This window comes from Breoghania sp., from assembly GCF_963674635.1.
Lineage (GTDB): Bacteria > Pseudomonadota > Alphaproteobacteria > Rhizobiales > Stappiaceae > Breoghania.
In genome coordinates this window covers 744,930-857,948 of the sequence record NZ_OY771475.1, presented here as the reverse complement: position 1 = coordinate 857,948, position 113,019 = coordinate 744,930, and the positions used below count along the sequence as shown (strand labels likewise).

At 61.8% G+C, this 113,019-nt stretch carries 106 protein-coding genes (1 of these 106 cut by a window edge); 45 read left to right on the top strand and 61 right to left on the bottom strand.

The window, feature by feature from the left end; translation table 11 throughout:
• Positions 1-282 precede the first annotated feature (282 nt).
• From ABGM93_RS03810 to ABGM93_RS03795, 4 genes are read right to left on the bottom strand one after another with little or no spacing between them, the layout of a single operon-like run.
• Positions 283-1,005 (bottom strand): ABC transporter ATP-binding protein, encoded by a 723-nt coding sequence (locus tag ABGM93_RS03810; RefSeq protein ID WP_321503656.1) that lies wholly within the window; start codon positions 1,003-1,005, stop codon positions 283-285.
• Between the two features lie 47 nt (positions 1,006-1,052).
• A complete protein-coding gene (locus tag ABGM93_RS03805) occupies positions 1,053-2,102 on the bottom strand; it encodes an iron ABC transporter permease (protein WP_321503653.1) in 1,050 nt (349 codons plus the stop codon).
• A 42-nt stretch (positions 2,103-2,144) separates the two neighbouring features.
• Positions 2,145-3,095: an extracellular solute-binding protein gene (locus tag ABGM93_RS03800; protein ID WP_321503651.1), complete on the bottom strand. Its 951-nt coding sequence runs from the start codon at positions 3,093-3,095 to the stop codon at positions 2,145-2,147.
• Positions 3,096-3,104: 9 nt separating this feature from the next.
• Positions 3,105-4,244 (bottom strand): ABC transporter substrate-binding protein, encoded by a 1,140-nt coding sequence (locus tag ABGM93_RS03795; protein ID WP_319773566.1) that lies wholly within the window; start codon positions 4,242-4,244, stop codon positions 3,105-3,107.
• A gap of 227 nt (positions 4,245-4,471) precedes the next feature.
• Between ABGM93_RS03795 and ABGM93_RS03790 the strand changes: the two genes are divergently transcribed.
• Positions 4,472-6,505, top strand: coding sequence for a TonB-dependent siderophore receptor (locus ABGM93_RS03790; RefSeq protein WP_321503647.1), 2,034 nt, complete (start codon positions 4,472-4,474; stop codon positions 6,503-6,505).
• Positions 6,506-7,764: 1,259 nt separating this feature from the next.
• Here the strand turns inward: ABGM93_RS03790 and ABGM93_RS03785 are convergent.
• A complete protein-coding gene (locus ABGM93_RS03785) occupies positions 7,765-8,874 on the bottom strand; it encodes a hypothetical protein (protein ID WP_321503645.1) in 1,110 nt (369 codons plus the stop codon).
• Between the two features lie 373 nt (positions 8,875-9,247).
• Between ABGM93_RS03785 and ABGM93_RS03780 the strand changes: the two genes are divergently transcribed.
• From ABGM93_RS03780 to ABGM93_RS03765, 4 genes are read left to right on the top strand one after another with little or no spacing between them, the layout of a single operon-like run.
• Positions 9,248-9,511 (top strand): hypothetical protein, encoded by a 264-nt coding sequence (locus ABGM93_RS03780; protein ID WP_321503643.1) that lies wholly within the window; start codon positions 9,248-9,250, stop codon positions 9,509-9,511.
• A 45-nt stretch (positions 9,512-9,556) separates the two neighbouring features.
• Positions 9,557-10,681 carry a radical SAM protein gene (locus ABGM93_RS03775; RefSeq protein ID WP_321503640.1) on the top strand — a complete coding sequence of 375 codons (1,125 nt, stop codon included), beginning with the start codon at positions 9,557-9,559 and terminating at the stop codon, positions 10,679-10,681.
• Positions 10,656-11,954, top strand: a complete 1,299-nt coding sequence (locus ABGM93_RS03770; RefSeq protein WP_321503638.1) for a nitroreductase family protein — start codon at positions 10,656-10,658, stop codon at positions 11,952-11,954. Before ABGM93_RS03775 ends, ABGM93_RS03770 begins: the two co-directional genes overlap by 26 nt.
• Positions 11,951-13,444 (top strand): YcaO-like family protein, encoded by a 1,494-nt coding sequence (locus ABGM93_RS03765; protein ID WP_321503636.1) that lies wholly within the window; start codon positions 11,951-11,953, stop codon positions 13,442-13,444. Before ABGM93_RS03770 ends, ABGM93_RS03765 begins: the two co-directional genes overlap by 4 nt.
• A gap of 164 nt (positions 13,445-13,608) precedes the next feature.
• On the opposite strand, the gene ABGM93_RS03760 is transcribed toward ABGM93_RS03765, so the two are convergent.
• Both ABGM93_RS03760 and ABGM93_RS03755 read right to left on the bottom strand, forming a co-directional pair.
• Entirely contained in the window at positions 13,609-14,004 is a 396-nt protein-coding gene (locus tag ABGM93_RS03760) for a Rieske 2Fe-2S domain-containing protein (RefSeq protein ID WP_321503634.1), read from the bottom strand.
• 63 nt (positions 14,005-14,067) lie between these two features.
• Positions 14,068-15,003 (bottom strand): VOC family protein, encoded by a 936-nt coding sequence (locus ABGM93_RS03755; RefSeq protein WP_321503632.1) that lies wholly within the window; start codon positions 15,001-15,003, stop codon positions 14,068-14,070.
• Between the two features lie 130 nt (positions 15,004-15,133).
• Between ABGM93_RS03755 and ABGM93_RS03750 the strand changes: the two genes are divergently transcribed.
• The gene (locus ABGM93_RS03750; protein ID WP_321503630.1) at positions 15,134-16,213 is read left to right on the top strand and encodes a LysR family transcriptional regulator; all 1,080 of its coding nucleotides are present in this window, start codon (positions 15,134-15,136) and stop codon (positions 16,211-16,213) included.
• Between the two features lie 73 nt (positions 16,214-16,286).
• Positions 16,287-17,450: an alpha/beta fold hydrolase gene (locus ABGM93_RS03745; RefSeq protein WP_321503628.1), complete on the top strand. Its 1,164-nt coding sequence runs from the start codon at positions 16,287-16,289 to the stop codon at positions 17,448-17,450.
• A 117-nt stretch (positions 17,451-17,567) separates the two neighbouring features.
• Here ABGM93_RS03745 and ABGM93_RS03740 read toward each other — a convergent pair whose 3' ends face one another.
• The 4 genes from ABGM93_RS03740 to ABGM93_RS03725 all read right to left on the bottom strand — a co-directional run bounded on the left by ABGM93_RS03740 (position 17,568) and on the right by ABGM93_RS03725 (position 21,671).
• Entirely contained in the window at positions 17,568-18,146 is a 579-nt protein-coding gene (locus ABGM93_RS03740) for a hypothetical protein (protein WP_321503626.1), read from the bottom strand.
• A 111-nt stretch (positions 18,147-18,257) separates the two neighbouring features.
• The gene (locus ABGM93_RS03735) at positions 18,258-19,409 is read right to left on the bottom strand and encodes an MFS transporter (protein ID WP_321503624.1); all 1,152 of its coding nucleotides are present in this window, start codon (positions 19,407-19,409) and stop codon (positions 18,258-18,260) included.
• Between the two features lie 35 nt (positions 19,410-19,444).
• Complete coding sequence (locus ABGM93_RS03730; protein ID WP_321503623.1) at positions 19,445-20,575, bottom strand: FAD-dependent oxidoreductase; 1,131 nt, start codon at positions 20,573-20,575, stop codon at positions 19,445-19,447.
• Between the two features lie 61 nt (positions 20,576-20,636).
• Positions 20,637-21,671 carry a hypothetical protein gene (locus ABGM93_RS03725; protein WP_321503621.1) on the bottom strand — a complete coding sequence of 345 codons (1,035 nt, stop codon included), beginning with the start codon at positions 21,669-21,671 and terminating at the stop codon, positions 20,637-20,639.
• 407 nt (positions 21,672-22,078) lie between these two features.
• Here ABGM93_RS03725 and ABGM93_RS03720 point away from each other — a divergent pair, with 407 nt between their 5' ends.
• Together ABGM93_RS03720 and ABGM93_RS03715 are read left to right on the top strand one after the other, a co-directional pair.
• The gene (locus ABGM93_RS03720; RefSeq protein ID WP_321503619.1) at positions 22,079-22,849 is read left to right on the top strand and encodes a cyclase family protein; all 771 of its coding nucleotides are present in this window, start codon (positions 22,079-22,081) and stop codon (positions 22,847-22,849) included.
• Between the two features lie 3 nt (positions 22,850-22,852).
• Positions 22,853-23,833: a fumarylacetoacetate hydrolase family protein gene (locus ABGM93_RS03715; RefSeq protein WP_321503617.1), complete on the top strand. Its 981-nt coding sequence runs from the start codon at positions 22,853-22,855 to the stop codon at positions 23,831-23,833.
• A 167-nt stretch (positions 23,834-24,000) separates the two neighbouring features.
• Here ABGM93_RS03715 and ABGM93_RS03710 read toward each other — a convergent pair whose 3' ends face one another.
• From ABGM93_RS03710 to ABGM93_RS03675, 8 genes are all read right to left on the bottom strand, one after another.
• Positions 24,001-24,831 (bottom strand): N-acyl homoserine lactonase family protein, encoded by an 831-nt coding sequence (locus ABGM93_RS03710; protein WP_321505723.1) that lies wholly within the window; start codon positions 24,829-24,831, stop codon positions 24,001-24,003.
• 58 nt (positions 24,832-24,889) lie between these two features.
• Positions 24,890-25,666, bottom strand: a complete 777-nt coding sequence (locus ABGM93_RS03705; protein WP_321337268.1) for an IclR family transcriptional regulator — start codon at positions 25,664-25,666, stop codon at positions 24,890-24,892.
• Positions 25,667-25,776: 110 nt separating this feature from the next.
• Positions 25,777-27,252: an aldehyde dehydrogenase family protein gene (locus ABGM93_RS03700; protein WP_321503615.1), complete on the bottom strand. Its 1,476-nt coding sequence runs from the start codon at positions 27,250-27,252 to the stop codon at positions 25,777-25,779.
• A 12-nt stretch (positions 27,253-27,264) separates the two neighbouring features.
• Positions 27,265-27,978, bottom strand: a complete 714-nt coding sequence (locus ABGM93_RS03695) for an ABC transporter ATP-binding protein (RefSeq protein WP_319773533.1) — start codon at positions 27,976-27,978, stop codon at positions 27,265-27,267.
• Complete coding sequence (locus ABGM93_RS03690; RefSeq protein WP_321503613.1) at positions 27,968-28,774, bottom strand: ABC transporter ATP-binding protein; 807 nt, start codon at positions 28,772-28,774, stop codon at positions 27,968-27,970. The genes ABGM93_RS03695 and ABGM93_RS03690 overlap by 11 nt, the downstream gene beginning before the upstream one ends.
• On the bottom strand, positions 28,771-29,763 hold the full coding sequence (locus tag ABGM93_RS03685; protein WP_321503611.1) for a branched-chain amino acid ABC transporter permease: 993 nt from the start codon (positions 29,761-29,763) through the stop codon (positions 28,771-28,773). The genes ABGM93_RS03690 and ABGM93_RS03685 overlap by 4 nt, the downstream gene beginning before the upstream one ends.
• Positions 29,760-30,626 carry a branched-chain amino acid ABC transporter permease gene (locus ABGM93_RS03680; RefSeq protein WP_319773530.1) on the bottom strand — a complete coding sequence of 289 codons (867 nt, stop codon included), beginning with the start codon at positions 30,624-30,626 and terminating at the stop codon, positions 29,760-29,762. Before ABGM93_RS03680 ends, ABGM93_RS03685 begins: the two co-directional genes overlap by 4 nt.
• Before the next feature lie 75 nt (positions 30,627-30,701).
• On the bottom strand, positions 30,702-31,868 hold the full coding sequence (locus ABGM93_RS03675) for an ABC transporter substrate-binding protein (protein WP_321503608.1): 1,167 nt from the start codon (positions 31,866-31,868) through the stop codon (positions 30,702-30,704).
• 483 nt (positions 31,869-32,351) lie between these two features.
• Between ABGM93_RS03675 and ABGM93_RS03670 the strand changes: the two genes are divergently transcribed.
• The 4 genes from ABGM93_RS03670 to ABGM93_RS03655 all read left to right on the top strand — a co-directional run bounded on the left by ABGM93_RS03670 (position 32,352) and on the right by ABGM93_RS03655 (position 37,276).
• Positions 32,352-33,263, top strand: a complete 912-nt coding sequence (locus tag ABGM93_RS03670; protein WP_321503606.1) for an NAD(P)-dependent oxidoreductase — start codon at positions 32,352-32,354, stop codon at positions 33,261-33,263.
• A 3-nt stretch (positions 33,264-33,266) separates the two neighbouring features.
• Positions 33,267-34,691, top strand: coding sequence for an FAD-dependent tricarballylate dehydrogenase TcuA (tcuA, locus tag ABGM93_RS03665; RefSeq protein ID WP_321503604.1), 1,425 nt, complete (start codon positions 33,267-33,269; stop codon positions 34,689-34,691).
• A 74-nt stretch (positions 34,692-34,765) separates the two neighbouring features.
• Positions 34,766-35,806, top strand: coding sequence for a tricarballylate utilization 4Fe-4S protein TcuB (gene tcuB / locus ABGM93_RS03660; protein WP_321505721.1), 1,041 nt, complete (start codon positions 34,766-34,768; stop codon positions 35,804-35,806).
• A gap of 228 nt (positions 35,807-36,034) precedes the next feature.
• Positions 36,035-37,276 carry an FAD-binding oxidoreductase gene (locus ABGM93_RS03655; RefSeq protein ID WP_321503602.1) on the top strand — a complete coding sequence of 414 codons (1,242 nt, stop codon included), beginning with the start codon at positions 36,035-36,037 and terminating at the stop codon, positions 37,274-37,276.
• A 155-nt stretch (positions 37,277-37,431) separates the two neighbouring features.
• Here the strand turns inward: ABGM93_RS03655 and ABGM93_RS03650 are convergent, their stop codons facing one another.
• The 5 genes from ABGM93_RS03650 to ABGM93_RS03630 are packed head-to-tail and all read right to left on the bottom strand — an operon-like array spanning position 37,432 to position 41,785.
• Complete coding sequence (locus tag ABGM93_RS03650; protein WP_321503600.1) at positions 37,432-38,883, bottom strand: nucleotidyltransferase family protein; 1,452 nt, start codon at positions 38,881-38,883, stop codon at positions 37,432-37,434.
• Entirely contained in the window at positions 38,883-39,560 is a 678-nt protein-coding gene (locus ABGM93_RS03645) for a glycosyltransferase family A protein (protein WP_321503598.1), read from the bottom strand. Before ABGM93_RS03645 ends, ABGM93_RS03650 begins: the two co-directional genes overlap by 1 nt.
• On the bottom strand, positions 39,526-40,314 hold the full coding sequence (locus ABGM93_RS03640) for a glycosyltransferase (protein ID WP_321503596.1): 789 nt from the start codon (positions 40,312-40,314) through the stop codon (positions 39,526-39,528). Before ABGM93_RS03640 ends, ABGM93_RS03645 begins: the two co-directional genes overlap by 35 nt.
• A complete protein-coding gene (locus tag ABGM93_RS03635) occupies positions 40,311-41,402 on the bottom strand; it encodes a serine kinase (protein WP_321503594.1) in 1,092 nt (363 codons plus the stop codon). The genes ABGM93_RS03640 and ABGM93_RS03635 overlap by 4 nt, the downstream gene beginning before the upstream one ends.
• Complete coding sequence (locus ABGM93_RS03630; RefSeq protein WP_321503592.1) at positions 41,369-41,785, bottom strand: hypothetical protein; 417 nt, start codon at positions 41,783-41,785, stop codon at positions 41,369-41,371. The genes ABGM93_RS03635 and ABGM93_RS03630 overlap by 34 nt, the downstream gene beginning before the upstream one ends.
• A 584-nt stretch (positions 41,786-42,369) precedes the next feature.
• On the opposite strand from ABGM93_RS03630, the gene ABGM93_RS03625 reads away from it, so the two are divergent.
• Positions 42,370-42,759 (top strand): hypothetical protein, encoded by a 390-nt coding sequence (locus tag ABGM93_RS03625; protein WP_321503590.1) that lies wholly within the window; start codon positions 42,370-42,372, stop codon positions 42,757-42,759.
• A gap of 54 nt (positions 42,760-42,813) precedes the next feature.
• The gene (locus tag ABGM93_RS03620) at positions 42,814-43,443 is read left to right on the top strand and encodes a class I SAM-dependent methyltransferase (protein ID WP_321503588.1); all 630 of its coding nucleotides are present in this window, start codon (positions 42,814-42,816) and stop codon (positions 43,441-43,443) included.
• An 8-nt stretch (positions 43,444-43,451) separates the two neighbouring features.
• Here the strand turns inward: ABGM93_RS03620 and ABGM93_RS03615 are convergent, their stop codons facing one another.
• The 10 genes from ABGM93_RS03615 to ABGM93_RS03570 all read right to left on the bottom strand — a co-directional run bounded on the left by ABGM93_RS03615 (position 43,452) and on the right by ABGM93_RS03570 (position 51,313).
• Positions 43,452-44,762, bottom strand: coding sequence for a TRAP transporter large permease (locus ABGM93_RS03615; protein WP_321503586.1), 1,311 nt, complete (start codon positions 44,760-44,762; stop codon positions 43,452-43,454).
• A complete protein-coding gene (locus tag ABGM93_RS03610; protein WP_321503584.1) occupies positions 44,759-45,268 on the bottom strand; it encodes a TRAP transporter small permease in 510 nt (169 codons plus the stop codon). Before ABGM93_RS03610 ends, ABGM93_RS03615 begins: the two co-directional genes overlap by 4 nt.
• Before the next feature lies 1 nt (position 45,269).
• Positions 45,270-46,253 carry a TRAP transporter substrate-binding protein gene (locus ABGM93_RS03605; RefSeq protein ID WP_321503582.1) on the bottom strand — a complete coding sequence of 328 codons (984 nt, stop codon included), beginning with the start codon at positions 46,251-46,253 and terminating at the stop codon, positions 45,270-45,272.
• Positions 46,254-46,338: 85 nt separating this feature from the next.
• Entirely contained in the window at positions 46,339-46,650 is a 312-nt protein-coding gene (locus ABGM93_RS03600) for a YciI family protein (protein WP_321503580.1), read from the bottom strand.
• The gene (locus ABGM93_RS03595) at positions 46,650-47,495 is read right to left on the bottom strand and encodes a class III extradiol dioxygenase family protein (RefSeq protein WP_319773513.1); all 846 of its coding nucleotides are present in this window, start codon (positions 47,493-47,495) and stop codon (positions 46,650-46,652) included. Before ABGM93_RS03595 ends, ABGM93_RS03600 begins: the two co-directional genes overlap by 1 nt.
• A 4-nt stretch (positions 47,496-47,499) precedes the next feature.
• Positions 47,500-47,898 (bottom strand): extradiol ring-cleavage dioxygenase, encoded by a 399-nt coding sequence (locus ABGM93_RS03590; protein WP_321503578.1) that lies wholly within the window; start codon positions 47,896-47,898, stop codon positions 47,500-47,502.
• Positions 47,895-48,593 carry an alpha/beta hydrolase gene (locus tag ABGM93_RS03585; RefSeq protein WP_321503576.1) on the bottom strand — a complete coding sequence of 233 codons (699 nt, stop codon included), beginning with the start codon at positions 48,591-48,593 and terminating at the stop codon, positions 47,895-47,897. The genes ABGM93_RS03590 and ABGM93_RS03585 overlap by 4 nt, the downstream gene beginning before the upstream one ends.
• Complete coding sequence (locus ABGM93_RS03580) at positions 48,590-49,759, bottom strand: FAD-dependent oxidoreductase (RefSeq protein ID WP_321503575.1); 1,170 nt, start codon at positions 49,757-49,759, stop codon at positions 48,590-48,592. Before ABGM93_RS03580 ends, ABGM93_RS03585 begins: the two co-directional genes overlap by 4 nt.
• A 4-nt stretch (positions 49,760-49,763) precedes the next feature.
• Positions 49,764-50,087 (bottom strand): 2Fe-2S iron-sulfur cluster-binding protein, encoded by a 324-nt coding sequence (locus ABGM93_RS03575; RefSeq protein ID WP_319773509.1) that lies wholly within the window; start codon positions 50,085-50,087, stop codon positions 49,764-49,766.
• A gap of 50 nt (positions 50,088-50,137) precedes the next feature.
• Positions 50,138-51,313: a cytochrome P450 gene (locus ABGM93_RS03570; protein ID WP_321503572.1), complete on the bottom strand. Its 1,176-nt coding sequence runs from the start codon at positions 51,311-51,313 to the stop codon at positions 50,138-50,140.
• A 115-nt stretch (positions 51,314-51,428) separates the two neighbouring features.
• On the opposite strand from ABGM93_RS03570, the gene ABGM93_RS03565 reads away from it, so the two are divergent.
• Positions 51,429-52,358, top strand: a complete 930-nt coding sequence (locus ABGM93_RS03565) for a LysR family transcriptional regulator (protein ID WP_321503570.1) — start codon at positions 51,429-51,431, stop codon at positions 52,356-52,358.
• A 37-nt stretch (positions 52,359-52,395) separates the two neighbouring features.
• On the opposite strand, the gene ABGM93_RS03560 is transcribed toward ABGM93_RS03565, so the two are convergent.
• The gene (locus ABGM93_RS03560) at positions 52,396-52,806 is read right to left on the bottom strand and encodes a DUF2177 family protein (protein ID WP_321503568.1); all 411 of its coding nucleotides are present in this window, start codon (positions 52,804-52,806) and stop codon (positions 52,396-52,398) included.
• 188 nt (positions 52,807-52,994) lie between these two features.
• On the opposite strand from ABGM93_RS03560, the gene ABGM93_RS03555 reads away from it, so the two are divergent.
• The 3 genes from ABGM93_RS03555 to ABGM93_RS03545 are packed head-to-tail and all read left to right on the top strand — an operon-like array spanning position 52,995 to position 56,372.
• Complete coding sequence (locus ABGM93_RS03555) at positions 52,995-54,344, top strand: FAD-dependent oxidoreductase (protein WP_321503566.1); 1,350 nt, start codon at positions 52,995-52,997, stop codon at positions 54,342-54,344.
• A 5-nt stretch (positions 54,345-54,349) separates the two neighbouring features.
• Complete coding sequence (locus ABGM93_RS03550; RefSeq protein WP_321503564.1) at positions 54,350-55,147, top strand: DUF1365 domain-containing protein; 798 nt, start codon at positions 54,350-54,352, stop codon at positions 55,145-55,147.
• On the top strand, positions 55,140-56,372 hold the full coding sequence (locus ABGM93_RS03545; protein ID WP_321505719.1) for a cyclopropane-fatty-acyl-phospholipid synthase family protein: 1,233 nt from the start codon (positions 55,140-55,142) through the stop codon (positions 56,370-56,372). The genes ABGM93_RS03550 and ABGM93_RS03545 overlap by 8 nt, the downstream gene beginning before the upstream one ends.
• A 24-nt stretch (positions 56,373-56,396) precedes the next feature.
• Here the strand turns inward: ABGM93_RS03545 and ABGM93_RS03540 are convergent, their stop codons facing one another.
• The 4 genes from ABGM93_RS03540 to ABGM93_RS03525 form a co-directional block, all read right to left on the bottom strand.
• Positions 56,397-57,161, bottom strand: a complete 765-nt coding sequence (locus tag ABGM93_RS03540) for an SDR family NAD(P)-dependent oxidoreductase (RefSeq protein ID WP_321503562.1) — start codon at positions 57,159-57,161, stop codon at positions 56,397-56,399.
• Between the two features lie 3 nt (positions 57,162-57,164).
• A complete protein-coding gene (locus tag ABGM93_RS03535) occupies positions 57,165-57,815 on the bottom strand; it encodes a ChrR family anti-sigma-E factor (RefSeq protein ID WP_321503560.1) in 651 nt (216 codons plus the stop codon).
• Positions 57,812-58,330 carry a sigma-70 family RNA polymerase sigma factor gene (locus ABGM93_RS03530; RefSeq protein ID WP_321503558.1) on the bottom strand — a complete coding sequence of 173 codons (519 nt, stop codon included), beginning with the start codon at positions 58,328-58,330 and terminating at the stop codon, positions 57,812-57,814. Before ABGM93_RS03530 ends, ABGM93_RS03535 begins: the two co-directional genes overlap by 4 nt.
• A gap of 177 nt (positions 58,331-58,507) precedes the next feature.
• Positions 58,508-59,464, bottom strand: a complete 957-nt coding sequence (locus ABGM93_RS03525) for a LysR substrate-binding domain-containing protein (RefSeq protein ID WP_321503556.1) — start codon at positions 59,462-59,464, stop codon at positions 58,508-58,510.
• A gap of 134 nt (positions 59,465-59,598) precedes the next feature.
• Between ABGM93_RS03525 and ABGM93_RS03520 the strand changes: the two genes are divergently transcribed.
• The 10 genes from ABGM93_RS03520 to ABGM93_RS03475 all read left to right on the top strand — a co-directional run bounded on the left by ABGM93_RS03520 (position 59,599) and on the right by ABGM93_RS03475 (position 68,583).
• Positions 59,599-60,630, top strand: coding sequence for an ABC transporter substrate-binding protein (locus tag ABGM93_RS03520; protein WP_321503555.1), 1,032 nt, complete (start codon positions 59,599-59,601; stop codon positions 60,628-60,630).
• A gap of 261 nt (positions 60,631-60,891) precedes the next feature.
• The gene (locus tag ABGM93_RS03515; RefSeq protein ID WP_321503553.1) at positions 60,892-61,953 is read left to right on the top strand and encodes an ABC transporter ATP-binding protein; all 1,062 of its coding nucleotides are present in this window, start codon (positions 60,892-60,894) and stop codon (positions 61,951-61,953) included.
• The gene (locus ABGM93_RS03510) at positions 61,950-62,810 is read left to right on the top strand and encodes an ABC transporter permease (RefSeq protein WP_319773496.1); all 861 of its coding nucleotides are present in this window, start codon (positions 61,950-61,952) and stop codon (positions 62,808-62,810) included. The genes ABGM93_RS03515 and ABGM93_RS03510 overlap by 4 nt, the downstream gene beginning before the upstream one ends.
• Entirely contained in the window at positions 62,807-63,613 is an 807-nt protein-coding gene (locus ABGM93_RS03505) for an ABC transporter permease (protein WP_321503551.1), read from the top strand. The genes ABGM93_RS03510 and ABGM93_RS03505 overlap by 4 nt, the downstream gene beginning before the upstream one ends.
• Complete coding sequence (locus tag ABGM93_RS03500) at positions 63,603-64,742, top strand: FAD-binding oxidoreductase (protein ID WP_321503549.1); 1,140 nt, start codon at positions 63,603-63,605, stop codon at positions 64,740-64,742. Before ABGM93_RS03505 ends, ABGM93_RS03500 begins: the two co-directional genes overlap by 11 nt.
• Positions 64,714-65,019 carry a (2Fe-2S)-binding protein gene (locus ABGM93_RS03495; RefSeq protein ID WP_319773493.1) on the top strand — a complete coding sequence of 102 codons (306 nt, stop codon included), beginning with the start codon at positions 64,714-64,716 and terminating at the stop codon, positions 65,017-65,019. Before ABGM93_RS03500 ends, ABGM93_RS03495 begins: the two co-directional genes overlap by 29 nt.
• On the top strand, positions 65,016-66,428 hold the full coding sequence (locus ABGM93_RS03490; protein WP_321503547.1) for an NAD(P)/FAD-dependent oxidoreductase: 1,413 nt from the start codon (positions 65,016-65,018) through the stop codon (positions 66,426-66,428). Before ABGM93_RS03495 ends, ABGM93_RS03490 begins: the two co-directional genes overlap by 4 nt.
• Positions 66,425-67,564 (top strand): FAD-dependent oxidoreductase, encoded by a 1,140-nt coding sequence (locus ABGM93_RS03485; RefSeq protein ID WP_321503545.1) that lies wholly within the window; start codon positions 66,425-66,427, stop codon positions 67,562-67,564. Before ABGM93_RS03490 ends, ABGM93_RS03485 begins: the two co-directional genes overlap by 4 nt.
• 111 nt (positions 67,565-67,675) lie before the next feature.
• Complete coding sequence (locus ABGM93_RS03480) at positions 67,676-68,020, top strand: RidA family protein (protein WP_319773490.1); 345 nt, start codon at positions 67,676-67,678, stop codon at positions 68,018-68,020.
• Between the two features lie 119 nt (positions 68,021-68,139).
• Positions 68,140-68,583: a hypothetical protein gene (locus tag ABGM93_RS03475; RefSeq protein ID WP_321503543.1), complete on the top strand. Its 444-nt coding sequence runs from the start codon at positions 68,140-68,142 to the stop codon at positions 68,581-68,583.
• An 84-nt stretch (positions 68,584-68,667) separates the two neighbouring features.
• On the opposite strand, the gene ABGM93_RS03470 is transcribed toward ABGM93_RS03475, so the two are convergent.
• The 7 genes from ABGM93_RS03470 to ABGM93_RS03440 form a co-directional block, all read right to left on the bottom strand.
• The gene (locus ABGM93_RS03470) at positions 68,668-69,546 is read right to left on the bottom strand and encodes a M48 family metalloprotease (protein WP_321503541.1); all 879 of its coding nucleotides are present in this window, start codon (positions 69,544-69,546) and stop codon (positions 68,668-68,670) included.
• 456 nt (positions 69,547-70,002) lie between these two features.
• On the bottom strand, positions 70,003-70,692 hold the full coding sequence (locus ABGM93_RS03465; protein WP_321503539.1) for a NapC/NirT family cytochrome c: 690 nt from the start codon (positions 70,690-70,692) through the stop codon (positions 70,003-70,005).
• Positions 70,692-71,159, bottom strand: coding sequence for a nitrate reductase cytochrome c-type subunit (locus ABGM93_RS03460; protein ID WP_321503537.1), 468 nt, complete (start codon positions 71,157-71,159; stop codon positions 70,692-70,694). Before ABGM93_RS03460 ends, ABGM93_RS03465 begins: the two co-directional genes overlap by 1 nt.
• Positions 71,160-71,167: 8 nt before the next feature.
• Positions 71,168-73,663 (bottom strand): nitrate reductase catalytic subunit NapA, encoded by a 2,496-nt coding sequence (napA, locus tag ABGM93_RS03455; RefSeq protein ID WP_321503535.1) that lies wholly within the window; start codon positions 73,661-73,663, stop codon positions 71,168-71,170.
• A 30-nt stretch (positions 73,664-73,693) separates the two neighbouring features.
• Entirely contained in the window at positions 73,694-73,957 is a 264-nt protein-coding gene (locus tag ABGM93_RS03450) for a chaperone NapD (RefSeq protein WP_321503533.1), read from the bottom strand.
• Entirely contained in the window at positions 73,954-74,487 is a 534-nt protein-coding gene (locus ABGM93_RS03445; RefSeq protein ID WP_321503531.1) for a ferredoxin-type protein NapF, read from the bottom strand. Before ABGM93_RS03445 ends, ABGM93_RS03450 begins: the two co-directional genes overlap by 4 nt.
• A gap of 31 nt (positions 74,488-74,518) precedes the next feature.
• Positions 74,519-74,647, bottom strand: a complete 129-nt coding sequence (locus ABGM93_RS03440) for a periplasmic nitrate reductase, NapE protein (protein ID WP_321503528.1) — start codon at positions 74,645-74,647, stop codon at positions 74,519-74,521.
• Between the two features lie 415 nt (positions 74,648-75,062).
• Between ABGM93_RS03440 and ABGM93_RS03435 the strand changes: the two genes are divergently transcribed.
• From ABGM93_RS03435 to ABGM93_RS03395, 9 genes are all read left to right on the top strand, one after another.
• A complete protein-coding gene (locus tag ABGM93_RS03435) occupies positions 75,063-75,941 on the top strand; it encodes a glycosyltransferase family 2 protein (RefSeq protein ID WP_321503524.1) in 879 nt (292 codons plus the stop codon).
• Between the two features lie 148 nt (positions 75,942-76,089).
• On the top strand, positions 76,090-76,860 hold the full coding sequence (gene rfbF / locus ABGM93_RS03430; protein WP_321503521.1) for a glucose-1-phosphate cytidylyltransferase: 771 nt from the start codon (positions 76,090-76,092) through the stop codon (positions 76,858-76,860).
• Positions 76,857-77,915 (top strand): CDP-glucose 4,6-dehydratase, encoded by a 1,059-nt coding sequence (gene rfbG / locus ABGM93_RS03425; protein WP_321503517.1) that lies wholly within the window; start codon positions 76,857-76,859, stop codon positions 77,913-77,915. Before rfbF ends, rfbG begins: the two co-directional genes overlap by 4 nt.
• Positions 77,912-79,174 (top strand): class I SAM-dependent methyltransferase, encoded by a 1,263-nt coding sequence (locus ABGM93_RS03420; protein ID WP_321503513.1) that lies wholly within the window; start codon positions 77,912-77,914, stop codon positions 79,172-79,174. Before rfbG ends, ABGM93_RS03420 begins: the two co-directional genes overlap by 4 nt.
• Positions 79,174-79,713: a dTDP-4-dehydrorhamnose 3,5-epimerase gene (rfbC, locus tag ABGM93_RS03415; RefSeq protein WP_319773484.1), complete on the top strand. Its 540-nt coding sequence runs from the start codon at positions 79,174-79,176 to the stop codon at positions 79,711-79,713. Before ABGM93_RS03420 ends, rfbC begins: the two co-directional genes overlap by 1 nt.
• Positions 79,714-79,717: 4 nt before the next feature.
• Entirely contained in the window at positions 79,718-80,209 is a 492-nt protein-coding gene (locus ABGM93_RS03410) for an acyltransferase (protein WP_321503508.1), read from the top strand.
• Between the two features lie 50 nt (positions 80,210-80,259).
• Positions 80,260-81,024, top strand: coding sequence for an NAD-dependent epimerase/dehydratase family protein (locus ABGM93_RS03405; RefSeq protein ID WP_321503504.1), 765 nt, complete (start codon positions 80,260-80,262; stop codon positions 81,022-81,024).
• The gene (locus ABGM93_RS03400; RefSeq protein ID WP_321503499.1) at positions 81,021-81,788 is read left to right on the top strand and encodes a CmcI family methyltransferase; all 768 of its coding nucleotides are present in this window, start codon (positions 81,021-81,023) and stop codon (positions 81,786-81,788) included. The genes ABGM93_RS03405 and ABGM93_RS03400 overlap by 4 nt, the downstream gene beginning before the upstream one ends.
• A gap of 397 nt (positions 81,789-82,185) precedes the next feature.
• Complete coding sequence (locus tag ABGM93_RS03395) at positions 82,186-83,250, top strand: AI-2E family transporter (RefSeq protein ID WP_321503498.1); 1,065 nt, start codon at positions 82,186-82,188, stop codon at positions 83,248-83,250.
• A gap of 4 nt (positions 83,251-83,254) precedes the next feature.
• Here ABGM93_RS03395 and ABGM93_RS03390 read toward each other — a convergent pair whose 3' ends face one another.
• Entirely contained in the window at positions 83,255-83,809 is a 555-nt protein-coding gene (locus ABGM93_RS03390; protein ID WP_321503496.1) for a thioredoxin family protein, read from the bottom strand.
• A gap of 297 nt (positions 83,810-84,106) precedes the next feature.
• Between ABGM93_RS03390 and parE the strand changes: the two genes are divergently transcribed.
• The 3 genes from parE (at position 84,107) to ABGM93_RS03375 (ending at position 89,460) form a co-directional block, all read left to right on the top strand.
• A complete protein-coding gene (gene parE, locus ABGM93_RS03385) occupies positions 84,107-86,209 on the top strand; it encodes a DNA topoisomerase IV subunit B (RefSeq protein WP_321503494.1) in 2,103 nt (700 codons plus the stop codon).
• Between the two features lie 432 nt (positions 86,210-86,641).
• Positions 86,642-88,252, top strand: a complete 1,611-nt coding sequence (locus ABGM93_RS03380) for a DEAD/DEAH box helicase (RefSeq protein WP_321503492.1) — start codon at positions 86,642-86,644, stop codon at positions 88,250-88,252.
• A gap of 155 nt (positions 88,253-88,407) precedes the next feature.
• Positions 88,408-89,460: a GGDEF domain-containing protein gene (locus ABGM93_RS03375; RefSeq protein ID WP_321503490.1), complete on the top strand. Its 1,053-nt coding sequence runs from the start codon at positions 88,408-88,410 to the stop codon at positions 89,458-89,460.
• A gap of 18 nt (positions 89,461-89,478) precedes the next feature.
• Here ABGM93_RS03375 and tenA read toward each other — a convergent pair whose 3' ends face one another.
• From tenA to ABGM93_RS03335, 8 genes are all read right to left on the bottom strand, one after another.
• The gene (gene tenA / locus ABGM93_RS03370) at positions 89,479-90,156 is read right to left on the bottom strand and encodes a thiaminase II (protein ID WP_321503488.1); all 678 of its coding nucleotides are present in this window, start codon (positions 90,154-90,156) and stop codon (positions 89,479-89,481) included.
• 20 nt (positions 90,157-90,176) lie between these two features.
• Positions 90,177-90,548 (bottom strand): Fe-S cluster assembly scaffold SufA, encoded by a 372-nt coding sequence (gene sufA / locus ABGM93_RS03365; protein WP_319773475.1) that lies wholly within the window; start codon positions 90,546-90,548, stop codon positions 90,177-90,179.
• A gap of 105 nt (positions 90,549-90,653) precedes the next feature.
• A complete protein-coding gene (locus tag ABGM93_RS03360) occupies positions 90,654-91,040 on the bottom strand; it encodes an SUF system Fe-S cluster assembly protein (protein WP_319774229.1) in 387 nt (128 codons plus the stop codon).
• 29 nt (positions 91,041-91,069) lie between these two features.
• The gene (locus tag ABGM93_RS03355; protein WP_321503486.1) at positions 91,070-92,320 is read right to left on the bottom strand and encodes a cysteine desulfurase; all 1,251 of its coding nucleotides are present in this window, start codon (positions 92,318-92,320) and stop codon (positions 91,070-91,072) included.
• Positions 92,321-92,361: 41 nt separating this feature from the next.
• On the bottom strand, positions 92,362-93,657 hold the full coding sequence (gene sufD, locus ABGM93_RS03350; RefSeq protein WP_321503485.1) for a Fe-S cluster assembly protein SufD: 1,296 nt from the start codon (positions 93,655-93,657) through the stop codon (positions 92,362-92,364).
• Positions 93,658-93,677: 20 nt separating this feature from the next.
• Complete coding sequence (gene sufC, locus ABGM93_RS03345; protein WP_319774228.1) at positions 93,678-94,433, bottom strand: Fe-S cluster assembly ATPase SufC; 756 nt, start codon at positions 94,431-94,433, stop codon at positions 93,678-93,680.
• Between the two features lie 134 nt (positions 94,434-94,567).
• A complete protein-coding gene (gene sufB, locus ABGM93_RS03340) occupies positions 94,568-96,043 on the bottom strand; it encodes a Fe-S cluster assembly protein SufB (protein ID WP_321503484.1) in 1,476 nt (491 codons plus the stop codon).
• Between the two features lie 157 nt (positions 96,044-96,200).
• On the bottom strand, positions 96,201-97,397 hold the full coding sequence (locus ABGM93_RS03335) for a cysteine desulfurase family protein (RefSeq protein ID WP_321503482.1): 1,197 nt from the start codon (positions 97,395-97,397) through the stop codon (positions 96,201-96,203).
• Positions 97,398-97,775: 378 nt separating this feature from the next.
• On the opposite strand from ABGM93_RS03335, the gene ABGM93_RS03330 reads away from it, so the two are divergent.
• Positions 97,776-98,432, top strand: coding sequence for an alpha/beta hydrolase (locus ABGM93_RS03330; protein ID WP_319773470.1), 657 nt, complete (start codon positions 97,776-97,778; stop codon positions 98,430-98,432).
• A gap of 324 nt (positions 98,433-98,756) precedes the next feature.
• On the opposite strand, the gene ABGM93_RS03325 is transcribed toward ABGM93_RS03330, so the two are convergent.
• The 6 genes from ABGM93_RS03325 to ABGM93_RS03300 all read right to left on the bottom strand — a co-directional run bounded on the left by ABGM93_RS03325 (position 98,757) and on the right by ABGM93_RS03300 (position 103,600).
• Entirely contained in the window at positions 98,757-98,990 is a 234-nt protein-coding gene (locus ABGM93_RS03325) for a FeoC-like transcriptional regulator (RefSeq protein ID WP_319773469.1), read from the bottom strand.
• A 10-nt stretch (positions 98,991-99,000) separates the two neighbouring features.
• The gene (feoB, locus tag ABGM93_RS03320) at positions 99,001-101,322 is read right to left on the bottom strand and encodes a Fe(2+) transporter permease subunit FeoB (protein ID WP_321503479.1); all 2,322 of its coding nucleotides are present in this window, start codon (positions 101,320-101,322) and stop codon (positions 99,001-99,003) included.
• A gap of 42 nt (positions 101,323-101,364) precedes the next feature.
• Positions 101,365-101,595, bottom strand: coding sequence for a FeoA family protein (locus tag ABGM93_RS03315; RefSeq protein ID WP_321503477.1), 231 nt, complete (start codon positions 101,593-101,595; stop codon positions 101,365-101,367).
• Positions 101,595-101,924: a FeoA family protein gene (locus ABGM93_RS03310; RefSeq protein WP_321503475.1), complete on the bottom strand. Its 330-nt coding sequence runs from the start codon at positions 101,922-101,924 to the stop codon at positions 101,595-101,597. Before ABGM93_RS03310 ends, ABGM93_RS03315 begins: the two co-directional genes overlap by 1 nt.
• A 292-nt stretch (positions 101,925-102,216) precedes the next feature.
• Positions 102,217-102,603, bottom strand: a complete 387-nt coding sequence (locus ABGM93_RS03305) for an NADH:ubiquinone oxidoreductase subunit NDUFA12 (RefSeq protein ID WP_321503473.1) — start codon at positions 102,601-102,603, stop codon at positions 102,217-102,219.
• A gap of 94 nt (positions 102,604-102,697) precedes the next feature.
• The gene (locus ABGM93_RS03300; RefSeq protein ID WP_321503471.1) at positions 102,698-103,600 is read right to left on the bottom strand and encodes a response regulator; all 903 of its coding nucleotides are present in this window, start codon (positions 103,598-103,600) and stop codon (positions 102,698-102,700) included.
• Positions 103,601-104,464: 864 nt separating this feature from the next.
• On the opposite strand from ABGM93_RS03300, the gene ABGM93_RS03295 reads away from it, so the two are divergent.
• The 3 genes from ABGM93_RS03295 to ABGM93_RS03285 all read left to right on the top strand — a co-directional run.
• The gene (locus ABGM93_RS03295) at positions 104,465-108,199 is read left to right on the top strand and encodes a vitamin B12-dependent ribonucleotide reductase (protein ID WP_321503469.1); all 3,735 of its coding nucleotides are present in this window, start codon (positions 104,465-104,467) and stop codon (positions 108,197-108,199) included.
• A gap of 570 nt (positions 108,200-108,769) precedes the next feature.
• Positions 108,770-112,165, top strand: coding sequence for an AAA domain-containing protein (locus ABGM93_RS03290; RefSeq protein WP_321503468.1), 3,396 nt, complete (start codon positions 108,770-108,772; stop codon positions 112,163-112,165).
• Between the two features lie 268 nt (positions 112,166-112,433).
• Positions 112,434-113,019, top strand: partial view of a TIGR02391 family protein gene (locus ABGM93_RS03285; protein WP_321503466.1) — the 5' portion only. It continues 161 nt past the right edge of the window; only the first 586 of its 747 coding nucleotides appear in the window; it begins with the start codon at positions 112,434-112,436; the stop codon falls past the right edge of the window.

Genomic DNA, 113,019 nt, shown 5'->3' with positions numbered 1-113,019 from the left:
TGACGATCGGATAAAATGCGATATCAATGGCTTGTAGCCGTTAGTTGAGTTTCCAGGTTCCCCAGCCAACTCTTTCCAACGCATTGATATTATTGGACGATTCGGGCGAGCATTCCGGATCATCTGCTCAATCGACCGACTGATGCCCAGGACTGATCCCCATCGGGGGCCGTCCGAGCTTTCGGAAACATTGGGCAATGGCTCGATATCACGCAGTCCCGAACCTCTAAGGCTGCGATCACCGCTCCGGCAAGATGCCCGCATCCGTCAGGCTCTGAGAAGCTAGGGCGTTGCGTGATCAACCAGAACAAAGGGGATGCCCTCGGAGCAGTGCTCCACGCGCGCTGAGACCCCATACGCGCGGGTGATCACCGTCGGAGATATGACGCTTTCAGTGGGGCCGAAAGCAATCAACGAGCCTTCTGAAATCACCGCGAGCTGGTCGCAGGTCCGGATCGCAAGGTTGATATCGTGGATGGCGATCATTGCGATGGCGCCGGTCTTGCGCAGGATCTCTCTCACCGTGTTGATCACCGCGAGCTGCCATTTCAAGTCCAGAGCGCTGGTCGGCTCGTCAAGCAGCAAAAGCTCGGGAGTCCGAACGACCACCTGTGCAAGGCCCACCATCTGACGTTGCCCCCCTGACAGGCGGCTCATACGCTCAAGGGCAAGATGGTTGATACCGAGGCCCGCGAATGCGTTTTCGACAACCTGCTCTGCGGTTCGCGTATCCAATGCCCGTACTGCACGACAGGCAGCCATCACCGCTTCGTAAGCAACGAGAGGGCTGGCCGGTGGCAAGGATTGGGGCAGATAACCGATCATCTCGACACGCTTCCTGCTGTCGACGGTCTTGAGATCCACGCCGTTCAGCTCGACGCGGCCGGAACTGGCACCGAGGCCCGCAATAGCGCGCAAAAGCGTCGATTTGCCTGAGGCGTTGGGTCCGAGAAGGCCCAGCATTGATCCCGGTGCGACCGATGAAAGCGAAAGGTCTTCCACCACCGGCCGACGCTTGTAACCGGCTGACAAATTGCTGATCACAAGGCCTGTCATGCACGTCGCTCCTTGGCGATGAGCAGGGAGAGGAAAAATGGACCCCCCACGATTGAGGTGACGATCCCAAGCGGTATGATCATCCCTGGAATGATCATTTTGGACGCGATCGACGCCAGCGAGAGAATCAACGCTCCTGCGAGTGCGGCGCCCGGCAGAAAGAAGCGGTGGTCTTCCCCCAAAAGCAGTCGCGCAATATGCGGTCCTACCAAGCCAACGAACCCTATGGTCCCGACGAAACAGACGGCAACCGCCGCAAGAAGGCTGGCGCGCAACATCACCGTCAGCCGAAGCCGTTTCGTATCGATACCAAGGCTTTCAGCCTGCGCCTCGCCGGCGCGAAGTGCGGTCAGCTTCCAGACATCCCGCACCGACAGGGGGATGGCCACGATCAAAACGGCGACGACGGTTACAATCTTCGGCCAGGTTGACCGCCCCAGGCTGCCCATCCCCCAGAAAACGATCTGCTGAAGGGTGTCCGCATCCGCCAGAAACTGCAGAAGGGCCACAAGCGAGTTGATCGCGAAGACCAGGGCTATTCCGAACAGAACGACGCTGTCGGCCCCATTGGATTGCGTTTTCGCAAGCAGGTGGATCACGAGCGCGGCCATTGCAGCAAACAGGAAAGAGCTTGCCGGCAACAAGGCTTCTTGCGGAACCCAGGTCAGAGAAAAGCCCGTCACCAGGACCAATGCCGCCCCAAGGGTCGCCGCGGCGGACACGCCAAGCGTAAACGGGCTGGCGAGCGGATTGTTGAGAACCGTCTGCATTTCCGCACCCGCCAATCCAAGTGAGGCCCCGACGAGAACCGCCATCACCGCGTAGGGCAGCCGAACATCGAACAGGATATAGCGCACCGGACTCGGCAAGCCGGCAGGATCCAGCAGCCCTGCGATCACAGCGCCCGGTGACAAGGCGGCCGGCCCCGTGAACACATCGCAAACGAACGCGACACCCAACAAGAATAGAATAAGGCTGAGGATCAGAAATCTGTATCGGACGAAACTCGCATAGCCTTGCGAGAGTGAGCGACCGGCGGCAGCCATCGGAGGACGAAGTGTCAAGGGCGGGATCTCCTCAACATGCGGTCAGTTCCACGGCATGGTGGTGGCGTAGGTCTCAGCTATGTCGCTGAACTCAGCGATAGCCGAGAACGGCCGCGTGTCTGCCCGAAGTTCGCCGGCCTCACGGATCAGGGGATCCGGAGCAACCCTGTCAGAGACAGGATATTCGTAGCCCACGCTTGCATAAATCTGCTGGCCCTTGTCTCCGGCAAGGTACTCCAGGAAGGCGCCGGCCTCCTCGGCATGCGGAGCGTATGCCGCAACAGCAGCCCCCGTGATGTTGACAGGGGTCCGGCCGTTGTCGAACGTCGGCAAAATCGGCCGCACGCTATCGCCCCAGGCCTTCTGCTCCGGGCCACCGACACCAGCCCGCATTTCACCGTAATAGTAGGAATTGGAGACGCCGATCAACGCCTTGCCCTCTGCGATCGCCCGGGCGGCGTTCCTGTCGCCTCCCTTGCTCAACGGTCTGTTGGCCGCGATGCCTTCCAGCCAGACTTCGGTTTTCGCCCTCCCGTAATGTGCACGGTAGGCGGCAATCAAGGCCGTGTTGAACATGTGATCAGCCGACCGGATGAACATCTTGTCGCGCCAGCGGGGGTCAGCGAGGTCGTCATAGTCGAACTGCGTCACATCAAGCGACTTTTCCACGAAGCAAAGTCGGGCGCGCATGGATTGCGCGAACCAGCGGCCCTCAGGATCCCGCAAATGCGCCGGCACCAGTTTATCGAGCGTGGCGGATTGCACCGGTTGCGTAAGTTGGGCGTCCGCGAGTTTCAGAAGTCTGCGGTAGTCGAGCGTCAGCACAATATCAGCAGGACACCCCGCCCCTTCCTGTTGCAGGCGCGGGCTTGCATCAGACTTGATATCTTCGATCGCCACCTCTACCCCGCTTTCCTGATGGAAGCCGTCTGCAAGCAGCTGGGTGAATTCTCGGTGGCGTGTGGAGTAAATGGTAAGCTTGTGCCGTGTCATAGGAGCTTTTTATACTGAGGGATCGAGGGCAACGGTGTAGACGCCATCCTGCGGAAGCAGCGGGAAACGCTTTCGGAAGGCGGCCAGCGTCTTGGGCGCATCGAACGCATCTTTGATTCCCGGGTTGAGCCAGCCGGCCAAGGCTTCGAGTGCAACCAGATGCAACGGCGTTTCATTAAGACCGTGCCACAGAGCATAGGCGCGCTTGCTACGCACGGCGTTCAGTTCAGCAATGCCAGGATCCGAGACGACTCGAGTCAGGCTTTCACGCGCTTGCGTCTCGCTGACGTTCGCACCGATGGAGATCCCCCGCGAGGCGTCACCTTTCAGCCCACCAGTCGCGACATAGACATCCGGTTGGCGCGTCAGCATATATTCGAGATTGATCGGGCCGACCGCTCTTGGCAACACGTCCGCCGCAATGCTGTGGCCCCTCACCAAAGCCGCGAGATCGGCAAAGCTACCTCGCCCGATGCTCGCGCAGCATGGCATCACCCCTGCGTGACTGTGAAAGACAAGATCGGTGGAAGCAGCAGTCGGATCGCCGAGCGACCCGATGATCCGCTTCAGAGTCGTTCGATAGAATGAAACCGTGTCTTCGCCACGAGCCTCCTGTCCAAGCAACTGGCTGAGGATTCGAAGGCTCGGAACAGTGTCCTTCAGAGGATCCTGAGCAAAGTCTACGACAGCGACTTTAAGTCCCGCCTGAGTCAGCCGGCGGATGAATGACGTGTTTCCGTCGCTTTCGACCGGACCGGCATTGAAGCGGCTAATCAGCACAAGATCGGGCTGCAGCATGAGCAGCTTTTCGATCGCATAGTCGCTTCCCACTCTCCTGCCGATTACAGGCAGTGACTTGAGTGACGGAAACCGGCTGCTCCATGCCTCGGCTTCGTTTGGAAATGTCGTGTTCAGATCGTCGGCCCAGCCTGCAAGAAGTGCGATCGGGTCCGGATGGACCATCCCGATCATGCTGAGAAAGCGCCCTTGACCCAGCACAACGCGGGCGGCCGGCTTTGCAAGCCTGATCTCCCGGCCCAGAAGATCACGAACAACAATACCGGATTGCGCTCGGGCCAGAGCGGGAAGAGCCAGCGCGACCGAGCCTGCGACGAAACCACGGCGCGTTATTGCATTGATGCCACTCATATTCGCGCGCTCTCAGTCCCCTGCCAACAAACTTGACTGCCATAGTCATCTTTTCTATGGCTCCTACATCAAGCAAGGCTTGAGAGCAACTTGCTGAGACATTTTTCAGAATCGGGGTCGTCGTGCGTCATCGTCAGCTATTTTCCAGTGCATCCGTTTTCGCGTTGATCACGGGATTGAACATCACGTCCATCCCCTCAGAAACGCAGGCTGAGGAAAATGTGAAGATGCTTGCACCCATTATCGTGCAGGCTGAGGGCGCGGATGAGAGCACCTACGTCGCCAAGACGTCGCGCGCCGCGACCAAAACCGCGACTTCACTGCTCGAGACACCGCAGGCCATTTCAGTTGTCACGAAGACAGAGCTTGAGGCACGCAATGTGCAGTCAGTTGGGGAGGCCGTCCGCTACAACTCTGGCGTACTCGGCGACTATTGGGGTGGCGCCGACCTTCGATACGACAAGACATTGATCCGAGGATTTGATGCCGCTCAATATCTCAATGGGCTCAAGCTGAGCGAAGGCCACTTCGCGGGCCTGGGACGGCCGGAACCTTACGGCCTGCAGCGTGTCGAAGTGCTGAAGGGGCCGTCTTCGGTGCTGTACGGCCAAAACGCCCCGGGCGGCCTCGTAAACCTGGTCAGTAAGAAACCGACCGCGGAGACCATCCGCGAAATCAACGTCTCGCTTGGCAGTTCCGATCGTCGCCAAGGCTCGTTCGACTTCGGGGGAGCAATCGATGCGGAAGGCGAGTTCCAGTACCGCCTCGTCGGCCTGGCTCGCGACAGCGCCACGCAGACCGACTACGGCAAGAACAATCGCCAGTACATTGCGCCGTCCTTCAGCTGGGAACCCTCCTCCGACACAAAGTTCACGATACTCGGGAGCTATCTTCGTGAGGATCTCGGCAACCAAGTCAACGTGTTGCCGCCCATCGGGACACTTACTCACGCCCCCTTCGGACGAATACCCACCAGTTTCTACACGGGCGAACCGTCGTTCGACAAATTCATCCGCACGTCGAAGTCGATCGGGTACGAATTTCAACATCGCTTCGACGACGTCTGGACGTTCCGGCAGAACTTCCGCCATGACAGGCAGGATGCGGATTACCGCTACGTGAGTTATTCTGGCGCTCCCCTCGTGGGAACGACGATGCGGCGCAAACGGTCATTCGTCGATCAGAACGTCAGTTCGTTCGCTGTCGACAATCAGGCGGAGGCGGAGTTCTCGATAGGGCGAGTCGATCACGACGTCATGATCGGCCTAGATTACCGGTACATCGATTCCTCGTTCCGGTTCGGCACAGCGGCCGCATCCAGCCTGGACGTCGCAAACCCGGTATATGGCACCTCGGTCCAGGTACCGCCGACCACCCGCAGCGAACAGACCGACCAGCGTCAAACCGGCTTTTACATCCAAGACCAGATGCGGCTGGACAAATGGGCCTTCACGCTCAGCGGTCGTTACGACATGGTCGACAGCTCGACCTCGAACCGGTTGAAGAACACAGTCGTCGACCAGGATGATGAGAAATTCACATGGCGGGCCGGCTTGGTCTATCTCGCAGACAACGGATTGGCTCCATACGCCAGCTATTCGACCTCATTCGAGCCCACGCCCGGCAGTGATTTCGGCGGAACCGCGTTCGAGCCGACAACCGGCGAGCAATACGAAATCGGCGTCAAGTATCAGCCGATTGGATTCGACAGCTTCGTCACCTTGTCTGCCTATGACCTCACCCAGAAGAACGTGACGACGAGCGATCCCGATAATCCCGGCTTCGATGTCCAGACAGGCGAAACCAGAGTCCGGGGTATCGAGCTGGAAGGCGTGGCTGTTCTCAACGACAGCTTGAGCCTGAAAGCCAGCTACACGTACATGGACGGTAAGGTCACTGAAAGCAACGACTACGAGGGGAACGTCCCGGCCCAGATACCGCATCACGTCGCCAGCCTGTGGGTCGACTACGCTTTTGCGGACGGCCCTCTGGAGGGCTTGGGAATCGGCGCCGGTGTGCGTTACGTCGATGAGCGCTTCGGCGACATGGCCAACAAGATGGAGCTACCATCGATCACATTGGTCGATGCCACATTGCGTTATGATCTTGAAAAGCTTGCCCCCGAGCTCGAAGGCGTGAACTTCCGCGTCAATGCGAGCAACCTGTTTGACAAAACCTATGTTGGTCAGTGTGCCAGCACCAGATACTGCCAATACGGCGCACGACGCACCGTCACGGCTTCGATCGGATATAAATGGTAACAAGCTCTTTCCCCCCGGCTTGCGGCTGAGGTGAACCCGGAAAACCGAACAAGGTGCCAAGCCAACCAAGCCAATCCCGCTCCGGGGAAGAACGGGTCTTATGGGTAGGATTACCGGGAAGCTGTACTCAGCAGAGTTCAAGTCGACGGCAGCGCTTGAAGCGATCAATGGAGCCAGGCGCTGCCGGAACTTGCCGCCCAATACAAGATCCACATACGATGATTGCGCAATCGAAACAGCAGGTAATTGGCGGGGCAACTGTGTTTGTAACCCGATCCTGATGTGTGTCTGGTTTCGGATCATCGCGTCGATGATGACGAGGAGCTGGCGCGCGATGGAGATGAGGATCGTCTTCGGCGCCTTTCCCTTTAGCCTCATTCTGTCCCTCATTGCGGTGAGCGCTGGAACGCGATGCGATGCCGAGAGCGCGGCGATGTGGAGAGCCTCGCGTGCGTTTCGTCGTCCGCCCCAGATGCGTCGCGCCCCGCGCGATGTTCCGCTTTCCCTGGCATGAGGTGCGCGTCCGGCGAGAGAGACGATCCTGCGCATCTGGTCGCCGGATTGGTGGGACGACCGCACGGGCATGCTCGACAAGGTGGATGCGGCGTTGAATGCCCCGCTGGAGACCGGCCGCCGGGAAGCGGCCGAGCGCGAGGCCGTTGCGGTCTATCGAGACGACAGACGAGAGCACGGGGTGTTTCCTTTGGCGCGATGGCCAACGCACCGACGTTATCGACTACCGTCTACCGGCTAGCGAAGACGATATCCGCCCCGTCTCCGAAGTCGCACTCGCTGAACTTGCAGGCATCACCCGCGACAACCAAGAAGCGCTTCATGAGAACGACCCGGCTCTCATCACCGCCCGCCTGATCGGCCTCGACCGCCTCGCCGCCACCAGCCGCAGCAGAATCGAGGACGCGATAGAATACTGGAGGAAGGTGCAGACGGCAGGAGGTCCGAGAAGAGAAGAAGGACGCGGGACCGCATGATCTCAGTCCAGATTTGAGCCTGCTCGAAAACACCGCCAGCGATTGGCATCGAACTGTTGGTGATGCCCGGAACCAGGGCACCGATATGGACCTCCGCCGGGCCTCCGGCGATCGGATGAAATGCAATATCAAAGGCTTGTAGCCGTTGGTTGAGTTTCCAGGTTCCCCAGCCAACTCGTTCCAATGCATTGATATCATTGAGCAGCTCGGACACAGGTTCAGGAACCCGGCGTCACGGCAAGCATGGAACCTCCGTGCGTTCTGGCCCATTCAAAGAACGGCCTCGCCCAGAGCGCTGACTTGGAAGTCGGGTGTCAGTGCATCGAGACGCGCCGCAAGACCAGCTCCGGATGCGGGCGCATGATCAATCACGGCCCGGTATTGTGTCTGCGAATACAGCTTCTCGGCGAAGTCCCGATCATTGAAGCCTCCGTTCGACGCAGTATGAAACCACTTGATCAGCAAGACGTCGTTGAGGTCGAACGCGCCGGCAAGTCCTTTGCGGCAGAGATCGAACACGCTTTCATCAGCGGGATCATAAATCTTGTGAACCGCATGCTGGACAAGCGCAAGACACAGGCCGGACGGCGCGACCTCGAAGAGCCGGAGCGCGGCTTCTCCAATCTCAAGGATATCCGCGCGCCGGTCGCCCCCCGTTTCCAGAGCTCTCAGTCGCAGCGCCAACCTGACCAAGATGTCCCCGGGGGACGTATGCGCCGCCACCGGGGCAAGAGCCGCAGTGCGCGCCCGACGATCCGACACGCGCATCAGCATCCGGGCCTCTTCCAGCGCAGGGGCATCGTCCGCCCACTGCATTTCCGCAGCCCCCGCCGCAGCCATCTCCAGCGCCTGGGTATCGTCATCCCGGATCGCCAGAAGAAGCAGCTCGGTCATATAGACATTGCCGAGAAACGCGGGAAGCTCCGGCACCAGATCGCGCATGGCCTCATGGTGCCTCCTGGCGGCAGCGACGGTGCGGAGTGTCACTGCGCCGCCATGCGCCCCCTGGCGCACCATCGCCAGCCTGGCAAGTCCCTCCCCTCGGCGGCCCATGCGCAGATCAAGTCGCGCCAGATTGACCCAAGGCTGAAACGCGAATGCCGCATAGCCCTGCCCCAGCGCCGGAACCAATTGGCGCGCAACCCAATCGATCTGCCATCCGCACAGATCGGCGGCGCGATCCACCCGCCCGAAATGCAACTCGATCAGCGCAAGCTGGTTGAACAGTCGTGCCCACGCCTCAACGCTGGACCGGTCCGTTGGCGGCGCCTGTGGCCTGCTGCGAACCAACGCCTCGATCTGTATCGGAAGGGGCAACCGCACGGGTCTGTCGAGCGCGGTCAAAAGCTCGCGCGGTGCTTTGAGATAGATCTTCTCCATGATTGCCTGACACCTCGAAGACTGTTTTGAAATTCGGCGATAAGCGGTAAAGCGCCTGCAATTGGCGCCCATGACGACGGGGTTCGGCGCATGGAAAAATACCGACGCGCGTCTCGCAATCACGCCCAAGGCTTTGCTCTCTCCCCGGCCGCAACATGGATCATGCGAAGCCTCATGGCGAAAGCCCTCCCTGCGCCCCCAATAATTAATTTAAATAAATCAAGCCTTATGTCATGTATTTAAAACACCCTCCTCTACCTAATTATTTATCTGAACACATTTCAATGCAACTCAGTTGACGTTTAACTTATTTTTTGCGAAACTAATAAAGTTATCCTTATCAATTATTTTCATTAAGCTCTGGAGAAATCAAATGGCTAAACCGACGAAACCCAGCTCGAGATCCGTGACAATATCCGCCGCGGATATTGAGTTTGACGATTCCGGCCGCGCATTCATTGCAAATTCTGAGGCCATGGCGAGCTTGCGTGACTCTCTTTCGGCTGGCGCGGAGGCGATCAAGAACATCGGCTGTTGCAGCGCTGCGCTTGAAGGTGGGCAACGCATCGACCCGAAAGATCTCAACAGTCTCATGAGCGAAGCGATCAAGAACATCGGCTGCTGCAGCGCAGTCTGAGCTTCGATCTCTTGAACGATAAGCATTCCCGGCACTTCCCCGGGAATGCCCTACGGGCCACGGCATCATCCCAATAAATATCCAGTTTTCATAACGTATAGTCTGCATTTGCTTATTTTTTTATTGAGGTCCATTGTGAATGAATTATCGGATCAAGCCTATTGGGAAGCCGCATCCGAGGCTTTTTCAACAGACCGGCTGGAGTTGACACTTCTGCCAACAGAACAGTGCAATTTGCGTTGCGGCTATTGCTACGAAAAATTCGAACACGGCCGGATGCAGCTAGCAGTCGTGTCCGGGGTAAAATCCCTGATCGATCGGCGGGCGGAGGAACTCCGGCATCTGTCCATTGACTGGTTCGGCGGCGAACCGCTTCTGGCCTCCGATATCATGATTGAAATTGGCAGCCACGCCCAATCCGTCGCCGCGCAATCGGACATCTTGTATCTCGGCTCGGCGACGACAAACGGCATTCTTCTGGACGCCAAGAACGCCAGAGCCTTGACCGACGTCGGAATCCGGCGCTTCCACGTGAGCCTTGACGGGCCAAAGCAGAGCCATGACCTCACCCGAAAGGCGGCAGGTGGGCGCGGCACTTTCGACAAGCTCATGGGCAATCTGCGCGAGATCAAAGCCTCGGACATCGCCATCAAGATTGAATTGCGTGTGCATGTGACACCGGCCAATGTCGATGTCCTGCCCGACTTTGCGGACTTTCTGCGCCAGGAATTCCTGAACGACCCGCGATTCTCAGCGTATTTCTTTCCAATTGTCGATCTGGGCGGGCCGAACCAGGGCGATTTCGGTGTTCTGACCTATGAGCGCGCGCGCGTCATCGTTGATGAACTCACCGCGCGGCTTTGGGGGCGCGACCGGGTGCGCCCCAAGATCGAAGCCAAGACCTGCGACAGTTGCTATGTCTGCTACGCGGCCAAGGGCAATGCCTGGGTCATCCGCTCGACTGGTCAGATCGTGAAATGCACCGTCGGTCTGGATGATCCGCTCAATCACGTTGGCACGCTCCACGCGGATGGCTCCATGGAGATCATTCCACGCAAGTCCGATATCTGGCTGCGTGGTTGGCAGAGCAAACGGCAGATCGATTTGCATTGCCCCTATGAGAACATGCGTGAGGATGTCCAAAGTGGGCAAGTTGAAGCCCGAGCCTGAGACGGTCGCGACGCTGCGCCTGGCGGAAGGCGTCCGGATATCCGATGCGACCACGCAGGCGCGCCGACTGGTTACGCCAAGCGGCGAAATCTCGCTGCGTGGCGTAGATCCCGCACTGGCTTGTCTGCTGAACGTGTTGCCCACCGTGGACTGGTCGTCCTTGCCCCCTGAGCTGCAGATGGGATTGCAATCAATCGCGGATCTGGGCCTGATCGAGGTTGTGTTCGACGCCTCTCGGGACGGGCAGCCGTCCGTGATTGTGATCAGGCGGCCCTCGCTGGCGCGATTGCTGGGCCAGCCTGCCGCCCTCTCAAGCGGACCTGTCCTTGCCTGCGATGTTGCCCTGCTTCAAACCGGAGACGGGGCGATGCTGTTCTGCGGGCGGACGAAAACCACGGTCCACATTGACCAGGCACGGGTCGCGAGCTTGCCCCGCCCAATCGGCGACGACGCAACCGCCGAGCCCGACAGCCGGATTTTGCGGCTTTTCCAACGGCTCGGGTGGACCGCTGAAACATCGGACAACACCAGCGCACCAGAGCCGCAAGACGCGCTTCTCCATCTAGTGAGCTGCTATCACGATCCACACAAAGCCTATGGCAAGAAGCCCCGGCCGAACGGTCCGGCCCATCCCTTGCCGCCCCCCTGGACAAGCGCGCCGGCCACCTGTCTGCAAGCGCGCCGTCACCCGGTTCCCGATGTGCCGCTTGCGGAGATATTCGCCCAGCGCCGATCTTGTCGCCGATACCGCCGGGGCGGGATCGACATGGCCGCGCTATCCGCCCTGTGCAGCCTGGCCCTGAGCCGACGGCCTGGTCCCGACATTTCCTGCCCCTATCCAAGTGCTGGCGGGCTCGGGGAAACGGCCGTCTATCTTGCGTACTTTTCACAAGAAGATCCGCAACTGGCGCGGCTTGCGGCCCTTGACCAATCAGGCGATCACCTCTGGGCTTTCGACGATAGCGCGGCGGCTGCCCGCGATACGCTGAGCACATTCAATGCAATCGCCGCCGAACCTGACTTCCCTGCCCCTTGCGGACTGATCCTCGCGGCCGACTATGATCTGATGTCGCATTCTTATGCGGCAATTGCCTATACCAACATCCTGCGAAACGCAGGCGCCATTTACCAGACGGTGTCTCTGGCCGCCGAAGCTCTTGGCCTGGCAAGCTGTGCCGTCGGCGGCGCATGGGGACATCTGGAGACCAGCCTTCACCGCTGGCTGGATGGCCGCCTCATCGTCGGCGGCATGATCCTCGGGGCTCCGGCGTGAGCCACCAGCCCCCCACCTTCGCCCGCCTCTCGATTGGCAACACGGTCTTTCGGATCGAACCTGATGGCGCGGACCTGCTCGTCAGCCCGCCACTTGGCCCCGGATCACTGTGCGAGCAATGCTGGGTGTCGCGCCGACTTGCCACGCTGGAATTCCAGAGTGCGTCCACGGACATTTGCGCGCGCTGGACAGTTCCCAGCTACAGTTCGGCGCGCGCCATCGCGCGGATTTCGCCCCTTGCGCAATCTCCCGTGCAACGCTCTGCGCTTGCCCGCGTGTTGAGAAATATCAGGGCAGGACTGCAAACAAATGCGATGTCCGATCGGCCCGCCTTCATGCCTTTGGTCACCCGAATTGGCCCCGATGGCAGCACCGGCCAGGAGCCCGTCCTGCCCTTGGCGGATTGTGATTGCGGCCCGCCCGCCCCCTTACGCACCAGCGGCTTTGCGGCGATTGTCGGACGTGCGGCAGGCATCGTAAACGAGATTATCGCATTGCCCGCGCTGCCCGGAGAGCCCGATTATCCTGTTGTCCATGTCGCGCGGCTTGCCAACAGCCGACACGATCCAAATCGGCCGTTCTGGCAAGGCAGCAGCGGCAAGGGCGCGACCCAGGAGGCCGCGCTTTTATCGACCCTGGGCGAGGCGGTGGAGAACTACGCGCATGCGTGTCGCGATGAGGCTTGGGAAGCCCCCGCATCTCAAGTCGTCTGCAGAAACGAGCTGGTGGTGAAGCCGACGACATCGCATCGGATTGCAGGCCTGAACCACAGCAACGGCCTCGGGTGCGCGCGCGGCATTGAAGCGGCCGTGTTGCACGGCGTCGAGGAGCTCATCGAACGCCATCTCTTTTACGCCGCCTGGTATGGATGTTCACCGGCCGATGAGATCCACGATCTGCCGCCCGCGCTGGAAGGCATGGCTGAAGAGTTCCGCCGTCTCGGCCTTGCAACCAGGCTGATTGATCTGGGAAACCTCGGCAATGTCAATGCCGTGGCGGCGGTCTGCCACCCTGTCTACCCCTCTCCTGCCCGGCCGCAATTCTGCCTGGGGCTCGCCGGCAAGCAGACGGCTTGTTCTGCGGCGGAAAGTGCCTTTCTGGAGATGGCACAGATCTATCGCGGCCTGACCCACGCCCTTGCAAACCCGGCACTTGCCGCCCATGCCGAGGAGCTCGTCACCGGACGGGCAGAGATCGGCTCCCCCTTTGATCACGGCCTCCTCTTCTCGCGCATTCCGGCAACCCAGGTTCCCACGCCCTTCGGCCTCGGGCCACGGCGGCCGAAACGCGCGCTGCAAGAGGAAAACCCTCTGGCGGATCTGCGATATGTCAACATGACCCCGCGCGACCTGTGGCGTTTCTCGGACCTCGCGATCGCCCGTGCGGTGGCGCCGCGGTTGATCCCCTTTCATTTCGGGCTCAAGGGACTGGAAACCCCTCGCGCCTTCGCGCTTGATGTGGGGGTTGAGGACATTCATCCACTGTCTTGAAAAATCAGCGCCACGCGCCCCAATCGGAGCCACCTGCAATTGCAGAGGCGGCACAGGTCATGTCGTCCATGCGTTGAGACCGCCTGAGAAACGCCCGGAACAGAGTTGAAGATCCCAAGGCGGGCTCCCCACCCGCTTTGCCCGTCTTGCGCGGGCAGCCGAAGCTAGCTTTCCTCCGATTGGCTCTGGTTTTTCCGCAGTCCCGGCGCATAGAGGCCGGACACGTAGACCGCGCCGTTGCGGATCTCCAGTGGAACCGGGGTCAGCTTCTGCCCCATGCAAGGGCCCAGAACGCACCGCCCAGACGCGATCTCAAACAAGGCACCGTGCGCGCCACACATGATGTGCTTGCGCTCGGCGTCGAGAAACTCGTCCTTCTTCCAGGCCATGCGCCCATAATCATAATGGGGGCAAGCGTTTCGCCACCCATGGACAGAGCCGCCCAGGCGCACCACGAACATGGTGTCCTTCCCCTCGTCCAGCGGGTCGAAACCGCGGGACTTCCGCTCTTCCAACTCATCCAGCTTGCAAAGGGGATCGCAGATGTATCGCGGCTTCATATCCGGGCTCTGATTCCAGGGCGGCGGCCTACCTCTGGCGGCAAAGACAGGCGCTTGAAGTCGTCAGGCTTGCGGCGGCTCTCCATTCGGGAACCACAGCTTGACCGCTTCCAGCAGGAACATCTGGGACGTTTCTGCAGTCGCTTCCGCAATGCGGGGTTTCCAGGTCTCGTCGTGCTTATCCATGTCGGCGTCGTATTCCATGTGCACGCCCATGGGCGAGTTGAAATACCAGAACCAGTTTGAGCCGAAATTGTGCCGTCCCGGCCCCCAGAAGGTCTCATAGCCCTTCATCTGCAAACGATGCCCGGCGAGAACGAGTTCGGTCGGCCCTTTCATGTGAAAGGCGATATGCTCGATGCCCTGCATGAACGGCGGCGTTTGCAACATGAACAGGCAATGATGGTCGTCATTCGCCATCGGGCGCATGAAGGGACCGACATCGATAAACCGGTCTGTGACGACAAAACCGAGCCGGGCATAGAATGCTTCCATCTTCGCAGAGTCAGGCACGAAGAAAACGATATGGGACAAGGTCCGGGGTTTGGCCTCAACGGTCCGGTCCGCCCCAAGTTCGTTGGGGGCCCGCTGTGGCGCGGCGCAGGCGCTGTTCACCTTTTCCTGATCGACCTCGATCGCGCGGCGCGTGGTGACACGAAATGCGAGTTCGAAGCCGAGATCGTCCTGACACGTGATGGATCCGTCCGGATGACGCTCGACCTTCCTGTCGCTCGACAGGTTGTCGGCGATCTCGTCCACGGCGGCCTGGTCTGTGCAGCCCCAGACGGTCTGACGCAACTGGGTGGCGGTCGGAAGCGCGGGAGGCAGAGCCGGGTCATCGGACTGACGAAGGGTCATCGCCGTGCCATCAAGTGCTTCGAAACGAAAAGCTCCGTCTCCGAGGTCGACTTCAGTCAATCCGTAGTCGGTCAGAAACTGACGGCTGGCATCCATATTCTGAACACCAAAAACCATTTCATCGGGTCCAATGATTCTCATTTCCGGCTCCTCCCAAAACATGGATCCGCAAGTGCGCGTGGTGGGCAGAGTTAGGCGAAACGCCGTATCGCGCGAAAATGAAATGGGTCGATACCTTCTATGGAAAACTTTCATATCTCAGCTAAATCGCATGAATCCCGGCGATATTTGGGTCCGTCGCGTCGCTAAAAAACTGATCTGCCTGAACTATTCTTGCGATCGATATTTGCAGAGGTCATCATCCGCTGAATTGATGCCACATGTGAGGGAGGACGCATTGCGCTTCAAGAGATTGGACTTGAATCTTCTGGTCGCCCTCGACCAGCTGCTGACGCTGAGATCCACGACATTGGCCGGTCAGCGGATGAACCTGACCCAGTCGGCTATGTCATCTGCCCTGCGCCGCATGCGCGACTATTTCGAGGACCCACTGCTCATCCAGGTTGGGCGACAGATGCAGCTCACCCCGCGCGCAGAAGCCTTGCGGCGTCCCATCCGGGACATTCTGGTTCAAATCGATTCCGTGATCGCCCAAAGCGTGGAATTCGATGCCGCTGCGTCCGACCGCGAATTTCGGATTATCCTGTCCGACTATGCCCTCAACGTGCTGGCGCCCCATGTTCTGGCGCTTGCCCAGGAAGAAGGCGCGAGCGTGAAGTTCCGCTTTCTGCCGCAGGTTACAGAGCCAAGCAGCGTCATCGAGAAAGGGGATGCGGATCTGGTGATCGCGCCCTCCCTGCTGCTCACGGACAACCACCCCAGTGAGCCGCTGTATCGGGATGTATTCGTTGCCATCACCTGGGCTGGCGCGCAGATGTACAATGAACCCCTCACCCTGGAGCGTTATCTTGCGGCCAATCACATCGTGATGACGCCGCTGGAAAACATGAAATCGGTCCAGGACAGTTTCATGGCTCAAAACGGCATGGAACGAAACATCGGAGCCACCTGCTTCAGCTTCGCCGCTCTCGGCCCGCTGGTGGTGGGAACCGATTTCATCGCCACGGTTCATGGTCAGCTCGCGGCGCTGCTTGTGAAGGGCGGAGAGATCAAGGTGCATTCGCTCCCCTTCGAGTCCCCCTCCATTGTCGAGAACCTGCAGTGGCAAGCCCATATGACCAATGATCCCGGCATCCTGTGGCTGAGGGACCTGCTTCGCCGCGCCGCGTGTCGCTTGATGAATGGGGATCCAGACATCGACGAAATCGATGCCTTGGATGAAAACAAATAATTTTCGCAGATCCAACAGCCTGCTTATCACTGCCCCGACAAGGACCCCATGAACCTTTAAGGGAGGACTAGCCATGGCGCTCTTCAACTATTTCCCGAATTATGTCTGGAACCTGTCTGTCGCCATCGCTCTGGAGAGTGGCGCGCAGATTGGCGAAATCATGGACATGTGCCAGCCGCTTCTGGAGCGCGCGGAGGGGGGCGAGGACGCCGGCACGGCAGACTTCATGCAATCCTGGATCAAGGAAGCCGACAAGCTGGCGGGGCTGGCGAAAGAGGATGAAGAGGCCGGGCATCTCTTTTCCGCCGCCGACAAGCAGAAGCGGGCTGCCCTCTACTACCTGGTCGGAGAGCGCATGCAGGGTCACGGTCACCCGGGCCGGGCCGAAACCTATCGCAAGGGCGTCGACGCCTTCATGTCGTCGATCGAGAACGCGAAGGAGAACTGTGAGCGCGTCGAATTCCCCTATCAGGGCAAGACCCTGTCGGGCTATTTCACGCGCGCCGAAGGCGTCACGGGCCCCGCCCCTTGCGTCCTTTATCTGAACGGACTCGATAGCAACAAGGAGATGCTCTACTGGTCGCAGCTCCCCCACGAGCTTGCCCGCCGCGGCATCTCATGTCTCTGTCTGGATCAGCCGGGAACCGGCGAGAGCCTCCGCCTGAACGGCTTCCCGGCGGATCCGATTTCGGAAAACTGGGGAACGCCTGCCTACGAGTATCTGGCATCCCGCGACGACGTCGATGCGGAGCGTATCGGCATCACGGGCATTTCGCTGGGCGGCTACTATGCGCCGCGCGTCTGCGCCAACGAGCCCCGCTTTGCCTCAGGCGCCTGCTGGGGCGCCAATCACAATTGGGCCGAGGTTCAGCACAAACGGCTGAAGCGAGAAGGTGAGAACCCGGTTCCGCACTACTGGAACCACGTCCAGTGGGTCTTCGGCGCGGATGACATGGAGAGCTTCTTCAAGAAGGCGGACCTGATGTGCCTCGACGGTGAAATGGAGAAGATCCGTGTCCCGTTCCTTGTCACCCATGGCATCGGAGACCGGCAGATTTCCGTCGACTACGCTCACACGGCCTATGACCAGCTGATCAATTCCCCGAAACGCGCCCTGAAGCTCTTTACGGAGCGAGAAGGCGGCGTTGAACATGTTGGCGCGGACAACATGTCTTTCGGCCGTCACTACATCGCCGACTGGTTCGCCGACACACTGGGCGGCCACGCCAAGCCCTGAGCGTTTGACACACGCGAACTGAAACGCATTCGGCCGCTCGCGATGTTCCCCATCGCGAGCGGCCGTTTTCATATCAAGGCCAGGGCGCTGTCGTTGCGCTCAAGGTCCTCAGGGCTATCAACGCGTCTGCAACCCGATCTTGTGGAGGAAGTCCGCGGCATTCTTCCTGCTCTGCGCGGTTGAGGCGGTGCGAATGTCACCGCTCCTCTCATCGCCGGGCACCGGCGACGCCAGATGAAGAACAGCCCACTCTCTCTTTTGGATCTGTCGGCTGAGATCTTCCGCCTCTTCGCTTTCGCTCACTCTGAGGAGCGGCTTGAGCGCAGGAAGGGCTGCAAGCCATTCGGCTTCCAATGCCTGCCGCGCAACGGGATCGTCTTCGCTCACATCCAGGACAAGACCGCAAGAGCCCAGGTCTTCGATCTCGTAAGTGTCGGAAATCAACCCCAGCGCTTCGTCACAGGCATCGCTTGTCAGTGCGCCTGCCTCGAACCTTTCGGCAAGCCGACGGGCCACTGCAAAGATCATCCGGTCCGCATCTGCCTGCTTCCGGCACAGCACCCGGACCCTGTTTCCAGACAGGACCAGGGCCTCAAGCACCATCTCAGCTTGCGGCCCGCACCCGATGAGGCCGGCGGGCCCTTGCCATGCGCACGCGTCTGGGCTCAGGGTCTGTGGATCTGTTTCGGTCTGCATTTCCATCCATTCCTCCACTCAAGCGAAACGGATCGGCGGGACTTCTCCGCGCCGATCCGCAAGCAAGAGACTGGCGGGCCCATGGAAGGCCCGCCTTCTGGTTCGTTTGCCTCACTCGGCCAAGGCCGGGACCGGCGTCCGGCGACGCAAGCTCAGGAAGGTGAGGCTGGCTGAGATGCCGATGACAGCCGCGGCAATCGCCAGAACCTCAAACCCGAATGCCTGCCCCAGCACGCCGCCCAGGAACGGCCCCATTGCAGCGCCGACCATCAGCATCGCCGGCGTACCGGCCACGGCGCGACCGCTCGGGTCTTCCTTGGACAGGAAGCCGAATGCGAAGGTGTGCGTGAGAATGAGAACGCCCGTGTAGAGCACGGCCGCCCCCGCCCAGACGGGGAAGCCGGTGGCATTGGTGATGAGACCGCCGATGGCCAATTGGGCCAGAGGACCGGCAACCATCACGTTTTCCGCTCGGATGCGCTTTTCCAGAACCGCCGCAAGCGGGGCGATGACAAGGAAGTTCAAGAACCCCATGACAACGAACACGATCGCCAGCTGACCATCGGCAAACCCGCGCTCCCGGCCGATCACGTCGAGAAAGCTGAAGATCATGGCGTTGTTGAAGGTCATCAGACAGATGCCGAAAATCGCACGCCACAGGATCGGAGGGAATTTGCCCACATGATGCGGATGCTGTTTGGTCATGCGCGCATCGGCCGGATAGGCCATGTAGATCGCAAGGCCGGCAATCCCCATCGCCGCGGCGATGACAAGGAACACCACCTGTCCGCCATAAGCGGAAACGCTCACCGGCAGCCCCCCGAGGACGACCGCGGCAAAGGCACCCAGAGCAATGCCGGAGATCGCGTAAAGCCGATGCGGGTTCTTGCTGCGGCCGAAAGCGCCGTGAACGAAACTCAGGCCGATACCCGTCGCGACACCGGCCACCACATGCAGCGCGGCGAGGGTCACCGCCCCCGGCCCGCGCGCACAGATGGCGAAGGCGACGGCGGAAACGATGAAGCCGCTTCCGGCCACCAGACGACGCGGCAATCGGTTGAACAACGGCGCGATCGTTGCGCTTGCAACCACGGCACCGAGAAGAAAACCGGTCACCAATCCGCCCGCCTCCTGGGCGGAAAACCCGAACTTGTTGATCAGCGCCCCGATCCAGACAGGCAGGACCACCAGATCGACCATGCCTGCGCAATGCGCCACCAGCAAACCGGCAATGCTCAATGCCGAAAACTCACCCTTGTTCATGTCCCCTCCCAGAGATCGTGTTTTCAGTTTCCCAATCAGATTGCTTCGGCAAGGGCTCCCATCGATGTCTGCATGATGCGGCTGTGTTCGGCCCGATCTCCGCCCGACGTCTCGATGTCACACAGACGCCGCGAATTGTTGACGATCATCTCGCAGCGCCCGAAGCGACGGTTCTCGTAGGCTTCAAGGCCAGCCGCCAGATCTTTTGCCGCGCTCAGCTCTTCGGCCAGGACAACGGCATCCTCCATCGCGGCGCAGGCCCCCGCCGCCAGGTGCGGAGTGGTCGCATGCACCGCATCGCCGATGAGAACGCAGCGTTGCCGGGACCAGGGTTTTGGCAACAGCAAGGCAAACAACGGGCGGTAAAGCACCTGGCTGTCTTCGGTCAGACTGTCCGCAATCCGGTTGAGCAAGGCGGAAGGAAACCGCTTCAGCAAGGCCCGCAGGTACTCCACGAACCCGGTCGGATCCAGATGTTCGAGGGTCGGGCGAGGCTCGGTGAGGAAGATGTATCCCTTGGTGGGCGAGACGAAATTGATGCCGACCTTGAGATCCTCAAATGCCCACATGCCCGGCCGCTCCAGCTCCTGCGGCCAGTCGACGACGGCACGCCAGACCCCCTGCCCGACATAGGCAGGTGCGTCCGCCTCCGGCCAGAGCGCAGACCGCAACGCGGAATTCACCCCGTCGGCCCCGATGATCAGGTCATAGAACCCACTGGTGCCATCACTGAACTCCACCTGGGCGCCGCCTTCGACCGGGGTGACCTTGGTGAAGGTCACCCCGAGACGGACATTGGTCGCCGTTTCGCGAACCCGCTGACGCAGGATGTTCGCAAGGACGGGGCGCATTACCCCGCCATTGCCGAAGGCCACGTCACCGACCACAGGGGTTGGCAGGGTGAACAGGGTCTCATCCGAAACGGGATGGATGATGTCAAAGCCGTTGGCACCGCCCCCGCTTTCGAGGAACTCGTCATAGATGCCAATCTGACGGAAAACGCGGAGTGTGGCCCCATGCAGGCTGATGCCCGCCCCATCGGTTCGCCAATGCGGATCGGTCTCGACCAGGTCGACCTGGATACCAGCCCGATCCAGCTCGATGGCAGCGGTCATCCCGGAAAACCCGCCACCGACCACGAGCACTTTCTCGACACAAGGTGTCATTGCTTCTCTCTGTCCTTCCAATTTGAAACTCAGGCACGCCGTGCAGGTCGGCTCACACCGATCAGAAGTTGATCGTGGTCGAGGCCACGATGGACTGCTGCTGGCGCTTGCCGCTGAGCCCCTGGTGAAGGGTGTAGCTGAGGTCGAGACGCTGACCGTGGGAGGTTATTCCCAAGCCCGCCGAAATGACGCCGTAAACCGGTTCATCGATGTAGGTGTCGAGGCTGTTCGTGTATTCCAGATCGAGGCCGGCAGAGAGCTTGGGCAGGAACTGGAGATCGGGCGTCGGCATCATCGCCCGCTCGACGCCGATACGGGCGAAGACCATGCCGTAGTCTTCCGCGTCCCCATTCGGACCGGACACGGTGGCCCCCAATGTATTGACGACCTCTTCAATGGAATTGTGCTGGTAGGTCACACCGAGGACCGGCCGCCCGATCCAGCCTTGCGGGACAAGACTGATATCATCGTGCGTATAGCTGCCAACCAGCTGCCCTTCGAAGTAGAACTGGTCATCGCCCTGATCATTCTGCTCGAACTCAAGCTGAACGCCTGGCGCGACGCCCAATTCGTAATCCAGGTTCTGAGTACCGGTCTGCCACTCCGCCTTGGCCATGGCGGCCCATGGACCTGCGAAATCCTGCGCATAGAGCGCCTGAAAACCGAAGCCCTCGCGCGCGGTCACGACCTTCCCCCGGAAGGCGGCCGCATTATCAATCGTCTCGATGCGCGAGTTGTCATAGACCACGCCGACCCCGAACAGAAGGTCCGGACGCGGTGCATGCAGGAATTGCAGCATCACCCGGCCGACGCGCGCTTCATTGTCGAGGGCATTGGCACCAATGCCGTCCCCGGCCGTCAGAGCGCCCCCGAGGCGAACGAAATTGGCGCCTTTCCAGCTGGGCAGTTCAGCCACCAGCGATATTGGCAAGACATAGGCGAGGTCAGCGTCCTCATAGTCCGGCACCGGGGCGCCACCAAGGGCATTGCCATTGCCGACGGTCGCGCGGGCACTTCCGCGCCGCGCCTGCTGCAGACCGAAGGTCGATTCGGAAAAAAGAGCCTCAATGAGGCCTGCCTTTCCGAGAGTTGCCATGGTCATCATGCCCGGGGAAGGCCGAAACCCCTGCCCTGGCGCTGCACCATGCTTCGCTTCATCAGCCCATGCGGTCCCCGCCGCCGCCAGGGCAAGTGTTACCGTTAGCGCGGATGCACTTATTTTCTTCTTCAAAGTCAGTCCTCCCAACGTCCGCAGGGCGTTCCTCCAACGCGTCTGCAAACACCCCTCACTGATACCAGTGTTAAATATTTCCGGACGATAGGTGCGGAGCCGGCTTGGTGAAAAACGCAATCGATCAATGCGTGGTATTGATGAAATTGAGAGTACCGCGGGACCAGCTATCTATCCCGCTCATGCCTGGCATAAGCCTTTCTCATTGGTCGCCGTTTTTGCGCTTGCTTAATCTGCCGCCCACAGATGGAAACAAGCCATTGGGAGGCCACGTGAAAAAGATAATTGACCTGTCGGTCACGCTCTCTGCCGGCATCAAGTCGGACCCGCCCGGACTGGAACCGAAAATCACCTATCAGGACCACGATGAAGGTGCGCGGGAGATGGCCGCGATGTTCGGCATTTCCGTGGAGAAGCAGTTGGAGGGCAAGGGGGCGGCCGCCGAAAAACTGGAATTGACGACCCATAACGGCACCCATATGGATGCTCCCTGGCATTATCACCCGACCATGAACAACGGCGAACCGGCGATCACGATCGATCAGGTGCCGCTGGAATGGTGCATGGGCGCCGGCGTCAAACTCGATTTCCGCAAGCTTGCCGATGGGTACATGGTCACGGCCCAGGACATCGAAGCCGAGCTTGCCCGCATCGGTCATACGCTGCGTCCGGGTGACATTGTCCTGGTCAACACGCGCGCTGGAGAGCGCTATGGCGAGGACGACTATTTGGCAGCCGGATGCGGCATGGGCCGGGAAGCAACGCTCTATCTGACGGAACGCGGCGTGCGTGTTGTGGGAACCGACGCCTGGAGCTGGGACCCGCCTTTGCTGGCCGTCATGGAAACCATCCGCCAGACCGGGGACTACAGTCAGTTCTGGGCCGGTCACAAGGCCGGCGCGGAGACGTGTTATTGCCACATGGAAAAGCTCGCAAACCTCCACCTGCTTCCCGACACCGGCTTCGAGGTCATTGCCTTGCCGGTGAAGGTCGCCGCCGGTTCAGCCGGTTGGTGTCGCGCGATCGCGCTGCTGGAGGAGTAGGTCATGCGTTTTGCTACGCTTAAGGACACCCGGCCCGACGGGCGTCTTCATCTGGTGTCGCGCGACAATACCCGATGCGCTCCGACGCAGGGCGTGGAGACGATGCAGGCGCTGCTTGAAAACTGGGACGTCCACAGCGCGGATCTTCAGGAGCAAAGCCACAAGCTGAACTCCGGCCCCGTGGCCGGAGAGAAGCCGTTTCTCTGCGCCGAGGCTCTGGCCCCTCTGCCGCGCGCCTGGCAATGGCTGGATGGATCTGCGTTTGCAAGCCATGGCGCCCTGATGGAAAAAGCCTTCAAGCACAAGGCGGCCAATCCTTCGGGCCTGCCCCTGATGTATCAGGGCATCTCCGACAGGTTCCTGTCCCCGCAAGAGGATGCGGTCTTCCCAAGCGAAGCCGATGACATCGATTTCGAAGGCGAATTCGGGATTGTGACGGATCGCGTTCCAGCCGGGACGTCCGCCGAGGCCGCCCTGCCCCATATCCGGCTTCTTGTTCAGATCAATGACTGGTCGCTTCGGCGCCTGGCGCCAATTGAAATCGCAACAGGCTTCGGCTTCATCCAGTGCAAGCCCCGCTCGTCCATGGCTCCGGTGGCGGTGACGCCGGATGAGCTCGGCTCTGCCTGGGCCGATGGCCGCATCCACCTGCCGCTTGCAGTGGAATTGAATGGCCAGCATTTCGGGCATCCGAATGGCGGCTCCATGTCGGTTGGATTTCATGACCTCGTGGCTCATGCCGCCTATTCGCGCGACCTGGTGGCCGGCACGGTCATCGGCTCAGGCACGGTATCCAACGATGAATGGGCCGAGGTTGGCAGCACCTGCATGACCGAACGGCGCATGACGGAAATGATCCTGGAAGGCGCTCCGCAAACCCCGTTCCTGCGATTTGGCGACAGGGTTCGCATGGAGGCGCGCTTGCCGGATGCGCCCCTCTTCGGGGCAATCGACCAGATTGTGGCGACCCTGCCTTCCGACTGACCAACCAACGGTCGGCGCATGGCACATGACTTGAGAATGCCTCCGGCGTGTTTGAACGCGCCGGAGGCCCGAGGCCTGAAACCTGAGACCCGAGGCCTGAACCCAGACCGAGACCGTCCCCAGGCCCGGCCCGTTCAGGATCATGCAAGCCGATCAGGGACCGCACTTCACGCCTTCGGCTGAACCGACACACTGCGCGCCCGCGGCGCCTCGTGAAGGCAGACGATTTCGGCCAACGGACCGGAGGCGGCAAGGCGGGGATAGATCTCGCGCACCAGCGGATCATGGCCCGGCACGACGTGATCGGGGCTGTCGGCCAGCGTCATGACGCGCTTCCAGCTTTCTGCCATCGCGAAGACATCGGCGACAATGGGAAACGGGCTCTGGCGTTCCAGATTTGCGTAATAGTGCGAGGCATCCGAGGCCAGCACCACATGCCCGCGCGCCGTTTCAACGCTCACGCATTGCAGCCCCATGCTGTGACCGGGAACCAGATGAACCGAGATGCCGGGGAAAAGCTCTGCGTCACCGTCGATGAAATTCACCCGCCCGCCATAGACGCGCCGCACCATCTCCACGACATCTTCCACCTCGAACGGGGCCCGTAGAACCGGGTGGCACATGCAGCGACCGGTGGCAAATCCCATCTCCCGGTCCTGAAGGTGGAAAGTCGCGTTCGGAAAGGCCGCGAGATTGCCCGCATGGTCATAGTGCAGATGGGTGATGATGACATCGGTGATCGTCTCGGCCGCGATCCCCATATCCGCCAGAAGGTCAACCGGGTGACGCACCATCTCCCGGTCGCGGCGGTCGGCTGCGGGCTGATCGAAACCGGTGTCGACAAGCACGACCCGGGACCCATCGCGGATGAGCCAGATGTAGTAGTCCATCGGCATTGCATCATGCGGATCCATCCCGGACGGCGGCGCGATGAAATTCTCCGCCACCTCCCGCATGTTGTAGCCATAGCGCAGGCCATAGACTTCGTAATTCATGATCCCCCCATTTCAGAAACAGGAGCCCCCGAGACAATCGGCGGTGCGCCCCTGCGACAGCTCAATCCTCGTCGCTGTCTCCGATTGTCGGATAACGCCCGGACATGGCCCGGGTCAGATCCTGCGCCGCGGCGATCAGACGAGGCCGCATCCAGGCGATGTCCGCCTCGGTGAACCGTTCGCGCGGGCCCGACAGCGACAACGCGCCCAAAAGCCGTTTGCCCCCCGAAAAGACAGGCGCCGCGACCCCCGCGCAGAGCTTGTCCCGCTCGCCCAGCGATATGGCGAAACAGTCGCGGCGAATCTCATCCATTTCGCGCCCGGGCTCCTCGTCGGGGCCGAAGGCAAGAAGCACCTTGCCCGCCGCCCCGCGGCGCACCGGCATGCGGTCACCGGCATGGACCCGATCGAGCGTTGAATGGTTCGAATCGACGCGGAAAAGGCAGAGCCGCTCCTCGTGTGTCTGGCGGATATGGAACGAGGGGCTCTCCGTCCCCTGCGCCACCAGCCTTTCGAGGATGGGCATGACCTGATGCCGGAGAGGGTTGGCCCGTTCATAGGCCAGCCCGAGTTGCATCACCGCCGGACCGAGAGCGTATTTCGTCTCGTCGATCCGCATGACATAGCCGCCGTCCTGCAACGATTCCAGAAGCCGCAGGATCGTGCTCTTGTAAAGACCAGTCGTGCGGGACAGGTCCGACAGTGTCGGCGGGATCGTCGCCGCTTCCAGCGCTGACAGGATCGCCAGCGCCCGATCAACGGCGGCCACGCCGCGCGATGAACGGTCTGCGGCACTCTCAGTCCCGCTCTCCCGAGAATGGCTGGCCTGCTCTGTCATGCGTCCGGTATGTCCCTCATGCTGTGTGCGCTGAGCGCGCGTTCGACATCTTGTGGCACGAAGCCCCGCCCCCCGCAACGCGAGCGGACGCCGCCTCTCCACTCCCCCAGTCAGAGCCCCCAGTAAAGGCTCTTCGCCTGCTGATAGGACCGCATTCCCTGCAACCCCTTCTCCCGCCCTGAACCGGACAGCTTGAAGCCGCCGAAAGGAGCCGCGATGGAGAGCTGCTTGTAGGTATTGATCCAGACCGTCCCGGCCTCCAGCGCCCGTGCAACGCGCCAGGCCCGGCGGTAGTCGGCAGTCCAGATCCCTGCGGCAAGGCCAAAGGCACTGTCATTCGCATCGGCAATCAGCCCCGCCTCGTCCTCAAAGCGCATCAGGCAAAGGACGGGACCGAAGATCTCTTCCTGCGCGACGGTCGCCCGGTTGGACACACCGCCGATGATCGTCGGCAGATAATAGGCCCCGGCGTCGTAGCTCGCGCCTTCAGGGCGACGCCCGCCGGTAATGATGTGGCCGCCTTCGGCAAGCCCCTTGGCAACATAGCCTTCCACCCGTTCGCGATGCGCGAATGAGGCGATCGGGCCCAGCGTGCTCTGCGGATCGGAGGGCGGACCGACGCGCATCGCCTCCGCCTCTGCCACCAGCAGCGCGGTGAATTCCTCCGCCACCGACCCTTCGACGAAAAGCCGCGAACCGGCGACGCAGGACTGCCCGGTGCCGCCGAAGATGCCCGAGGCGACCGCCTTCGCCGCAGCCTTCAGGTCGGCGTCGGCAAACACGATATGCGGCGACTTGCCCCCCAGTTCCAGGATCAGCGGCAACAATCGGTCCGCCGCTTTGCGGGCGATCGACTGTCCGGCCTCCGTGCCACCGGTAAAGCTGATGAGGTCAACGCCTGGATCACCGGTCAACGCGACGGCGGTTTCCACCCCACCCGTCACGACGGAGACCAGCCCCTCCGGCAAGCCCGCATCCATAAGGCAACGCGCCAGAGCCAGCGTGACGAACGTGGTCGTCTCGGCCGCTTTCAGCACCACCGCGTTGCCAGCGGCAAGTGCTGGCCCCAATTTCTGCGCGCCCATGGTCAGCGGTGAATTCCACGGCGTCAGCGCCGCGACAACGCCATAGGGCTCGTAGACCGTCATGTTGAAATAGGCCCCGCGCGATGGCGGCACCTGTTCCTCGCTGCATTCGCAAACGGCGGCGTAGTAACGCAGGATACCGGCAGCCGAGAGCGCCTGGGCGCGGCTTTCCGTCCGGGTCTTGCCGTTCTCCAGCATCTGCAGTTCCGCAAGGTGATCGACCTGGCGCTCAACCTCGTCTGCGGCGCGGCCCAGCACTCGGGCGCGCTGGTGGGGTTGAAGCCCGGCCCATCCGCTGTCTGCGAGCGCCCGGCGTGCAGCGGCCACCGCCTCACTCACCTGCGCGGGAGAGGAGGCGTGGACCGTGCCGATCGGGCTGCCATCGGCAGGGTTTGTCACCGTGATCTCGGCCCCGTCGCCCTGGACGGGGCGGCCGCCGATCAACAGCGGCTCGGCGCTGCCCGGGACTGGCATTTCGGCGCTCGCGGCAAGAAGGGGCATGTGGTTTCCTTTCTAGAAGCCAAGATAGGCGGCACGGATCTCGGGGCTTTCGAGCAGGGCACGCCCCTCGCCTTCCAGGGTCACCCGACCGGTTTCCAGGACGACGCCGCGATCAGCGAGCGCCAGCGCCATATGGGCGTTCTGTTCGACCAGAAGGACCGTGATCCCCTGTTCGCGATTGATTTCGGTGATGATGCGGCCCAGTTCGGCCACGATGATCGGTGCGATCCCCAGCGAGGGCTCGTCCAGCAGCAGCACCTTCGGCCCGGCCATCATCGCCCGCCCGATCGCCGCCATCTGCTGTTCGCCCCCCGAGAGCAGGCCAGCCATCTGGCGGCGACGCTCGCAGAGCCGGGGGAAGTAGTTGTAAACCTGCTCAAGCCCCGCCTTGCGCTGGGCGGCGGAGCCGACCGTGAAGGCGCCCATCAGCAGGTTCTCCTCCACGCTGAGGCGGGAGAACATGCGCCGCCCCTCAGGCGAGAGGGCAACGCCGTTGGCAAGGGCCGAACTGGGATGCGGCGCAACCTCCGCCCCATCGATCGTGATGGAACCGCCGGACGGCGCGACCATGCCGCAGATCGCCTTCAGCACCGTGCTTTTGCCGGCGCCATTCGACCCGACCAATGCCGCGATCTGACCTGCGGCCACATCGAAGCTGACGCCATAGAGCGCCTGAACGGGCCCATAGTGCACGGCCAGGTCGCGGACTTTCAATTCACTGGACATGCTCGCCTCCCGCCGCACCATCGATAACTGAATCCGCACCCAGGTAAGCCTCGATCACCTTCGGATTCTCGCGCACCTCGGCTGGTGTGCCTTCGGCGATCTTCTCGCCGTGGTCGAGCACGACGATATGGTCGCAAAGCCGCATGATGAGCCGCATGTGATGTTCGACGATCAGCACCGAGAGCCCGAAACGTTCCTTGATGGTGACGAGAATGTCGGCGAAACGGTCGACCTCCTCAGGGTTCAACCCGGCCGCCGGTTCATCGAGCAGCAGAAGACGCGGCTGCGCGGCAAGGCCGATGGCAACGCCCAATCGCTTTTGATGACCGTAAGGCAAGGTGCCAGCCAACCGATCAGCATGCGGGGTCAGCGCCAGCGCGTCCATCACATCGTCTACGGTGCGCCGCGCCGCGGCTTCTGCCTCGCGGGCGCGCGGCCCGCCAAAGAGCGCCGCCACCGGCCCGCATCTGTGTCGCACGAGAGCCGAACGCAGGATGTTCTCCCGTACCGTGGCATCGGGAAAGTTGGTCGCCGACTGGAACGTCCGCGCCAACCCTTTGGCGACCACCTCGTGGGGACGCAGCCCCGTAAGGTCTGCGCCTTCGAAGGTGATGCGGCCGGAGGTCGATTGCAGGGTGCCGGTGATGCAGTTGAAGCAGGTGGTCTTGCCCGCACCATTCGGCCCGATCAGCCCGGTGATACGGCCCGTTCCGGCGGAGAACGTAATGCCGTTGAGGGCGGCCAGCCCGCCGAACCGCTTGCCCAACCCTTCGACCTGAAGAAGCGTGTTAGTCATGTCTGGTCCCCTTTTCCGGTCCGCAACCTGTCTGACAAGGACATCAGCCCGCGCGGCAGGAACCTGAGCACGACGATCAGGATCACACCGTATGCGATGTGCTGATACTGCTCGATCCCACGCAGGAATTCGGGCAGCGGGGTGAGGAACAGCGCGCCCAGCAACGCCCCGAAAAGGGCAAGCCTGCCGCCGACGACCAGCATGATCACGTAGGACACAGACAGCTGGAAGGCGAAGGTCTCGGGCGAGATGAAGCCAATGTAGTGGGCCATGATGGCGCCCGCGAAGCCGGCAATCGCCGAACCGATCGTGAAGGCGATGCTCTGGACCCGAGCGGTCGGCACACCCGCCGATTCCGCAAGCACCAGGTTCTCCTCGACCGAGGCGAAGGCGCGCCCCATGGGTCCGCGACGCAGGAGCCACATCAAGGCCATGACGACCGCAAGACAGCCCAACGCGAAGATGTAGACGCTTTGCTTGCTCTCCAGCGCCATCCCGAAGAGAGAGATCGGCGGGATATTGGCAAGTCCGCTCGACCCGCCCGAGATGCCGGGGAATGCGAGCATGGCAAGCCGGAAGAGCTCGTTCAGCGCAAAGGTGATGAGGACGAAATAGACGCCTCTGAGCCGCAACAGCGGCGAACCGATCGCATAGGCGACCAACCCGGCCACGATGGCGGCTGCAGGCAGCCCCACCATCACGGGCATGCCCAGCCTCGTCACCAGCAGTGTCGAGCAATAGGCCCCGATGCCGACAAAGGCACCATGGGCGAGCGAAAGCTGTCCCACCCAGGCGATGATGGCCAGTCCGCCGGTCGCGATGGCCGCGATGCAGACCATGATCGCGACATGGTATTCGAAGGCGTTGCCGCCGATCAGCGGATAGGCAGCGCAAAGAGCGAGCGCCGCAGCAGCGATCCACCTACCCGTCGACGACGCGCCGGGGGCATTTGTTGTGGGGGCCAGCGGCTGAGAAGACTTGGCGTTCATAGCTCACCCCGCCCGAGAAGGCCCGAGGGCCGCCAAAGAAGAACCGCGACGACCAGCCCGAAACTGATGATGTCGGCCGCAGAGGCACTGATGAAGGAATTGGCGAAGCTCTCGATGACGCCCAGCAGCAACGCCGCCAGCGCCGCACCGGGGATCGAGCCAAGCCCACCCAGGATGACAACGATGAAGGCCTTCAGCAGCGGCGTGGCCCCGATGAAGGGCGACACACCGAAGAGCGGCGCCATCAACCCGCCGGCAACACCCGCAAGCCCGACGCCGAGGCCCAGCCCCAGCGGGTACATCAGCTCCAGACGGACACCGTAGAGCGCGGCGATCTCCTGATCCTGCACCAGCGCGCGCAGGGCCCGCCCGGTGCGCGAGTGCATGAGAAAGAAATAGAAGCCAATGAGGATCACCGCAGCGATCCCGAGCGTCACCGCGCGCGACTTCGGCACGATGAACTGCCCCAGGTGATACACACCCGATGCCAGCGACGGCATGGCCTGCGGATCAGGACCGAAGAGCAGCAGCGCCCCGTTCTGCAGGATCATCGCAAGCCCCAGCGAGGCGATCATTCCCGACAGTTCGTCCTGCCGGAAGGGGCGAAAGACGACCCGTTCGACCACCGCACCCAGCAGGATCGACACGACAACGATAAGGGCGAGCGTTGCCCAGAAGGGAAGCCCCAGCCAGGTCACCCCGATCAGGGCGAAGAAAGCCCCCAGCATATAGAATTCGCCGTGGGCGAAGTTGACGATCCGCATCACGCCGAAGACCAGCGTGAATCCAATCGCCATCATCAGGTAAAGCGTGCCCAGTACGATCCCGTTCAGGAGCGACTGCACAATCAGGTAGGTTATCATCTGCACGGGTCCCCTAGGTTTCTCGCGCGACAGTTACGCGCCGTCTGGGGCTGAGCCCCAGACAGTGCATTTTCGTCACTCGCAACCTTTGGTGGTGCACTTGGCGACGACTTCTTCCTCGCCGTCATGAACCTGGGCGATGTAGAACGGCGCGTCGAGCTGATGCGCGATGCCGTAGACATCCTTGCCGGTCCAGTTGACCGTGCCGGTCACACCCTTGAAGTCCCGGATATTCTCAAGCGCCGTCTTGACCTGGTCGGTATCCGTTACGGTGCCCGCATCCTGCATCGCCTTGAACAGCATTTTCGTGCCGTCATAGAAGAAGGGTGAGAAACCGTTCATCGACTGGTCGAAAGTCTTGACGTAGCGCGCTTCGTAATCCGCCTCGGCCTTGTCGTTGGGGTTGAAGGCGGAGTGGACATACATGCCCTCCGTCGCCTGCTTGCCCGCGACCTTGACGATGTCCGGCGTCGCCGGGCCGCCAGTGCGGATGATCTGGCCGGTGAAACCCAGGTCACGCGCCTGCTGCACGATCTGACCCGCCGTCACGGGCGAGTTTCCGTCCAACTCGATCGCATCGACACCCTGGGCCAGAAGCCGGGTCAACAGCGGCACGAAGTCAACGCGATTGCGCTCGAAGAACTCGGTGGCCATCTGCGCGCCAGCATCGCCGTAAGCCTTGCCCAGATCATGCGCGATCGACTCGCCCGTCTCGTCGTTGGGAAAGAGCGCACCGACCGTCTTGATATTGAGGTTCTTCACCAGCCAGCTGATCTGCGGAACCGCGACCTCGGCGGTCGTCGGGTTCGGGCGGAACGTATAGGGATGGTCCGGCGAGATCGCCTTGGGCGTGAACCCAAGCGTCATCGTGATGACCTTGTTCTTGTCGGTGATCGGCTGGATCGCGAGGATCGGGGCGGAGCCCACCGTGCCGATGATGTACTTCACCTTGTCGTCATAGACGAGCCGGTTGGCGGCGGTCACCGCCTCGTTTGCCTTGTAGGCATCGTCGTAGGCAATCACCTCGACCTTGTAGCTGTCGCCACCAACCTTCAGGCCGCCATCCTTGTTGACGTCCTCGGCCGCCAGCTTCGCGGCGTTGAGCATCCCCTGCCCCCAGGCCGCGCCAGCGCCCGAAAGCGTCACCAGAGCACCGACCTTCAGCGTCTTTTCCTGCGCCTGGCCCGCCGTTGCGGCGAAGGCCATGGCCGTAGCGGCCAACAACACACCTGTCAGTTTCATTGTGTCTCCTCCCTTGGGTAGTCTCGCGGGGCTACGCCCCAGCTTCATGGCAACCAGGGCCCTCAGGCCCGGTCTTTCGGGGCTCGCCCCGCCTCCTTCGTCTCAACACGCCCGACGGCCCGACCTTATCCTCGGCGATCAGACAACCCTTGCGTGTAGACCGACTGTCGACATTGGCTACGATACCGACCGTGAGTCGGTCTCATCAGCAGATCATTTGTTGCATATTTGACGAAACGTCGCGGCGGATCAATCTTTTTTTGGACCGTATGTTCCGCCCAGCGGATCATTTGTCGATTTTTTGTTGTATCCAGAGGAGCATTTGTTCTATTTTCGAACTCCGCATCGCCCCTTGAGCACGAATTTCCGCGCTTCGGGCGCAACCTCTGCATCTTGAGCCCGGAGCGCCTGAGACCCCGGAGTGCCTGACCCTCTGACGGCCCGCGCGCCAGATCTGCCCCAGCCGACAATACGGAGACCGACATGACCAACCCAGCCCCCGGAAAAGCGACATCCGGCCTTGCCACCCTCGGATTTGCCGGTCTCGGCGTGATGGGGGAACCGATCTGCCGCAACATCGCCGTCAAGTCGGGCGCGCCAACGAAGGTGTTCGACCTGTCGCCTGCGCCGATGGAGCGGCTGGCCGGGCACGGCGCCACGCCGGTGCCCGATCTGAAAGCGATGCTGGCGGAGGTGGATATCCTCTTCCTGTCCCTTCCCGGCGGCCCGCAGGTCGAGGCGGTGATCCGCGGCGAAAACGGGGTGCTTGCCCATGGACGCGAAGGGTTGATCGTGGTGGACATGTCGACCGCGCCCGTGGCCCTGACCCGCGAGCTTGCACAGGAGCTGGCAGAGCGCGGCATCCGCTTCGCCGACGCCCCCGTCGCCCGCACACGCCAGGCGGCCGAAGATGGCACCTTGTCGATCATGGTCGGCGCGGACGACGCACTCTTTGCCGAAATCCGTCCCTACCTTGCCCATGCGGCGACCGATGTGACCCATTGCGGCCCCGTCGGCTGCGGACAAGTCGTGAAGATCCTCAACAACATGGTTCTGTTTGAGAATGTCGTCGCGCTCTCCGAGGCGCTCGCGCTTGGAAAGTCGGCCGGTGTCGATTGCGACCTTCTGTTTGACACGCTTTCGAAAGGATCCGCCGACAGTTTCGCGCTGCGCAACCACGGGATGAAGGCGATGCTGAAGGACAGTTTCCCCGAAGGCGCCTTCCCCACCGACTATGCGTTGAAAGACGTGAGCTATGCGCTCGACCTCGCACAGACCACGGGCGTTCATGCGCCGGGCGCGGAGTTGGCGCAGGCGCGGATGGAAAAGGCGCGCGACGCCGGCTTCGCTGCCCAGTACTTCCCCGTCCTCTCCCGCGTCGTCGACAGGGCTTGAGGCATGGAGGACCAGAGCGATTGGGACGTCCTTGTCGCCGGTGGGGGCAACGCCGCACTCTGCGCCGCGATTGCGGCGCGGCGCGCCGGGTGCCGGGTGCTGGTCGTCGAGAAGGCGGACACCTTCAACCGGGGCGGCAACACCCGCCACACCCGCAACATGCGCTGCGCCCATGACAGCGCGACCGACACACTGACGGGCCCCTACACGGCGGCGGAGTTCGAAGAGGATCTGCTGCGGGTCACCGGCGGCAACACCGATCTGGCGTTATCGCGCATGATGATCGAACGCTCAAAAGACATGCTGGGCTGGATCCAGGAACAGGGGGTGCGCTTCCAGCCCTCGCTTGGCGGCACGCTCAGCCTCGGGCGGACGAACTCCTTCTTCTTGGGCGGTGGGCGGTCGATGCTGAACGCGCTCTATCGCACCGCGACACAACTCGGGGTCGAGATCCGTTACGAGCACGAAGTAACGGGGCTGGAGATCGAAGGCAGTCACTTCCGCGCCGCCCATATCCGCCATGCGGGCGGCGAGAGCCGGATCGCGGCCAAGGCCTTCATCGCGGCCAGCGGCGGGCTGCAGGCCGATTTCGACTGGCTGGAGCAAGGCTGGGGCGAACGCGCGCGCAACTTCCTGATTCGCGGCACGCCGAACAACACCGGCACCGTGACCCGCATGCTGATCGATGCAGGCGTCCAGCAGATCGGCGACCCGACCCAATGCCATGCCGTTGCCATCGATGCCCGCGCGCCGCGCTATGATGGCGGCATCATCACCCGGCTCGACTGCGTGGTCTTCGGCATCGTCGTCAACCGCGAAGCCAGACGCTTTTATGACGAAGGCGAGGATATCTGGCCCAAGCGCTATGCCATCTGGGGGCGGTTGGTCGCCGAGCAGCCCGAACAGATCGCCTATATCGTGTTTGACGCGCCGAACCTCACCCGGTTCATGCCCTCGCTTTACCCGCCAATCAAGGCGGACACCATCGCGGAACTGGCCGAGAAGCTCGACCTCGACCCCGCGGCGCTGAAGGCGACGGTGACGGAATTCAACGCTGCTGTCGTGGGGGACCGCCCCTTCGACCACACCGAGCTTGACGGAAACCGCACCCAGGGACTGGAAATCGACAAGACCAACTGGGCCCAGCGGATCGAGACGCCGCCTTACTATGCGTTTCCGGTGCGGCCCGGCATCACCTTCACCTATCTGGGCGTCAAGGTGGACGACCATGCGCGGATGCTCATGGCGGACGCAACCCCAGCCAGCAACATGTGCGCGGCGGGCGAGATCATGGCGGGCAATGTGCTGGGCCAGGGCTACGCCGCCGGCATTGGCATGACCATCGGCGCGGTTTTCGGCCGTCTGGCCGGAGAAGAGGCCGCCCGCATGGCACGCCGCACCGCAGCGCCGCAGGAGGAGACCGCGTGAAGGACATCCAGCTTCCCACAGACACCGTCCCCCCGTCGGATTTCACCCCGGCGCAGACCGAGGCCGCGCGGCTGATGACCGTGTGCAATTCCTGCCGCTATTGCGAGGGCCTCTGCGCCGTCTTTCCGGCAATGGAACTGCACCGCGATTTTTCGGCCGGAACGCTCGACCACCTGGCGAGCCTCTGCCACAGCTGTGGTGCCTGCTATCACGACTGCCAGTTCGCTCCGCCCCACGAATTCTCCATCAACGTGCCGCAGGCTCTGGCTCGGCTTCGCACCGAAAGCTACGCGCGCCACGCCTGGCCCGCGGCTGCCGGGGCGCTGATCGCACGGGGCGGCCTGACCCTGGGGCTCGGCACCGTCGCAGCCATAGCCGCGCTGTTTATCGGGTTGATCATGTGGAACGCGCCCGGCGCGTTGTTGACAGCCGGAGCATCGCCCAAGGGCTTCTACGCGTTGATGCCGCACGGGGCGATGGTGGTTCTTTTCGGCCTCGCTTTCTTTTGGGCGCTGCTCGCCACCGCCATGGGCGCGCGAAACTTCTGGCGCGCGGCAGGAACGCCAACCGGGCTTCCCGACCATCTTCATGCCGCGCATGATGCGGCACGGCTGACCTATCTGGATGGCGGCGGCGTCGGCTGCTACAACGCCGACGACCAACCGACGGACCGACGCCGGCTCTGGCACCACCTCACCTTCTACGGTTTCCTGCTGTGCTTCGCGGCAACCTCGGTCGCGACGCTCTACCATTACCTGCTGGGGCGCGAGGCCCCCTATCCGTGGTGGGACCTCCCGGGTCTTCTCGGCATCGCCGGAGGGATTGGGCTTGTGATCGGAACGGCAGGCCTGTGGCAGGCGAAATCGGATCGGCTGGAGGACCTCAAGGATCCGGAGAGCGCGGGGCTTGACCGCGCCTTCATCGCGGTGCTCTTCCTGCTGGGCCTCACGGGACTCTTGTTGCGCTTCTTGGGCGAAACCCCGGTCATGGGCCCGATGCTGGCGCTGCACCTGGGCACGGTGCTCGCCTTCTTCCTACTCCTGCCCTATTCCAAAATGGTCCACGGGCTCTACCGCTACCTTGCATTGGCCCGCTACGCGCGAGACAAGCACTGATCGGGGCGGACCTTTCGCTCCAAGGCGCGCAGACGGCGACCTGAGCCCTTTCGCCAGCCCCTTGTGGGGCTGGCTTCTCGAGCAGCAGGTCGCAAGGCCGCCAAGCGTCGCAACTCCCTCCCGAAAAATGCAGATGTGCCGTACGGTAGTGCGAGTGCCTGTGATGCGCTAAATTCGCCCCAGAACCGCTCAAACAGGGGTTTGAACAGGCTTGGGGGGAGCGTGCGCATGGGACGGGACATCATCATTGTCGGAGCCGGGATCACCGGCGTGGCGACCGCGGAATGGCTACGCAGGGACGGCTGGAAAACAACGCTGATCGATCCGGTGGAACCCGGCTCTCCCGACCAGACCTCCTACGGCAATGCGGGCATGTTGGCGCGCGCCTCCTTCATGCCGGTCGCCTCCGCGTCCCTTGTCCGCAAGGCACCGGCGATGATCCTTGATCCCGGCTCCCCGCTCTACATGCGCTGGTCCTATCTGCCCCGCCTGCTTCCCTGGCTCATCCCCTTTTTCCGCAATCTCGCCCGGGACAGATGGGTCCCGATCACCGAGGGCCTGGCTCAGGTCACCTATGATTGCAACGACCAGCACATGGCGCTCGCCAGAGGCACCGGCGCGGAACGCCATATCCAGCGCGGCGAATGCGTGACCCTCTATCGTCGCGAGGAAGAGTATCTGTCCGACCGCCTGAGCATGGAGACCCGCCGGAAATTCGGTATCGAGCCGCGATCCATCGATCGGAACGAGCTGCGGGAAAGGGATCCGAACCTCGGCCCCGCCTATTCCTTCGCGACCGTCCTTGACGACTATAACTGGCTGACCTCTCCCGGCGATTATGTCGCCGCCCTCTTCGCCCATTATCGTGCGCAAGGCGGGAGCTTCGTCAAAGGCAAGGTGGTCGACCTGACGCCGGGCGCCACGCCTTCGCTCATACTTGATGGCGGCCAAAGTCTCAGCGCCGACAAGATTGCCCTGACCGCCGGTGTCTGGTCCGGACCTCTGGCGAAAAAGCTCGGCGTGAAGGTCAGACTGACGGCAGAGCGCGGCTATCATCTGGCCATAAGGAACCCTGCCTTCACCGCGCCGCACCCCTATATGGTCACGGACGCGAAAATCGTCGTGACGCCCATGGAAAACGAATTGCGCGGGGCTGGCATGGTGGAGTTTGCCGGTATCGACGATCCGGCGCGAGACGAACCAGTGGCTCTGCTCCGAAAGGCTTTTGCGCGGCTTTATCCCGCATTGGACCTGGTGGAAACGGAAAGCTGGATGGGCCGTCGCCCGACGACACCGGACAGCCTTCCGATCCTTGGCGAAGCCAGCAGCGCGCCCAATGTTCTGCACGCCTATGGCGGCCAGCATGTCGGCCTGACAATCGGCCCGAAACTCGGCCGCCTCGTCGCGGATCTGGCCGCCGGCAGGACGCCGAACATGGATCTGGCCCCCTACGCCCCCGACCGGTTCTGAGCCTTGTCCCTCACCTGCCCGCTTGCGGCGCCCGACCGACCGCTTCGGTTATCGCCCCTTCGCGGTCCTGTGCAGTCCGAAGACCTGCGCCAGAACCTTCCTGATGATGGTGACGCAGATCATGAGGGCGGAGAGGACTATGATTGCCGGATCGCTCAGTCACATTGCAAAGGAAGGGCGACGATCCGAACAGGCCGGGCTCCCAGTGTCTGCACCTGTTCCTCGGATGGCCGAACGGGCAACGGACCTGCGGGCCGCGAAGAGACCCAGAGATCGCGCGGATCGACATCGGGCGGAAGCGCGATCTCAGTCGACGCGAGTGCGCGGCCACGCCCGCGAAAATCGCGAAACTTCACCCGCATGAGATGGCGTGAGGAGGTGTTGATCTCCAGATAGTGCCTGCGCGGCACGACCGCCTCTCCGAAATCGACGATCAGTCGGAAACGGGACGTTCCCGCGCGCAAGGCGATAGGCTGGATCAGTGCTGGAGCCGGAGCGCCCGTGGTCTCGGGAAAGCGCCTGCTGCGCCGCATCTTGCCCGTGCGCACGCGCCCGCCTGCATGCACGCAGGCATCGATTGCGCGTATGCGGCGCAGATGCCGCAGCCGGAAAAAGCGTCGGGCCAGTCCGCTCACGCGCGAATGGCCATCGCGTGCGCGAAAGAGAAACAGAGCTTCCAGCGTTTCAAGGCTCGGCAGCAAGCCCCTGGGACGCAATGTCTGCAAAACAGTTTCCGGCACACCCAGGCCGAGCCGGTTGGCCATGTAGGCAAGCGCGATATGGACATGCGGCCCGATCTTCAGTCTGTCGACGTTTTCCAGAAAGAGAGACCAGTCGACCTCGCCCGCCTCGATCATCCCGGCACAATCGACGATCCAGTCCGCATGGTGGAGACTGTCCATCGTTCCATGCGCCAGAGCGATCGTGAAGCGGTCCGTCGGGCACGGCACCATGACCCGCGCGCCCAGAAAGTCATGTTCAACGGCGCGAGCCCAGATCCCGGTCTCGGCGGAATTGTCTCGGGCAACGGTGCGATAGACCCGGCTATGGATATCGATATCGCCATTCGGCGCCTTGACGAAATTGATCCCGTGGAAGCCAGCCCCAAGGGACCTCAGATACAACATCGAGGCCCCATGATCGGCGCGCCATCCATCCCCATCCAGCACATCGAGCACCGCCGGAATGGTCTCCGGCTGAATGACGACATCCACGTCATGCGCGACGCGCCCTTTCAGGTTTGCCATATCAAGCGCGCAAAAAGACGCCCCCTTGATGACGAGCACCTTCACCTGTGCCGCAGTCAAAGCCTGAAGCACGGGCTCGGCGGCCTTCAAGGCGATACGGGATTTGCTCCAGAGCATCCGCGCGATCCCGTCAATCCGACCGCGTTCCGGGATTTCCAGCCTGGAGGGCGGAAACCGCATCGCGATGCGCACGAGCAGACGCTGCTCGGCGAAGGTGACATCGTCAAAATCGGTCTGGTCGAGCCACGCCCGCAAGGAATCCGCCGCGCGCGCCTCATGCGGACAGGCGGCGGCAATGATCAGCAATTCCTTTGGCCCTTGCGGCCAGGCCCATTCGATTGAGGGAAACCGGCGCGCCATTATCCGCCCTGCTGCTGACGTCGGCGCAAGATCGCAAGACGTGCGGCATGCAGATAGCCGCCGTCGCGCTCCGGCGTCTGTTGATGGCTCAGGCTGCCGGGCCGGATACGGCGCAGCGCCAGCGGCTCCTCCAGCATGGCAAGCCGGTGCCCGCCTTCGCGAACACGGGCGAGCCAGTCGATCAGATCCCCGCATCCACCTGGCGGATCCACCATCGGCCCGACCGCATCAAAGACGTCACGCATCATGACCATCGTGGAGCGAAGCCAGCCAGCCGACGGCTTGCCCGGCGATTGCGCCATCAATGGCGTGCCGTGCCGAAAGGTCCGACAGTGGGAAAAGACGCCCGCCAATGAAGGCTCAGCCGCAAGGCGGGAAAGCTGGATCTCCATCTTGTCGGCCGCCCACAGATCATCGCAATCGAGCGTGGCCACGACAGGTGCCGAAGCCCGTGCGAACCCGGCGGAGGTCGCAGACCCGACACCCCGGTTTTCCTGACAGACAAGGATGATATCCGCGCCGAGCTTCCGAACGACGTCCACCGTCGCGTCCGTCGACCCGTCATCGACGACGATAATCTCGACCGGGGGCCTGCTTTGCGCCCGGATCGAGGCGATCGCCTCCGCGATGAAGTCCGCGCCGTTAAACGTCGGGATGAGGGCTGTGTAGGGGGGCATTCTTCCAGCGTTCCAGTTCCGCGACATGCGTGTCGGTCAGAAAGCCTTTCGGCAAGGGGGCTCCGCCGATCTTGCGACGGCGATTGGCAGCGCGCAGCATCGCCCGCGTGATTTCGCGACGTGCCTGCTCAACATCATCGGTCACGCTGCCATGGTTGCGCCGGTAATAGACACCGATATCGTGATCGACGGCATGGACAATATCGTGCTCGAAAATTCTGAGCAGGAACTCGGTATCCTCCGACTGGCTGAGCGTCTCATCGAACATCCCGGCCCTGCGGATCACCCCCGAACGAAAAAGCCCGGCCCCAAGCTGGATCGGGCGTCCGTCAAGGATGCGTCCATCCGGCGAAGGCGCAAGTGCCTCGCCGTCCTCGATTTCGAAAAACCGCGTCGCGCAATAGAGCATCTCAAGCGCGGGCCGCGCTTCGAACTTGGCGAGATCGCGCTTGAACCGCCCGGCTGGCGAGAGATCATCCGCATCGAGAAAGGCGACGAAATCCGTGTCGACAGCCATGGCGGAAAGGCAGGCGTTTCGCGTGGCGGAAATGCCTTCATGGGGGCGTTCGATCAGGCGGATCTCCGGAGCCTCACGCGCCAAATCGCGGACAATCTGCACCGTGCGGTCGCTCGATCCGTCATCGGCCACAAGGATCTCCATTTCCACCGCATCGCGCTGCCGCAAAAGCGAACGCAGCGCCGAAGCGACCGTTCGTTCGGCATTCCAGGCAGGCATGAGAACCGACAGTTTCATGGGGCGCTCCTGCCCAGAAACTCGCGCAGGAAACCGGCAACTTCCGCAGGATCGGAGCCGAGCTCGACCCGCCATGCTGGCAGACGGCGGCAAAATTCAGCAAGAAAGCTCAGATCCGCCCGCCAGGCGCCGAAAAGCTGCGCGAAGCTGCTGGGCGCCAGCGCCATCATCGCCTCCTTGGCGGAGGCACGCCGCGCGCGGGTCGCCTCTCCTCCCGTCACCGACGGCAACAGGATTGCCTGCCCTTTCAAGGCCTGCGCGCCGGATCCGGGGCAAAGCCGCTCAAACTCGAATTCCAGCTTGCCCTGCCAGTTCGGCCCCTGAAGGCAAGGATCCGCCGGATCCACGCCCAACCGGCGCAATCCATCGCGATCCTGCTTCATGATCTTGACAAGCGGGCGGGCGATCACGCCATCGGCACAGAGTTCGGCGAGCACGTAATCGTCCCCGACACTCTCAAGACCGTCCAGAATGCCGCAAAGCGTGGTGCCGGACTTTCCAGCCCCTCCAGCCCCGGCGAGAAAGACACAGTCGCCATCCAGACCGACGGTTCCCGCATGAACGAGCGGTCGTCCGATGCCGTGCATCGCCCAGTGGAGAAAGAGGCGCAGCGGAACCGAAGCTTCCCAGGGCGGGGGCGTCTCGGGTGTGGGCATCAGTTGCACACCCTCCCCCGTTTCCGGATCATAGAACTGCCACAGATCAAGCTCGCGATCGTGCAGCCCGAGAAGATTGTCCGCCTCCAGCGCGTCGCGGATCGGGCCGCCCCCGATCACATCATCCGTCCAGATGCAGCGCGGCATATCGGGCACGGTCTGGCCGTCGAGCACCGTTAGCCGCAAGCCGGCTTGCGGCGTCTCTGCCATCGGATCTATGGCATAGACCCGTTCGCAGGCCTGCGCATAGGCGGGATCGGAGACGGTGAGATCGAGATCGAGGCCATGCAACCGCAGACGACGACGGGTCAGCCGCCCCTCGCCAAGGGAGCGCGCAAAGGCCAGCGCATCCCGAGCAAAGACCGCCAGGTCCTTGCGGGCGACGTCACGAACCGGGCTCAGAACGACACTGCGGCGGTCTGATGAGGCCACCCTGCGGACTTATCGACATCGTGGACGGGATCTGCCCGGATGAGATCGGCAAGATCATCGAACGCCTCGATTGCAGGCGCGTCCGCCGCCGCTTGAAGCGTTGCCAGCATATCCGGCTCCAGACGGGGCTCTCCGTCCTCGGGCACCGCAACCAGCAGATTGTGCCCGACGAGGCTCTCGACCAGCGGGCCCACGGACCGCCCCCATGCCTCTTCGATCGCCTGCGGCGCGAAACCCGCCGTCAGCAAGCCCCAGATGGCGCTCGCACTGCGATTAAAGCTGAAATAACAGCCGGTCTTGAGATCCAGAACGACGAGCTCGCCGTCAAATTCCTCGCACACGATATCGGGCCCGCTCAGCGCGAACTTTTCATAACTGCTCATGACATGATTTTCATTCGTATATTCTACATATTCAGGAACCGTAGTGGAACGCTGCACTTGACGCAACGCAGCATTCCCTTTGTGCCGGATAACACCTGCGTGTTGGCGATACAAGCGCCCCCTCCTTCTGGGGCAGACCGCGGGATTTCCGCGCTTCAGCTGAACATGTTCCTGTCAGTGACGAACCGGTACGCCCTGCCACGACGGTCTGCGTACCCCCCTCCCATCAGCACAATAGTCTGATTTTGGAATCACCTGCCCAAAGGTAACATTGGCGAATGGAACCCGATTCTCCCTCACCTTGCCAGAACGACCGCGAAGAGCCCCACGACGCGGAGGAGCTCCTTGCCAACGCGACGCAAACCGCCACCTTCCGGCTGGCGGACCTTCGCGGACACAGGCCAGTCCACGGTGCCGCTATTACGGAAATACGACCTGGCGGACCGGTGGATCAGGGGAGCTTCTGCGGTTTCAGCGACAGCGTTGGGCGGGTGGAAGTCCAAGTTACACAGCCAAAACTGAGGGTTCTGGCCGCGGGCTACATCCCTTTGGATTTCACCTACACAAAAACGACAACCCTGATCATGACACCCCTGCATCCCGCCGCCTATAGCGGCTTCTGTCCGGGGCAGCTCAGGGCGATCTGGGTTCCGGAAGACGGCAGCGGAACGCATTTCGAATTCACAGCCGATGGCCTCATGCGAAGCGCCGGCGACCGAAATGCGCTGATGACCGCGGGCTATACCGCCTATTCCCTCGTGAAAGCGGGATACTGGATCGGTTATGGCGAGCCGGTGATCGGCAACACCGACTGGTGTACGCTCTCCACGCGCGACTATCGCTATCCGATGAACGGCAAATGGCTGACCGCGCTGGACACCATCAATCAGTTCCGGTTTCCCGAACCCGCCGTCATGGTGGCGCGCAACAGTTCCCGCAAGGATCGCGAACACCGATACAAGCTCTACAATTGACATGCCGCGCGACGCACCGCCGGTAAGGCTGCAAGAAGAGAGAGCGCCTCGCAGATGAGCATAGAGAGCGATGCCCGCTTCTGGGATAAGTTATCCGGCAAATATGCCAAGCACGCGATCTCCGATCCCGCCGGCTATGAGCGTACGCTCGATTGCACGCGAAAATACCTCACCCCACAAAGCCGCGTTCTGGAGCTGGGCTGCGGAACGGGCAGCACCGCGCTTCGTCTTGCGGGTGACGTGAAAAGCTATCTGGCAACGGATGTCTCACCCGCGATGATCTCCATCGCCAGGTCAAAGCAGGCCGAGCAGCCGATCCCGGGCCTGACCTTCGAGAGCGGGACCGCGGAAACGGTCGGTGAAACCGGTTTCGACGCGGTCCTCGGCTTCAACTTCCTGCATCTCGTACGCGACCTGCCCGGCACCTTGCGCCGGATCCACGCGCTGTTGAAGGATGACGGGGTGTTCATCTCCAAGACGCCCTGCGTGGGCGACATGAACGTGTCCATCCGGCTGGCCATTCCCGTCATGCAGGCGATCGGCAAGGCGCCCCATGTCTGTGTTCTGCGCGGCGCGGAGTTGGGTGACACCATCGCGCAGGCAGGCTTCCGCATCATCAAGAGCGAAAGCCACGCCGCCAAGGGCAACGAGCCCCGCCCCTATATCGTCGCGCGAAAGATCTGAGGCGTTGGTCAGCCGCCGCCGATCATCGTGTTTGGCAGGATGAGGGAGATCGAAGGGAACGCGAACAGAAGCGCCAGCGTCAGCAGCATCGCGATCCAGAACGGCAGCACACCGACGAAGATCTCCCCGAGGCTGATATTCGGCGCGACCGACTTCACGATGAAGACGTTGATCCCCACCGGCGGCGAGATCAGCCCCATTTCCAGCGTGAGCACCACCAGAACGCCGAACCAGATCGGATCGATGCCGAGCGCCACGATGACCGGAAAGAAGATCGGCATCGACAGCACCAGCATGGTGAAGCCTTCCAGAAAGCACCCCAGCACGAGGTAGCACAGAAGGATCAGCGCCAGAACGCCAAGCGAGGGCAACGCCAGATCGCCGAGGAAGGCCCCGAGTGCCTGCGGGATATGAGACAGCGCGAGAAACGGGTTCATCATGTGCGCCGCGATCAGGATCAGCATGACCGTGGCTGTGGTGACGACGGAATCCTTCGACGCGCTCCAAAGGCTCGCCAGGTTGAGATTGCCGGAGACGAAGCCGAAAAGGATGACCAGCGCCGCGCCCACGGCAGCCGCCTCAACGGGTGAAAACAGCCCGCCATAGATGCCCCCGATGGTCAGCACGATGACGCTGGTGATCGGCAGCGCGCCCATCAGACTGCGAACCTTGCCCTTCAGTGTCGTGCGCGGCCCCGTGGGCGCAAGCCCGGGCCGCAGCCAGCACATCACCGAGATCGTCACGATGAACATGGTGAGCAGCAACAACCCCGGCAGCACGCCCGCCAGAAAGAGCCGCCCGATGCTTTCCTGCGCCAGGATCGCGTAGATGACGAAGCCCGTGGAGGGCGGGATCAGAATGCCCAGCGTACCGCCAGCGGCCACCGAACCGGCGGCAAGCTTCGGATCGTAGTTGAAGCGTTCCATCTCGCCGAGCGACACCTTGCCCATGGTCAGGGCGGATGCGACCGATGATCCCGACAACGCTGCAAAGCCACCGCACCCGATGATCGTGGCCGACGCCAGACCGCCACGCACCCGACCGATCAAAGCATAGGCCGCATCGTAGAGACGACGGCTCATGCCGGTCTCTGAGGCCACATTCCCCATCAGGATGAAGAGCGGAATGACCACCAGTTCCGAAGACGAGGCGAGCGTGAAGCTCTCCGACGCCAGAAGGCTTGTCGCCGCATCCCAGTTGCGCAGGGCCGCAACGCCACCGAAGCCGACGGCGAACATCGCGAAAGCGACGGGAACGCGCAGCACCAGCAGGCCGAGGAGGATCACCAGGCCCGTCACGCCAATCGACATGTCACTCATTCCGCATCCTCGACCGTCCGGCCATTATGCCCTTTCAGCAGCAGAAAGGCGGCGCGCATGGAAAGCCCGAAGGCGGTGATGAGCGCAAAACCCGCCAGTGCATACTGGAACCAGGCCTTGGGCAGGCGGATGATGTTGGTGGACAGGTTCAGCAACCGCGAAAGAGCAGCACTTTCCAGCACCGTCCAGGCAATTCCGAAAAAGATCGCTGCCCCCAGAAGCGCGGCCAGCACGTCCGCCGCATGGCGCAGCCAGCGCGGCATGTGCGGCTCGAAGAGGTCAACGGACAAATGCCCGTCGAGACGTTCGCACAGCGCCATTCCGCCAAAGACGACGATGACCATCGCCATGGTCGAAATATCCTGTGCACCCCTCAGCGGCGCGCCGAAATAGCGCCCGATCACATCGCTCAGGATCACGAGAACCTGTGCGAGGAGACCGAGCGTTCCGATCAGGGCGGCCAGACTTGTCAGCCGCGCCGCCCATTGGTCGAGACGGGCAAGCACGTCAGTTTTCGCCCCGCATGATGGCCAGCGTATCTTCTGCCCCGAGTTCGGCGGCGATCTTGTCGGCAAGCGGCGCGGTCAGGGCATCGAAGGGCGCGGATTCCTCGGCGCTCAGTTCGATCACCGTGTTGTCGCCGGTCGCCTTGATGGCTTCGATTGTGGCTGTCGCCTTGGCGTTCCAGCCATCTTCGGCAGACTTGGAAAGCTTGCGCCCGCGGATGCTGTCAATGGCCGCCTTTTCTTTCTCGCCCAGCGCGTTGTAGCGACCCTCGTTCATCACGAAAAAGAACGAGATCTGGCCAAGCGACGGCCCGAGCGTGTAGCTGTTGGCAACCTCATCGAGCTTGAAGTCGGCGATGGCCGAAGAACCGGTGACAAGCCCATCGATCAGGCCGGTCTGAAGGGCGTTGTAAAGCTCATTGGCCGGCATCTGTACGGGTGTGGCGCCCAGCGCCTCGATCACGCGCCCGGCAGCCGCGCCAGAAACGCGGATCTTCAGACCCGCCAGATCCTCCGGCTTGCGGATGTCATGATCCTTCATGATGAAGACATTGGGCTCCGCCATGTAGAGCGCGAGCGGAACGGTGCGCGGAAACTCGCCGGAAATCTTGCCCGCATCGAAGGCGTCCCAGAGCATGTCATACCCGGCCCGGCCCGGCCGCTTCACGCCCGGCAATTCCGAAAGCATCGTTTTGGAAAACTGTGAGGAGGTGTAGCCCGGCAGCCCCCAGGTCACGTCGGCCACGCCCTGAACCGCCCGCACATACTGCTCCAGCGGACCGGCGCCCAGCTCACCGCCGGGATAGACATGGACCTTGAGCGCGGAGCCGTTGGATTCGGCGGCCTTTGCAAAGGGCTCGACAAGCGAACTGGTGATTACGTGCTGCGGCGGCACGAAATGCGCGACGCTGAGATCCTCGGCCATCGCGGCGCTCGCCACGGTAAGCCCGGCTGCGACACAAGCCGCACGAGTGAAGCTGATCATTGTTTTTTCCTCCCACTTGGCCCGCCCAGGGCGACACCCCCCGGACGATGCGCTTGTTTTTTTTAAACGGCTTCTCCCAAAGCCGTTATTTGGTCATCGGATCGATTCGATGAGCCTGAAACCCGTCCGCCAACCGCAACAGGCGGATATCTCGCACGATGCCGCCGGTGGCGAAAGGGTCTCCTTCCGCAAAGGCGCGCGCGTCCGTCTCCCGCGCGGCCTCCAGAATTCCGAAATGCCCGCGCGCAGTGCCGTCCTCGTGCCAGATCGCGCTGCCCACGAGAACACGGGCAAGCCCCTCACCGCCGGAGGCGACCCACGCCCGATGCTCGGACCGCAACCGGTCGCGGTCCGCATCCTTGTCGTGGTGATGTGTGCATTCCATTAGAAAAAACATCAAGCCCCTTCATTTTCCAGTACGACCATTCCGGTTCCGGTCATGGAGGCGGGTGAATAGTAGTGGCTGTGAACCGTGCGGACGTTTTCATTCAGCGCGGCGCGCATGACCAGCCACATGATCAGCTCTGCCCCCTCCGAGCCGAACGTCTCGACATAATCTTCCCGGCTCATCTCGCGATATTTCTGAGGATTGGAGCCGATTTCCGCGATCCACGCCTGATCCGCGGCCTGGTTGATGAAGCCCGCGCGCGCGCCCTGAAGCTGATGGGAAAGCCCGCCCGTCCCCAAAATCGCGACCGTCTCATCCTGGTCCCAGCTTTCGATCGCAGCCCGCAGGGTCTCGCCCAGCTGCCACATGCGTTGCGGGGTCGGGATCGGATACTGGATCGTGTTGACGAGGATCGGCACGACCTTGACCGGCCAGGCCTCCGGTCGGCCGAAAAACAGCTCCATCGGCACCTGCAGCCCATGATCGACATCGAGTTCGGCGCAGACGAGCGGGTCGAAATGGTCCTCCACCATCTTGTCGACCAGATGCCAGGAAAACGCCTGCGCGCCTTCGAAATCGGGAATGGCGCGCGGGCCCCAGCCTTCATCCGCAGGCCGGTAGCGATCCGCAACCCCGACGGCCAGCGTCGGCACCTTGTCGAGGAAGAAGGTATTGCCGTGATCGTTGAAGATCACCACCGCAATATCCGGCTTCTTTTCCGCCATCCACGTCTGCGCCGGGATATAGCCGTCAAAGAGCGGCTTCCACTCCGCGCTGTCCCTGAGCCCGCGGTCAAGCGCAATGGCAATCGAGGGAACATGGCTCGTTCCGAGCCCACCAATGATCCGCGCCATGCCTCTACGCCCCCTTCTTGCTGCCTTGATCCGCAACTGGCTTCTTGCCGAGCCGCTCGCGCAGAAAGTCCTCGTGCGCCATGCCCGCCTGCGCCGCGCCGATTGCCGTGATCGGCACCGGGTCCACGGCGGAGATTTTCAGGATGTAGAAGAGATTGCCGCCAAGGCGGACCATCTCCTGCCAGTCGCGCGCCGAAACCGCGGCCTTCTGCTCCTCCGTCAGGCCGAAGCGCGCCATGTAGGCGGCTTCATCCGCGACAAAGGCCGCCCGGTTTTCCGGCCGAGAAAGCCCGTTGGCCATCTTGTTGAGTTCATAGCCGGACTGCGCCCTCGCCCTGTCGAAAAGCGGGGTCTCAGGAATGCGGTCGCCGTCCTCACGGCTCTTCACGGTAGGCACGGTCATCTCTCCCTCCGGTTGGGGGTAAGAAAGGGGATCAGGATTTCGGCCACCGCGTCGGGCTGTTCGACGGGGGCGAAATGCCCGGCATCCTCGATGATTTCCAGACGCGCATCCGGCAACAGAGCCAGCATGTCCTCATGCTGGACAACCGGGCTCCACACATCCTGGCGTCCGACAACCAGAAGCGTCGGACATGTGATCTCGGACAGATAGCGCGAGGCATCGGGACGCCCGACCAGGGCGGCGATCTGGCGGGCATGTTCTTCCGGATCGCGGCGCATGACCATTTCGCTCAGCGCCCCCATCAGGGTGGCATCCTCGTGCCGGTCGGGATGAACCATGCCGGGAAGCCAGCGCTCCGCCAGCGCGCGCATGCCGTTTTCGCGCGCAAAGGCGACGATCTCGGCCCGCTTCGCAGGCTCCCCCTCCTTCAGAGGGTGAATGCCGGTATCCAGCAGCGCCAGACGCTCCACCCGCCCCGGAGCCATGCGGGCCATTTCCATGGCAATCCGCGCGCCCATCGAATGGCCGGCCACATGAAGAGGCCCCTCGGCCAATGACAGGCAATGGCGCGCCATCTCGCTCAGATTGTCCATGCCTTCCAGATGCGGCACGACCGCCTCCGGCATGGCGCGTGTCACCGGCTCCCAGACAAAGGCGTCGCAGAGAAGCCCGGGGACGAGAAGGGTCGTGGTCATAGGGCTGCCAGGTCGTAACCGACCGCCTCCAGTTCAGATCGTTGGATGGGAGACACGGCCAGTTTCTTGCGCGCCTGCATATGCGTCTTCGCGTCGTTGACCGTCTCCACGGCGGAAAAGCGGTCGCCCGCGAACCGGAACACCGCCCCGTCCGCCCGCCGCACGGTGTCATCGGCAGCGCAGGAAAGGCCCGCGATCTGAAGCTTGCAGTCGGCCTGATCGGACCAGAACCACGCAACGGCCGCGTAAGGCGCATCGGCCCCTTTTACGAGACGTTTCGCGATGAGCCGGGCATGATCGGTCGCCGCCTGAACGGATTCCAGACGGACCAGCCCCCCCGTCGCCGGATCGGGAAAGGCACAGCAATCGCCAAGCGCGGAGATCGCCGGATCGGCCGTCAGAAGCGTCGCGTCGACCACGATGCCATTGTCCACGGCAAGTCCAGCGGCTGCGGCCAGTTCCGTGTTGGGAACAACGCCTGCGGCCATCAAGACAAGATCAGCCTCGACGCGCGCGCCACTGGCAAGCGCGATGCCCTCCGCATCGACGGCCACCACCGGATCGCCCAGATGAACCGTGGTGCCCATGCCCTCATGCAGGGCGAGGAACCGTTGCGATGTCTCAGCAGAGACGACGCGCGCCATCAATCGGGGCGCGGCTTCCGCAACCGTGACCGTATGGCCAAGCGCGCGCGCGACCGCTGCGAATTCCAGACCGATGAACCCGCCGCCGATCACCGCGCAACGTTTCGGCGTATCGAGTTCAGCGCGCAGGCGGGCGGCATCCTCAAGCGTGCGCAAATCCAGCGCCCGCTCGGCGCCAGTGATGGGCGGGCGCAGGTTGCGTGTGCCGGTGGCGAGGATCAGATGATCATAGGGGAATGCGCGATCGCCGGAATGAACCGTGAGCGCGTCGCGGTCGATCCGATCAACCCACACATGATCAATCAGCTCGATCTCCTTCTTTTCAAAGAAGGTTTCCGGCCTGAGGCGCAACGCCTCCGCGTCCCCCGTCTTCAGATAGGCCTTTGAAAGCGGCGGACGCTGATACGGCAATCCGGGCTCGGCGCCGATCACCGTCAGCCGCCCCGCATACCCTTCCTGCCGCAGACTGATGGCGGCCTGTACCCCGCCCTGCCCGCTGCCGATGATAACAATCCGATCCATCGGCTCAGACCTGTTCCTCGGGCAGATAAACCCGCAATCCATCGAGATCGGACGTGAGCTTGATCTGGCAGGACAGCCGCGAGGTCGGCGTCACCTCGGAAGCCGCGCATTCCAGCATGTCGTCTTCGCCGTCATTGCGCGGGCCGGTCTTGTCGGCCCAGGCCTCATCGACATGACAATGACAGGTGGCGCACATCATGGAGCCACCGCATTCGCCGACAATGCCTTCGATATTGTTGTCGAGCGCCGTCTGCATCACGTTGGCGCCGGGCTCTCCCTCGACGGTCGTTTCCGTACCGTCGAAGGCGACATAGGTCACCTTGACCATGGATTTCCTCCAATTTTCCTTGGGAACCGTCGCGTCTGTCCGGCGGTCGTTCAGTTCAGCACGACGGGCAGATTGATCGGGCCACGGAAGCCGAAGCCCCGCCACATCACAGCGCTCGGATCAGGCAGCGTCATGTCCGGGAACCGCTCAAACAGCGCCGGGATCATGATCTCGCCCACGGTCCGACGGGCGATATGCGCCCCGGCACAATGATGCGGGCCCGAGCCGAAAGCCTGATGCAGGTTCTTCGGGCGGAAGACCTGGAAGCTCTCCCCGTCCTCAAAGAGCTCCTCATCCCGGTTGGCGGATGCCTGAATGGTCATCACGACATCGCCCTTCGGGATGTCGTAGCCACCGATCTCGGTGTCTTCCATCACCAGCCGCGAGGACGCCTGGATGGGCGCGACCCAGCGCACGCCTTCCTCGAAGGCCGCCCCCCATGCCTCCTGACGCCGCACTTCCTCAAGCTGATCGGGATTGGTCAACAGACCATAGATGATGGTCGCCATCGCATCGCGCGGCTCGTTGATGCCGCCGCCAATGGCGATCTTGATGTTCGCCACGATCTGGCTCCACGGGATCGGATCCGCCGCATTGACCATCAGCGACAGGGCGGAATCGTTCGGCTCTGCCTTGTGACGCGCCGCGCAAGCCTCGATATGCGCGTCCATCTCCGCATTGGCCCGATCCGTGACCACGAACGGCTCCGGATCCCAGCCGAAATTGCCCGCGCCGTCGATCAGGTTCTGCGACCAGCGCATCATCTGTTCGTCCGTTGCGCCTTCCAGCCCCAGCACATGAATGAGAATGCGCGCCGAAACCGGGCCGCAGATCTCCTTGTAGAGATCCACCGCCTCGCCCCGCTTCAGCCGGTCGAGATAGGTCGCGGTGATGTCACGATAGACCTGCGCCCAGTTCGACTTGATGACCTTCGGCGTATAGGCCTTCTGCATCGCCATGCGCTCGCGGCGGTGCTCGTCGCCGTCCTTGCGCATCAATGTGTGGGCATTGAAGGCGCGCTGCATGGGCGTGTGCGGATCATCGGAGCTGAAAAGGTCCGGATCGTCTTTCACACGCTTGGTATACGCCGCCTTCGTCAGAAAGGTCCGGTTTGCGGATTCCACGCGCACCACGGGCGTTTCCGCCCGCATGCGCCGGTAAATCGGATAAGGATCAAGCGTGAGTTGATCGAGCCTCACGTCTTTATCGATCGGTGCAAGTGCCATGTCGCGGTCCCCTCCCAAAGAACGCTGGTAAAACAGCTTGGCAAGTTGGTATCTATCTAGCAACACGATCTGACAGATACAGAAAATCGAAAAATCCGATGGGAGGAAAACTCGGATGGCCCGACACAAGGCTGCGGACCCCTGCGTCATGGACCCCTACCAGCTCGATTTCCGGGCATTTCACTTGCTGACGGTCGTCCACCGCGAGAAATCCTTCAGCCGTGCGGCCGAGGCGCTGGGGGTCAGCCAGTCCGTCGTGAGTTACGGCATCGAGAAGCTGCGGCAGGTCTTTGGCGATCCGCTCTTCGTGCGCGAAGGGGGACACACGGTCTCAACGGAGCGATGCGAGGGCCTGGCGCGCTACGCAAGCGACCTTCTGGCCGAATTCGATTCCATGCAGCAACAGCCGCGCTTCAATCCCTCCGAGATCACCGCAACGCTCACCTTCGCCTGCAACTACTATGAGCGCAGCTTCCTGATCCCCGCCGTCGTCGCAAAGCTGCGGCGGGAGGCCCCGAAGCTCAATATCGAGGTGATCGATGCCTCGGGCAGCGGCCACAGGCGGCTGATCGATGGCGAGGCAGACATGCTGATCGGCCCCTATCGGCGCGCCGATGCCGGCTTTTTCGAAAAGACCCTGATCCGCGAGCAATATGTCTGTCTGATGGATGCCAGCCATCCCGCGGCCGGTCGCGACCCGACGCTGGAGGAATATCTTGCGTTTGATCACGTGCTCATCACCTATGGCGGACGGTGGGTCTCGCCCTATGTGAGCGAGATCGAGGCCATGGGCCATCGCCTGAACGCACCGCTCAAGGTGCCGAGCCCGGCCGGGATCGACCGGATCGTCGCCGGTTCCGATCTTGTGGCGACCGTTCCGCGGCGTCTTGCGCAAATCCAGGATTCCACGCTTGCCACCGCCGCCTGCCCCATCGACGCCCCGCTTGAGGTGAAAATGGTCTGGAGCGTGCGAAAGCAGCATTCCGCGCTGATGAAGTGGGCCCGCGAGCGCATCTCCGCCACGGTGGCCGAGCTTTCGCTGTGACCATCGCGGCAGGTGCGAAACAACGTGCAGCCCTCCGTCAGCCGCCTTGCGTGACCAGACGGGTCAGCCAGACACCCGCCACCGCGGAAAAGCCCGTCAGCACCGTTCCCCACGCCATGTCGACGAGCGAGACCGTCAGCGACCACTGACGCAATGTGGCGTAGTTGGTCATGTCGTATGTGCCGTAAGTGAAAAAGCCGAACAGCGCGCCGAAGAGCAAGGCCGTGGCGAGACTGTCCGCCTTGAGGCCGGGCGCGACCGCGAAGATCACCACGCCCACCACATAGAGCGCATAGAAGGCAACGGCGGCCCCCATGCGCGGCGTATCAAGCAGCATGTCGCCAAGCCGTCCGTAATAGAAGGACTTCGCGACCCGCGTCAGCCAGACGAAATCAATCCCGAGAAAGACGACGGCGGTAAAGACATAAGCGATCAGATATTGGGCCATGACGGTCCTGCCAAAAATGTCTGGGCCCGTGCGACCTGAGCCCGTGAAGGTTTGGCTTGATACGCTTCCGATACCGACATGGATCACCTCAACCTGTCGGCAGGCGAAATTTCTCGGTCGACCCAAGGTCTCTGTGATCCGTTTGCCCGGCCCGCCCGTATCAATCAAAACCGCAAACGGAACACCCTATGGAACCGCAAAAGATCGCCGTTATCGGATCGGGCATTTCCGGGCTCTCGGCAGCGTGGCTGCTGTCCACCCGGCACCGGGTCACCCTTTATGAAAGCGCGGATCATCTGGGCGGCCACGCCAATACCCGCGAGGTCTCCACGGAGAATGGCCCTGTCGCCGTTGATACCGGCTTCATCGTCTATAACGAGCTGAATTACCCCAATCTGACCGCCCTGTTCCGCCATCTCGGTGTGGTGACAGACCCGACCGAAATGAGCTTCGCGCTATCGTTGAACAAGGGCACGTATGAATATGCGGGCTCCGGTCTCGGTGGCTTTTTCGGTCAGCGGAGCAATTTGTTCAAACCCCGTCACTGGCAATTGCTCAGCGATATCGCCCGCTTCTTCAAGACGGCAAGCGAGGACGTCGCACGGCTGCCTCAGAACACCACCCTTGGCGCGTTTCTCAAGGAAGGCGGGTATTCGACCAGCTTCGTGGAGGATCACATTGTTCCCATGGGCGCGGCGATCTGGTCGACCAACATGCAGGGCATGCTGGACTTCCCGGCCCGCAGCTTCGTCGATTTCTACGCCAATCACGGCATGCTGCAATTCAGCGAGCGGCCAGCCTGGCGCACGGTTTCAGGCGGCAGCCGGAACTATGTCTCAAAGCTCGTGGCCGATGCGGGCTTCGAGACCCTCAAGGGCACAGGCGCGGCCCGCATCGTCCGCCATCCGACCTATGTCCATGTGACCGACACCAACGGCGTCAGCCGCGCCTTCGATCATGTCGTGGTCGCAACCCATGCGGACCAGGCGTTGAAGCTGATCGATGCGCCCGATCCGATGGAAGAGCGTCTGCTCGGCGCGTTTTCCTATCAGGACAATCTGGCCGTCCTCCACCGCGACCCGCGCTGGATGCCGCGCCGCAAGCGGTTGTGGTCGAGCTGGAACTATCTGAAAACGGACCACGGGTCGGAAACGGAGCTGTGCGTCAGCTACTGGATGAACCGCCTTCAGGTTCTCCCGACAAGGACCAATTTCTTCCTGACCCTCAATCCGCGCGGCGAAATCCACCCCAAGGCGGTTGATGCGACGATCGCCTATCGTCACCCGGTCTTTGATGGGATCGCCACCGAAGCGCAACGCCTGCTCGGGGGCATCCAGGGCAATCGCCGCACGTGGTTTTGTGGCAGCTATTTCGGGTACGGCTTCCACGAGGACGGCATCCAGAGCGGCCTTGCGGTGGCAGAGGCGCTTGGTGGGGTGCGTCGTCCCTGGCAGGTGGAAAACGAATCCGGTCGCATCGCGTCGCTGTCCAATACCCGGCCCGACGTGGTCGATGCCCGGCGCGAGGCGGCGGAATGAGTGCGATGGCAAGGGAAACGGCCGCGATCTATGCCGGAACGGTGTCGCACACCCGCATGCGCCCCGTCGGGCATCGCTTGAGCTACCGTGTCTTTTCCCTGCTTCTCGATTGCGACCGGCTGGACGATCTCGCCCGCTCCACGCGGCTCTTTTCCCACAACCGTTTCAACCTCGTGAGCCTGCATGACCGCGATCACGGAAGCGGCGACGGGACGCCCCTGACGACCTATCTCCGACACCTTGCGGAGGGCACACCGCATGGTCGCGACGTGGTCCGCTTCAAGATGCTGTGCTACCCGCGGGTGCTCGGCTACGGCTTCAATCCGCTCACCGTCTATTACGGCCTTGATGCGTCAGACCGCATCCGCCTGATGGTCTACGAGGTCAACAACACCTTCGGCCAGCGCAAGACCTATGTCCTGCCGGTCAGCGAAGGAGAGGGCCAGGAGATCATCTCCCAGAAATGCGCCAAGGAGCTTTACGTCTCGCCCTTCAACACGGTGGCGGGAACCTACAGCTTCCATTTGACGAAGCCGGACAAAACCCTGACCCTTGGCGTTGCCCTGAAGGATGAGGAAGGCCCGCTTCTCAAGGCCCATTTCCGTGGCGCGCGCCACCCCTTCGGCGATGCGGGCCTGCTGCGGCAACTCGCGCGGACCGGCTGGATGTCGCTTAAAGTCATCGGCGGCATCCATTTCGAAGCCGCGCGCCTGTGGCTCAAGGGCATGCGGTTGAAGCCGCGCCCGGCAGCCCCTTCATCTGCGATTACCTATGTCGAAAAGGCTGGTGACCAGCATGCTTGAAACCCTGACCGCGAAAGAAACGCCGCTGCGGCGCGGCTGGACGAGCCCGCTGTCCCATGTTGCGCGCCTCGCGCTTGGAAGGCTTCTGAGCTGGGAGCCGAAAGGCGCGATCCTCATCGTGTTGCCATCGGGCGAATGTATGCGGTTCGGCCGCAAGGGACATGAGGCAGAGCCGGTGCTGCGGTTCCGCCGCTTCCGCGGCTTTTCCAAAATCGCCACCCGCGGCGCGATCGGCTTTGCCGAAGGCTACATGGATGGCGATATCGACTGCACGGACCTCACCGGCCTCTTCCGCTTCATCCTGCGCAATCGGCCCGAGCTGGAAAAGGCAGCAAGCTTCGCCCTCTCCTCGCGTCTGCGTGACCGGCTCGCCCATGGCCGACGGGCCAATTCCCGGCGTGGCAGCCGCCGCAACATCACCGAGCATTACGACCTGGGTAACGCCTTCTACAGCCAGTGGCTCGACCCCAGCATGCTCTATTCGAGCGGTTATTACGCCAATGGCGCCAAGACGCTGGAAGACGCCCAGCACGAGAAGCTCGCGCGCATCCTCGATCTTCTGGAGCTTTCCGGAGACGAACGCATTCTGGAAATCGGCTGCGGCTGGGGCGCCTTTGCGCGCGCGGCGGCGCAGACCCACGGCGCCCGTGTGGAGGGTCTCACTCTTTCCCATGAACAGCTCGCCCACGCCCGCAAGCTGGTCACAGCCGAGGGGCTTTCTGACACATGCAGTTTCCGGCTGGAAGACTACCGCGATTGCCGGGGCTCCTATGACCGCATCGTCTCGATCGAGATGATCGAGGCCGTGGGCGAAGCCTACTGGCCGCACTATTTCGCGGTTTTGAACGAACGGCTGAAATCCGGCGGCACGGCGGTTCTTCAGGCCATCACCATCGATGAAAACCGCTTCGATCAGTACCGCCGCTCAGCCGATTTCATCCAACGCCACGTCTTTCCCGGCGGCATGCTGCCGACGGCAACCCTGATCGGAGACCATGCGACGCGCGCGGGGCTTCAGCTCGATCACGTGGAGCGTTTCGGCCCCTGTTATGCGGAGACACTGGCGGAGTGGAGCCGACGCTTCGAGGCTGCCTGGCCGGACATCGCGCCGCTCGGCTTTGACGAGCATTTCCGGCGTCGCTGGCGCTATTACCTCGCCTATTGCGAGGCGGGGTTTCGCGAAGGCGCGATCGATGTCGGCTTCTATCGGCTTCGCAAACCGTGAGAAATCGACGTGCGTGCCGGGCGGTCATCCCCGCCCGCGCACAGCGAACTTGCGCACAAGCGGAAAATAGACGGCATCCGGCAAGAGCCGCAGCAGCTTCATCGCGAGAATGAAGCCCGTCGGAAAGGCGATCTCGAACCGCCCCCGGCGAAGTCCCTTGAGGATCCGTTCCGCCGCGTCCTTCGCTGAGATGATGCCCGGCATCGGGAACGGATTCTCGGCGGTCATGGGCGTATCCACGAAACCCGGATTGATCACCGAAACGGTTATGCCGTGCGGCTCCAGTTCCAGCTTGAGCGTTTCGGCGAGATTGTTGAGCGCGGCCTTGGTCGGCCCGTAAGCGACGGAACGCGGCAACCCGCGATAGCCCGCAACGGACGCCACAATGGCGATATGACCTTTCCCGCGCGCCATCATCTTCGGGATAAGCACGTCCAGCGCATTCATCACCCCCAGATAGTTCACCTCCACACCGGTGCGCACGGCTGCCAGATCGAGGTCGGTCGCGTCCATCAAGGCCCATGCCCCGGCATTGAGAATGGCAAGGTCGATCGGTCCGGCGTGGCTTTCGATCTCGCCCACGCAACCGGCCATTGCATCCGCGTCCGTCACATCGCCGGGATAGCCAAAGACCGTGCGGCTTGCGGCGCAAAGCTCACCGAGCTTGTCGGCTGAGCGCGCTGTGACGGCGACATGTCCGACCACCCCGTCAAGCTGGCGGGCAAGTTCGCGTCCAATCCCCGAGCTGCCGCCTGTGATCCACGCAACAGACCAAGACCCATCAGCCATTTTTCATATCCCTACAATAGGTTGCAACAAACGGCTGAAAACTCCCTTGAAGCGGGTCGGCTCCTCCGTCGCGACCACGCAGATGCAGGGCGCGCCCGGCTCCACGCGCGGCTGGTGTTCAACATGTTCATCGAGATCGGCAATGTCACCGGGCCCGAACCGGCCCAGCTGATCGCGATAGGCGCCGGAGAGAATGAGTGTCATCTCCGCCCCTCCGTGCCCATGCTCGGGAACGGCCTTTCCCGGCCCTATGTGCAGAAGATAGAGCGAGGACGGCGCATCGATCTCGATCCTGTGACGCCGCACGCCCGGAGCAACGCGCTTCCACGAAATCTCATCCAGCCGGTTGCCGATGAACCGGCGCAAGGGAACGGGAACGTCGGCATCGGCGTCTTGATCGATGGTGCGCTGCTCGATCCGCCCGCCCGCGGTGTCGATGCCCGACATGATCCGCTCCAGCGCATTGTCGGCTAGCGGCGCGGGCTCTTCCCTGTCCAGTAGGCTGCCGCCAATATCGTTCGCCAACCTCAGCGCCTTCCGGCAGTCCCCGCACATGGCGAGATGTGCGGCCACGATCACCGAGAAGGCCTCGTCGAGATCGCCGCTGGCATAACGCAGCAAGGTGCTTTCATCGATATGATGGTGAACTGTCATTGCACTTCTTCCAGCCGTCCCTTCAGCTTCGCATAGGCCAGACGCAGCCGGGACTTCACGGTCCCCAGTGGCAGCGCCAGCTTCGCCGCGATCTGGCTTTGCGACAGATCGTGCATGAAGGCGTATTCGATGATCGCGCGCTGTTCGTCGGGAAGCTCGGCAACCGCTTCCGCAACGACGCTCACGCGCTGATTGGCGAAGACCTCTTCCTCGCTGTCCGCATTCTCGCAAGGCACCTCCACCGCCTCCAGATCCTCGTAGGGCTGGGACGAGCCTCGGCGGAGAAAGTCGATGCGGGCATTTCGCGCGATGGTGTAGATCCACGTTCCAACCGCACCGCGCTCCGGCGCATAAAGATGCGCCTTGCGCCAGACCGTCATCATCACGTCCTGAACAAGATCGTCGGCCAGAGCCTGATCGGCGCCCGCCTTCAGCATCAGGCTCTTCACCCGAGGCCCGAAATGCGCAAACAGGGCCGCGAAGGCGTCCCGGTCCTCGTGCAAGGCGACACGCATGAGACAGTCCCCATGGTCCGTCATCGGAACATCGGCCTCAGAACCGTCCGGTATTTTCGAAGCCTCGGAGCCCGATTGCATCTAAGCACCTTGTTGGTTGCTCTCTCCATACGCGTGACAATCGCCATTGGTTCACTCGAAATCGGCTTTTTCTCACAAAATCGGCCGGGCTTTGAACTAGGCCAGCCCCGCGGCGGAAAACTGGGGCGCGTCACCGGCATCTTTCATCAACCGCGCCTCCACCTCCGAAATGCCCGCATCGATCTCCTGCAGGAACATCCGGGCAAGAGCCGGTGGCTGATCCCAGGTCGGCGTATAGAGCCACACATCCATGGTCACCTGAACAGACAAAGGCCGAAACACGATCCCCTCATGCCCTTCCCACCCGACAGAGGCGATTGAGGGCACAATCGCGATGCCTGCCCCTTCGGCCACCAGCATGCAGGCCGCATCCGCCATCTGCACCTCGTAACGTCCCCCGACCTTGATGCCGAAACGCGCGAACGCTTCCTCCACCACCATGCGCGATTGGTCGTCCCGCCCCAGGCAGACGATTTCTTCCTTTTCCAGTTGCTGTGGCGTAATCGCGGCCGCTTCGGTCAAAGGATGGCCGCTGGGCAATGCACACACCATGAGAATGCGCCGAAACAGCTGGCAGACGATCGTGCTCTCGTTCGTCGGCAAGAGAGAAAGCCCGAAATCTGCGGCGTGCGAAATCATCGAATTGGGTACGTCATTGGAATTTCGCGTCAGGACCGAAAACCGGACGTCCGGCTTGTCGGCGAGGTAGCGGGCTGCGCACCAGGGCATCAGCCGCATGCTCAAGGCAGGGAATGCGACCACGGTGAGGTCTCCCTGTTGCGAATTCTTGATCGCCCGGGCGGTGTTCTCAATTCGGCTGACGCCCGTCATGAAAGTCTGCGTCTCCGCGAAGAGCCGACGCGCTTCCGGTGTCGGAACGAGACGCCCCTGACTGCGTTGGAACAACTTGAATCCGCATGACTTCTCAAATGCCTGGACGAGTTTCGTCACCGCAGGCTGGCTGATGAAAAGTGCGTCTGCGGCCTGGGTTACGGACCCGGCCTGCATGACCGCGTTGAAGGCTTCGATTTGCCGGATATTCGCGCGCGCCATGGCCGGATGCCCCTCCCCTATAACTATTGGTTATAGGGTATATAATTAAACTCATTTGCTCGATGTCAAGCAGCCGCTCAATCTGTGGGAACAACAAAAAAACAACACAACTCACCAGAACACAGAGGAATGAAATGGGAAAGAATCTCCTACTCGCAGCTCTCATGAGTTCGGCACTCGCAACGGGTGCCCATGCAGCTGATCCGGAAGTCCTGACCGTTGGCGGTTACGGAGGATCTTTCGAAACGCTGATGAAGCAGCTCATCATTCCGGAGTTCGAAAAGAACCACAACGTCAAGGTCGCGTATGTTTCGGGCAACTCTACGGAGAATCTTGCCCGTCTCCAGGCCCAGAAGGGCGCGCAGGAACTCGATGTCGTGATCCTGGATGACGGCCCGATGTATCAGGCCGATGCGCTGGGCTTCTGCGCTCCGCTCGAAGACAGCGCGATCAAGAGCGACGTCTACGATCTTGCCAAGATCAGCCCGAACGCCATCGGCGTCGGATTCGTCGCCACCGGCTTCGCCTACTCCAAGGAATTCTTCGAGAAGGAAGGCTGGGATCTGCCCACCAGCTGGGAAGACCTGAAGGATCCGAAATACGAAGGCCTCATCTCCGTTCCCCCCATCTCCAACACCTATGGCCTGCATGCGCTCGTGATGCTGGCCCGCGATGCGGGCGGCGGAGAAAAGGACATCGACCCCGGTTTTGCAGCGATGGCCGATGAGGTCGCCCCGAATGTGCTGGTCTTCGAGCCCTCCTCCGGCAAGATGTCGGAACTCTTCCAGAACGGCGAGATCGCCTTCTCCGTCTGGGGCTCGGGCCGCGTCAAGTCCCTGGCCGACACCGGCTACCCGGCCGGTTTCATCTATCCCAAGGAAGGCGCTGTCGCGCTGATGCTGGCCGGTTGCCCGGTCGTGGAAAGCAACGTTCCCGCGGAAGCCCAGGCCTTCCTCGATTACCTGCTCGATCCTGAAATCCAGGTGAAGCTGGCCGATGCCATGGGCTCCGGCCCGGTCAACAAGAACTCCAAGCTGCCGCCGGAGCTGGCCGAAAAGCTCCCCTATGGCGAGAAGATCTCACAGCTCGTCGGCGTCGACTGGGACGTGATCAATCCGCTGCGCCAGGAATGGACGGCGCGCTGGGCGCGTGAAGTGGAACGCTAAGCGTCCACTGCACGAAGCAAACAACCTATCCCTTCCGTGTCCGTCACGACGGACACGGAAGCCGGTTTGCCTTAGTCTTCAAAGCACGATTTTCGATACGTTCCCTCCAGGTCTTTCGATGCCCCTATTGCGGCCTCGAACGCCCGAGAGATGAAGTGCGTATCCTGGATCGTCACGCGCTCTGATATCGACAGAGCCCCAAGGCACACCTCTGGTTGCTTCAAGTGATCCAGTCCAGATTGAACATTCAATGGCGGCGCAATGGCTTTTCTCGAACTGAAAGCACTCACAAAACGCTACGGCAGCCTCACGGCCGTTGATCGCGTGTCCTTCAACGTCGAACGTGGCGAGTTTGTCTCGCTTCTCGGCCCCTCCGGGTGCGGCAAGACCACGACACTACAGATGATTGCCGGCTTCGAGGAAGTCACCGATGGCAAGATCATGCTCAATGGCCGCGATCTGTCCGCGGTCCCTGCCCGCTTTCGCGGCCTGGGCATCGTCTTTCAGACCTACGCTCTCTTCATGCACATGACGGCTGCGGAAAACGTCGCCTTCGGTCTGGAAATGCGCAAGGTCCCGAAGCAGGAGCGCAAGACCCGCGTTGCCCGCGCGCTCGATCTCGTCCATCTCAGCCACCTTGCGGACCGCTATCCCCGTGCCATGTCGGGCGGCCAGCGTCAGCGCATCGCGCTGGCCCGCGCCCTTGTCATCGAGCCGGAATTGCTGTTGCTCGACGAGCCGCTTTCCAACCTGGATGCAAAGCTGCGCGAGGAGATGCAGATCGAGCTGCGCCGCATCCAGCGCGAAGCCGGCGTCACCACCTTGATGGTCACCCACGATCAGGCCGAGGCGCTGGCCTTGAGCGACCGCGTGGTGGTTCTGGAAAAGGGCCGCGTGGAGCAGGACGCAGCCCCCGTCGAGATCTACGAGCATCCGCGCACGTCCTTCGTCTCAACCTTCATTGGCAAGACGAACAATCTCGACGTGAAGCTGCTGTCCAGCGACGAGGCGGGATCCGTGATCGAGTGCAACGGGGTCAAGCTCGATGCGGCGCCAGTTCATCAATTGCCCGGCCCTGCGCGCATGTCGCTGCGCCCCGAACGCATCGAGATCGTTGCCCAGGACGCCATCCTGCCCGGCAAGATCGTGGAGCGGACCTTTCTCGGCAACCAGTGGCTTCTGCGTCTTGAAACGAAGATCGGCGATCTCATCGTCCTGCGCCGCAATGTCGGTCAGACGACCTGGGAGCTTGGCACCACGGTTGGCCTGTCCTTCAATCCGCAGGATGTGCGGGTTCTTCCGGCAGAAGGAGCGCAAAAATGAGCGTCCCCTCGCCCGCGAAGAGCTGGCTGCTTTCGGCCCCCGCGCTGGCGCTTTACGCAGCCTTTCTCCTGACGCCTCTCATCATGACCTTCGTGCTGTCGTTCCATCAGTTCGACTTCTACAAGGGCATCGACGACACCTACAGCCTGACCAACTATCTGCTGGTCCTGAGCGACAGCTATTATTACGAGATCTTCGGGCGGACCTTCGCCATCGCGCTCGCCACCACCGCCATCTGCGTGCTGATCGGCGTGCCCCTCTCCTACTTTCTGTCGCGCATGCGTCCCGGACCGCGCTCGGTGATGATCCTGATCGTGCTGGGCCCGCTGCTGATCTCGGTCGTCGTGCGCACACTCGGCTGGGCCATCCTTCTGGGCCGACGCGGCGTGATCAACGACATCCTCATGGATATCGGACTGATCACCCGCCCGCTGAAGATGATGTACACCTCCGGCGGCATCGTTCTGGCGCTGGTGCATGTCATGGTCCCCTTCATGGTGCTGGCGGTCTGGGCCTCGCTGCAACGTCAGGACCCGGCAACCGAAACGGCGGCTGAAAGCCTCGGTGCGCACCCCTTCACCATTTTCCGCCGCATCGTCGTTCCCCAGGCCATGCCGGGGGTGCTGTCCGGTTCGCTGATCGTCTTCTCCCTGTCGGCTTCTGCCTTCGCCACCCCGGCCATTCTTGGCGGTCGTCGCGTCAAGGTGATCCCGACGGTTGTCCATGACGAGTTCATGAACACGCTGAACTGGCCGCTGGGCGCTGCCATCGCCATGCTCTTGATGGTGTCCATTCTGATCATCATGGTCTCCTGGAACCGGATGGTCGAAACCCGTTTCGGAAAGGCCCACGCATGAGACGCAACGGCCTCTTCGCAAACGCCTTCATCATCGCCTTTGCGCTTTTCATGGTCGCGCCTATCGCCATTGTGGTGGGCGTCGCCTTCACCCCCACGGGGCATCTGGAATTCCCGCCCAGCGGCATCTCGCTGCGCTGGTTCCGCGCGATCCTCGACAATCCCGACTTCATCGAAGCCGCGATCACAAGCCTTCAGATCGGCGTTCTGTCGGCCACGCTGGCCATGTTCCTGGCCGTCCCCGCCGCACTTGCCATCACCCGTGGCCACTTCCCCGGTCGCGAAGCGTTGCTGGCGTTCCTGATGTCGCCGCTGATGGTGCCCACCGTCGTGCTCGGCATCGCCTTCCTGCGCTTCCTGACGATGGTTGGCCTGACGGGATCGTTCTTGGGCCTCGTGCTGTGCCATGTGATCATCGTTCTGCCTTACGGGCTGCGCCTTGTTCTGGCCTCGCTCACCGGGCTCGACAGATCTGTAGAAAAAGCTGCAATCGCACTGGGCGCATCGAACTGGACGGTGTTTCATCGCATTGTCCTGCCCTCCATCATTCCGGGTATCGTTGGAGGCTGGGTGCTGGCCTTCATTACCAGCTTCGATGAAGTCACCGTCACGGTCTTCATCGTCAACCCGTCCACAACGACCCTGCCGGTTCGTCTCTTCAATCACATCGCGCAGACGACAGATCCCCTCGTTGCCTCTGTTTCCGCGGTCGCCGTGTTGTTCACGGTCGGTGTCATGATTGTGGTGGACCGTCTCTATGGTCTCGACCGCCTGCTTCTCGAAGAAGGTAAAAATGACAGTTAGTGAAAAAGTCTTCGACACGATCGTCGTGGGCGGAGGCCTCGTCGGCTCGGCGATCGCCTGGGGCCTTGCGCGTGAAGGAGAGAAGGTCGCCCTTCTTGACGAAGGCGACATCGCATTGCGCGCAAGCCGGGGCAATTTCGGCCTTGTCTGGGTTCAGTCCAAGGGCAAGAACATGCCCGAATATGCCCGCTGGAGCCGCAGGTCTGCGGACCTGTGGTCCGGCTTCGCCGAGGAATTGAAGGAAGCCACGGGCGTCTCTCCCGATTACCACAAGCCCGGCGGACTGCATCTCCTGCTCTCCGAGGAAGAACGTGAAGAGGCGAAGGCGCTGAACAAGCGCATGAGCAACTATTACGGCGAGCTCAGCCCGGACACCGTCCTCATGGACCGCAAGCAGGTGGAGGAAATCCTGCCCGGCATTGGTCCGGAGGTCGTTGGCGCCAGCTGGTCGCCCCATGACGGCCACGCCAGCCCGCTCAACCTCCTGCGCGCGCTGCACATGGCCAATGCCGCCCGCGGCACCCATTATGTCGCGGAGGCCAATGCCCGCAAGATCACGCGGGATGGTTCCGGCAATGCGGTTGAGACCGACAAGGGCACCTTCCGCGCCGCCAAGGTCATCCTGGCGGCCGGCCATGGCAACAAGCCGTTGGGCGCGCAGGTCGGATTGAACCTTCCGCTGATCCCGGAAAAGGGCCAGATCCTCGTTACCGAACGCACAAAGCCCTTCATTCCGATGCCGCTGCACGTGATGCGCCAGACGGAGGAAGGCACCGTACTGCTCGGAGACAGCCACGAGGATACCGGCTACTCGACCGAGAGCGTCACCTCCGTCTTCACCGACATCGCCCGTTACGCGGTGCGCTGCCTGCCGAAGCTTGCGAAGCTGCGCATCGTGCGCACCTGGGGCGCGGTGCGCATCCTCACCCCGGACGGATCCCCCATCTACGACCAGTCGGAAACCCATCCCGGCGTCTTTTCCGTCAACTGCCATTCGGGCGTGACCCTTGCCGGAGCCCATGCGCTGACCCTCGCCCCCCAGCTTGCCGCGGGCAAGCTCGATCCCGAATTCGACGCATTTTCCTCAAGGAGGTTTGACAATGGCACCGTCCATATCGCGGCGCATTGAAGAAGATGCCCCGACGGTGACTTTCACATTCGAAGGCCAGACCATCGAGGCGAAAAAGGGCGACAGCGTCGCCGCAGCCCTGACAGCCGCCGGGGTTCTCGACTTGCGTTCATCCGTCGTTTCCGGTGAGTCCCGCGGCATCTACTGCATGATGGGCGCCTGTTTCGAGTGCCTGATGAACATTGACGGCCAGCCAAACCGCCAAGCCTGCATGACCGAGGTCAGCGACGGGCTCGTGGTCCTGCGCCAGCAGGGCAGCCGGGAGGTGGAGCTATGAGCGTGAAAACCGTCGACCTTCTGGTCATCGGCGCAGGGCCTGCCGGCATCGCAGCCGCAACAGAAGCCGCGAATGCGGGCCTCTCTGTCACCGTCATGGACGAGCAGCCCCGCCCCGGCGGCCAGATCTACCGCGCCGTGGAGACCACCTCAGCGAAAATGGACAAGATCCTTGGCAAGGATTTCGTCGAAGGCCGCCCGCTGGTGGAAAGCTTGCGCGCAAGCAACGCCGAGCTCATGCCGGAAACGCTCGTCTGGAACATCGGCAGCGACCTCTCCATCGACTACTCCACCGCAGGCGTTGCCCACCGCATGAAGGCGCGCCGGATCGTTGCGGCCACGGGGGCTCTGGAACGCCCGATGCCGATCCCCGGCTGGACGCTTCCCGGTGTCACCACCGCCGGTGCGCTTCAGATCCTGATGAAAACCTCCTCCGTCGTGAAGGAGGACTGCGTCCTGATGGGCGCAGGTCCGCTGATCTGGCTCGTCGCCGTTCAGATGATCGATGCGGGCTGTCCGCCCAAGGCGATCGTGGAGAACCTGCCCAAGGGCCGCACCCTGGCCGCCCTGCCCCACCTGCCCAAGGCGCTGCGCGCCAGCGAATATCTCTTCAAGGGGCTCAAGCTCATCCGTCGCGTGAAGCAGGCGGGCGTGCCGATCCACACCAATGCCAGCGCACTCGCGATTGAGGGTGAAGGGTCGGTCAAGGCCGTGACCTTCAAGTCGGGAGGCCAGTCGCAGCGGATCGAGGCGACCTCCGTCGCGCTGCATCAAGGTGTGGTGCCGAACCAGCAGATCACGCGGCTCATCCGCGCCGATCACCGCTGGGACGCCTCCCAGAAATGCTTCATTCCCGTTCTTGACGAGACCTGCCAGACAACCGTTCAAGGCATCTATATCGCCGGCGACGGCGCCTCGATCAACGGCGCGAAATGCGCGGCCCTTCAGGGCCGCATGGTCGCGCTCAACATCGCGGCCTCCTTGGGAAGGTCCGTGGACACGGGCCGCATCCAGAGCCTGAAGGCGGCGATCGCGCGCGAGACATCCGTGCGCCCGATGCTTGAGACGCTCTATGCCCCCGCGCCGGAAATTCTCGACCCCGCCGACGGGACCGTCGTGTGCCGTTGCGAAGAGGTCACCGCCGGGGCCATCCGTGCCACTGTCGACCTTGGTGCCCCCGGCCCCAATCAGGTCAAGTCGATGCTGCGTTCCGGCATGGGCCCCTGCCAGGGCCGCACCTGTGGTCTGGCCGTCGCCCAGATCATCGCCGCGCGCAAGGGCGAAACCCCGGATGTGACGGGCTACTACCGCATTCGCCCGCCGCTGAAGCCGATCCCGCTCATGGAACTGGCCTCCTACGATCCTGCCCGTGACGAGGAGCCCGCCGAAGGCGGGATTGCCGCACAATGACCGGGGCCGCGCGGACAGCAGGAACCACTCCCTCCGCCGATCTGATCGTGATCGGCGGCGGCATCCACGGCTGTGCGACAGCAATGTATGCTGCCTTGCGCGGTCTCTCCGTCACTTTGCTGGAAAAGGAAACGGTCGCCCGCCACGCCTCCGGCGTGAATGCGGGCGGTGTTCGCCGTCTGGGTCGCCACTATGCGGAAGTGGCGATCTCCCAGCGTTCCATGGAAATCTGGTACGGGCTTGAGGATTTTCTCGCAGCCGATTGCGGCTTCAACGTCGCGCCCCAGATCCGGGTGATCGAGACCGAAGCCGAGCTGGAAGATGCCCGTCGACGGGTCCGGGATCTCAACGAGATGGGCTTCGACCACGAGGTCATTCTCGACCAGAAACAACTGCGCGAGCATCTTCCCGCCGTCTCCGATCATGTGATTGGCGGGCTTGCGTGTCTGGAAGACGGCTTCGCCCAGCCCTTTCACACGACCTTTGCCATCGCCCGCAAGGCCAAGGCCGAAGGGGTGCGGATCGTTGAGACTTGCCGCGCAACCGGGCTCAGCCAAAGCGAGGGCGTGTGGAGCGTTGAAACCACGGAAGGCACGTTCAGGGCTGCGAAGGTACTGATCGCCGGCGGCGCGTGGGGCAACGACCTGTCCTCCTCGCTGGGCGAACCGGTCCCCTTGAAAGATTGCGCTCCGATGATGATCGTCACCTCCCGGTTGCCGCATTTCTGCGATGCCGTGGTGAGCGCCATTGGCCGCCCGCTGTCCTTCAAGCAGATGCCGAATGGCACGGTCGTCATCGGCGGCGGTCGGCTTGGGCGCGCGGACCGCACAACCAACCTGTCGGAGATCCTTTTCGACGAACTGCACCTTACCGCCGAGACGGCGTCCGACATCTTCCCGATCATGCGCGAAGCCTCGATCGTGCGCACCTGGTCGGGCGTGGAGAGCATCCTGCCCGACGCAATCCCGGTCATGGGCCCCTCCGCCAGGCACGAAGGCCTCTTCTATTCCTTCGGCTACAGCACGCACGGCTTCCAGCTTGGACCGGGCTGCGGCGAGGTCATGGCCGAACTCATCGCCACAGGCTCGACCGGGTATTCCCTCGACGCCTTCGCGGTTAACCGCTTCGCTGCCTGAGGGCATCGAGGCTCCCTTCCAGAGCGCCCCCCGGCAATTTCGGTCACACGCCGATCCGGACTGTGCCAGTGGTCGCATGCCCCTCCCACTTGAAAGCAACAAGGAAAACAGATGATCCAGCGCCATATCCAGACCCGCATCAACCACCGCGTCGTCGAAGCCGGTGGCATCCTGCATTTCGGCGGCCTCGTGGCCGACGACTTCTCCCTCGACATGAAGGGCCAGACCGAACAGATCTGCGCCAAGATCGACAAGCTCCTGGCCGAGGTCGGCTCCTCCAAGGAAAAGCTTGTCACGGCGATGCTCTACATCACCGACTTCGACCAGAAGGAAGGCATGAACGAAGCATGGCTGGAATGGCTCCCGGCCGAGCACCTTCCGACCCGCGCCACCATTGGCGTTGCCGAACTTGGCAAGGGCGTGCTGATCGAGGTCGTCGTTACCGCCGTTCGCTGAGCGCGACGCTTCACGCGACTTACGGAAGCGGGCCCTGCCCGCTTCCGTTTTTTTTCATGATTGCGGATCAATCCAATGATCGCGCACCAGCCCCGGCGTCTGCGTCCTCATAGCGCCCAATGAATGACAACGGTTGCGACCCGGGCGTGCGCGCGCGAAAGCGCGGCAACGGATTGGTGTTTCAGGATAAGGAAACCGGCTTCACCGAGAAGGCGAGCAATGTGGGGCGCGAGTTCAGCTTGCCGCGTCTCGAAGAGAAGTTCGGCCCGTATCGCGCGCCCACCAGTGAGCCGGAGGTTGAGCAGATTGCCGCCTATGAGCGGATGCCCCTAATCATCGGACACAAGCTGTCCGATGTTTGGAAGCAGTACTGCAAGGCCCGCAAGCGGAAAGGCCCGCGCACCTGGCGGGACTACCTGCGGCGGAGCGAAGGGTTGGATCGCGGAGCAATCCAAATTCTTCAGGAGCAGGAAGCACTCGTACAGGGCTGGAAAGCGGGCCTCTATAGCGGTGGGGCTGCGGAAAATAGACCTCGATACCGAAAGCAAGGGCAAGATCGTTAGAGAGGTGACCTTTGACGATCTTGCACTTCACAGAACGCAAAAATGTGGGGGACGACATGACACCATAAGGCGAAATGACCCGACCTATTCAGAAGCGGAAAGCCTTCTTATGCGGTCATGGCGCAATTCCGTGGGCGGGTGCGAGCGCACCAAGAAACTGCGGATCGATTGCCCCTTGTTGTGATCGCGGAAGGTCGGATGATCGAAAAGTTTCAGCACCCGCTCTGCACCTACTACCGATAGAGCATAGGCGTCAGCGCGGTACTCCATCGCGCGACTTGTGAGTTTCAAGATGTAGTCGATGCTTGCGATTGCGAACCAGCACCCGAGCAGGGGCAAGATCGTTAATAAGGCTAGGAATGGGATTCTGGAAATTTGGCTCAATATCCATATGGAGGCGAATAGTGGGGCTTGAAGTGTGCCCAAGAATGCGAAAAAGCGCGTGTCATGGTTGACTATGTGACCTATTTCATGGGCCAGGAGCGTAATAAGCATGGACCAGTTTTCTGGGGTTTCTTTCGCAAGCTCAAGTACGCCGCGTGATATGGCAACGCCATTTCTTCCGTATGCGTAGGCGTTTATTTCGTCGACGTCGATGACGCGCAAGTGAAAGCTGACCTTCGGAAGGCCGTTGGCACTGGCGATCGCATCGTAGTCCGCTTCAAGGCGGGATAAGAGCTCCCGCTCCCGCATCGAGGGGCGACGGGCTCCAAGAGAGGGGGCGAACATAAAATCGAGCGGTAATAGAACCGGCGCAAGGGAAAGCGCGAATATAGCGAGGCCAAACCCCATGATTAGTAAGAATGCCATTTCTGGGGTTTCGGGGCCATCCAATGCCGCATAGACAAATATTAGGGGAGGCCCAAAACACACGATGCTAAATACATAGCAGATCGGGTATATGACGAAAACGGCCAGTATCCGGGTTAAATCAATCACCGCATGTCGAAGTAGGGCATTCATTGCTGGAATCCGAATTCACCTCAACCTCCACTCACTCCATAGACTATGGCCTCCCCTATATATAAATGACAGCGAAATGAGCCCTGATTGCCTCAATATCAAAAGAATATTTTAAATAATTGGCCTTTTGCCCGTTGATGGGAATGGCTGGAGGTTCAGCACCGTCATGCAGGGAACGCCCTCGGTATAACCTTCACGACCGCCTTTCGCTCAGATGCTTTCATGCACGAAGCGCCATGCCGCACTACTGTTGGAGCCCGGATATCTCCGGATACCTTCTCAGCATGCGGAATTGGTCGAGAGCCTTGTCAAAAATCTATTTCGTTTCATGGATTTAGCCGTAAGACTCCCCCTCATGACACAATGACCGACGCCAATTCCGCATCCACCACCTGAAGACCAGATTTCATGGCTCCGCGGTCTCGGCTCGATGCCTCCGCTTCATGCCATTGCGGATCAATCCCATGATCGCGCACCAGCCCCGGCGTCTGCGTCCTCATTGCGCCCAATGAACGCCAGCAATTGCGCGCGCACCGATCTCGCATCCTCGCCATCGCTTGACAGCATCGCGGTTGGCGCCATGTCCGGCAGGCGATGCGCGATGCCCTTGTGGCAATCGATGCAGGTCTTCTCACCCGTGAACAGGAACCGCTCATGCTGTTCCACCGCACGCGCACTCTGGCGGGTGATGTCCATGCTGTCGGAGGAATGGCAGTTGCGGCATTCCAGCGAGTCATTCGCCTTCAGTCGGGCCCATTCGTGCTGGGCAAGCTCAAGGCGTTTTTCCAGGAACTTCTCGCGCGTGTTGATGGTGCCGAAGATCTTGCCCCAGACCTCTTTCGTCGCCTGCATCTTGCGGGCGATCTTGTCGGTCCAGTTATGCGGCACGTGACAATCCGGGCAACTCGCCCGAACGCCGGAACGGTTCGCATAGTGGATCGTCGTCTTGAGCTCCGCGAAGACGTTGTTCTCCATCTCGTGACAACTGATGCAGAACGTTTCCGTGTTGCTCAGTTCAAGGGCGGTGTTGAAGCCGCCCCAGAACACGATTCCCATCAGAAATCCACCAAGCGTCAGCGCGCCCAGACTGTAATGCACGCTGGGCCGACGCACGGTGGCCCACATCCGTTTGAGGAAAGCCAACATCACTTGGCTCCCTTTGTCGACTTCACGTAATCGATCACCCGGTCCACATCGACGAAGGTGTTCTCCACCAGCGGCCGGGCGTCCGTCTGCGGCACGTGGCACTGGTTGCAGAAGTAGCGACGGGGTGTGACGGAGGCCAGGAACTGGTTGTCCCGGTTCATGAAATGGGTGATCGATATCATCGGTGCCTGCGAGTCTTGCACCGCTGCGCGCGCGTGACACGTCAGGCACTTGTTGGAGTTCTTGTCCACCTGATAGCCCTCGATCGAATGCGGAATGAGCGGGGGCTGCTCAGGGTAGTTGCGCGCCTGCCGAAGGTCGGAATTCACCGGCTTGGCCATCGGGCGCGGTGCCGCGTTTTCGGCCAGCGGCGTCTTGGAGCGCATGGTCGCGAACTGATCTTGCGCGAAGGCGGCAACACTCATCAGCGCGAAAACGCCGATCATGATCCTTGCAAGGGTTCTCATGGCACACCTCACGCAGCTTCAATGCGCACGGCGCATTTCTTGAAGTCGGTTTGTTTGGAAAGCGGATCGGTCGCGTCCAGTGTCACCTTGTTGATGAGCTGGCGCGCATCGAACCACGGCACGAAGACGAGGCCGCGCGGCGGCTTGTTGCGTCCGCGTGTCTCAACGCGCGAGATGATCTCGCCGCGCCGCGACACGATCCTGACGCCCATCCCGCGCCTCAATCCCAGCTTCTCGGCATCATCCGGATGCATGAAACACACAGCATCCGGCATCGCCTTGAAAAGCTCCGGCACACGCTGGGTCATCGAGCCGGAATGCCAGTGCTCCAGCACCCGGCCCGTCGACAACCAGAACGGATAGTCATCGTCCGGGCTCTCCGCCGCCGGTTCGAATGGCAGCGCGAAGACGACCGCCTTGCCATCCGGCTTGCCGTAGAATCTGAAGTCGGCGCCGTCCGTCACATAGGGATCGTATTTGCCGTTGAAGCGCCAGCGGGTCTCTTTTCCATCGACCACCGGCCAGCGCAGGCCGCGATTGCCGTGATAGGTGTCGAAATCCGCCAGATCATGGGCATGGCCGCGCCCGAAGGACGCGTATTCCTCAAACAGCCCCTTCTGGATGTAGAAGCCGAAATCCTCCGCCTCGTGGTTGGCGTATCCCGTCTCGATCTGGCTGTTCGGATAGGCATCCACCTTGCCGTTGGCGAACAACACCTCATAGAGCGTCTTGCCCTTGTAGCCCGGGCTGGCGTCCAGGATCTCCTTTGGCCACACGTCCTCTGTCTTGAAGCGTTTGGAGAATTCCACCACCTGCCACATGTCCGACTTCGCGCCCTCAGGCGGTTGGACGAGCTGATGCCAGAACTGGGTGCGGCGTTCGGCATTGCCGTAGGCGCCTTCTTTTTCCACCCACATGGCCGTGGGCAGAACGAGATCGGCTGCCTCCGCCGTCACCGTCGGATAGGCGTCGGAGACGACGATGAAGTTCTCCGGATTGCGGTAACCGGGCAGTCCCTCCTGCATCATGTTGGGCGCGGCCTGCATGTTGTTGTTGACCTGAACCCAATAGCAATTGATCTCGCCGTCCTTGAGCATCCTGTTCTGGAGAACCGCATGGGCCCCCACCCAGTCAGGCACCGTGCCGCTCGGCAATTGCCAGATCGTTTCCGCGATTTCGCGGTGCTTCGGGTTCTTCACAACCATGTCGGCGGGCAGGCGATGCGAGAACGTGCCGACTTCGCGCGCCGTGCCGCAGGCCGACGGCTGGCCTGTCAACGAGAACGGCGAGTTGCCGGGCTGCGCGATCTTTCCGGTCAGAAGATGGATGTTGTAGATGAGATTGTTCATCCACACGCCGCGGGTGTGCTGGTTCACACCCATGGTCCACAGCGACATGACCTTCGTATCGGGATCGGCGTAAAGCTCCGCCATCTGCTGCAGCCGCGCCTTCGGGACGCCTGAGCGTTCGGCCGCATAGTCCAGCGTGTAGGGCTTCACGAACGCCGCGAACTCCTCCAGCGACATGGGCTCGCTGGAACCGCTGCCCGCATTGGCCGCCGCCATCTCCAGCGGATTGTCCGGGCGCAGGCCGTAGCCGATATCCTGCGCCCCCTTTCTGAAGTTCACGTGACTGGAAACGAACGCCTCGTTCACCGCCCCCGACTGGACGATGTGGTTGGCGATGTAGTTGGCGATGATCAGATCCGTCTGCGGCGTGAAGACCGCGGGGATATCGGCCAGATCGAAGCAGCGGTTCTCGAAGGTCGACATGACAGCGACCCTCACATGCGGATGACTGAGGCGGCGATCCGCGATCCGCGTCCACAGGATCGGATGCATCTCCGCCATGTTCGCGCCCCACAGCACGAATGCGTCGGCATGCTCGAAATCGTCGTAGCACCCCATTGGCTCATCGATGCCGAATGTGCGGATGAATCCCCCTACGGCAGACGCCATGCAATGGCGCGCATTGGGATCGATATTGTTGGAGCGAAAGCCCGCCTTCATCAGCTTCGACGCCGCATACCCTTCCCAGATCGTCCACTGGCCGGAACCGAACATGCCGACGGCCTTCGGCCCCTTGGCCTTCAGCGTCGCCTTCCATTTCTCCGCCATGGTGTCGAAAGCCTCGTCCCACGAGACGGGCTCGAATTCGCCGTCCTTGTCGAACTTGCCGTTCTTCTTGCGCAGCATCGGTGTCGTCAGACGATCCGCGCCATACATGATCTTGGAGAGGAAGTAGCCCTTTACGCAGTTGAGCCCGCGGTTGACCTCCGATTCCGCATCGCCATGTGTCGCGACCACCCGCCCCGCCTTGGTCGCAACCATGATCGAGCATCCCGTGCCGCAGAAACGGCAAGCCGCCTTGGACCATTTCAGATCGGTCAGCCCCGCATCGGTCACAAGGTTCTGCGCGGAGACAGGAACAGACACGCCCACCGCCGCCGCGGCCGCAGCCAGCGCTTGCGCCTTGATGACATCACGTCGACTTATTCCACTCATGCCTGTTCTCCCAAGGTCCAGGTCGATGTTTCAGCAAGCCTCAGACGCCAGATCCTCGTCCGCCTGGTGGTAGACGAGCGATGCGCTCACCACCCCGGCGAAAAGCTGGATATCGATAAGCGCCTTGACGATTTCGGCCTCGCTTGCGGTTTCCAGAATGACGATCAGGCGGCCCTGCCCGTCGCGATGGGCGATCTCCGCTTTCGGGGTTTTCGAGATTTCCTCTTCCACCGCCGCACACCTGTCCGGCATGGACTGGACGAGAAGGCTCGCGATATGGACGGGATCGGTCATGCGACCTCCTGTTCGGTGGATCCGGGAGAAAACGCGACAACATCTTGTGGGCATGCGCCAAGGCAGGCCCCGCAGCCGGTGCAGGCCTGAGCATCGATCGTCAGCCGTCCGAAGGGCTGCTTCTCCAGATCGACGCGGATGGCCGAGACGGGACAGAAATCCCGGCAGAGATGACAACTCACACCGCTGTCCTGAAGGCACCCATCATCGATATGCGCGATCCGATCCCAGGGCGGGGTTCGCGCCAGGTCGAACACCTCCGCATCGCAAGACTCGGCGCACTTTCCGCAGAAGCTGCACTCGCGACCGTCGAAAGAGATGAAGGGATGGCCCCGGCTGTCGGGGCGGATGATGTTTTCTGGGCAGGCAGCCTCGCAGGCCTTGCAGGCGGTGCAGCGCGCCGCGACCCGTTCTGCGTCGGTCCACGGTGGGCGCAGAAGATCCGCTTCTGGGTTCTTGCGAAGCCTCAGAAACGCTCGGCGGCTTGGCGAGACCTCGTCTTCCCGCCTCTTTTTCCCAAAAGACGACATGACTTCATCCCGCCGGAGGTCCCATCAGAAGCTAGCTCATCCAGATGATGAACCCGTAAGCCCCGACCAGCGCGACAGACAGCGCCGGCGCCAGAACGACCGCCAGAAGAAAAAACGCAACGCGCTCGTCGCGCCGGATTTTCAACTCTTCGTCCGCCATCGCCCTCTCCCGAAGCTAGCGGCTGAACAATTGGCCAAAGCATGCTCTCGCAACCGCACCGGGCCCAACCTACTTTTCAAATATCAATATTCGCATTCTACTTACCCTGCGTTCAGTCTGAATATAATTGAACGCACCAACCTATCAATACTATCTTTTCGTTACTTACATCACAATTCTTAAGGAGCGCGGTATCACCGTTTCTATACGTGAAAACAACTATATGAGACACATTTTCTAATTCAAATACACGCTTGATATTAAGTAGATATACGACGGAGATGGACCAGAAGAATAGCGCCCTGTTCACAACAATACCTGCGCACCCCGCACTGCCCCTTCGTCACGCCTGTTGGCGTGAGGCTGGTTATTCGTGTATGCATTTTCAAAATCCCAGCCGCCGGTCGGAGCAACCATGAAACGGACGAAACTGGTCATCGTATTCCCGATATACAATGGGGAAAAAACGATGCTTAAAAGCCTGAAGTGCGTGGCGGAACAAGAATTCCGGGATTTCAAAGGGATCATTCTCGAAAACAAGTCAACAGATAACACACTAAATATTGCCCAGGAGTTTTGCGCCAACGATGACCGCTTCGAGATCATCCAGAACGAAGAACATCTGAGCGCTATAGATAACTTCATAAATGCAATTCAAATCGGACGTGAGCATGGCGAGTATTTCTGCTTACGCGCGTGCGATGACTTGTCGACACCAGACTATTTTTCCAAACTTGTAGCCGCATTGGACGCCAATCCACAGAAATTGCTGGCGGCGGCCTCGACACTCACGATCGATCCCGACGGCCCCGACTTTCACAAGGTTCCAGATCCGGCGGTACTGACGTTCTGGAAGCAGGTCTCCTCCGGCAACATCCCCAAGAGACTGACCTTTCCTTCTGAATGGTTCTACGGCGTTTACCGCTCAGACGGCGAAGCCGCGGATATCCTCTGCACACGCCTCCCGCAACTGGGAAGCGCATGGTGCGCGGCCTCCTATACGGTGGCGGAATTCGTTATTCGAGACTTTGCGACTTGGGTTGAAGGCCCGGAGTTCATCTTCTATCGCGGGTCAAATTCCGAGAATCTCTATGCTTCGAAGTCCATCTCCACGATGCTGCGGCAGAGAATTCGCTACACAGTCGGGTGCTATCGCGTTCTGGACAAACTCCCCCCGCTATCGGCACGAACACGCCGTCTTCTGTTCAAGTGTTTCTGGCGCGACGCGAGAAGCAAGACGAATTATCGCATTCGCCGACACCTGAAGACCCGCGTACTATCGGCATTCTCATGAGCGGCAGGGCAAAGGCACGGCAACGCCATCGGGCTCGCCGTGGCGACCAGGCGGCGCAGGATTGGGCTCCCTGCGGCCGCGACGACACAAGCTGCGACGATATCAATCGTATGGCGAACGATCAGATCCAAAGGCACGAGGGATAGCAGTGAAAGTCATAATACTCGCAGGTGGCCTCGGCACCCGTATCTCCGAAGAGAGCGAACTGCGTCCCAAGCCAATGATAGAGATCGGCGGCAGGCCCATTCTCTGGCACATCATGAAGATCTATGCCGCCCACGGTTTTTCCGACTTCCTGATCTGCGGCGGCTACAAGAGCTACATGATCAAGGAGTATTTCCAGAACTACCACCTGCATCAGTCGGACGTGAGCTTCGAGCTGGGGCCGAACCGGGTCGAATACCACACGTCCCGCGCAGAAGACTGGAAGGTGACAATCGTCGATACTGGCGAGACCTCCATGACCGGCGGGCGCCTGCGCCGTATACGCCCCTATCTCAACGGCGATGAGACGATCTGCGTCACCTATGGTGACGGCGTCGCCGATATGGACATAACGCGGGAATTGGCATTCCACCGCGAACAGGGACGTCTGGTCACCCTGGCAGCCGTGAAACCTCCCGCCCGATTTGGCGCGCTCAAACTCGACGGAAACGCGGTTGCCAGCTTTCAGGAAAAGCCCGAAGGCGGAGAGATGGTGATCAATGGCGGCTTTTTCATTATCGAGCCCAAGGCGCTTGAGCGGATCGCCGGCGACGACACCCCCTGGGAAGGCGAACCGCTGGAAAGCCTGGCCCGCGACGGTGAACTCAGCGCCTACCGGCATGAAGGCTTCTGGCAGCCGATGGATACGTTGCGAGACAAGCGGCAACTTGAGGCTATGTGGGAACGGGGCGCGCCTTGGAAAATCTGGAAATGACACCTGATCCCTCATTCTGGCGGGGACGTCGTGTCCTGCTGACGGGGCACACCGGCTTCAAGGGCGCATGGGCCGCCCTGTGGCTTCGGCGCATGGGAGCCGATGTTTGCGGCCTGTCACTTGCCCCGGAAGGTTCGCCGAACCTTTACGACCTCCTCAACCCGCAGACCTCTGCCGACTGGTGCGACCTGCGCAATCCGCAGTCTGTAACCGCCTGCGTGCAGCGCGCCATGCCCGAGATTGTCTTGCACATGGCCGCCCAGTCCGTCGTACGACGCGGCTATGCAGCGCCCGTCGAGACCTTCTCGACCAACGTTCAAGGCACGGTCAACCTGCTGGAGGCCCTGCGCGAGACGGAGGGCGTGAAGGCCGTCATGGTCATCACCTCCGACAAGGTCTACCGCAATGACGGCAAGGGGCGCGCCTTTCAGGAGGAGGACCCGCTCGGCGGCAAGGATCCCTATTCGGCCTCCAAGGCCTGCGCGGAACACGTGACGTCCGCCTATGCGGCGAGCTTTCTGGAGCCGAAGGGCGTTCGTGTTGCCAGCGCGCGCGGTGGCAATGTGATTGGTGGGGGTGACTTCACCGTCGACCGCATCCTGCCGGATATCTGGCGCGCGACCTCGGCAGGAACCCCGCTCCAGATGCGCTCGCCCCGATCTGTCCGGCCCTGGCAACATGTGCTCGATTGCCTGGCGGGCTATTTCGTCTTCACCGAACAGCTCGTTTCCAATGACGAGGCGCCGCGTCACATCAATATCGGGCCCGATATCGAGGACACGCTGGAAGTGTTGCCGCTTGCGGAGACCTTCATATCTGCCTACGGCAAGACCGTCCCGATAGAAATCGATACATCACCGCAGCCGCCGGAAGCTCCGATGCTCAGAATTGATCCCCGTCTCGCCGCAACATCCCTGGGATGGCGCGGTCGGATTGACGCTCGCAATGCAGCCCGGCTCGCAGCTGAATGGTATGCAGGATATGACGCCGGCGTCGCGGCCCAAGACCTTTGCATCGAACAGATAGAGAGCTACGCGAATGGAGAGCTCGGATGACCACAGCATCGCCCGCGATTGCCAACGCCGAAGCCTCCCATAGCTGCCGGGCCTGCGGCTCCGCCCTCAAGAACACGCTGATCGACCTCGGCGAACAACCGATTGCGAACGCCTTTCTTCCAGCTGATTTTTCCGGTGAGGAAAGGCGCTTTCCGCTGGCCGTGATGGTCTGCGAGGAATGCCTGCTGGTTCAGGCGGCCCACTCCATCCCCGCCGACGCGATCTTCGATGCCGACTACGCCTATTTCTCCAGCTACTCGGATTCCTGGCTGGAGCATGCGCGGCTCTATAGCGCGAGCATGATCGACCGTTTCGCGCTCGACACCTCCAGCAAGGTTGTGGAGGTTGCCAGCAATGACGGCTATCTGTTGAGGAATTTCGTCGAAGCGGGCATCCCCGCGCTGGGCGTCGAGCCCACGGCCAATACGGCACAGGCTGCCATTGAACGCGGGGTCCCAACCCACATCGATTTCTTTGGCACCGAGACCGCGCGCCTGCTGGCCTCGCAGGGGCATTCGGCAGATCTGATGGCCGCCAACAATGTGCTGGCCCATGTTCCCGATATCATCGACTTCCTGACCGGCTTTGCCCTTCTCTTGAAACCGGAGGGCGTCGTTACCTTCGAGTTTCCGCACCTCTACAACCTGATCCGCCTATGCCAGTTCGACACGATCTATCACGAGCATTTCTCGTATCTGTCGCTGGTCGCGGTGGAGAAGGCGATGGAACGCGCAGGCCTGCGGGTCTTCGACGTGGAGCAATTGCCGACGCATGGCGGGTCGCTGCGCGTCTTTGCCTGCCGAAGGCAAGCTCATCACGCCGAATGCGCGGGCGTTGAGGTTGTTCGCAAGATCGAACGCGACGCAGGCATGCATGACATGAGCGGCTATCAGGGACTTGCCCCGGCTGCCGAACATTGCCGCGAAACGTTTCTGGAGTTCCTGGAGCGCGCGAAGTCCGACGGCGCCACGGTCGCGGCCTATGGTGCGGCGGCGAAGGGCAACACGTTCCTCAATTATTGCGGCGTGAGCAAAGCGGATATTGCCTGCGTGGCCGACAGAAGTGCCGCCAAGCAGGGCAAGCACCTGCCTGGCTCGCATATCCCGGTCGTTGCTCCGCAAGAGTTGAAATCCCAGCGTCCGGACTTCATCGTCATTCTACCGTGGAACCTGCGGGCGGAAATCATGTCCGATCTGGCCTTTGCCCGTGATTGGGGCGGCCGCTTTGTTATTGCAATTCCCGAGACAGAGATCCTGTGATGCGGTTTTGCAAGACCGAGATTCCGGATGTCTTCGTAGTCGAGGCGACGCCACATGAAGACGCGCGCGGCGCGTTTGCCCGGCTCTACTGCCCGAACGAATTCGCCGAGGCAGGAATCGCGTTTGCACCGCAACAGGTCAATCTCTCTACGAACGTCAGGAAACACACCCTGCGCGGAATGCACTTCCAGCCAGCCCCTTACGCTGAGGCGAAACTCGTTCGGGCAGTTGCGGGCCGGGCCTTTGACGTGGTGGTCGATCTTCGGCCCGAAAGCCCGACCTGCGGACGCTGGATCGGCGTGGAACTCTGTGCGAAGGCGATGAACGCGGTCTTTGTCCCGCAGGGCTGCGCCCATGGCTTCCTGACCCTTGAGGATGATACCGCGCTTCTCTACCAGATGGGCCGCATCTACGCGCCGGGGCACGGTGCCGGTTATCGCTGGGACGATCCCGCCTTTGGCATCGAATGGCCTGCCGCGCCTGTCGTGATAAGCGAACAGGACTGCCAATGGCCCCCTTATTCGTCACGGAGCACCTGAGGCCATGAACGAAATTCATCCCACCGCAAGAATCTCGCCGCAGGCCGACCTTGAAACCTCCGTGCGCGGCAGTCGGCTTGTCATCGGCGCACGTTCCATGGTGGATAGCTTCGTCAAGATCAAGTTCGCAGGCGGCTCCGGCGACATCGTCATTGGCGAAGGCTGCTATCTGAATTCCGGCTGTGTGCTCTACAGCGGAAACGGGATTTCCATCGGCGATGGCGTGCTGATCGCCGCCAATTGCACGCTGGCTCCGGCCACTCATGCTTTCGCAGACCGCGACACCCCCATTGCAAGTCAGGGCTTTTCGCCGAGCAAGGGCGGCATCGAGATCGGCGATGACGTCTGGATCGGCGTGAATTGCGCGTTGCTCGATGGCGCACGCGTCGGCAAGGGCGCGGTCATTGCCGCCGGATCGGTCATCAGGGGCGAGATTCCCGAATATGCCGTCTTCGGCGGAAGTCCGGCAACCTTCATCAAATGGCGTGGTGTGTAGTGGCCAGATTCACGATCTTCGGGGCCGGTGGCCTCATAGGTTCCCGCTTGATGGAACAGCTCGCCGCGGATGGCCATGAAACCCATGCGGTTTACCGCGACAATTGGCCGGAAGCCGGTCGGGATCTGGGGCATGTCATCTACACCATCGGACTGACGGCTGACTTCAGGGGACGCCCGCTGGAGACAACCGCTCTGCACGTGATCCGCCTCCACGAGGTGCTCTCCCGCTACGACTTCGCCTCTCTTCTCTATCTCTCCACGACGCGGGTCTATCGCGGGGCCGCCGCCACCGGCGAGGAGGCTGACCTCGTTGCGCGCCCGAGCGTAAATGACGACATCTACAATCTCACCAAGATGACCGGAGAGAGCCTGTGTCTCTCCCTGCCCGCTTCGACCATTCGTGTGGCGCGGCTTTCTAATGTCTACAGCCCTCGCGACCGGTCGGAGGTTTTCCTGTCCTCCGTCTTGCGTGACGCGACGACCGAGGGTGCGGTTGCCTTTCGCACCGCCCCCGGTTCCAGCAAGGATTACATCTACCTCGATGATGCCGTCTCCCTGCTGGCCAACATCGCGCTTTCGGGCAAGGAGCGGCTCTATAACGTCGCTTCCGGCATCAATGTGTCGAATGAAACGATCGCGAAGACGCTTCGCGACCTCGGTGTTACTGTTTCTTTTGAAGACAATGCGCCCGAGACTTCGTTTCCGCCGATCCAAAACGATCGAATCCGTAACGAATTCCAATTCAAACCGCGCAATCTGGAGACAATGCTTCCCGCAGTCTTCCACGAAATGCAGCGAGGGGACGCCAGATGAAACTTGTTTACGACGAAGAAAAGAACAGTGTCTCGGTCACGAAGGACGGGGAAACCCATTCCTTTGCGCTGGATACGCCGGAAGCCTTCGAAGCGATGTCGCATGCCTGGCTGCGGGCCGGGTGGGACACGAAATATGTCTATTCCTTTGCCTGGTTCGGCCGGCCGGTGATCCAGCTTCCCGAGGATATGATCCGTATTCAGGAAGTCATCTGGCAGATCAAGCCGACGGTGATTGTGGAGACTGGTGTGGCCCATGGCGGGTCGCTGATCTTCTACGCGACCCTGTTCAAGGCCATGGAACGCGGCAAGGTGATCGGCGTCGAACTTGCGCTGCGCGATCACAATCGGGAAGCCATTGCGGCGCATGACCTGAGCGAATGGATCAGCATCGTTGATGGCAGCTCCACCGCGCCCGAAAGCGTCGATCAGGTCCGCGCGATGATCTCGCCCGAGGATACCGTGCTGGTCATTCTCGATTCAAACCACACCCGCGAACACGTGCTCAACGAGTTGCGTGCCTATGCCGATGTGGTCACGCCCGGTTCCTACATCGTCGCAACCGACGGGATCATGGAACAGGTCGCAGGCGCGCCGCGCAGCGCGGACGACTGGAAGACCAACAACCCGAAACAGGCCGCGCTCGATTTCGTCAAGGAAAACGAGAATTTCGTGATCGAAGAGCCGGAATGGCCCTTCAACGAGGGCGTGGTGCGCGAACGTGTGACCTACTGGCCGTCGGCCTACGTCAAGCGGATCAAGTAGCGCCGATCGCCCTTCCCGGCCCGAAATCGTAGCCCGCAACACGTGCGCCGACGGGGATAACGCGTCGGCACAGACACATTTGAACGCATTCGAATTGGATGCCGAACGTCTTCAATCCCGTATTGATTTCATTCGATTATTTTTTAAAAGCTACAAACACGTTCGAATAGCGTTCGAATACGAAGCGTAGCTGCCGCCTGACAACCGATATCCCCGCCAGGAGCTCCCTCCCCGGAAGGTCGCCGACGCGGACGTGCTCACACCGCCCCGTTGACCTTCCAGGGCCGGTCGTCGTTGAATCGCGTATATTTTGCGCTTGGCTCATTCGCCAGGCGACGGCGCAGCTTCCTGACCTATGCAAGCAGGAGCCTTCGCGACCCGACGAGGCGACAGCACGATGAAGAACTCACCGCTCCTCAATCTCACGCTCGCTCTCGCACTGGTGCTGATCGTCGGCTTTCTGCTGGAGATCGGACAACCCATTCTGGTGCCCGTCGTCACCGCCGTAATCGCGATCTACGTCATGATGACGACGGCCGATGCCCTCCAGAAGCTGCCGCTGCTCAACCTCCTGCCGCCCGCCCTGCTCAGAGCCTTTGCTCTGGTCGTTTTCGTGCTTGCGCTTTACGCCTTTGCCGTCGTCGTCGCCTCAACGGTGACCGACATGGTCAATGCCGCCCCCGGCTATCAGGAGAATATCGCGCATTTCCTGTCGACGATCGAAGAGCAGTTCCATATCGACACCAGCGCCTTCAAGGACAACTTCATCGCGTCCACCTTTGGAAACTGGAGCGTCCGCTCCATCATCCTGACGGTTCTGGGCGGCTTTACGAGCATCGGTGCCAGCGCCTTCCTGATCGTGCTTTACGCCACCTTCCTGATGGCGGAGCGCAGCCGCTTTGGCCACCGCATCGCAACAGCACTCGGCAACAGGGGACAGGCCGACAAGGTCGAGGAGATCATCCGCGACATCAACAGGCAGATCGGCACCTACCTGACCATCAAGACGCTGATCAACATCATACTGGGCGGCGCCTCCTACCTCATCCTGATCTTTCTCCAGGTCGATTTCGCGCTCTTCTGGGCGATCATGATCGCGCTGCTGAATTACATTCCCTATTTCGGCTCGCTGCTGGCCGTGCTGTTTCCGGTCGTCCTCTCTGTTGCGCAGACAGGCTCGCTTCTGCACACCGCCCTGCTGGCAGCCCTTCTGGTGGGCGCGCAGGTCTATGTCGGGAACTTTCTGGAACCCCGGCTCGTCGGACGACAGCTCAATCTGAGCCCCTTCGTCATTGTGGTCGCCCTGTCCATCTGGAGCGCCCTGTGGGGCATCGCAGGCGCCATTCTGGCCGTGCCGATGACGTCGGTCATCGTCATTGTGCTGGCGAGCTTTGACGAAACCCGCTTCATCGCGATCCTGCTCTCCGACCGCGTCGGTGATAACGAGAAGGAGGAGGCCTGAAAGATCAGGCCCGCCACTTGATCGAGCAGCCGATGGACGCGATCTGGTCTTGCGGCCCCTCGCCCGTTTCGACGATCTGCCGCATGGCCTCCACAAGCTCGCGCGCCGCGCCGGGTTCAGGCTCCCCCATGCGGGCACTGTCCAGCCTGCCGCGATAGGCCTGAACGCCATCGGCAGTCAGCCCGAAGAATTCCGGCGTGCACTCAGCCCCAAACGCTCGTGCGACGATCTGATCCTCATCGTGCAGATAGGGGAACGGAAACTCGTGATGCGCGGCAAAGCGCGCCATGTTTGAGAAACTGTCTTCCGGATAGCCTTGCGCATCGTTGGAGCAGATCGCCGCAAACCCCACGCCCTCCGCCATCAAGCTGCGGGCATCGGCTACCATGCGCGCGACCACCGCCTTGACATAAGGACAGTGGTTGCAGATGAAAGCGATGACGGTTCCGCGTGGACCGGCGATGTCGGCGAGCGTATAGGTCTTGCCATCGGTGGCCGGAAGGCGAAAATTGAACGCCTGAACGCCTGCGGCGGCAGTGGATGCGGTTTTTCCTTCCATGGAAGCCTCCCGGGCGACGCAAGCGACGGAGCGAAGGATCGCTGGGGGGCGGATTGCCGGACGAATGACCGGTTTCCGCCGCAGACAGTCCGCTCTCGCAAAATGATTGATGAGGGAAGTCTGCCTGTCCGTTCACGGTGCGGCAAGAGCCCTTCAGATGGAAACGCGCACAAAAGCGCGGCTCTTCGCAGTGATCGCACTGGTGCTGCGCGCGCCGAATTGCCAGAATCCCGGTGATTCGAAGCGGCGGCAACCGGCTGCGGACACAGCTGAAACAAATCGGGTACGACAAAACGCATGGCAGCCAAGGACGATCTGTTCGCGCAGCTTGAGAGTGAGGTCTCGGCGATGAAGGCGCGCCGGAAACCGGCCGCGGCTTCGGTCGCGACAGCGCAAACGCCGGCCTCTCAACCCGCTCAGAACAAGGCGCCCGCAGCACGGCCCGCCAGCCTGCCCACACCGAGCGCCGACGATGCCTATACCGCAGCCGACATCGAGGTTCTGGAAGGGCTGGAGCCCGTGCGCCGCCGTCCCGGCATGTATATCGGCGGCACTGACGAACGCGCCCTGCACCACCTTTTCGCCGAAGTCATCGACAATTCCATGGACGAGGCCGTCGCCGGTCACGCCACATGGATTGATGTGCGCCTTGAGGAAGACGGCTCGCTCGTCGTGACCGATAACGGCCGCGGCATCCCGGTCGATCCGCACCCGAAATTCAAGGACAAGTCCGCGCTGGAAGTCATCATGACGACGCTCCACGCCGGCGGCAAGTTCGACAGCAAGGTCTATGAGACCTCCGGCGGCCTCCACGGCGTTGGCGTTTCGGTGGTCAACGCCCTCTCCGAAGAGCTGGTGGTGGAAGTCGCACGCTCGCGCAAGCTCTATCGCCAGACCTTTGCCCGCGGCATCGCGCAAGGCCCGCTGGAGCATCTGGGCGACACCCACAACCGTCGCGGCACGACCGTGCGCTTCCGCCCCGACCCGCAGATTTTCGGAAATTCGGCACGTTTCAAAGCCTCCATCCTTTTCAAGATGGCCCGCTCCAAGGCCTATCTCTTCGGCGGCGTCGAGATCCGCTGGAAATGTGCGGAAAGCCTGCTCACGGAAAAGAACGCTCCGCCCGCGGAGGCTGTGTTCCATTTCCCCGGCGGCCTGAAGGACTTCCTGGACGAGACGCTCACGGGCGAAAAGCGCGTGGTCGACGAGGTGTTTTCCGGCAAGACCTCCAAGACCGGCAGCCACGGCGCGGTGGAATGGGCCGTCGCGTGGTTTGCGGGCGACGGTTTCCTGCATTCCTACTGTAACACCGTGCCCACGCCGGAAGGCGGCACACACGAAGCGGGCCTGCGCCTGGCGCTCCTGCGCGGCCTGAAGGCCTATGGCGAACTGGTCGGCAACAAGCGCGCGGCCCAGATCACCGGCGATGACGTGCTGACCTCTGCGGGCGGGATGCTGTCTGTCTTCATCCGCGAACCTGAATTCGTCGGCCAGACCAAGGACAAGCTCGCCACGGGCGAGGCCAGCCGCATCGTGGAGAACGCAATCCGCGACGCCTTCGACCACTGGCTGACCGCCTCCCCCACACAGGCCGGGCGCCTGCTGGACTGGGTGATCGACCGCGCCGAGGAACGCCTGCGCCGCCGCCAGGAAAAGGATGTCGCGCGCAAGACGGCCGTACGCAAGCTGCGCCTGCCCGGCAAGCTGGCCGACTGCTCCACCTCGTCGGCCGCAGGCACCGAGATCTTCATCGTTGAGGGCGACTCGGCCGGTGGCTCCGCCAAACAGGCCCGCAATCGTTCCAATCAGGCGATCCTGCCCCTGCGCGGCAAGATCCTGAACGTCGCCAATGCGGGCCGCGAAAAGCTTGCCGCCAACCAGCAGCTATCCGATCTGATGCAGGCGCTTGGTGTGGGAACGCGCAACAATTTCCGCGAGGAAGACCTGCGTTACGAGCGCATCATCGTGATGACCGACGCCGACGTGGACGGCGCGCATATCGCCTCGCTGCTGATCACCTTCTTCTATCGCGAAATGCCGCAGCTCATTGAACACGGGCACCTTTTTCTCGCGGTGCCGCCGCTCTACCGCATCGCGCAAGGCGACAAGGTCCGCTATGCGCGCGACGACATACACAAGGACGAATTGCTCAAGACGGTCTTCACCGGCAAGGGCAAGGTCGAGATCGGGCGCTTCAAGGGGCTGGGTGAAATGCTTCCGGCACAGCTGAAAGAAACCACCATGGACCCAAAGAAGCGCACTTTGTTGCAAGTCCGGGTTGCCGATGGTGAAGGCGAAGAGACCGAAAAGGCCGTGGACCGGCTGATGGGCACGAAGCCGGAAGCGCGCTTCATCTTCATCAAGGAAAACGCCGAGTTCGCGACCGACCTCGACATCTGAGGAAGATCCGGTCGACTTCCCCTCCGGAAGGCCCGGCGCCGCAACGCTGAGGCATCGCCAGGCGCGTCGTTCACACTTCGGCAAAGCTCACCGCAAAGACGAGGGGCGCGCTCCTGTCCGGTGACGCCGGATAGATGCGCATCAAGGAACGGGTGGGGTAAATCGCCGCCCAATCGGGCCTTGGCGATATGATGGGGCGCGTAAAACAGCGTCCTGGATATGCGCCCGATCGGCACCTGGAGGCAATATCACTTCCAAAGCGCCGATTTTGATAACGATCATAGAAGTATTAGCGCCGAATTCGTTATGCGGCGATTGACATGCAACGCTTCAGCCTTATTGTGCGCGCAGTATCCTTCCGATCATGAGCGGGCTTAACCATCCCATGGTGGCGATGGCGATCCGCAAGATATTCTGGTGAATACAAAAGGCATGAGCTTTTCCAATCTCGGACTGAGCCCTAAGGTTCTGGAAGCCGTTGCAGCTGCCGGTTACACCCAGCCCACGGCCATTCAGGAACAGGCGATCCCGCACGCGCTTCAGCGTCGTGACGTACTTGGCATCGCCCAGACCGGCACGGGAAAGACAGCCTCTTTCACCTTGCCGATGCTGACGCTTCTGGAAAAGGGCCGCGCCCGGGCACGCATGCCGCGCACGCTCATCCTGGAGCCGACGCGCGAACTGGCCGCGCAGGTCGAAGACGAGTTCAACCGCCTCGGTGTCAATCACAAGCTGACTGTCGCTCTTCTCATCGGCGGTGTCTCCTTTGCCGATCAGGATCGCAAGATCGACCGTGGCGCCGATGTCCTCATCGCGACGCCGGGCCGTCTGCTTGATCATGTGGAACGCGGCAAGCTGATGCTTCAGGGCGTGGAAATCCTCGTTATCGACGAGGCCGACCGCATGCTCGACATGGGCTTCATCCCGGACATCGAGCGCATCTGCAAGCTGATCCCCTTCACGCGCCAGACGCTGTTCTTCTCCGCCACCATGCCGCCGGAAATCCAGCGCCTGACGGAGACGTTCCTGCACAATCCCGAGCGCATCGAGGTTGCCCGCGCGGCGTCCACCACCGACACGGTGGCACAGTCGCTGGTCTCCTCCGGCTCCGCGCCTTACGAGAAGCGCGAGACCCTGCGCGGCCTGCTCAACAGCGCCGAAGACCTGCAGAACGCGATCATCTTCTGCAACCGCAAGCGCGACGTGGCCACGCTCTACCGCTCGCTGCTCAAGCACGGCTTCGACGTCGGCGCGCTCCATGGCGACATGGACCAGCGCTCGCGCATGCAGACGCTGGACGGTTTCCGCAACAACGAGATCAAGCTCCTGGTCGCCTCCGACGTCGCCGCCCGCGGTCTCGACATTCCGGCTGTCGGCCACGTCTTCAATTTCGATGTTCCCGTCCATTCGGAGGACTATGTCCACCGCATCGGGCGCACCGGTCGCGCAGGCCGCAAGGGCACGGCGATGACCATCGTCACCGAAGAATGCGGCAAGCATATCGAAGCGATCCAGACGCTGATCGGCAAGGAAATCGAATGGCATAACGAGCCGATCGATTTCGAGGCCGCGGAAGCCGATCGCAAGAGCCGCCGTCGCGGCACGCGCAAGCGTGGCTCCGACAAGGCTGACGACAGCAAGCCGGTGGCCGAAAAGCCTGCGGCATCGGCAAAGTCGGAAGAGACCGCAGAGGCCCCGGCCCCGCGCAAGCGTCGCGCGCGCAAGGAAAAGCCGGAAGCAGCGGCCGCAACAACGGAGGCCGCGGCCCCCGTACAGACGGCAAACGACGATGAAAACCATGCAGAGCCCAAGGCGAGCGAACAGCCGCGCCGTGGCAAGCGTGGCGGCGGCAAGTCCGCATCGGCGGAAAACGTCAATGGCAACGCGAACGCCAACGGCAACGGCAATGCCGGGGGTCGCGAGCGGGGCGGCAAGGACCGCAATAAGGACCGCGGCGGCAAGGACAAGCCCGTTGTCGGCTTTCCGGATCATGTGCCCGCATTTATCCTGCGCGAGATTCGCCCGAAAAAATCTGCCAGTTAGGTCAGAGACATAAGCCGCGGCGGCACGTCTTGCCGCTGCGATATGGGAGAGTCCCATCAGGACTTAACCCACGGTTAAATCATTCCATGTCACTCTAGGGAAACAACAAAAGCACCCTTCATCAGCCAGCTAACAGATGCCGTTTGGACACTCAAATGAGCCAGCGTGACGAATACAAACGCACAATCGTCTATGGCGATACGGCCCTGGCGTATCTGAAGAAGAACGAACTGGCAGCCTATCCGCGTAATTACGAGCTCTGGTACGCCTATTCGGCGGGCTTCAATTTCGCGTTGAACAAGGCAATCAACGACATCCTTGGCAAGAAGGGCACCGTCAGCTCCGAAGAAGCGCAGAGTGTCTATACCCGCTTTCTGTGCCCGAACCGGCTCGGTGACCGGATCGATTCCGTCGGCTCCAAGCTGTCGGGAGAAATCGGCGATGTCATCGAGATCGTGGCGGAAAGCCTGCGGGCAGCCAGCACCTACGCCGACTGCCTGGATGGCGTCACCGACCAGCTGAGCAAAGCCACCACGCACGAGGAATTCGCGGGCGTCATCGCCGGGATCGTCAACCAGACCCGTCGGGCGGCCGATATGAACCGGGAGCTGGAAGGGCAGCTTCAGAAATCCCGCGAGCAAATCTCGTCGCTACAGGAAAGCCTAGATGCGATCCGGTTTGAATCGCTGACCGACGAGCTGACCACGCTCGCCAACCGGCGCCATTTCGACGAGTCCATCGCGCGCGCAATCCAGAACGCCAGCGAGACCAACGAACCGCTTGCCCTGTTGCTGACCGATATCGACCACTTCAAGAAGTTCAACGACACCTATGGTCATCAGACCGGCGACCAGGTGTTGCGGCTTGTGGGGCTGTCGGTAAAGCAGAATATCAAGGGACAGGACATCGCCTGCCGCTATGGCGGCGAGGAATTTGCCGTGATCCTGCCCCGCACGTCGCTTCAGCAGGCGTTTTCCGTTGCCGAATACATCCGCAAGTCGGTCATGTGCAAGGAACTGGTCAAGCGTTCAACGGGCGAGAATCTCGGCCGGATCACCATTTCCATCGGCGTCGCGGCTTTCCAGCCCGGTGACAGCGACACGACGCTCATCGGCCGCGCCGATGCAGCGCTCTACGCCGCAAAGCGCGGCGGACGCAACATGGTTCGTTGTGACATGCAACAGGAAGCCGATAGCGCCGTCGCCTGAGCCGGGCAACGGCCCCGCTCAATCCGCCAGATCGAGCCCCATCTGCCAGAAGTCCGCTTCCAGCTTCGTCGCCTGACGGAAGATCCGCACAAGATCCGCAAACCGCTCCTCGCTGAGCGTCCCGCCGGCAAGCCTGTCGAGCCGGTCCTCTGCTTCCTTCGCGACCTCGCGATAGGCCTCACCGGCATATTCGGCGATCCAGTCGCGGTAGGGATTGGACGGGTCGAGCGCACCGGGGCGGGCGGCCAGGCGAGCCCCGATCTCCCAATAGCCGATGACGCAAGGCACCAGCGCCACGTGAAGATCGAGCAGATCGCCGCGCATACCCTCTTCCAGCACATAGCGCGTATAGGCCATGGTGGCGGAGGCCTCCGGCGTCGCCTCAAGGTCCTCCGGTGTCAGCCCCCACCCTGCGCATAGCCGGACATGCAGAGCCATTTCCTGATCGAGAAGCGCGGCCATGGTCCGCCCGGCGGAGCGCATATCGGCCAGAGATCGCGACTTGTAGACGGCCAGTGCATAGGCGCGCGCGAAATGGATGAGGAAGAGATAATCCTGTGCGAGATAGTGCCGGAATGACGCTTCCGGCAGGGTTCCATCGCCCAGCCCGCGAACGAATGCGTGGTCGGTATAGGCGCCCCATTCCTTCGCGGCGGCAGCTTTCAGCCGCGAAAACAGTCCCTCGTCAGCAGCCATGGATCACTCGCAGTTCATTCTCAGCCCTGCAGGAGGGCGTCCGGGCTTGCCGGAACGATTTCAACCGATTCCCCGCAGCCGCAGGCCGAGGTCTGGTTCGGATTGTTGAAGACGAAACCGGAGCGCAGCTTCGTTTCCTCGTAGTCCATTTCCGTGCCGAGCAGGAACAGAACGGCGGAGGGATCGACAAAGACCTTCACGCCCTTGGTCTCCACCACATCGTCGGCCGGATCCGGCTCGCTCACATAGTCGAGCGTATATTCCATGCCCGCACAGCCGCCCTGCTTCACGCCGATCTTGAGGCCCTGAACATCCCGGTCGGAATTCTCCACGATCTCGCGCACGCGATCTGCGGCGGGATCCGTCAGCGTGATGACCTGAAACCTAGCCATTTCGTCCAAGTCCTTCCGTCTTTGCATCTGAGGTTGTTCTGGGCATCTGCGGTTGTTCTGGCGGCAAAGCCACACAAGGCCCCAAGGCCCGCGCGAAAAGCCAGCTCAGAAGAAGTCCAGCGCCACGCGGGCCTCGTCCGACATGCGGCTCGGGTCCCACGGCGGATCGAACACCATGCTCACATCCACATGCGAAATTCCGGGCACCGCCGCGACCGCGTTCTGGACCCAGATCGGCATTTCGCCCGCCACGGGGCAGCCCGGCGCTGTCAGCGTCATATCGATGGCAACCGAGCGATCATCCTCGATATCGACCTTGTAGATCAGGCCAAGCTCGAAAATGTCGACCGGGATTTCCGGGTCATAGACCGTCTTCAGCGCGGCGACGATGTCGTCGGTGAGCCGGGCGATCTCGTCGGCGGGCAGCGCAGAGCTGGAGACATCGCCCTGCGCACCTTCGGCGGGCACAAGCTTGTGCGCCCCTTCGGCCATCGTGGTTTCTTCGGTCATCGCATCCGTCCTCAAGCGAAGAATTTCTGCGCTTTTTTCAGCGCCGCGGCGAGGCGATCAACCTCTTCCATCGTATTGTAAAGCCCGAACGATGCCCGGCACGTCGACGTCACGCCGAAACGCGCCAGCAACGGCTGGGCGCAATGTGTGCCGGCTCGAACCGCCACGCCCTCCCGGTCGATGATGGTGGAAATATCGTGCGCATGCACCCCCTCCATCTCAAACGAGATAATCGCGCCCTTCCCCGGCGCACGTCCGAAGATCCTCAGCGAATTGATCTTCGACAGTTCCTGATGGGCATAGTCGTTCAGGGCAGCCTCATGGGCCGCGATGTTCTCACGCCCCAGACTGTCCATATAGTCGAGCGCAGCGCCAAGTCCAATCGCCTGCACGATGGGCGGCGTCCCCGCCTCAAACCGGTGCGGCGGATCATTGTAGGTCACCATGTCCTCGGTAACGTCGAGGATCATCTCACCGCCGCCATTGAAGGGCCGCATGGCCTCCAGCCGTTCCTTCTTGGCGTAGAGAACGCCGATACCCGTCGGCCCATAGACCTTGTGGCCGGTGAACACGTAGAAATCGCAGTCGATATCCTGAACATCGACCGGCATGTGAACGGCCGCCTGGCTGCCATCCACCAGCACCGGCACACCATGCTCATGCGCGATCCGGCAGACCTCCTTCACCGGCACCACGGTGCCGGTCGCATTGGACATATGCGTGATCGCCACAAGTTTCGTGCGCGGCGTGATGAGCTTGGCGAACTCCTCCACAAGGAAAGTCGCATCGTCATCGACCGGCGCCCATTTCAGCACCGCGCCCTGCCGCTCGCGCAGGAAGTGCCAGGGCACGATGTTGGAATGGTGCTCCAGAATCGAGATAACGATCTCGTCGCCTTCGGAAATCGTCGGCATCGCATGCGAATAGGCGACGAGATTGATCGCCTCGGTCGTGTTGCGGGTGAAGACGATCTGGTCCGTGGACGGCGCATTCAGAAAGCGGCGCACGCTTTCGCGCGCCGCCTCATAAGCTTCAGTCGCGGTGTTGGAAAGATAGTGCAAGCCCCTGTGGACATTGGCGTATTCTTCCGAATAGGCCTGCATTATCCGGTCGAGCACGACCTGCGGCTTTTGCGCCGACGCGCCGTTGTCGAGATAGACCAGCGGCTTGCCGTAGACTTCTTTGGAGAGGATCGGGAAATCCGCCCTCACCTTCTCCACGTCGTAACCGGACGTGCCCGCAACCGCGGCTGCCTCACTCATCGCAACAATCCTTCAAAACCCCGGCCCTGAAGGCGCGGTTCTCAATAGCCCAGCCAGGTGCGGGTGCGCTCCTCAAGCACGTCCACGACCGCCTCGTCACCGATCTCCTCGATCACTTCCGACAGGAAGGCGAGAATGAGCAGCGTGCGGGCTTCCGCCTCCGGAATGCCGCGGGCGCGCAGGTAGAACAGCAGGTCCTCGTCGATCTGTCCCGAGGTCGCACCATGGGCGCACTGGACATCATCGGCAAAAATCTCCAGCTCCGGCTTGTAGGCCATTTCGGCCCCGTCCGACAACAGAAGCGCCTGGCACATCATCTGTCCATCGGTCTTCTGCGCATGCTGGAACACATTGATGCGGCCCTGGAAAACGCCCGAGGCCTTGCCGTCGATGGCGGACTTGAAATATTCGCGGCTTTCGCAATTCGGCACCGCGTGATCAACCACCAGCGTCACATCGGAGTGCTGGTCTTCGCCGATCAGCATCGCGCCGCGAAGACCCGCCTTCGAGTACTCGCCATTGAACCGCAGGAACGCCTGCGTACGCGCAAGATGGCTGCCCGCATTGAAGACGAAGTGATCGAAATTCACCTCAGCCTCAAGCTGCGAAACGAAGGTGGAGAGATGCTGCGCCTGATGATCCTCGTTCTGGAGCTTGCTCCAGACGACTTGCGCCTTGTCGGCGGCGGAGAACTCGATCGCGGTGTTGGTCTGGTAGGCGCCCTTGCCGGAATAGACCTCGGTGAAGCGGACCGAAGCGCCTGCGCCCACACGCACCACATGGCGGGTATAGGTCGCGGCCGGCTCGCCCGCCGCCACATGCATGATCTCCACCGGCTTTTCGATCATCGCGCCATCGGCCACCGTGATCAGCGCACCGTCGCGCATGAAGGCGGTGTTGAGATCAAGCGCGGTGTCGGTGACAGAAGCCGCCAGATCGCCCAGACCTTCCGGGGCCCCTTCAGCCAGCGCCGCCGCCAGCGACGTGATGGTCAGCCCCTCGACCGCCTGGAGCGTTGAAAGCTCCGGCGCGAAGAGCCCGTTGACGAAGACGATCCGCGTTCCGGCCATGTCGCCGAAGCCCGCAACAGCCTCCACGGCTGCTTTCGCCTCATCCGCCGACGGCATCTCGGCAATCGGCAGCGCCTCGCTCATGCCACGGCGGAGGTCGGTATATTTCCATTCCTCCACCCGGCGGTGCGGCAAGCCCCGTTCGCGGAAGCCCGCAAAGGCCTTCTCGCGCAAGGCCGCCACGGCATCGCCCGGCTTGGCCGCTTCATACTGTTCGATCAGCGCACGCTCGGCAGCCGTGCGCAGCGCATCCTTGTCCGCTGTCATATCGCTAGCCCTCGCACCCGTTACGCCGCCGCGCCGACATAGTCGGCATAGCCATTCTTTTCCAACTCAAGCGCCAGTTCCGGCCCGCCCGTGGTGACGATCCGGCCCGCGGACAGCACATGGACAACATCCGGCACGATGTGGTCGAGCAGGCGCTGGTAATGGGTGATGACGACCATCGCACGCTCCGCAGAGCGCAGCGCGTTCACACCGTCGGAGACCACCTTCAGCGCATCGATGTCGAGGCCGGAATCGGTCTCGTCCAGCACGCAGAGCGTCGGCTCCAGAAGCGCCATCTGCAGGATTTCGGACCGCTTCTTCTCGCCACCCGAAAAGCCCACATTGAGCGGACGCTTCAGCATCTCCGCGGAGATGTTCATCTTGGCGGCCTTCTCGCGCACCAGCTTCATGAATTCCGGCGTCGGCAGTTCGCCGAGCCCACGCGCCTTGCGCTGCGAATTGAGCGCCGCCTTCAGGAAGGTCATGGTCGCAACGCCGGGGATCTCGATCGGATACTGGAAGGCGAGGAACATGCCCGCCACCGCGCGCTCGTCCGGGCCCATTTCCAGGATGTTCTCGCCGTTGAACAGGATCTCGCCCTCGGTGACCTCGTAGTCCTCCTTGCCCGCCAGCACATAGGAGAGTGTGGACTTGCCGGAGCCGTTCGGGCCCATGATCGCGTGGACTTCACCGGCATTCACGGTGAGATTGACGCCGCGCAGGATTTCCGTGCCGTCTTCGGCGATGCGGGCGTGCAGGTTCTTGATTTCAAGCAGTGCCATTATCTTCGTCTTTCCAGCTTTGTGGCCGTCACCTGCGCGTCACCGGTATTCCGGTTCGCCGCACGGTCGCCACTGTGTCCCTTTCAGGCCCTTGGGCCCATTCATCCTTTGGAGCTTGACGGTCAGCCTTAGCCGACGGAGCCTTCCAGCGAGATCGAGATAAGCTTCTGCGCTTCAACCGCGAACTCCATGGGGAGCTGCTGGATGACGTCGCGCACGAAACCGTTGACGATGAGCGCCACCGCCTCCTCTTCGCCCAGGCCCCGCTGCAGGCAGTAGAACATCTGATCGTCGGAGATCTTGGACGTCGTCGCCTCGTGCTCGAAGATCGCACTGGCGTTCTTGCTCTCGATGTAAGGCACCGTATGCGCGCCGCAGTCCTGCCCGATCAGAAGGCTGTCGCACTGCGTGAAGTTGCGCGCGTTGGACGCCTTGCGGTGGGCGGAGACGAGACCGCGATAGGTGTTCTGCGACTTGCCCGCCGAAATGCCCTTGGAAATGATCCGGCTCGACGTGTTCTTGCCGAGGTGGATCATCTTGGTGCCCGAGTCGATCTGCTGGTGACCGTTGGAAATGGCGATGGAGTAGAACTCGCCCCGGCTGTCGTCCCCGCGCAGGATGCAGGAGGGGTATTTCCACGTCACCGCGGAACCGGTCTCCACCTGCGTCCAGGAGATCTTGGAGCGCGCGCCGCGGCAATCGCCGCGCTTGGTCACGAAGTTGTAGATGCCGCCCTTGCCCTCGGCATCGCCCGGATACCAGTTCTGAACGGTGGAGTACTTGATCTCCGCGTCTTCCATCGCGATCAGTTCCACGACGGCTGCGTGAAGCTGGTTCTCATCGCGCTGGGGCGCCGTGCAGCCTTCCAGATAGGAGACGTAAGCCCCCTTCTCCGCGATGATCAGCGTGCGCTCGAACTGGCCGGTATTCTGCTCGTTGATGCGGAAATAGGTGGACAGCTCCATCGGGCAGCGAACGCCCTCCGGCACATAGACGAAGGACCCGTCTGAGAAGACAGCCGAATTCAGAGTGGCGTAATAGTTGTCAGTGACCGGAACCACCGTGCCCAGATACTTCTTCACCAGATCGGGATGCTCGCGCATCGCCTCGGAGATCGAGCAGAAGATGACCCCGGCCTTGGCCAGTTCCTTCTTAAAGGTGGTCACGACGGACACGCTGTCGAAGACCGCATCGACCGCGATACGGTTTTCAGGGGCAACGCCTGCAAGGATTTCCTGCTCGCGCAGCGGGATCCCGAGCTTTTCGTAGGTTTCCAGAAGCTGCGGATCGACCTCGTCGAGGCTCTTGGGACCATCCCCGGCCTTCTTGGGCGCGGAGTAGTAGTAGAGGTCGTTGAAATCGATCTTGGGATAGCTCACCCGGGCCCATGTGGGCTCTTCCATGGTGAGCCAGCGGCGATAGGCATCAAGCCGCCATTCCAGCATCCACTCCGGCTCGCCCTTCTTGGCGGAGATGAAGCGAACGATGTCTTCGTTCAGACCCTTCGGGGCCCGGTCGGATTCAATGTCCGTAACGAAGCCATACTTGTATTGTTCGACGTCGATCTCCCGCACGCGGTCGATCGTCTCTTGTACTGCAGGCATTGGCCTCTCCATCCAGCGCGGTTTCAAGGACCGCGTGTTGTCGAAGTCTTCAAGGACTGTCCGGCAACAAACGTTTTGCGGACAGTATCACGATGTTGGCACTCAAGTACCTGAAATCGCCCGGCAAAACCGAAAGATTTCCCTCTGTTGGCGACCGTCAGGCCGCCTGACCGGACGAAGCCGGCTTCATTTTCTGAACGATCCCCTGCCAGAGATCCGCGAACCGCTCCACATCCTCGCGCGTCGTGGTCCATCCGAGGCTCACGCGCAGCGCCCCGCGCGACAGATCCCCTGCTACGCCCATGGCGTCCAGCACATGCGATGACGTGACCTTGCCCGACGAGCAGGCCGAACCGGACGACAGCGCCGCACCGGCAAGATCACAGGCAATCAGCGCGGTTTCCGCGACCATTCCCGGCACGGCGAAGCTGATCGTGTTGGCGAGACGCGGAACGTCGCGCGCAAAGATCACCGTGTGGCTGTTTATATGGGTCAGAGATTCTTCCAGCCAATCCCGAAGTTCTGCCAAATCGCGGTATTTTTCGCCATTTTCGGCCATAACCTGCAAGGCGGCCCCAAAGCCCGCGATCCCGGCGGTGTTTTCCGTGCCCGCGCGCTTGCGCATTTCCTGTCCCCCGCCGGTTACAAGCGGCGGGACGCGGAACGCCTCGCGGGCATAGACAAGCGCGCCAACGCCCTGCGGCCCGCCGATCTTGTGCGAGGACACGGTGAGCATGTCGCAACCCCAGGCCGTGATATCGACCGGTATGCGCCCCAGCGCCTGAACCGCATCCACATGGAACACGAAGCCCGGCTCCCGGCCCTCGGTCATCTCGCGAAGACTCGCGCCGATTTCGGCGACCGGCTGCAAGACGCCTGTCTCGTTGTTGGCCGCCATGACGGAGACAAACGGCAGGCCGCCCGCCTCAACCTCGGCCGCCACCAGCGCCTTCAACCTGTCCAGATCGACGATACCGTTGCCATCGACCGGCAAAACGGTGATGTCCTCAGGCGCAAAGCGACCACCGGCCATCACGCAGGCATGTTCCACTGACGAGATGAAGGCCCGCGTCGCGCGATGCTCCGCGCCACCGATGGTGAAGCGCGGCGACAGCGCCGTCACATTGGCTTCCGTGCCGCCGCTGGTGAAGATCGCATTGCGCGCCAATGCACCCGTTGCGGTTGCAAGGGCCCTGCGTGCGGATTCGATCCGCGCGCGCACCGCACGGCCCTCGCCATGAACGGAAGAGGCATTGCCCACCATGGTCAGCGCATCAACCATCGCCTCGCGCGCCTGCGGCAGCAGGGGCGTCGTCGCGTTATGGTCCAGATAGGTGCGCGAGCCTTTGCTCATGTGACGCAAACCGCCTGTTTTCGTTGTCCTGACTGCCCCCGATCGCCCTTTCCCGGGTCGATCCAGTGTGCATGAGACGCTGCCAGGAGCCTCTGGCGCGCGAGAGATTCGAACAATTGCGCTAATGATGCGCAATCGCCATGCAGAAATCCTTGAAATTCACAGCCGTCGTGACGATAACAGCACTGAACTTCAAAGGACGCGCAAGCTCGTTCGACCCGTCGCCCGTTCGACTCATTGGTGGACGCCTGCCTGTCTTTCGAACTATTCTAAAGAAGGTTTTAGGAAGACGCCTGTTCCAAGTCAAGGAACGGCGCCTGCAAAAAGCACCTCGAAACCCCGATATCCGCCGAAAGGCGAGAAGGACGATCCGAACTTATGCCTGAAGTCATCTTCAATGGCCCGGCCGGCCGCATCGAGGGCCGTTTTCACCCCGCCAAGGAGCGCACGGCGCCGATCGCGCTGATCCTGCATCTGCATCCGCAATTCGGCGGCACGATGAACAACCAGATCGTGTACCAGATGTACTACATGTTCGCGAAGCGCGGCTTCGCGGTGCTGCGCTTCAACTTCCGGGGCGTCGGCCGCAGCCAGGGCTCCTTCGACCATGGTCAGGGCGAATTGTCCGATGCGGCTTCCGCGCTGGACTGGGTGCAGAGCGTCCACCCGGATGCCCGCGCCTGCTGGATCGCCGGTGTCTCCTTCGGCTCGTGGATCGGCATGCAGCTCCTGATGCGCCGTCCCGAGGTGGAAGGCTTCATCTCGGTGGCCCCGCCCGCGAACCTGAACGATTTCTCGTTCCTTGCGCCCTGCCCCTCCTCCGGCCTGATCATCCACGGCGACAACGACAAGGTCGTGCCGACCAAGGACGTGCAGACGCTGGTGGACAAGCTCAAGACCCAGAAGGGCATCGTCATCGACCACCAGACCATCGAGGGAGCCAACCACTTCTTCGAAGGCCATATCGATGAGCTGATCCAGAACTGCGGCGACTATGTCGACCGCCGCCTTGCGGCCATCGAACCGGCCGAGTAGGTCGCATCGCACCGACGAAACAAGAGGCCCGCTCCCTGTGACGAGGAGCGGGCCTTTTTGATTCCCGAGGCTTGATGCTGTGAGACCTGAGCGTTGGGCCCATCCTTCGAGACGCCGTCTGCGACGGCTCCTCAGGATGACGTTATATGTGTGACTGGCAACCGAACGAAGCAATCAACACGCGCAGCGCCATCCTGAAGAGCCAACCCCACCCACAACGTCATCCTGAGGAGCGACCAAAGGGAGCGTCTCGAAGGATGGGCCGCACACGCGTATGCCTCGGCGGCGCGACCCTGCTCACGAGACAGCCCCTTCCGAACGCCTCTAATCCGCCACCCACTCATAGACGACGGCACTGGGGCAACTGGTGGCGCAGCAGCAGGACGCGCTGCCTGCGCAATGCTCGGGGCCGTGGCGCTTGACCTTGCCCTTGCGCTCCCACTGCTCCAGCATCGCTTCCACCGCGGAGGGGCTGGAGCCGCTTCTGAGCGCCAGCACGTCCAGCGACAGCTTGCGTTCCGCCCGCAGCGCATCGCGCAATTCTCTCAATCCGCTCATCTGCCCTCTCCTATTCCGCTGCCAGCGGGACCGGCTTCGCGATCCTCGCCCCGCCCCTTTGGCGCATCATCGCGATAACGACGGCGAAGGCGGCGAAAACCCCGGCGATCCATGCCCCCGAAACCAGCGGTGTCTGCGAGAATTGGCCGACCTGATAGGCGACCACCGCCGCGCCATAGGCGAGCCCCATGGTCCAGCCCGAGGCAAACAGCGTCCAGCGCCCGCCCACCTCGCGGTAGATCGCGCCCATCGCCGCCGTGCACGGCATGTAGAGAAGCGTGAACAGCAGATAGGCAAACGCGCCCGAAATCCCGACGAACCGCGCCTGCATCTGACCGAAGGTGCCAGCCTGCACGTCCTGTTCTTCCGCCGCATGATCGATGGAGGCGACATCGCCGACGCTGAGGCCCAGCGGATCGGTCACCGTATCGGCCAGCGCCAGCAGGTTTGCCGGAATGGTGGCAAACGCTTCGCCAAGGCCATCCGTCACGATACCGAGCGCGCCTCTGTCGTCGGCAGCCTCTTCCTCTTCGCCCGTGCTCGCCAGCGCGCCGTAAAGCGAATCCAGTGTGCCGACCACCGCTTCCTTGGCGAGAATGCCGGAGACGATACCCACAACGGCTGGCCAGTTGTCTTCATTGAGCCCCATTGGCTTGAAGAGCGGCACCACCGCACGGCTGGTCGCTGCCAGCACCGACTGGTCCGGCTCCACCTCATCGAAGGAGCCATCCGTTCCAACGAGGTTCAGCACAGAAAGCACCGCCACCATGACGACGATGACCTTGCCGGCCCCGACGATGAAGGCACGCAGACGCTCCCAGCTGTGGATCGCCACATTGCGGAAGATCGGCATGTGGTAGGGCGGCAATTCCATGACCAGCGGCGATGTCTCGCCACGCAGCAGCGTGGAGCGCAGCAGATAGCCCGTGCCGACCGCCGCCGCGATGCCAATGAGATAGAGGCCGAAGACAATGTTCTGCCCGCTTGAGGGGAAGAAGGCCGCCGCAAACAGCGCATAGACCGGAAGCCGCGCGCCGCAGGACATGAAAGGCGCCATCATGACGGCGGCCTTGCGGTCGTTTTCATTGTCGAGTGTGCGCGTCGCCATGATGGCAGGCACATTGCAGCCAAAGCCGACAATCAGCGGCACAAAGGCCTTGCCCGGCAGACCGGCGGAGCGCATGAAGCGGTCCATGACGAAGGCCGCACGCGCCATATAGCCGGAATCTTCCAGCAAAGACAGGAAGATATAGAGAAATCCTATGACAGGGATAAAGGTCGCAACCGTCTGGATGCCGCCGCCGATCCCGTCCGCCACCACAACGACCACCCAGCTCGGCAGCCCCATGGAGCGCAGCACATGGCCCAGCCCGTCCACCATCACGGCCCCGACGCCAATATCGAAGAAATCGATGAAGGCGCTGCCCAGATTGATGGTCCACATGAACATCAGATACATGAGGCCGAGAAAGATCGGGATGCCCAGGAACCGGTGCAGCACGATCCGGTCGATGCGATCCGTCAGCGTGCGCGAGGCCTCGCGCGGACGGGTGACAGCGGCCTGCACGGCCTCAGCGGCAAAGCGGTAGCGACGATCGGCCAGCAGGATATCGAGATCCTCACCCGCCTCCTCTTCCACCGCTGCCGTGGTTTCCCGCACTTCCATGGCGAGCTCCGGCGGCAGAGCCGAAATCCGGCGCTCGTCTCCGTCCAGCATTTGCAGAACCTGCCAGCGCGCATCGAGCCGACTTTCCGGCAGGCGGGCGGAAATGGCATCCAGCGCCCGTTCCACAACAGGATCGAACCTCGGTGAAGCTTCGGGCAGCGCCCGCGCGTCTGCGGCCTGAGCCATCGTGCGCTTCAAGGCGTCCACGCCTTCGCCCCGGCTCGCCACCACGGGCACAACCGGGCATCCGAGCCGCGCCTGAAGGGCGGCCACATCGATTTCCACCCCGTTCTGGCGCGCGATGTCCATCATGTTGAGGACGATCAGCATCGGCACCCGCATCTCAAGAAGCTGCGTGGTGAGATAGAGATGGCGCTCCAGATTGGAGGCATCGACGATATTGACCAGGAGGTCCGCCTCGCCGGAGACGGCATAGTCGAGCGCAATGCGCTCATCGATGGATGTCTCTGCAGGCCCCAGCGAATAGGTACCCGGCAGATCGACCACGGTTATCGCCGCATCCGCCAGCTTGAAGGTGCCGGTCTTGCGCTCAACGGTCACGCCCGGCCAGTTTCCCACGCGCTGGCGCGATCCGGTCAGGGCGTTGAAAAGCGTCGTCTTCCCGCAATTGGGATTACCGACGACGGCGACAGTCAGATTGTTCATTCCACGGCCTTCCTGCAGCCTAGCCACGGCTGCGCCCTTCGTTCACGCCATCTCGATGGCAACGATACGGGCCTCGTCCTTGCGCACGGAAAGCGCCGTGCCTCTCAAATCGATTTCGATCGGGTCGCCCAGCGGCGCCTTGCGCACCACCTTCACAATGGTGCCCGGCGTCAGCCCCATCGAAAGGAGCTTGCGGCGATAGGAGCTGGTGCGATCCGTGTAACCGGTCACCTTGCCGCTCTCACCCACCTTGAGTTCATCCAGCCGCGTCATCACCCTTCCTTGGCCTCCACGACCATGATCTTGTGGGCAAGCCCCATGCTCACCCCGACCCGCGTTCCACGAAGCGCGACGATCAACGGACCGCCCGCCTCAGCGCTGACAACCGCAAGCGCGACGCCCACCGTCAGCCCCATATCGCCCAGCTTGCGCTGGCTATTGCGCCCGCACGCATAGGAGACAAGACGCAAAGGATGCCCCGGCACCGCCATGGTCAGCGGGAACCCGCCGCCCCTTGCCGGACGCGCAGATGCCGCATCCCCTGAAGCTGCGGGAGTGTCATCAGTATCGGGAGCTGGGGATCGGGAAACGCCGACGACCATGGTCAGGCATCCTGGAGGAACGGATTGCGAGAAGTACTGTAGTTTCTTTAACGCTATATTCTTGAGGATCAATATCAACTTTACAAAATGACGCAGGCCGCAAGCCGCGCATATCCTGGATTGCGGATCCCGGACACGGCCTGCAGCCAAACCGATAAGCGCCCCGCGGAATCAAGAAGCCCCCGGGGATCCCGAGGGCTTGAAACGATTGTCGCGCTCAGTCTTGCGCAGGGATCTGTCTTCCATAGCGTTAAAAGCGTCGTGGCTTACGAGCACTTTTCAAAGCGATACATCAGCCCTCGGGCGACCAGGCATCGTAGTCGCCGCTCACCTGCGGACGCGATTCTGGCGTCAGGATGGAACCATGCGGCCGATAGGCCCGCGCGGTGCCCGTCAGGTTCGGCTGATGCGGCTGCTGCCAGGACTTCGGCTGATAGTTGTCTTCCGTGGGCGGCGTGTCGACACGGTGGTGCATCCAGCCATTCCAGCCCGCCGGCACCATGCTCGGCTCCGCCACACCATTATAGATGACCCAGCGCCGTGCGTTATCGCGGGTGCGATAATACTTGTTGCCGAACTCGTCCTCGCCCACGAACTGACCCTTGCGCCAGGTGAAGAAGCGCGTGCCGAGCGTCTGCCCGTTCCACCAGGTGAAGATCTGAAGCAGAAACGTTTTCATCGCCTATCCCATATGTCTTGAGATTTGCGCGGACTATGACGCGCCGGAACGTTCGTGTCCAGTCAAAGACGGAGATCGTGCCAAAGACGCAGGCTCACCGGCTGGGAGAACGCCTTACAGGTCCGGCGCTGCCCTGCGGCCGGTTGCCGGAGGGCTTGCCCCCGGTTGGCTTGCCGCCCTCGCCCTTGGCTTGTGGCGCCTTTGGCTTCTCCGCCGCCGCCTTTAGCGCAGCATCCGTTTCCGCGCGTATCGCGGCAGCGGCGCGGAATGCGCCGGACGCAGGCTTGACCAGATCGCCCATGCCGCGCGACGACTTGCGCTCCTCCAGGACCAGCGGCTCTTCCGCCGGCGTCTGCGTGGTCTTGTTCGGCGCCACCGACTTGGCCCGATAGGTCTTGCTCTCACCGCCCAGACTGCGGGCATGGTGAAGACGCGCATTGTCAAGCGCCTGGCGCCGCTCATTCTGAACCGCCAAGGCCGCCGCGACGCCATCGATGACGAAGAAATCCTGCCCCGGATCCAGACAGAACTTTCGCTCGTCGCGCGCGATCCATTCGATGCGCTGGTGCAACGCGTTGGGCGCGAGCGGCTTGGCCAGCACGTGATGTGCCCCCGCCTTCAGCGCCTTTTCCACCAAAGGCCGCGTCGTGTGCGCCGTGATCATCAGAACCGGCACGAAACACAAGGGCGCCATCTGACGGTGGCGAATCGATCTCAGAAGCTGATAGCCGGTCACCGGTTCCATGCGCCAATCTGTGATGATCAGATTGGGCGGCTCGGTCAGCATCGCCTGCAAGGCTTTTTCAGCCGTATCGAAGGTGCGCACGCGCGCAACCCGCATCGCCAGGAGAACAGAGCGGATGATCGTCTGCATCTGCTTGGAATCATCGACGACCACAATATCGAGCGCGCTGAGTGGCAGCTTGTAGGCTGCGCTGTGGCGCATGATCTTCTTTTTTGCGACTTCGCCTGACATCATCCCAAACGGCTCGTTCATCGCCCGCCACTCCCCGTTCACGCGCGGAGGCCAGCTTCACGGGTTTTCCCGGACCGCGTCTTCGCGAGGAAGAACACGTCGCCATGCGGGAAAACCCTTCAAGGCATGGCGTTGCGGCGACTATGCTCGCAGGAGAGTTAAGCCTTGCTCAAGAATCGCTGCAAATTTTCAATCGGAACGTTTATTCGAATAACGGGCCGGAGAAAATATTCCGCTGGGATTTCCGACCATTTCCCTCGTCCTTTCTGCGGATTACGACCGCCATTTCAGGCGATCACGCAACGGCAACTGGATATGCACAGGACTACGCGCTAACCACAGCATATGGGAGCGTCAAATGCGCACCCTACGTTCAAGGCGTCTTTCAACGTCGCACCCTCCGGGTTTGATTATTCGAGGCTTTTCGCTCTCTCCCCAACTTTCACAGGCTTTGCACAACATTTAGACGGCGCCGTTTACCCACATACAACTGCTTGACGCTTCCCGACGAGTCGGACTAGCTTTTGGCCATGTCGCCGATGGGCGGCGGGGATGGCTCCAGCGGCCTGCGTACTCCTCTTTTTCGGTCCAGTTGAACCCTGCTCTGCGCAGTCCGCGCAGGCTGGTTTTTTGCGCGCCGAATTCATCGAAGAGGCGTGACTTGGGGTGCAAGAGGCACTATATTTAGTGTCTATCCTATACCATCCATACAAGATGTCTTGACGTGAAATGATTTTCGCGGAACAGGATGTCACCAACAGGCCAGGTGTCCTTGAGAGCTCGGGAGTGGTGCGGCTGCCCCCGGGATGCGGATAAATATTGCTTTTGCCGACGCGGCGTCGGCACAGAGCTCACGTCGACAGAGTGTCGACACGGGGGTCAAGAATGCGCATCGAACGGCGATACACGAGCGAGGGCCAGTCGCCCTATGCAGCGATCGAGTTTCGCACCACCACGAGCGAGATCCGGAATCCGGACGGCTCCATCGTGTTCCAACTGAAGGACATTGCGGTTCCCTCGCAATTCTCTCAGGTCGCAAGCGACATTCTGGCCCAGAAGTACTTCCGCAAGGCCGGCGTCCCGGCACGTCTGAAGCGCGTGGAGGAGAACTCGATTCCCTCCTGGCTGTGGCGCTCCGTGCCCGATGAAGACGCTCTGGCCGAGCTTGACGAAGACGCGCGCTTTGGTTCGGAAATGGATGCCCGTCAGGTCTTCGACCGTCTGGCCGGCACCTGGACCTACTGGGGTTGGAAGGGCGGCTATTTCGACAGCGAGGCCGACGCGCAGGCCTTCTTCGACGAGCTGCGCTTCATGCTGGCGACGCAGAAGGTGGCGCCGAACTCTCCGCAGTGGTTCAACACCGGCCTGCACTGGGCCTACGGCATCGACGGCCCCGGCCAGGGCCACTCCTATGTCGATCCGGAAACCGGCAAGCTGGTCAAGTCCAAGTCGGCCTACGAGCACCCCCAGCCGCATGCCTGCTTCATCCAGTCCGTGGACGACGATCTCGTCAACGAAAACGGCATCATGGACCTGTGGGTGCGTGAGGCGCGCCTGTTCAAATACGGCTCCGGCACGGGCTCCAACTTCTCCCGCCTGCGCGGTGAAGGCGAGCGCCTGTCGGGCGGCGGCAAGTCCTCCGGCCTGATGTCCTTCCTCAAGATCGGCGACCGCGCCGCGGGCGCGATCAAATCCGGCGGCACCACGCGCCGCGCGGCCAAGATGGTCGTGGTCGACATCGACCACCCCGATATCGAGGCCTACATCAACTGGAAGGTGAACGAGGAAGAGAAGGTCGCGGCGCTGGTGACCGGCTCCAAGACCGTCTCCAAGCACCTGAAGCAGATCATGAAGGCCTGCGTGAACTGCCAGGGCACGGATGGCGACTGCTTCGACGCCAACAAGAACCCTGCCCTGAAGCGTGAGGTGCGCGCGGCCAAGAAGGCGCTGGTTCCCGAGAACTACATCAAGCGCGTGATCCAGTTCGCCAAGCAGGGCTATCACGACATCGAGTTCAAGACCTACGACACTGACTGGGATTCGGAAGCCTATCTCACCGTGTCCGGCCAGAACTCCAACAACTCCGTCTCCGTGCATGACGAGTTCCTCCGCGCCGTGGAAGCCGATGGCGACTGGAACCTGATCCGCCGCATCGACGGCAAGGTCCACAAGACCCTCAAGGCACGCGAATTGTGGGACCAGATCGGTTACGCCGCCTGGGCCTCGGCCGATCCGGGCCTGCACTTCAACACGACCATGAACGACTGGCACACCTGCCCGGCGGGCGGGCGCATCAACGCGTCCAACCCCTGCTCGGAATACATGTTCCTGGACGACACGGCCTGCAACCTCGCCTCGCTGAACCTGCTCCAGTTCATGGATGCCGGCACCAAGCGCATGGAGATCGAGAATTACGAGCACGCCGTCCGCCTGTGGACCGTCGTTCTCGAAATCTCCGTGATGATGGCGCAGTTCCCGTCCAAGCAGATCGCCAAGCAGTCCTACGAGTACCGCACGCTGGGCCTCGGCTACGCCAATATCGGCGGCCTGCTGATGACCATGGGCATTCCCTATGACAGCGACGAGGGCCGCGCGCTGTGCGGGGCGCTGACCTCCATCATGACCGGCGTGTGCTACGCGACCTCGGCTGAAATGGCGAAGGAGCTTGGCCCCTTCCCGAAATATGAGCCGAACCGCGACAGCATGCTGCGCGTCATGCGCAACCATCGCCGTGCCGCCCTTGGCGAAGCGCAAGGGTATGAGGGCCTCGCGGTCAACCCCGTTCCGCTCAACCACGCCGAGTGCACCGACAAGCAGCTGATCGAACGTGCCAAGCTTGCCTGGGAGCGCGCCGTCACCCTGGGTGAGGAACACGGCTACCGCAACGCCCAGACGACCGTCATCGCGCCGACCGGCACGATCGGCCTCGTCATGGACTGCGACACCACCGGCATCGAGCCCGACTTCGCGCTGGTGAAGTTCAAGAAGCTGGCCGGTGGCGGCTACTTCAAGATCATCAACCGCGCCGTGCCGGAAGCCCTGCGTACGCTCGGCTACAGCGAGGCCCAGATCGCCGAGATCGAGGCCTATGCGGTGGGTCACGGCAATCTCTCGCAGGCACCGGGCGTCAACCCGGGCTCGCTGATGTCCAAGGGCTTCACCGACGAGAAGATCGCCGCGCTGAACGCGGGTCTGAAATCGGCCTTCGACATCAAGTTCGCCTTCAACCAGTGGACGCTTGGTGCGGATTTCTGCACGGACGTTCTGGGCGTGAGCGCGGAGCAGCTTGCCGATCACGAATTCGATCTGCTGGCCCATCTGGGCTTCTCCAAAAAGGAGATCGAGGCCGCCAACATCCACGTTTGCGGCGCGATGACGCTGGAAGGCGCCCCGCACCTGAAGGACGAGCACCTGCCCGTCTTCGACTGCGCCAACCCGTGCGGCAAGATCGGCAAGCGCTTCCTGTCGGTGGAAAGCCACATCCGCATGATGGCCGCGGCCCAGCCCTTCATTTCCGGTGCGATCTCCAAGACGATCAACATGCCGAATGACGCCACCGTGGAGGACTGCAAGGAAGCCTACATGCTGTCCTGGCGTCTGGCGCTGAAGGCCAACGCGCTCTACCGCGACGGTTCCAAGCTTTCCCAGCCGCTCAACGCCTCGCTCATCTCCGATGACGACGACGAAGAGGACGCGGTGGAAGAGCTCACCACCCTGCCCGTCTCCGCGCAGGCCGCGAAGGTTGCGGAAAAGATCGTGGAGCGCATCGTCTACGAGCGCGAGCGCGAACGCGAGAAGCTCCCCGGTCGCCGCAAGGGCTACACCCAGAAGGCGGTCGTGGGCGGTCACAAGGTCTACCTGCGCACCGGCGAATATGACGACGGTCGCCTCGGCGAGATCTTCATCGACATGCACAAGGAAGGCGCTGCCTTCCGCGCAATGATGAACAACTTCGCCATCGCGATCTCGCTCGGCCTGCAATACGGCGTACCGCTTGAGGAATATGTCGAGGCCTTCACCTTCACCCGGTTCGAGCCGGCGGGCATGGTTCAGGGCAACGAGGCGATCAAGAACGCGACCTCGATCCTCGACTATGTCTTCCGCGAGCTGGCGGTGTCCTATCTGGGCCGCAACGACCTGGCCCATGTGAACCCGGACACCATCGGCAACACCGTGATGGGTGGCGGCGAAAAGGAAGGCAACCCGGGCGAGATGATCGTCTCCAAGGGCCTGGTGCGCGGCCATACCGAGCGCTTCCGCCTGATCGGCGGCACGGGCGAGCCTGCGGGCGCGGCCAAGCAGAGCCCGGCCAAGTCGGGTGCGGCCCCGGTGACCTCGATTTCGAGCGGTGGCGCGGCCACGGCCTTCAAGCGCGATATCGACGCCGAGCCCGCCCCGGACGCCACGCCGGGTACGCTCACGCAGGCTGAGGCCGAGGCAGAGGAAGCCCCGAAGACGGCCGTTCACGCCGCACAGGCCTCCGTTGCCCGCCAGGTCGCCCAGGCCCGCATGAAGGGCTACGAGGGCGAGGCTTGCTCCGAGTGCGGCAACTTCACGATGGTGCGCAACGGCACCTGCCTGAAGTGCGACACCTGCGGCGGCACCAGCGGCTGCTCGTGAGGGGTAAGGCCGGACATATTGTCTGAGATAGCAAAGGATGGCCTGAGAGAAGCAAAGTCCGCCTCAATGAGCGCAACAGAGTGCCTCGGTGAGGAAACTTGAGAAATCAGGCACATTCTTCCAGCCAAATGAAAACCCGCCGGTCGGATCCGATCGGCGGGTTTTCATGTTTTGGGCCAATCGTTCGTGCTGATTTTCCTTCCTGGGGTTGCTGACCCACGGAAAGCCAGAATGGGTCCGGATGCGGACTGACCCGTTTTGCTCGCTATCAGGACAAAGCTGACATTGGCTTGCGCGCTGTGCTTATTCAATTCTGGCCCGGAGCGGACCTTGGTAATAGTCGCAATCGCTGCAGCACAGCGTTCCGCAACCAGACATCGTTATCTCGTTGACTTGGCGCCTGAACTTCTTAGGGGTAGTTTTGGGCAGATACGGTGCGGAGCCGTGGTTCGCCGGACAAACCGGCACTTGTGCTCCTTTTATCAAAAAGCCTACTAACGGGGAAACCAGTTGGCGAGCTACGGCGCTTGCTCAGTTTTTGATCCGCAATGATTCCAAGGCGTGCACTTCATGTCCACATCACTTTCCAACGTCCTTCGATATTGGCGGACATCACTGGCAGATGGTGCACTTGGCGAAGGAGCGTTTCGGGCGGCGGATCGAAAACGCTTCATTGAGCTTCCGAATGACGCGCTCAAGACAGGCCGGCTGTCAAAGCAGCTGGTTCAGAGGCTGTTCCGTGGAAAGGATGAGGTCGGGAGCGTCTCGGTTCGTTTCTGGCCCTTGGTGACCGCCCGAAGGGCCTCGCACGCTGCGTCGCGCGCCGATGGCATGCCGGAGATAGTCGCCCCGGTTGTCACCGAGGGCTTCGCAGATCGGGCGGGAAGAATCGTACCGACGCGCAATACCATAGCACGCGATCTGCTGAGACCGTTGCCCCGCGGTGCCTTTGCCCTTGGATCGGTAGAGGCGCTTGACGAATTCCTGACGACGACCCCCCTGCCGGAAATGACGCCTGCAAACGGCTGGCAGGACTACCGCCAGCATTGCCGCCAGATGGTCGACGCTCTGTCGCCGGGCTGGCCTTCGGACGATACTGAATATGTGCCGACTGGGAGTGGCTTCATTGAAGTGTCTGAAGGTGCAGATGCAACGGTGCGCGGAATGCTTGATCTGTACGACAGTCTGCTGGCCAACGAACCAGACACACCGCTTCTGCGCCAAATTGCCCTGCCTCGCTTATCAGATGGAGCGCCGGATTGTCTTATCGAGCAGGAATTTGCCCGGCGCCTTGGACATTCGAATCCACATTTCCCGCTGGCCGAGCACCAACGGCAAGTCTTGGCATGGCTCGATGCCGCGAAACCTGGCGAGGTGATCGCGGTGAACGGCCCGCCGGGGACCGGCAAGACAACCATGCTGCTTTCGGCTGTAGCCGGGCTCTGGGTGAAAGCCGCGCTCGACGGAGGTGACCCTCCGATAATCGTGGCAGCGTCATCGAATAATCAGGCGGTTACCAACATCATCGACGCCTTCGGCAAGGATTTTGCGGCGGGCGAAGGTGCGTTTGCCGCGCGCTGGTTGCCGGACATCAGGAGCTTCGGGATGTTCCTGCCGTCGCATTCCCGGCGTATCGAGGCCGCGCAGCGCTATCAGACGGAGGCCTTTCAGGCGGAATGCGAGTCCGTAGCCTACGTCGAACGCGCGAGGGCCGCTTGGCTGGAGGCGGCGGGAAAGGCCTTCCCATATTCTGAGGGGAAAGACGTCGCCTGGTTTGTCGCAAAGCTAAGGGATCGATTGACCGAAGGAGTCACTAAACTCCGCGACCTCGATACGGCATTGGAACGTTGCAGATCCTGCGCTGCCGCCCTTTTGGCGGAACTCGGCGAAGATCCGGACGCAGAGCAAGCCCGACGCGCAAATACAGTCCATGCCGGCCGCAAAGAGGCCGATCGACTGGCGGCCGCGCACATGGCTCTCACCCATTATCTCGCCTCAGAGTCCTGGCTCACCGGCATGTTCGGGTTCTTGCCTTCGATCAAGCGCAAGCGCGTGTTGAGGGCACGACTTGCCATCGGAGAGGATCTGGACGAGGTCCAGCACGTGACCTGTGTCGAGGATATCGAAACGCGCGTCATGGATGCTCTGACAGACCGAAAGCGGGCCCTTTCTATCGCTGAACAGAGCCTGTCTCGCGCCGAAAGCCTGAAGGAACAGGTCAGGGTCAGCGAATTGGCGTGGCGCAAGGCCGCGGAGAGCTTCGGAGATCCGGAGAATCTGGGCGAGCTGGAACGGCGCGCGGACACCGGGACACGTTTCGACCTCTTCTTGCTCGCCACCCACTATTGGGAAGGTCGGTGGCTCATGGCGATGGAGGCAGATCTGGCGACCATTGCCGCTTCGCATGAAAAGACCGGGCGAAAAGCTGTTGAGCCGCGCTGGAAGCGGCGGATGATGCTGACCCCCTGCGCCGTGGCCACCTTTGCCAGCTTGCCGCGGAAACTATCCGTTATTCGCAAGCAAAACGGTAAGTTTGCGAGCGACAGCCTGTACAACTTCATCGACCTGCTGATCGTCGACGAGGCCGGACAGGTCTTGCCCGAGGTTGCGGGCGCTTCTTTCGCCCTGGCCAAGCGTGCGCTGGTCATCGGCGACACGCAGCAGATCGAACCGATCTCAGCCGTGCCCGGCCCCGTCGATATCGGCAATCTGAAAGACAGCGGATTGATCGACGGTGAGGAGGTGCCGGACGAGGTCAACACCAGCGGTATCCGGTCGCCCCGGGGCAGCGCCATGCGCCTCGCGCAACAGGCCTGCAAGATCTCCCCTTGGCCCGAGCTGGAACGCGGGCTCTACCTCTTCGAACATCGCCGCTGCCATGACGAGATCATCGGGTTCAGCAATGCGCTGTGTTACAAAGGCAAACTGCGCCCGATGCGCGGCCGGTCACCGGCGGACGCCCCGCTTCCTGCGCTTGGCTATTTGCATGTCGAAGGTCGTGCCTTCACGAGTGGCGGAAGCCGCGCCAACCCTGTCGAGGCCCGCACCATCGCCGCGTGGCTTGAGGACAGCCGTGCCTTGCTCGAAGGCCGCTACGGTCGCCCTCTGGAGCAGATTGTCGGGGTTGTTACCCCTTTTGGCCAGCAAGTGCGCGCAATCCGTGACGCCTGCACCGCGCGTGGCATCACCGTGTCCGGCCGCGCCGGCATGACTATCGGCACCGTGCACGCGTTGCAGGGTGCTGAACGGCCCGTGGTGATCTTCTCACCGGTTTACTCCAAGCACGCTGATGGCGGTTTCATCGACGCTTCGCCCAGCATGTTGAACGTGACCGTATCGCGTGCCAAGGACAGCTGTCTCGTATTCGGCGACATGGATGTCCTCGCCACGGCCCGCAGCGGTTCCCCCCGCGCATTGCTGTCCGAATTCTTGGAGGCCAAGGGCAAGGCGTTGGATTTTGCCATGGAACCCCGCGAAGACCTGAAACGGGGCGAGGCAAGGTTCGAAATACTCCAGCAGGCTGCCGAGCACGACGCGTTCTTGCTGGATGCACTGAGAGGCGAAGGTCGTAGATACATGATCGTCAGCCCTTGGGTCGTTGCCGGAACGATCGAGCGGACCGGCTTGCTGGACGCGATGGCTACGGCATGCCAGCGTGGGGCAAAAATCGAGGTCTTTGCCGACCCATTGCTGAATACCGGCCCTGCAGCGGGAGGGGACAGCCAGATGGAAGCTGTTGAGCGCAGGCTTTCAGAAATTGGCGTCGAGATGCACAGGGTCCCTAAACTGCACAGCAAGATCGTGACCGTCGACAAAGATCTTCTCTGTGCTGGATCGTTCAACTGGCTCAGCGCGGATCGCAATGGACAATATGCCCGGCACGAAACTTCTTTTGTCTACAGCGGCGCTCACCTCGAAGATGAAAACAAGCTCATCCGTGAAGGCCTTATAAAAAGGGAGAAATAGAATTCGGACCGAAGCGGACACTCCCTGAACCAGACCAATACGTCGGATTTTTTTGTTTTGGCAGGTGGTGTAAACAGCAGTCTCGAGAACTGAATGATGAGGCCTCAGTTATAGCAACCGCGAATTCGATTAGCCACCGTAGATCCTCCATATCTCCTTATAGTACCGCCGCGACCTGAAACGGAGCCATCCTTTTGGAATGGATCTCCATGGGAGAGGACAGAAATTCCCCATTCGATAAGATGAATTTTAGGATAGTAATGGCGGCATGAAGGAACTCCATGCCGCGATCCCCGATTCTGCCGCCGTTCTTGCCCTCGAACCAGAGGAGCTTGCGGCCAAGCTCCTCTTCCTGATGCGTCAGAGGTTCGAGAAGCAGCCAGATCAACTTCAACCTACTGACTTCATCACCGAGATGATGACCGAACCCACCCCTGAGGAGGGCGGAGAAGGCTATCCCCGAGATGTTCGGGTCCAGATCGGCTACGCGTTGACCGAAGCCTTTTCTTGGCTGGAGGCGCAGGGCCTCCTCATTCCGTGGCCTGGCGAATACCGTTCGGAAGGGCGTATGCTCAGTCGACGGGCGCAAAGGATCGAGACGGAGGAGGATTTCCGGCAGTTCGAAATGGCGAGGCGCCTGAACCGAGACTTGCTTCACCCAACGATCGCCCAAGAAGTTTGGCTTTCTTTCGTCCGCGGCCGCTTCGCGGCTGCCGTTTTCGAGGCCATGCGCGCCGTAGAAATTGCCGTGCGCGAAGCTGCTGGTTTTCCAGAGGGAGATCACGGCGTGCCGATGATCCGCCGGGCGTTCCACAAGGATAACGGACCTCTGCGGGACCCAGGGCAGGAGGAGG

Bases quoted from the DNA above. Each gene is read 5' to 3' on its own strand.
- ABGM93_RS03805 (WP_321503653.1), bottom strand. From the start codon at position 2,102: ATGGCTGCCGCCGGTCGCTCACTCTCGCAAGGCTATGCGAGTTTCGTC.
- ABGM93_RS03800 (WP_321503651.1), bottom strand. From the start codon at position 3,095: ATGACACGGCACAAGCTTACCATTTACTCCACACGCCACCGAGAATTC.
- ABGM93_RS03795 (WP_319773566.1), bottom strand. From the start codon at position 4,244: ATGAGTGGCATCAATGCAATAACGCGCCGTGGTTTCGTCGCAGGCTCG.
- ABGM93_RS03790 (WP_321503647.1), top strand. From the start codon at position 4,472: ATGCTTGCACCCATTATCGTGCAGGCTGAGGGCGCGGATGAGAGCACC.
- ABGM93_RS03785 (WP_321503645.1), bottom strand. From the start codon at position 8,874: ATGGAGAAGATCTATCTCAAAGCACCGCGCGAGCTTTTGACCGCGCTC.
- ABGM93_RS03780 (WP_321503643.1), top strand. From the start codon at position 9,248: ATGGCTAAACCGACGAAACCCAGCTCGAGATCCGTGACAATATCCGCC.
- ABGM93_RS03775 (WP_321503640.1), top strand. From the start codon at position 9,557: ATGCCCTACGGGCCACGGCATCATCCCAATAAATATCCAGTTTTCATA.
- ABGM93_RS03760 (WP_321503634.1), bottom strand. From the start codon at position 14,004: ATGAAGCCGCGATACATCTGCGATCCCCTTTGCAAGCTGGATGAGTTG.
- ABGM93_RS03755 (WP_321503632.1), bottom strand. From the start codon at position 15,003: ATGAGAATCATTGGACCCGATGAAATGGTTTTTGGTGTTCAGAATATG.
- ABGM93_RS03750 (WP_321503630.1), top strand. From the start codon at position 15,134: ATGAATCCCGGCGATATTTGGGTCCGTCGCGTCGCTAAAAAACTGATC.
- ABGM93_RS03745 (WP_321503628.1), top strand. From the start codon at position 16,287: ATGGCGCTCTTCAACTATTTCCCGAATTATGTCTGGAACCTGTCTGTC.
- ABGM93_RS03740 (WP_321503626.1), bottom strand. From the start codon at position 18,146: ATGCAGACCGAAACAGATCCACAGACCCTGAGCCCAGACGCGTGCGCA.
- ABGM93_RS03735 (WP_321503624.1), bottom strand. From the start codon at position 19,409: ATGAACAAGGGTGAGTTTTCGGCATTGAGCATTGCCGGTTTGCTGGTG.
- ABGM93_RS03730 (WP_321503623.1), bottom strand. From the start codon at position 20,575: ATGACACCTTGTGTCGAGAAAGTGCTCGTGGTCGGTGGCGGGTTTTCC.
- ABGM93_RS03725 (WP_321503621.1), bottom strand. From the start codon at position 21,671: ATGGCAACTCTCGGAAAGGCAGGCCTCATTGAGGCTCTTTTTTCCGAA.
- ABGM93_RS03715 (WP_321503617.1), top strand. From the start codon at position 22,853: ATGCGTTTTGCTACGCTTAAGGACACCCGGCCCGACGGGCGTCTTCAT.
- ABGM93_RS03705 (WP_321337268.1), bottom strand. From the start codon at position 25,666: ATGACAGAGCAGGCCAGCCATTCTCGGGAGAGCGGGACTGAGAGTGCC.
- ABGM93_RS03700 (WP_321503615.1), bottom strand. From the start codon at position 27,252: ATGCCCCTTCTTGCCGCGAGCGCCGAAATGCCAGTCCCGGGCAGCGCC.
- ABGM93_RS03695 (WP_319773533.1), bottom strand. From the start codon at position 27,978: ATGTCCAGTGAATTGAAAGTCCGCGACCTGGCCGTGCACTATGGGCCC.
- ABGM93_RS03690 (WP_321503613.1), bottom strand. From the start codon at position 28,774: ATGACTAACACGCTTCTTCAGGTCGAAGGGTTGGGCAAGCGGTTCGGC.
- ABGM93_RS03685 (WP_321503611.1), bottom strand. From the start codon at position 29,763: ATGAACGCCAAGTCTTCTCAGCCGCTGGCCCCCACAACAAATGCCCCC.
- ABGM93_RS03680 (WP_319773530.1), bottom strand. From the start codon at position 30,626: ATGATAACCTACCTGATTGTGCAGTCGCTCCTGAACGGGATCGTACTG.
- ABGM93_RS03675 (WP_321503608.1), bottom strand. From the start codon at position 31,868: ATGAAACTGACAGGTGTGTTGTTGGCCGCTACGGCCATGGCCTTCGCC.
- ABGM93_RS03670 (WP_321503606.1), top strand. From the start codon at position 32,352: ATGACCAACCCAGCCCCCGGAAAAGCGACATCCGGCCTTGCCACCCTC.
- tcuA (WP_321503604.1), top strand. From the start codon at position 33,267: ATGGAGGACCAGAGCGATTGGGACGTCCTTGTCGCCGGTGGGGGCAAC.
- tcuB (WP_321505721.1), top strand. From the start codon at position 34,766: ATGACCGTGTGCAATTCCTGCCGCTATTGCGAGGGCCTCTGCGCCGTC.
- ABGM93_RS03655 (WP_321503602.1), top strand. From the start codon at position 36,035: ATGGGACGGGACATCATCATTGTCGGAGCCGGGATCACCGGCGTGGCG.
- ABGM93_RS03650 (WP_321503600.1), bottom strand. From the start codon at position 38,883: ATGGCGCGCCGGTTTCCCTCAATCGAATGGGCCTGGCCGCAAGGGCCA.
- ABGM93_RS03645 (WP_321503598.1), bottom strand. From the start codon at position 39,560: ATGCCCCCCTACACAGCCCTCATCCCGACGTTTAACGGCGCGGACTTC.
- ABGM93_RS03640 (WP_321503596.1), bottom strand. From the start codon at position 40,314: ATGAAACTGTCGGTTCTCATGCCTGCCTGGAATGCCGAACGAACGGTC.
- ABGM93_RS03630 (WP_321503592.1), bottom strand. From the start codon at position 41,785: ATGAGCAGTTATGAAAAGTTCGCGCTGAGCGGGCCCGATATCGTGTGC.
- ABGM93_RS03625 (WP_321503590.1), top strand. From the start codon at position 42,370: ATGACACCCCTGCATCCCGCCGCCTATAGCGGCTTCTGTCCGGGGCAG.
- ABGM93_RS03620 (WP_321503588.1), top strand. From the start codon at position 42,814: ATGAGCATAGAGAGCGATGCCCGCTTCTGGGATAAGTTATCCGGCAAA.
- ABGM93_RS03615 (WP_321503586.1), bottom strand. From the start codon at position 44,762: ATGAGTGACATGTCGATTGGCGTGACGGGCCTGGTGATCCTCCTCGGC.
- ABGM93_RS03605 (WP_321503582.1), bottom strand. From the start codon at position 46,253: ATGATCAGCTTCACTCGTGCGGCTTGTGTCGCAGCCGGGCTTACCGTG.
- ABGM93_RS03600 (WP_321503580.1), bottom strand. From the start codon at position 46,650: ATGTTTTTTCTAATGGAATGCACACATCACCACGACAAGGATGCGGAC.
- ABGM93_RS03595 (WP_319773513.1), bottom strand. From the start codon at position 47,495: ATGGCGCGGATCATTGGTGGGCTCGGAACGAGCCATGTTCCCTCGATT.
- ABGM93_RS03590 (WP_321503578.1), bottom strand. From the start codon at position 47,898: ATGACCGTGCCTACCGTGAAGAGCCGTGAGGACGGCGACCGCATTCCT.
- ABGM93_RS03585 (WP_321503576.1), bottom strand. From the start codon at position 48,593: ATGACCACGACCCTTCTCGTCCCCGGGCTTCTCTGCGACGCCTTTGTC.
- ABGM93_RS03580 (WP_321503575.1), bottom strand. From the start codon at position 49,759: ATGGATCGGATTGTTATCATCGGCAGCGGGCAGGGCGGGGTACAGGCC.
- ABGM93_RS03575 (WP_319773509.1), bottom strand. From the start codon at position 50,087: ATGGTCAAGGTGACCTATGTCGCCTTCGACGGTACGGAAACGACCGTC.
- ABGM93_RS03570 (WP_321503572.1), bottom strand. From the start codon at position 51,313: ATGGCACTTGCACCGATCGATAAAGACGTGAGGCTCGATCAACTCACG.
- ABGM93_RS03565 (WP_321503570.1), top strand. From the start codon at position 51,429: ATGGCCCGACACAAGGCTGCGGACCCCTGCGTCATGGACCCCTACCAG.
- ABGM93_RS03560 (WP_321503568.1), bottom strand. From the start codon at position 52,806: ATGGCCCAATATCTGATCGCTTATGTCTTTACCGCCGTCGTCTTTCTC.
- ABGM93_RS03555 (WP_321503566.1), top strand. From the start codon at position 52,995: ATGGAACCGCAAAAGATCGCCGTTATCGGATCGGGCATTTCCGGGCTC.
- ABGM93_RS03550 (WP_321503564.1), top strand. From the start codon at position 54,350: ATGGCAAGGGAAACGGCCGCGATCTATGCCGGAACGGTGTCGCACACC.
- ABGM93_RS03545 (WP_321505719.1), top strand. From the start codon at position 55,140: ATGCTTGAAACCCTGACCGCGAAAGAAACGCCGCTGCGGCGCGGCTGG.
- ABGM93_RS03540 (WP_321503562.1), bottom strand. From the start codon at position 57,161: ATGGCTGATGGGTCTTGGTCTGTTGCGTGGATCACAGGCGGCAGCTCG.
- ABGM93_RS03535 (WP_321503560.1), bottom strand. From the start codon at position 57,815: ATGACAGTTCACCATCATATCGATGAAAGCACCTTGCTGCGTTATGCC.
- ABGM93_RS03530 (WP_321503558.1), bottom strand. From the start codon at position 58,330: ATGCGTGTCGCCTTGCACGAGGACCGGGACGCCTTCGCGGCCCTGTTT.
- ABGM93_RS03525 (WP_321503556.1), bottom strand. From the start codon at position 59,464: ATGGCGCGCGCGAATATCCGGCAAATCGAAGCCTTCAACGCGGTCATG.
- ABGM93_RS03520 (WP_321503555.1), top strand. From the start codon at position 59,599: ATGGGAAAGAATCTCCTACTCGCAGCTCTCATGAGTTCGGCACTCGCA.
- ABGM93_RS03515 (WP_321503553.1), top strand. From the start codon at position 60,892: ATGGCTTTTCTCGAACTGAAAGCACTCACAAAACGCTACGGCAGCCTC.
- ABGM93_RS03510 (WP_319773496.1), top strand. From the start codon at position 61,950: ATGAGCGTCCCCTCGCCCGCGAAGAGCTGGCTGCTTTCGGCCCCCGCG.
- ABGM93_RS03505 (WP_321503551.1), top strand. From the start codon at position 62,807: ATGAGACGCAACGGCCTCTTCGCAAACGCCTTCATCATCGCCTTTGCG.
- ABGM93_RS03500 (WP_321503549.1), top strand. From the start codon at position 63,603: ATGACAGTTAGTGAAAAAGTCTTCGACACGATCGTCGTGGGCGGAGGC.
- ABGM93_RS03495 (WP_319773493.1), top strand. From the start codon at position 64,714: ATGGCACCGTCCATATCGCGGCGCATTGAAGAAGATGCCCCGACGGTG.
- ABGM93_RS03490 (WP_321503547.1), top strand. From the start codon at position 65,016: ATGAGCGTGAAAACCGTCGACCTTCTGGTCATCGGCGCAGGGCCTGCC.
- ABGM93_RS03485 (WP_321503545.1), top strand. From the start codon at position 66,425: ATGACCGGGGCCGCGCGGACAGCAGGAACCACTCCCTCCGCCGATCTG.
- ABGM93_RS03480 (WP_319773490.1), top strand. From the start codon at position 67,676: ATGATCCAGCGCCATATCCAGACCCGCATCAACCACCGCGTCGTCGAA.
- ABGM93_RS03475 (WP_321503543.1), top strand. From the start codon at position 68,140: ATGAATGACAACGGTTGCGACCCGGGCGTGCGCGCGCGAAAGCGCGGC.
- ABGM93_RS03470 (WP_321503541.1), bottom strand. From the start codon at position 69,546: ATGAATGCCCTACTTCGACATGCGGTGATTGATTTAACCCGGATACTG.
- ABGM93_RS03465 (WP_321503539.1), bottom strand. From the start codon at position 70,692: ATGTTGGCTTTCCTCAAACGGATGTGGGCCACCGTGCGTCGGCCCAGC.
- ABGM93_RS03460 (WP_321503537.1), bottom strand. From the start codon at position 71,159: ATGAGAACCCTTGCAAGGATCATGATCGGCGTTTTCGCGCTGATGAGT.
- napA (WP_321503535.1), bottom strand. From the start codon at position 73,663: ATGAGTGGAATAAGTCGACGTGATGTCATCAAGGCGCAAGCGCTGGCT.
- ABGM93_RS03450 (WP_321503533.1), bottom strand. From the start codon at position 73,957: ATGACCGATCCCGTCCATATCGCGAGCCTTCTCGTCCAGTCCATGCCG.
- ABGM93_RS03445 (WP_321503531.1), bottom strand. From the start codon at position 74,487: ATGTCGTCTTTTGGGAAAAAGAGGCGGGAAGACGAGGTCTCGCCAAGC.
- ABGM93_RS03440 (WP_321503528.1), bottom strand. From the start codon at position 74,647: ATGGCGGACGAAGAGTTGAAAATCCGGCGCGACGAGCGCGTTGCGTTT.
- ABGM93_RS03435 (WP_321503524.1), top strand. From the start codon at position 75,063: ATGAAACGGACGAAACTGGTCATCGTATTCCCGATATACAATGGGGAA.
- rfbG (WP_321503517.1), top strand. From the start codon at position 76,857: ATGACACCTGATCCCTCATTCTGGCGGGGACGTCGTGTCCTGCTGACG.
- ABGM93_RS03420 (WP_321503513.1), top strand. From the start codon at position 77,912: ATGACCACAGCATCGCCCGCGATTGCCAACGCCGAAGCCTCCCATAGC.
- rfbC (WP_319773484.1), top strand. From the start codon at position 79,174: ATGCGGTTTTGCAAGACCGAGATTCCGGATGTCTTCGTAGTCGAGGCG.
- ABGM93_RS03410 (WP_321503508.1), top strand. From the start codon at position 79,718: ATGAACGAAATTCATCCCACCGCAAGAATCTCGCCGCAGGCCGACCTT.
- ABGM93_RS03405 (WP_321503504.1), top strand. From the start codon at position 80,260: ATGGAACAGCTCGCCGCGGATGGCCATGAAACCCATGCGGTTTACCGC.
- ABGM93_RS03400 (WP_321503499.1), top strand. From the start codon at position 81,021: ATGAAACTTGTTTACGACGAAGAAAAGAACAGTGTCTCGGTCACGAAG.
- ABGM93_RS03395 (WP_321503498.1), top strand. From the start codon at position 82,186: ATGAAGAACTCACCGCTCCTCAATCTCACGCTCGCTCTCGCACTGGTG.
- ABGM93_RS03390 (WP_321503496.1), bottom strand. From the start codon at position 83,809: ATGGAAGGAAAAACCGCATCCACTGCCGCCGCAGGCGTTCAGGCGTTC.
- parE (WP_321503494.1), top strand. From the start codon at position 84,107: ATGGCAGCCAAGGACGATCTGTTCGCGCAGCTTGAGAGTGAGGTCTCG.
- ABGM93_RS03380 (WP_321503492.1), top strand. From the start codon at position 86,642: ATGAGCTTTTCCAATCTCGGACTGAGCCCTAAGGTTCTGGAAGCCGTT.
- ABGM93_RS03375 (WP_321503490.1), top strand. From the start codon at position 88,408: ATGAGCCAGCGTGACGAATACAAACGCACAATCGTCTATGGCGATACG.
- tenA (WP_321503488.1), bottom strand. From the start codon at position 90,156: ATGGCTGCTGACGAGGGACTGTTTTCGCGGCTGAAAGCTGCCGCCGCG.
- sufA (WP_319773475.1), bottom strand. From the start codon at position 90,548: ATGGCTAGGTTTCAGGTCATCACGCTGACGGATCCCGCCGCAGATCGC.
- ABGM93_RS03360 (WP_319774229.1), bottom strand. From the start codon at position 91,040: ATGGCCGAAGGGGCGCACAAGCTTGTGCCCGCCGAAGGTGCGCAGGGC.
- ABGM93_RS03355 (WP_321503486.1), bottom strand. From the start codon at position 92,320: ATGAGTGAGGCAGCCGCGGTTGCGGGCACGTCCGGTTACGACGTGGAG.
- sufD (WP_321503485.1), bottom strand. From the start codon at position 93,657: ATGACAGCGGACAAGGATGCGCTGCGCACGGCTGCCGAGCGTGCGCTG.
- sufB (WP_321503484.1), bottom strand. From the start codon at position 96,043: ATGCCTGCAGTACAAGAGACGATCGACCGCGTGCGGGAGATCGACGTC.
- ABGM93_RS03335 (WP_321503482.1), bottom strand. From the start codon at position 97,397: ATGAGCAAAGGCTCGCGCACCTATCTGGACCATAACGCGACGACGCCC.
- ABGM93_RS03330 (WP_319773470.1), top strand. From the start codon at position 97,776: ATGCCTGAAGTCATCTTCAATGGCCCGGCCGGCCGCATCGAGGGCCGT.
- ABGM93_RS03325 (WP_319773469.1), bottom strand. From the start codon at position 98,990: ATGAGCGGATTGAGAGAATTGCGCGATGCGCTGCGGGCGGAACGCAAG.
- feoB (WP_321503479.1), bottom strand. From the start codon at position 101,322: ATGAACAATCTGACTGTCGCCGTCGTCGGTAATCCCAATTGCGGGAAG.
- ABGM93_RS03315 (WP_321503477.1), bottom strand. From the start codon at position 101,595: ATGACGCGGCTGGATGAACTCAAGGTGGGTGAGAGCGGCAAGGTGACC.
- ABGM93_RS03310 (WP_321503475.1), bottom strand. From the start codon at position 101,924: ATGGTCGTCGGCGTTTCCCGATCCCCAGCTCCCGATACTGATGACACT.
- ABGM93_RS03305 (WP_321503473.1), bottom strand. From the start codon at position 102,603: ATGAAAACGTTTCTGCTTCAGATCTTCACCTGGTGGAACGGGCAGACG.
- ABGM93_RS03300 (WP_321503471.1), bottom strand. From the start codon at position 103,600: ATGAACGAGCCGTTTGGGATGATGTCAGGCGAAGTCGCAAAAAAGAAG.
- ABGM93_RS03295 (WP_321503469.1), top strand. From the start codon at position 104,465: ATGCGCATCGAACGGCGATACACGAGCGAGGGCCAGTCGCCCTATGCA.
- ABGM93_RS03290 (WP_321503468.1), top strand. From the start codon at position 108,770: ATGTCCACATCACTTTCCAACGTCCTTCGATATTGGCGGACATCACTG.